Genomic DNA, 84,267 nt, shown 5'->3' on the forward strand with positions numbered 1-84,267 from the left:
CGGTCATCGCGGCGGTCAACGGCGCCGCGATCGGCGGGGGCTTGTGCCTGGCGCTGGCCTGCGACATCCGCGTGGCAGCCGACGGTGCCTACTTCCGCGCGGCCGGCATCAACAACGGCCTGACCGCCAGCGAGCTGGGGCTGTCTTATCTGCTTCCGCGCGCCATCGGCACGTCGCGGGCGTTCGAGCTGATGCTGACCGGACGTGACGTCGACGCCGCGGAGGCCGAACGCATCGGCCTGGTGTCGCGCGCGGTGCCCGGCGAGGACCTGCTCGAGGTTTGCTACCAGATGGGGGAACGCATCGCGGCGTTCTCCCGGCCCGGAATCGAGTTGACCAAGCGCACACTTTGGAGTGGACTGGACGCCGGTAGCCTGGAAGGGCATATGCAAGCCGAGGGTCTCGGACAACTGTTCGTCCGTTTGCTCACCGCCAACTTCGAAGAAGCGGTGGCGGCGCGCGCCGAAAAGCGGGCCCCCGCATTCACCGACGACAAGTAAGGACGGCACAGCGTGATCACCGCAACGGACCTCGAGGTCCGCGCTGGGGCGCGCACATTGCTGTCCACCGACGGAACTGCGCTTCGCGTACAGCCCGGCGACCGGATCGGACTGGTCGGCCGCAACGGCGCGGGTAAGACCACCACGATGCGCATCCTCGCCGGCGAGGGCGAGCCGTATGCGGGCGACATCATCCGCAAGGGCGAGATCGGTTATCTGCCACAGGATCCCAGGGAAGGCGACCTGGACGTGCTCGCCAGGGACCGGGTCCTGTCGGCGCGCGGCCTGGACACCCTGCTTGCCGACCTCGAGAAGCAGCAGCTGCTGATGGCCGAAGTCGCCGACGACGCCGCCCGCGACAAGGCCGTGCGAAAGTACGGCCAGCTCGAGGAGCGGTTCGCGGCGCTGGGCGGCTACGCCGCCGAGAGCGAGGCGGGCCGGATCTGCGCGAGCCTCGGGCTGCCGGACCGGGTACTCACCCAACCGCTGCGCACACTCTCCGGCGGGCAGCGCCGGCGCGTGGAACTGGCCCGGATCCTGTTCGCCGCCTCCGACAGTGGCGCGGGATCGAGCACGACGCTGCTGCTCGACGAACCGACCAACCACCTCGACGCCGACTCCATCGGCTGGCTGCGCGACTTCCTGCAGAACCATCCCGGTGGCCTGGTAGTCATCAGCCACAACGTCGATCTGCTGGCCGACGTGGTGAACCGGGTGTGGTTCCTCGACGCCGTCCGCAGCGAGGTCGACGTCTACAACATGGGCTGGCAGAAATACCTCGACGCCCGCGCGACCGACGAGGCCCGGCGCCGCCGCGAACGCGCCAACGCCGAACGCAAGGCGTCCGCGCTGCGCACCCAGGCGGCCAAGATGGGGGCCAAGGCCACCAAAGCCGTTGCCGCGCAGAACATGCTGCGTCGCGCCGACCGGATGATGGCCGCGCTCGACGAGGAACGCGTCGCCGACAAGGTGGCGCGCATCAAGTTCCCGACCCCCGCGCCGTGTGGGCGGACTCCGCTCGTCGCCAAGGGGCTGACCAAGAACTACGGCTCACTCGAGGTCTTCACCGGCGTCGACCTGGCGATCGACCGGGGTTCGCGGGTGGTGGTGCTGGGGCTCAACGGTGCTGGCAAAACCACCCTGTTGCGCCTGCTGGCGGGGACCGAGACGCCCGACGCCGGTCGACTCGAACCCGGCCACGGCCTCAAGCTCGGCTACTTCGCCCAGGAACACGACACCCTCGACAACAACGCGACGGTGTGGGAGAACATCCGCCACGCGGCGCCCGACACCGGCGAGCAGGACCTGCGCGGGCTGTTGGGCGCCTTCATGTTCAGCGGAGCGCAGCTGGATCAGCCGGCGGGCACGCTGTCCGGCGGCGAGAAGACCCGGCTGGCGCTGGCCGGCCTGGTCGCGTCGACCGCGAACGTGCTGCTGCTCGACGAGCCGACGAACAACCTCGATCCCGCGTCGCGCGAGCAGGTGCTCGATGCGCTGCGCAGCTACCTCGGCGCGGTGGTGTTGGTGACCCACGATCCCGGCGCCGCCGAGGCGCTCGAACCGCAACGCGTGGTCCTGCTGCCGGACGGCACCGAGGACTACTGGTCCGAGGATTATCGCGACCTGATCGAGTTGGCTTGATCAGCTCTGGCCATTACGCGAAGCGTTTGGTCAATTTCAAACGCTGTGTGTAACCGATTCCTACGCTGGGTATCCGTCGGGGCATCGAAGCGGGGAGGTGCTGATGAAAAAGCTGGACAAGTCGAGAGACCAGTTGCTGAACGAGCTGCGGAGTGCTTACGAGGGTGGGGCAAGCATCCGTACTCTGGTCGCGTCCACGGGACGCTCGTATGGTTCGATCCACAGCATGCTGCGTGAGTCGGGTACGACGATGCGCAGCCGTGGGGGTCCGAACCACCGCAGCAGGCGCCGCTAGTCGGCCTGCCGCACGGTCTCTTGGTCGCGTCGCTGCCGCAGTGACGCCTCGACCAGGTCCAGTACGGCACTGAGCTTTTCGGGATCGTCCCCCGACGCCAAACGTGCGACCAAGCCGTCGAGGACGAGGTCGAGATAGGTCTGCAGCACGGCGCTGGGAACGTCGTCGCGCAGTCGGCCCGCCTGCTTCTGCATGCGCAGCCGCTGGGTCGTGGCCACCGACAGTTCGGCGGAGCGCTCTGCCCAACCGCGGTGAAACTCCGGGTCGTTGCGCAGCTTTCGCGCGATCTCCAGGCGGGTGGCCAGCCAGTCGAACTGCTCGGGCGCGGCCAGCATGTCGCGCATGACCTGGACCAGCCCCTCGCGCGCGGCGACATCGGCCATGCGCTCGGCGTCCTCGCGGGCCAGTTCGAAGAACAGCGTGTCCTTGTCCCGGAAGTGGTGGAAGATGGCGCCGCGCGACAGCCCGATCGTCTGCTCGAGCCGCCGCACGGTCGCCTTGTCGTAGCCGTACTCCGCGAAACACCGGCGGGCGCCGTCGAGAATCTGCCGACGACGCGCCGCCAGGTGGTCGTCGGTGACCCGGGGCAACGCGGTTGTCCCTTCCCGCGTTACTGCGACTCGAGCATGTTGCGCAGCACGTACTGCAGGATGCCGCCGTTGCGGTAGTAGTCGGCCTCACCCGGGGTGTCGATACGCACCACCGCATCGAACTCGATGGTGTCCCCAGAGCCGTCCGCTCCATCGTTTTTCGCGGCGGTGACGTGCACCGTCTTCGGCGTCTTGCCCTCGTTGAGCTCCTCGATGCCGGTGATGTCGAACGTCTCGGTGCCGTCGAGGCCCAGCGACTCCGCCGTCTCACCCTCGGGGAACTGCAGTGGGATCACGCCCATGCCGATCAGGTTCGACCGGTGGATCCGCTCGAACGACTCGGTGATCACCGCGCGCACCCCAAGCAGCCGCGTGCCCTTGGCGGCCCAGTCACGCGACGACCCCGAGCCGTACTCTTTGCCGCCGAGCACGACGAGCGGAATGTCCTGCGCCGCATAGTTTTGCGCGGCATCGTAGATGAATGCCTGCTCGCCGTCCTTGGTGAAGTCGCGGGTGTAGCCACCCGAGACGTCGTCGAGCAACTGGTTGCGCAGCCGGATGTTGGCGAACGTGCCGCGGATCATCACCTCGTGGTTTCCACGTCGGGAGCCGAACGAGTTGTAGTTCGCGCGCTCGACACCGTGATCGTCGAGATACTGCGCCGCGGGCGTGCCCGGCTTGATGGCGCCGGCCGGGGAGATGTGGTCGGTGGTCACCGAATCACCCAGCAGCGCCAGCACTCTCGCGCCCTTGATGTCGGTCACCGGTTCCGGTTCGGCCGACATCCCGTCGAAGTACGGGGGTTTGCGCACGTAGGTCGAATCCTCGGCCCATTCGAAGGTGTTGCCCTCCGGGGTGGGCAGGTTGCGCCAGCGCTCGTCACCCTTGAAGACGTCGGCGTAGTTCTTGGTGAACATCTCCTGGCTGATCGCCTCGGCGATCGTGTCATTGATGTCGGCCTGCGATGGCCAGATGTCGCGCAGGTAGACGTCGTTACCGTCCTCGTCCTGGCCTAACGGCATCTCCTCGAAGTCGAAGTCCATCGTGCCTGCGAGCGCATAGGCGATCACCAGCGGCGGAGACGCCAGGTAGTTCATCTTGGTGTCCGGGTTGATCCGGCCCTCGAAGTTGCGGTTGCCCGACAGCACCGCCGCCACGGCGAGGTCATTGTCGTTGACGGCCTCGCTGATCTCCTCGGGCAGCGGACCGCTGTTGCCGATGCAGGTCGTGCAGCCGTACCCGACGAGGAAGAAGCCCAACTTCTCCAGATACGGCCACAGCCCGGCCTTCTCGTAGTAGTCGGTGACGACCTGCGAGCCGGGAGCCATCGTCGTCTTCACCCACGGCTTGGTGGCCAGACCCTTCTCGACCGCGTTCTTGGCCAGCAGCGCCGCGCCGAGCATCACCTCGGGGTTGGAGGTGTTGGTGCACGACGTTATCGCGGCGATCACCACCGCGCCGTGGTCGAGCACGAACTCGCCGAGTTCATCCGATTTCACGGTTACGGGCTTGCTCGGCCGGCCATTGGGTTCGATCGCCGCGCTCGCGACATGGGCCGGCGGCTTCTTGTTGTTGAGGAACGACGTGTTGCGTACCGGATCGCTGGCCGGGAACGTCTCGTCGATCGCCTCGTCGAGTTGGGAGTACTCACCGTTGAATTCGCCGTCTTCGACGTAGTCGGTGATGTCCTGACGGAAGGCCCCCTTGGCCTCGTTGAGCGCGATGCGGTCCTGCGGACGCTTCGGTCCGGCGATCGACGGCACCACGTCGGACAGGTCCAACTCGATGTACTCGGAGAACTTGGGCTCCCGCTTGGGGTCGTGCCAGATCCCCTGCTCCTTGGCGTACGCCTCGACGAGCGCCAGTTGCTCCTCGCTGCGCCCGGTGAAGCGCAGATAGCTTATGGTCTCCTCGTCAATGGGGAAGATGGCCGCGGTGGAACCGAACTCGGGGCTCATGTTGCCCAGCGTGGCCCGGTTGGCCAGCGGAACCTCGGCCACACCGTCGCCGTAGAACTCGACGAACTTACCGACCACGCCGTGCTGGCGCAGCATCTCGGTGACCGTGAGCACCACGTCGGTGGCCGTCACGCCCGGCTGCCGCTCACCGGTCAGCTTGAACCCGACGACCCGGGGGATGAGCATCGACACGGGCTGGCCCAGCATCGCGGCCTCGGCCTCGATGCCGCCGACGCCCCAGCCCAGCACGCCGAGACCGTTGACCATGGTGGTGTGGCTGTCGGTGCCCACGCAGGTGTCCGGGTACGCCACCCCGTCGCGGTCCATCACGACACTGGCCAGGTATTCGATGTTGACCTGGTGGACGATGCCGGTGCCCGGCGGAACCACCTTGAAGTCGTCGAAGGCGCCCTGGCCCCAACGCAGGAACTGATAACGCTCGCCGTTGCGTTCGTACTCGATCTCGACGTTGCGCTCGAACGCGTCTTCGCGGCCGAACAGGTCGGCGATCACCGAGTGGTCGATCACCAGGTCGGCGGGGGCGAGGGGGTTGACCTTCTCGGGGTCACCGCCGAGGTCGGCGATCGCTTCGCGCATGGTGGCCAGGTCGACGATGCACGGCACACCGGTGAAGTCCTGCATCACCACGCGCGCGGGGGTGAACTGGATCTCCACGCTGGGATCGGCTTCGGGATCCCAGTTGGCGATCGCCTCGATGTGGTCCTTAATGATGTTGGCGCCGTCCTCGTTGCGCAGCAGGTTCTCGGCAAGGACCTTCAGGCTGTAGGGCAGCTTGTCGGTACCCGGCACCGCGTCGAGGCGGTAGATCTCGTAGCTCTTGTCTCCGACCTTCAGGGTGTCGCGGGCGTCAAAAGAATTGGGGGAAGAATTTTCCGTATTACCTTTGCTCACATCAACTCCCGGCTAGTTCTCGCAGCCGACGGGCTGTGACGGCCGCGTTACAACTCTAACAGTACGCTTGTCCTGCAAGACGGTCGGGGTCGGTTCTCAGTCTCGTACCCGCAGCGCGTGCTGTCACTCTGCTGAGTACCCATCACGTACGGTTCTTCTGTGTTCGGACCGCATGTGATTCCGTATCTGCCGGCCTACATCCCGCCCGACGTCTGCGGGCCAGTGGGCATGGACCCCGCGACCACGCCGGTCGACACGTGCCTGAATCTGGTCATCGAAGACGTCCGCGACGACGGGGTGAGCGCCTCGCCCACACCCGAGAACGCGGGTCTGCCCGACGTGGTCGCCGAGGCCCAGCAGAAGGGCATCGACCTGAAGATCGTCGTCGTGGACCAGAACCCGCCGATCGACACGCCACTGCGCGATATCGCGACCGAGGTGGGCGAGGCGTTTCCCGGGTCGACGGTGCTGGTGCTCAGCCCGACGGACTCGGGCACCTTCAGTACGACGTTCGACCGCATGACGCTGGAGGCGGGCCAGGATGTCGCCGAAGGGCGCGGTCCGGTGCAGGGTTCGCAGAATTTCCTCAGTGAGCTGACGGCAACGCACTTTCCGTGGACTGCATTGACGATTGTGGTCGTTGTCGGAGTGGTTGCCGCCGTTATCGGTACGCGACTTTTGCAGGTTCGCGCCAAGCGTTCCGCGTCGCGCGAGAACGCTTGAAATTCCACTGCGCCAACGGTTTTGGGGTGACCGCCGAATGCCCCGGTATTGGCGAAGTCACGACCCGATAACACTTCTTTCAATTACAAACTTGTAATTCGCGACTTAAGTTTCTTTGGCGTCAGATGTGACGTACGGTGCAATCGGTAACTGTGTTGTAGATGTGCATCGTGTGACAAATGAGCACAGTCACCGTGACGAATGTGTCCGCACGTTCGCCTGAAGCCATAGGAGAACTGAGTCGGATGAGACGCACACCTGGCGCATCCGCTACGCGGCCGTGTGGACGGTTCTGCGCGGCCCTGATCGTGGCAACCATGTTGTCCACCACCCCCGGCCTGGCCCTCGCGCAACCCGACAGCCCCGACAGCCTCGCCGCGCTGGTCGCCGCCGTCGCCGATGCCGATCAGAAGCTGCAGGATCTCGGCGCCGAGATTCAGCAGCAGCAGGAAAGCGTCAACAAGGCGATCGTCGACGTGCAGACCGCCCGGGATAACGCGGACGCCGCGCAGCGTGAGGTCGATGCGAGCCGGCAGCGCGTCGAGCACGCCAACATCGCGATCGAGGAGGCGCAGAAGCGGTTCAACTCCTTCGCCGCCGCGACATACGTCAACGGCCCCTCGGACTCGTACCTGACCGCGGGCGATCCCGCCGAGGTCATCAAGACGGCTGCGGCTGGGCAGACGCTGGCGATCAGCTCGCAGCAGGTGATCGCCGATCTGCAGCGAGCCCGCACCGAGCAGGTCAACCGCGAGTCCGCGGCGCGGCTGGCCAAGCAGAACGCCGACAAGGCGGTCGCCGACGCCGAAGCCAGCCAGCAGTCCGCGGTTTCGGCTCTGACCAACGCGCAGGAGACGTTCAAGTCCCAGCAGGCCCAGCTCGACAAGCTGGCCGCCGAGCGCAAGGCCGCGCAGGCCAAGCTCGCCGAGGCGCGTACCCAGGCCGCGCCGGCGTCACCGGCGGGTCCTGCCGCGCAACCGGCGGCCGCCGCGACGCCGAAAAGCCCCGACTGGGACCGCGCCCCGGAGGGTGTCGACCCCGGCACCGGTAACTGGGCCACGCCGTGGGACCCGACGTTGCCAGCGATCCCCAGCGCCTTCGTCAGCGGCGATCCGATCGCGATCATCAACGCGGTTCTCGGCATCGCGTCGACCTCGGCGCAGGTGACCCAGGACCTCGGGCGCAAGTTCCTGCAGTCGCTGGGAATCCTTCCGCAACCGGCCGCCGCGCCGGCCTTCAACAACGGCGCGATTCCCCGCGTCTACGGCAGGCAGGCGACCGAGTTCGTGATCAAGCGCGCCATGTCGCAGATGGGCGTGCCCTACTCGTGGGGCGGCGGCAACGCTGCCGGACCGAGCCGCGGCATCGACTCCGGCGCGGGCACAGTCGGTTTCGACTGCTCGGGCCTGATGCTCTACGCGTTCGCAGGCGTCGGCATCAAGCTCGACCACTATTCGGGTTCCCAGTACAACGCCGGGCGCAAGGTCCCGACGTCGCAGATGCGCCGTGGCGACATGTTGTTCTGGGGCCCCAACGCCAGCCAGCACGTGGCGCTGTACCTCGGCGACGGACAGATGATCGAAGCGCCCTATACGGGTTCGGTGGTGAAGATCTCGCCGGTGCGTACCAGCGGCATGACCCCGTACGCGACTCGTCTCATCGAATGGTGAGCGGTCAGAAGCGAAAGACGTTAGGAAAACTTTGCGTTTCAAGCTGATTCGGTTCTTGGGCGGTTGTGCGCTGCTGGTGGCGACCGTCGCGCTCACCGTCGGGCTGGCGACGCCGGCGACGTCCGCACCCGAGGACGGCCAGTGGGATCCGACGCTGCCCAAACTGATCAGCGCCGGTGCCCCTGGCGATCCCCTCGCGATCGCCAACGCGTCGCTCGCGGCGACCGCCCAGGCCACCGAAGTCACGATGAGCCTGGGCCGCAAGTTCCTGTCCACCCTGGGTCTTGCGCCACCGGAGGCCGCGGCGGCCAGCGTCGCGCCGGGCCGGGTGCGCGGACCGCAGGCGATCGAGTACGTCATCCGTCGCGGCGCCTCGCAGATGGGCGTGCCGTACTCGTGGGGCGGCGGCAAGCCGAACGGCCCGAGCCGGGGCATCGACTCGGGGGCCAACACCGTCGGGTTCGACTGCTCGGGTTTCACCCAGTTCTCGTTCGCCGGGGTCGGGGTCCTGATCCCGAAGTACTCCGGCGACCAGTACGACACCGGCCGCAAGGTGCCGACGTCGCAGGCCAAGCGCGGCGACCTGCTGTTCTGGGGTCCCGGCGGCAGCCAGCACGTCGCCATCTACCTGGGCGGCGGACAGATGCTCGAGTCCTCGGGCAGCGCGGGCAAGGTGACGGTGGGCCCGGTGCGTCACTCCGGCCTTCAGCCGTATGTGGCGCGCATCATCGAATCCTGAGCGGAGCCTGAGCCGAAGCTGAACGTTTCGGGCGGCGTCGACGGATTCTGCCGTGCCTGGAATAGTTGACGGCGAGCGTGCGGCCGCGACCGGGCTGTGCGGCACTGACCAGCGAGTTTTGTGGAAGGAACGTTGATGACCTCACCGAGTGGGCCGTCGCAGGGGCCTGGAGGCTACCCCGGCCAGGCACCGGCACAGGGATACCAGGGCTCACACGCCGCACCGTCGAGCCCGGCTTCCCAGAACGGCGGTCTGCAGCAGGAGGTCCACACGCTCGAGCGGGCCGTCTTCGAGGTGAAGCGCATCATCGTCGGCCAGGACCAGCTGGTCGAGCGCATGCTGGTCGGTCTGCTCGCCAAGGGCCACGTACTGCTCGAGGGTGTGCCCGGCGTGGCCAAGACGCTGGCCGTCGAGACCTTCGCCAAGGTGGTGGGCGGCACCTTCGCCCGCATCCAGTTCACCCCTGACCTGGTGCCGACCGACATCGTCGGTACCCGCATCTACCGGGTGGGCAAGGAGGAGTTCGACATCGAGCTCGGGCCCGTCGTGGTCAACTTCCTGCTCGCCGACGAGATCAACCGCGCCCCTGCCAAGGTGCAGTCCGCGCTGCTCGAGGTCATGGCCGAGCGCAAGATCTCCATCGGCGGTAAGACGTTCCCGTTGCCCCAGCCGTTCCTGGTGATGGCCACCCAGAACCCGATCGAGCAGGAGGGCGTGTATGCCCTGCCCGAGGCTCAGCGGGACCGCTTCCTGTTCAAGCTGAACATCGACTACCCGTCGCCCGAGGAAGAGCGGGAGATCATCTACCGGATGGGCGTCAAGCCGCCGGAGCCCAAGCAGATCCTCGCGCCCGGCGACCTGCTGCGTCTGCAGGACGTGGCGGCCAACAACTTCGTGCACCACGCGCTGGTCGACTACGTCGTCCGCGTGGTGACCGCGACGCGTCAGCCCGAGAAGTTCGGGATGCCCGACGCGAAGGCGTGGATCGCCTACGGCGCCTCACCGCGCGCATCGCTGGGCATCATCGCGGCGTCGCGCGCGCTGGCGCTCGTGCGCGGACGCGACTACGTCATCCCGCAGGATGTCGTCGAGGTCATCCCCGATGTGCTGCGGCACCGGTTGGTGTTGACCTACGACGCGTTGGCCGACGAGATCTCGGCCGAGACGGTGATCAACCGCATCCTGCAGACCGTGGCCCTGCCGCAGGTGAACGCCATTCCGCAGCAAGGTCATTCGGTGCCGCCCGTCGTGCCCGCCGCCGCTGGTGCGGCCAGCAATCGGTGACCAGCTCCCGACGCTCCGTTGATCTGCCGTCGCTGAAGCGCGGCGAGATCCGTGACCCCGCGCTGAGCGCGGCGCTGCGCAAGCTCGAGTTGACGGTGCGGCGCAAGCTCGACGGCGTGCTGCACGGCGACCACCTCGGCCTGCTGCCCGGCCCGGGGTCGGAACCGGGGGAGTCACGGCTCTATCAGCCCGGCGACGACGTGCGCCGGATGGACTGGTCGGTCACGGCGCGCACCACGCATCCGCACGTGCGGCAGATGATCGCCGATCGCGAACTCGAGACCTGGCTCGTGATCGACATGTCGGCCAGCCTCGACTTCGGCACAACCGGTTGCGAGAAGCGCGATCTCGCGGTGGCCGCCGCGGCGGCGATCACGTTCCTCAACAGCGGGGGCGGCAACCGGATCGGTGCGATCATCGCCAACGGCGACACCGTGCGGCGGGTGCCCGCACTGTCGGGCCGGATGCACGAGCAGGAGATGCTGCGCGCGATCGCGACGATGCCCAAGGCGCCTGCCGGCGTCCGCGGGGATCTGGCCGCCGCGATCGACGCGTTGCGCAGGCCCGAGCGGCGCCGCGGCATGGCGGTGATCATCAGCGACTTCCTCGGCCCGATCAACTGGATGCGCCCGCTGCGGGCGATCGCGGGGCGCCACGAGGTGCTCGGAATCGAAGTGCTCGACCCGCGCGACGTCGAACTGCCCGCGGTCGGCGAAGTGGTGCTGCAGGACGCCGAGACCGGGGTGACGCGTGAGTTCACCATCGACGAGCAGTTGCGCGACGACTTCGAACGGGCGGCCGCGGCACACCGCGCGGAGGTGGCGAGGACGTTACGGCGATGTGATGCGCCGCTGCTGACGCTGCGCACCGATCGCGACTGGATCGCCGACGTCGTCCGGTTCGTCGCCAACCGCAGGCGTGGCGCGCTGGCGGGCCACGCCTGATATCGAGATGATTAGGCGCACATGACATTGCCGTTGCTCGGACCCATGACGCTGTCGGGTTTCGAAAACGCCTGGTTCTTCCTGTTTCTGCTCGCGGTGCTCGGAATCGTCGGGCTCTACATGGTCGTCCAGCTGGCCCGGCATCGGCGGATGCTGCGGTTCGCCAACATGGAGTTGTTGGAAAGCGTTGCGCCCAAACGACCTTCGCGCTGGCGGCATCTTCCCGCGATCCTGCTCGTCATCGGTCTGGTGTTGCTGACGGTGGCGATGGCAGGACCCACGCACGACGTCCGCATTCCGCGCAACCGCGCGGTGGTGATGCTCGTGATGGACGTCTCGCAGTCCATGCGCGCCACCGACGTCGCCCCCAACCGGATGGCCGCCGCCCAGGAGGCGTCCAAACAGTTCGCCGACGAACTCACCCCGGGAATCAACCTGGGCTTGATCTCCTACGCCGGCACGGCGACGGTGCTGGTGTCGCCGACCACGGGACGGGAGGCCACCAAGGCCGCAATCGACAAACTGGAGTTCGCCGACCGCACGGCGACCGGTGAGGGCATCTTCACGGCTCTGCAGGCGATCGCCACCGTGGGGGCGGTGATCGGTGGCGGCGACGAACCCCCGCCTGCGCGCATCGTGTTGTTCTCCGACGGCAAGGAGACGGTGCCGTCGAACCCGGACAACCCCAAGGGCGCCTACACCGCGGCCCGCACCGCAAAGGACCAGGGGGTGCCGATCTCGACGATCTCGTTCGGCACGCCGTACGGCTACGTCGAGATCAACGACCAGCGCCAGCCCGTACCGGTCGACGACGAGATGCTCAAGAAGATCGCCGATCTGTCCGGCGGCGAGGCGTTCACCGCGTCGAGCCTTCAACAGCTGCGAGAGGTCTACGCCAACCTGCAGCAGCAGATCGGCTACGAGACGATCCGCGGCGATGCGAGCGTGGGGTGGCTGCGGCTGGGAACGCTGGCCCTGGCGATGGCCACGCTGGCCGCCTTGTTCATCAACCGTCGTCTGCCGCACTGATTTGCAAGGGATGACGATCTGAGATGACAGTTCCACTGCTGGGACCACTATCGCTCACGGGTTTTCAGCACATCTGGTGGTTCCTCCTGTTCGTGGTGGTCCTGCTGGCACTGGCCGGGTTGTACGCCGCCGCCCAGATCGCCCGGCGAAAGCGGTTGCAGCGCTTCGCCAACACCGAGCTGCTCGACAGCGTCGCGCCCAGGCGGCCCAGCCCACTGCGTCACGTTCCCGCGGCGCTGCTGGCGATCTCGCTGCTGTTCTGCACCATCGCGCTGGCCGGGCCCACCCACGACCAACGCCTTCCGCGCAACCGCGCGGTGGTGGTGCTGGCCATCGACGTCTCCCAATCGATGCGCGCCACCGACGTCGAACCGAGCCGCCTGGCCGCGGCCCAGGAGGCCTCCAAGAAGTTCGTCGACGAGCTCACGCCGGGCATCAACCTCGGCGTCATTGCCTATGCCGGGACCGCCAACGTCCTGGTTTCGCCGACCACCAACCGCGACGCGAGCCGGCGCGCGATCGAAAATCTTCAGGTGGCCGACAAGACCGCGACCGGCGAGGCCATCTTCACCGCACTGTCGTCGATCTCCACCGTCGGCGCCGTCATCGGTGGCGGCGATACGCCACCGCCCGCGCACATTGTGCTGTTCTCCGACGGCAAGGAGACGGTGCCGAACAACCCCGACAACCCGAAGGGCGCGTTCACCGCGGCGCGGGCCGCCAAGGATCAGGGCGTGCCGGTCTCGACGATCTCGTTCGGCACGCCGAACGGGTCGGTCGAGGTGAACAACGAGCGGGTCCCGGTGCCTGTCGACGACGAGGGCATGAAGAAGATCGCCGTGCTCTCCGGCGGCGACGCCTACACCGCGTCCAACCTCGACGAACTCAACAAGGTCTACGAGACCCTGCAGAACCAGATCGGGTACGAGACCGTGCGCGGCGAGGCCACCACCGGCTGGCTCCGGCTCGGCGCCCTGTTCGCGGCCGTGGCGGCGGTGGCCAGCCTGCTGATCAATCGACGGCTACCGCTGTGAGCGCGGCATTTCACTAAGGCGATTTCTTAAGAATGGCGGGCAGGCGATAGGTTGGCGGGCATGACTGCGCACGCGACGAGCAATGACACCGGAGCGACCGCCGAATCCGAATCGGCCGGTGGTCGTCCGCCTTTCGTCTCCCGCTCGGTGCTGGTGACCGGCGGTAACCGTGGCATCGGCCTTGCCATCGCGAAGCGCCTCGCCGCCGACGGTCACAAGGTCGCCGTCACCCACCGCGGGTCGGGGGCCCCCGAGGGGCTGTTCGGCGTGGTGTGCGACGTCACCGACAACGCCGCCGTCGACCGCGCGTTCAAAGAGGTCGAGGAGCATCAGGGACCGGTCGAGGTGCTGGTGTCCAACGCCGGCATCTCCAAGGACGCGTTCCTGATGCGGATGACCGAGGAGCGGTTCGAAGAGGTCATCAACGCCAACCTCACCGGCGCGTTCCGGGTGGCGCAGCGGGCCTCGCGCACCATGCAGCGCAAGCGGTTCGGCCGGATCATCTTCATCGGCTCGGTGTCGGGCATGTGGGGCATCGGCAACCAGGCCAACTACGCGGCCGCCAAGGCGGGGCTGATCGGCATGGCCCGCTCGATCTCGCGTGAGCTGTCCAAGGCCAACGTCACCGCCAACGTCGTCGCGCCCGGTTACATCGACACCGAGATGACCCGGGCCCTCGACGAACGGATCCAGGCCGGTGCACTGGATTTCATACCCGCCAAGCGCGTGGGCACCGCCGAGGAGGTGGCCGGCGCGGTCAGCTTCCTGGCGTCCGAGGATGCCAGCTATATCGCCGGCGCGGTGATCCCCGTCGACGGCGGCATGGGTATGGGCCACTAGATCTTTTCGCAAAAGAGAGGGACTTTCACATGACCGGTTTGCTCGAAGGCAAGCGCATCCTCGTCACGGGAATCATCACCGACTCGTCGATCGCGTTCCACATCGCCAAGGTCGCCCAGGAGTCGGGTGCGGAGTTGGTGTTGACCGGGTTCGACCGGCTGAAGTTGATTCAGCGGATCGCCGACCGGCTGCCCAACCCGGCGCCGCTGTTGGAGCTCGACGTGCAGAACCAGGAGCACCTCGACACGCTGTCCGAGCGCATCACCGAAGTGATCGGCGAGGGCAACAAGATCGACGGCGTGGTGCACTCGATCGGCTTCATGCCGCAATCGGGCATGGGCATCAACCCGTTCTTCGACGCGCCCTACGAGGACGTCTCCAAAGGTATTCACATCTCGGCCTTTTCGTACGCCTCGCTGGCGAAGGCGACGCTGCCGATCATGAACCGCGGCGGCAGCATCGTCGGTATGGACTTCGATCCGACCCGCGCGATGCCCGCCTACAACTGGATGACCGTGGCCAAGAGTGCGCTCGAGTCGGTGAACCGCTTCGTCGCCCGCGAGGCCGGGCCGTACGGTGTGCGTTCGAACCTCGTCGCGGCGGGCCCGATCCGCACGCTCGCGATGAGCGCGATCGTCGGCGGCGCACTCGGAGCCGAGGCCGGTGAGCAGATGCGGTTGCTCGAGGAGGGCTGGGATCAGCGCGCGCCGGTCGGCTGGGACATGAAGGACCCGACCCCGGTGGCCAAGACGGTGTGCGCGCTGCTGTCGGACTGGCTGCCTGCCACCACCGGCACCGTGATCTACGCCGACGGCGGCGCAAGCACGCAGTTGCTGTGACGGACCGCAGGTAAATGGACATCGACGCCGTCCTGCTGCTCTCGTTCGGCGGGCCGGAGCGCCCCGAAGACGTGATGCCGTTCCTGGAGAACGTGACTCGCGGACGGGGCATCCCGCGGGAGCGGTTGGCGTCGGTCGCCGAGCACTACCTGCATTTCGGCGGCGTCTCACCGATCAACGGCATCAACCGGGCGGTGATCGAGCGGCTGCGCACCTACGTCGACGTCCCGGTGTACTTCGGCAACCGCAACTGGGAGCCCTACGTCGAGGAGGCCGTGACCGCCATGCGCGACGACGGCGTGCGCCGCGCGGCGGTGTTCACCACGTCGGCGTGGGGCGGCTACTCGAGCTGCACGCAGTACGTCGAGGACATCGGCAGGGGACGGCAGGCGGCGGGCGACGCGGCCCCGCAACTGATCAAACTGCGCCAGTACTTCGACCATCCGCTGTTCGTGCAGATGTTCGCCGACGCGATCACCGACGCAGCGAGGGCGGTGCCGCACGACGCGCGCCTGGTGTTCACCGCACACTCGATTCCGCTGGCTGCCCGGTCACGCTGTGGCACCGACCTTTACGAGCGTCAGGTGGCATATGCCTCCGGGCTGGTGGCAGCCGCGGCCGGGTACGACGACTACGACCAGGTGTGGCAGTCCCGATCCGGCCCGCCGCAGGTACCGTGGCTGGAACCCGATGTAGGCGACCATCTTTCGTCGCTCGTCGAGAATGGCACCACGGGCGTGATCGTGTGTCCGATCGGTTTCGTCGCCGACCACATCGAGGTGGTGTGGGACCTCGACACCGAACTGCGCGAACAGGCCGAAGAAGCCGGAATGGCCTTCGCCAGGGCGGCGACGCCGAACGCCGACCTCGCGCGTGTCGCCGCCGATCTGCTCGCCGAGTTGCGCGACGGCCGGGACCCTGAGCGGGTGCCCGGAACGAATCCGCCGCCACTGCAGGGGTATTCGGTCGACGGCGTGCTGTGCACGCCGGACTGCGGCTAGCTGCGCCAGGCCGAGTGCAGGACCGCGTCGACCGCGGCCAGTCGCGCCGAGCGCACCACGGTCGACAGGGGACGCAGCGCGTCGTTGGCGATCTGCACCTCAGCGGAGCTGTGCAGCCCGATCGGTATCAGCCCGGCGCTGACCGAGATGATCGCGTCGACGTGCGCGGCGTTCTCCAGCACACGCGCCGCCCGGTTCGGCGCGTGGTCGGGAAGGCGATGCATGCGGGTGGATTCCAGCACCTGCTCGACGAGTCCGCGGGGATCCTCCACGTCGATCTCCGCCGCGCCTGCGCGCAGTGCCCCGAGCGCGTCCGCCGCCGAGCGGACCGCTGACCGCAGCGCGTACTCGGCCTCGGCGAGATCGACGTATCCCGCGGGCGTGGACGCTTCGGGTATCGAGTACACCGTCCACGACAGCCCGCAGGGGTCACGGTCGAACTCGTCGGACTCCTCGAATTCGTCGTACTCGAAATCCGGCACCAGACCGATCGACCCCGCACCGGAGACGAGGAGGGCCTCGCCCGCGGTCACCGCGTCGCGCTGGAACTGGGTGCCTGCGGGCAGCCCCCGGACGTCGCCGGGCACCGGCAGGGCCAGGCCGATCGGCGGTTCCGCCACGCCGGGGCCTGCGGCCGTGCGCAGCGTCTGCAGCAGCGACACCGCACCCGTATCCACCAGATCAGGCCAGGGCAAACCGGTCGCGCCGGCCGCCACCGAATCGTAGGCGGTTACGGAATGTATTGGCGCCCAATGTGATAGCGCGTCGAGGACATCGTCGGGCGCGGCAACGCCCGCTAACCAGGCATTGGCCCATACCGACAGCGAAACACTGGGACACCACATGATGTTCGAAGTGTAGTTGTTACGCCCGCGGGTGGTCGGGCGCGACGATAGGGTGGTGTCATGCCCGCTGCGCTGATCTGGTTAATTGCCGCGCTGGCGCTCGCCGGTGCCGAAGCGCTGACCGGCGACCTGTTCCTCCTCATGCTCGGCGGCGGGGCGCTGGCCGCGGCCGGCTCGAGCCTGATCTTCGACGACCTGTGGGTCCACGGCGCGGTGTTCGCCGTCGCGTCGATCCTGTTGCTTGTGCTGGTGCGGCCCGCGCTGCGCAGGCACTTCCAGGCCGGTACCGGTCTGCCCGACCCGGCTAAGGCGCTCGAAGGCAAGAGCGCGCTGGTGCTCGACCGGGTGGCCCAGCACGAGGGACAGGTGAAGCTCGACGGTGAAGTCTGGACGGCGCGGCCGCTCAACGAGAACGACGTGTACGAACCGGGGGACCAGGTGACCGTCGTGCAGATCGACGGTGCCACCGCCGTCGTCCAGAAGCTCGCCTAGAACACACTGGGTACGAGGGAAGGAATCGCCATGGATGGAGCCGTCGCCGGCCTGGTGCTCGTCGGCGTGCTGGTGGTGTTCGCCGCCATCATCGTCGCGAAGTCGATCGCGCTGATACCGCAGGCCGAGGCCGCGGTCATCGAACGGCTCGGCCGCTACAGCAAGACCGTGTCGGGTCAGCTGACCCTGCTGCTGCCGTTCGTCGACCGAATCCGTGCCCGCGTCGACCTGCGCGAGCGGGTGGTGTCCTTCCCGCCGCAGCCGGTGATCACCGAGGACAACCTGACCGTGCAGATCGACACGGTGGTCTACTTCCAGGTGACCAACCCGCAGGCCGCGGTCTACCAGATCAGCAATTACATCGTCGGTGTCGAGCAGCTGACCACGACCACGCTGCGCAACCTCGTCGGCGGTATGACGCTGGAGCAGACGCTGACCTCGCGCGACCAGATCAACACGGCGTTGCGCGGCGTGCTCGACGAGGCCACCAACCGCTGGGGGTTGCGGGTCGCCCGTGTCGAGTTGCGCAGCATCGACCCGCCACCGTCGATCCAGGATTCGATGGAAAAGCAGATGCGCGCCGACCGCGAGAAGCGCGCGATGATCCTGACCGCGGAAGGCAACCGGGAATCGGCCATCAAACAGGCCGAGGGCCAGAAGCAGGCCCAGATCCTGGCCGCCGAGGGCGCCAAACAGGCCGCGATCCTGGCCGCGGAGGCAGATCGCCAGTCGCGCATGTTGCGCGCCCAAGGCGAACGCGCGGCGGCCTACCTGCAGGCCCAGGGCCAGGCGAAGGCCATCGAGAAAACGTTCGCGGCCATCAAGGCGGGCCGGCCAACGCCGGAGATGCTGGCGTACCAGTACCTGCAGACCCTGCCGCAGATGGCTAAGGGCGAGGCGAACAAGGTGTGGCTGGTGCCCAGCGACTTCGGTTCGGCGCTACAGGGTTTCACCAAGATGCTCGGCGCGCCCGGGGATGACGGCGTGTTCCGCTACACCCCGTCGCCGGTCGACGACACGCCGGTCAAGACCGATGACGACGACGAGGTCGCCGACTGGTTCAACACCGAGACCGATCCCGAGATCGCCCGCGCGGTGGCCAAGGCCGAAGCCGAGGCGCGCACGTCGGTGGACGGCCCCGCGCCCATCAACGCACCGCCGTCGTTCCCGGGGATCGGCCAGCAGACCAACCCTGCTACGCAGGAACGCGAGCCCGGCGGCGGGGCGCACTCCCGCTGACCGGGAGCTATCTCGGCACGCGCACCGGCTGATCGACGGCGGGTTCGACCGTGCGCTCGCGGTGGTGGCGCCGGTGCACGCGGACCTCGTAGACCAGGCCCGCCACGCCCAGGCCGGCGGTGCAGAACGAGATCAGCACGAGCAGGGGGCTGACATTGCCGGTCAGCGCGTCGCCGAGGATCACCACCGCCGCAGTGCCAGGCACCAGTCCCGCCAAGGTGGCCAGCGCGTAGGGGAGCACGCGCACCGACGACACGCCCGCGGCGTAGTTGAGCACGGCGAACGGCACGGCGGGAATCAACCGCATCGACAGCACCGTCGGCCAACCGCGTTCGCGCAGCCGCGCGTTGAGGGATTCGATTCGCGGATGGCGCACCGCCCGGTCCAGTCGAAGGCCCACGGCGCGGACGAGCAGCACCGCGATGACCGCGCTGATCGTCGCCGCCGTCACCGCCAGGGGGATGCCCAGCACCGGGCCGAAGAGCAGGCCCGCGCCGAGCGTGAATGCCGTGCGGGGGAACGGGAACACTGTCACCACGATGTGGGCGGCCAGAAACGCCAGCGGAAACCACGGCCCGACCGAGGTGGCCCAGTCGCGCAACTGCACCGCGGTCGGCACCGGGACCAGCAACGCAACTGCGACGAGAATCACAATCGCCGCCAGGGACCCGACCAGACGCACCCGCGAGACACTCGAAAGCGTCGCGATCACCGCCCCTCGGGCCGCGCGCAGGGTGCTGACGACGGAGTTCACGTCTACCAAGACTACGGAACCGCGGCCGAAGCCACCTGTTCGCCGGACCGCGAGTCGACCGACCGGCAGACACCGCTGTGACTGCGATCATTTAGCCTGATGATCGTGCAGAAACCCACTGTGGTCGAGGCCGATCGCGAGAGCTGGCGCTCAGCGGTTGCCGCGGTGCTGGCAAAGAGCACCCGGCGCGATCCCGCCGATCTGCCCGCCGAGCCCGAGCGGCTGCTGGATTCGCCCACCTACGACGGCTTCGCGATCCGCCCGCTGTACACCAGCGCCGATGCGCTTCCCGAACCTCCGCTGCCCGGGCAGTGGCCGTTCGTGCGCGGCGGTGACGCGCTCCGTGACGTCAAGGCCGGCTGGAAAGTCGCCGAGGCGTTCCCGGCGAACGGGCCCGGCAACGTGGCCGAATCCAACGGCGCCGTGTTGGTCAGCCTCACCGAGGGGGTCAGCGCGCTCGTCATCCGCGTCGGCGAGCCCGCGGGCGTCGCGGCTTCGGAGTTGGACCGGCTGTTCGACGGTGTCTTCCTCGACCTCGTCCCGGTGCTCTTCGAGATCGCCGGGCCCGATTACGTTTCGGCCGCCGACGCGGTGCTCGGGCTGTTGAGCGACCTCGACGCCGACCAACGCTCCCGGCTGTCGGTGGACCTCGGCGCCGACCCGTTGACCGCACCGCTGAGCGGGCGCGCGGCTCCCGAGATCGCCGACGTCGTGGCCACCGCCGCCAAATTCGGCGACTACAGCGGCGGCGTTCGCGCCGTCACCGTCGACGGACCCGCGTTCCACAACCTCGGCGCCAACGCATCGTGGGAGCTGGCCGGCCTGGTGTCAACGGGGGTGAGCTACCTGCGGCAGCTGGAAGAGGACGGTATCGGTGTCCCGGACGGGTTGCGGCAGATCAGTTTCCGCATCGCCGCCGACGACGACCAGTTCATGACGATCGCCAAACTGCGGGCCGCGCGCCTGCTGTGGGCCAGGGTCGCCGAGGTCGTCGGAGCGCCGGAGCACGGAGCGGTCACCCTGCACGCCATGACGTCGCTGCCGATGATGTCCAAGCGCGATCCGTGGGTGAACATGTTGCGCACCACCGTGGCCGCCTTCTCGGCCGGTGTCGGCGGGGCCGACACCATCCAGGTCCACCCGTTCGACGTCGCGATCCCCGGCGGGTTCCCAGGGACGGCGCCGAGCTTCGCGCGCCGAATGGCCCGCAACACCCAGCTGCTGTTGCTCGAGGAGTCGCACCTTGGCCGTGTGCTCGACCCGGCGGCGGGTTCCTGGCATGTGGAGGACCTCACCGAGGAGCTCGCCGAGCAGGCGTGGAAGCACTTCCAGGACATCGAGTCCCGCGGCGGCTTCGAACAGGCCCGTGATCACATCGCTGCCCAGATCGCCGAGGTCGCCCAGCGGCGCGCCGAGGACATCGCACACCGGCGAACGGCGCTGACCGGTGTCAACGAGTTTCCCAATATCGCCGATCCGGCTCTGCCGCAAGGTGATTCGCTGCCGGGGGTGGCCCGCTACGCGGCGGGCTTCGAGGAGCTGCGGGACCGCTCCGACGCTTTCCTCGAGAGGACCGGGGCCAGGCCGAAGGTGTTGCTGCTGCCGCTCGGTCCACTCGCCGAACACAACGTGCGCACCACCTTCGCCACGAACCTGCTCGCGTCGGGCGGTATCGAAGCGGTGACCGAGGCGGAGCAGACACCGCCGATCGCCGTGATCTGCGGCACCGACGCCCGCTACGGCGAGGAAGCCTCGGCCGCGGTCGACTCGGCACGCGAGACGGGCGTATCGCATGTGCTGCTCGCCGGGCCGGAAAAGGCCGTCGCGGAAGCCCATTCCAAACCGGACGGCTACCTGACCGCGAAGATCGACGCGGTCGCCACCCTGTCGGACCTGCTCACCAGATTGGGGGCCTGAGGTGACTGCCACAGCCGGGATCGGAAAGACCATCGGGAGTTTCGCCGGCGTCCCGCTGCACGGCGAGAAGCGTGCCGACCCGCCGACCGAGGCCGCCGTCACCGCCCATGTCGAAGCGGCCGCCACGACGCACGGATACAGCGCCGACCAAGTGGACTGGGTGACGCCGGAGGGTATCGACGTCAAGCCCGTCTACATCGGGGCCGACCGCGACGCCGCCGTCGCCGCCGGATATCCGCTCGACACCTTCCCGGGCCAACCGCCCTTCGTGCGGGGTCCGTACCCCACCATGTACGTCAACCAGCCGTGGACCATCCGCCAGTACGCGGGTTTCTCCACCGCCGCGGAGTCCAACGCGTTCTACCGGCGCAACCTGGCAGCGGGGCAGAAGGGCCTCTCGGTGGCGTTCGACCTGGCCACCCATCGCGGTTACGACTCGGACCATCCGCGGGTGCAGGGCGACGTCGGAATGGCAGGCGTGGCAATCGATTCCATCCTCGACATGCGTCAGCTGTTCGACGGCATCGACCTGTCGACCGTGTCGGTGTCGATGACGATGAACGGCGCGGTGCTGCCGATCCTGGCGCTGTACGTCGTCGCCGCCGAAGAGCAGGGCGTGCCGCCGGAGAAGTTGGCCGGGACCATTCAGAACGACATCCTCAAAGAGTTCATGGTCCGCAACACCTACATCTATCCGCCGAAGGAGTCGATGCGGATCATCTCCGACATCTTCGGCTACACCAGCACGAAGATGCCTAAGTTCAACTCGATCTCGATTTCGGGCTACCACATCCAGGAAGCCGGTGCCACAGCCGATCTCGAGTTGGCCTACACGCTGGCCGACGGTGTCGAGTACATCAAGGCCGGCCTCGATGCCGGGCTCGACGTCGACAAGTTCGCGCCGCGCCTTTCGTTCTTCTGGGGCATCGGCATGAACTTCTTCATGGAGGTCGCCAAGCTGCGGGCCGGCCGGCTGCTCTGGAGCGAGCTGGTCGCGGAATTTGGACCCGAAAGCCCCAAATCCAGGTCATTGCGCACCCATTCGCAGACGTCGGGGTGGTCGTTGACCGCTCAGGACCCGTTCAACAACGTCGCGCGCACCTGCATCGAGGCGATGGCCGCGACGCAGGGACACACCCAGTCGTTGCACACCAACGCGCTTGACGAGGCGCTGGCATTGCCGACTGACTTCTCGGCCCGCATCGCGCGCAACACCCAGTTGGTGCTGCAGCAGGAGTCGGGCACCACGCGGCCGATCGATCCGTGGGGCGGCTCGTACTACGTCGAGTGGCTGACCCACCAGCTGGCCACCGCGGCGCGGATGCACATCGGCGAGGTCGTCGAGCACGGCGGAATGGCGCAGGCGATCTCCGACGGCATCCCGAAATTGCGCATCGAGGAGGCCGCCGCGCGCACTCAGGCGCGCATCGACTCCGGCCAGCAGACGGTGATCGGCGTCAACAAGTACCAGGTCGACGAGGACCACGAGGTCGAGGTCCTCAAGGTCGAGAACAGCCGGGTGCGGGCCGAGCAGCTCGCCAAACTCGAGCGGCTGCGCGCCGAACGCGATCAGGCCGAGGTGGACGCCGCGCTGGCCGAGCTGAGCCGGGCGGCCGGTGCCCGCGGACCGGCGGGCGAGGACGGGCTGGGCAACAACCTGCTCGCTCTGGCCATCAACGCCGCGCGGGCCAAGGCCACCGTCGGTGAGATCTCCGATGCGCTCGAGCGGGTCTACGGGCGCCACGTCGCCGAGATCCGTACGATCGCCGGCGTCTACCGCGATGAGATGGGGGGTGCAGGGGTCAGCAACATCACGAAAGCCACCGACCTCGTGCAGAAGTTCGCCGAGGCCGACGGTCGCCAGCCGCGCATCCTGATCGCGAAGATGGGCCAGGACGGCCACGACCGCGGGCAGAAGGTGATCGCGACCGCGTTCGCCGACATCGGCTTCGACGTCGACGTCGGCTCGCTGTTCTCCACCCCCGAGGAGGTCGCACGGCAGGCCGCCGACAACGACGTGCACGTCGTCGGCGTCTCATCGCTCGCGGCCGGGCACCTGACCCTGGTGCCCGCGCTGCGCGAAGCGCTCGCCGAGGTGGGTCGGCCCGACATCATGATCGTGGTCGGCGGCGTCATCCCGCCCGGCGACTTCGACGAGCTCTACGCCGCCGGAGCCACCGCGATCTTCCCGCCCGGCACGGTGATCGCGGACGCGGCGGTCGGCCTTCTGCACAAGCTGGCCGATCGGCTGGGCTACCGCCTCGACTAGATGGCCGATCCGACCGCCGACCTTGCGGCCGCCGTGGCGGACGGCGACCGTGCCGCCCTGGCAAGAGCCATCACGCTGGTGGAGTCGACGCGCGTCGACCACCGCGAGCAGGCCCAGGAACTGCTGCTGAAGCTGACTGAGCACGCGGGCAACTCGCTGCATGTCGGGATCACCGGCGTGCCCGGCGTCGGTAAGTCGACGACGATCGAGGCGCTCGGCATGTACCTGATCAACCAGGGACACCGCGTCGCCGTGCTGGCCGTCGATCCCTCGTCGACCAGGACCAGGGGCTCGATCCTGGGCGACAAGACCCGCATGGCGCAGTTGGCCGTGCATCCCGACGCCTACATCCGCCCATCGCCCACTTCGGGCACACTCGGCGGCGTCGCCAAGGCGACCCGCGAGACGATCGTCCTGTTGGAGGCGGCCGGTTTCGACGTGGTCCTGGTCGAGACGGTCGGCGTCGGGCAGTCCGAGGTGACCGTTGCCAACATGGTCGACACCTTCGTGTTCCTCACGCTCGCGCGCACCGGCGATCAGCTGCAGGGCATCAAGAAGGGCGTGCTCGAACTCGCCGACATCGTCGTGGTGAACAAGGCCGACGGCGAGCACGCGATCGAGGCCAAACGGGCCGCCCGTGAGCTCGCCGGTGCCATTCGGCTCATTTATCCCCGCGAAACACTGTGGCGCCCACCGGTTCTCACGATGAGCGCGCTGGAGGGGACGGGCCTCGAGGAGCTGTGGGCGACGGTGCTCAAGCACCGCGACGTGCTCACCAAGGCGGGGGAGTTCGAAAGCCGCAGGCGCGCTCAGCAAGTCGAGTGGACCTGGTCGATGGTGCGGGATTCGGTCCTCGACCGGGTGCTGTCGAACCCGAACGTGAAGCGGATGCGCGCCGAGATCGAACGTCAGGTCCGCGACGGGGAGCTGACTCCCGCGCTTGCTGCGCAGCAGCTGCTCGACGCCTCTGACATGCGCGAACCTAACAAATAGGTAACGGTAGGTTTATTTGCCGGGGCTGCGAGTAAATTAAATAAATTGTGACGGGTGTCAACAAACGGGAGCGCAGCGTCGCGCTTCCGCACGGTGTCCAGGGCGCTGCCGATTCCAACTTCGCCTGCACCCTGCGTGGTTTCTCGCGACTGTTTCCTGGTCGTCGCTACGGCGGCGGCGCCCTGTCGATCTACTTGCACGGTGAGCCCGTCGTCGACGTGTGGACCGGTTACTCGGACCGCCGCGGCACGCAGTACTGGAGCGCTGACACCGGCGCGATGGTCTTCTCGGTCACCAAGGGCATGGCGTCCACGGTCATCCACCGACTCGCCGACCGCGGCCTGATCGACTACGACGCCCCGGTGGCCGAGTACTGGCCCGAGTTCGGCGTCAAGGGCAAGGCCGCGATCACGGTACGCGAGCTGATGCAGCACCGGGCCGGGCTGTCGCACCTCAACGGGTGCACCAAGGCCCAACTGCTCGACCATCGGGTGATGGAAGAGCGGGTGGCGGCCGCGCCGGTCAACAAGCTGCTGTTCGGGCATCAGGCCTATCACGCGCTGACCTACGGCTGGCTGATGTCCGGCCTGGGCCGCGCCGTCACCGGCAAGGGCATGCGCGATCTGATCCGCGAGGAGCTGGCCGAGCCGCTGGACACCGACGGGTTGCACCTGGGGCGCCCGCCTGCCGGCGCGCCGACCCGCGCCGCGCAGATCCTCGCCCCGCAGGGCGCCCTCGCCAACCCGGTCTTCAACTTCGTCGCCCCGCGCGTCGCGGCGCTCGGGGTGTCGGGGATGTTCGGTTCGATGTACTTCCCCGGCATGAAGTCGGTGGTCCAGGGCGACACGCCGTTCCTGGACGCCGAGATCCCGGCCGCCAACGGTGTGGCCACCGCCAGGAGCCTGGCCAAGATGTACGGCGCGATCGCCAACGGTGGCCGCATCGAGGGCAAACAGTTCCTGTCCGAGGAGCGGGTCGCGGCGCTGACCGGCCGGGCGAGCTACTGGCCTGACCGCAACATCTTCGTACCGTTGAGCTTCAACCTGGGTTACCACTCGCTCCCGGTGCCCCCGGGGGTGATGCCCGGGTTCGGTCATGCCGGGCTGGCCGGCTCGGTCGGGTGGGCCGATCCGAGCACCGGGCTGGCGTTCGGCTTCGTGCACAACCGGCTGCTCACGCGGATGGTGCTCGACCAGGCGACGTTCGCCGGACTGGGCGTGTTGATCCGGCGCGACGCGGCGCGGGCGCGCAGGCGTGGCTATCAGACGGTGCCCGATCTGGGTGCGCCGTTCTACAGCGTGTCGCGCGAGGTTGCGGGGTAACGCGCAGTCACTGAGAAGCGCTGCTGAACCACTTCGTCTTCTGCCGCCAGGACTCCGCCGAGGTCAACGCGAAGCCGGCACCGCACATACAGGCGAAGACCCACACCAGGGTCGCGCCGCCGTCGTGCTGCTGCAGCGCGGGGATGTAGGCCGTCAGCAGGCGCACGATGCACGCGGCGATGCCCGCGGCGGACGAGATCAGATAGACGTTGGCGATCTTGCGCGAGCGCGGATCCCTGCGCAGCACAAGCAGGGCGCGGCTGCCGTACCCCAGCAGGTAGATCAGGATGCCGCACAGGATCAGCCAGTAGGTGTTCAGCCAGAAGTCGGTGGGCACCTGGAAGAAGTCCGGCTTGAAGATGCGCGCACCGTTGCCGAGGGAGAAGGTGACCAGCAGCAGCGGGATGCACAGCGTGGCCGGGATTTCGACGTACTGCTTGAACGACCTCTGCAGCAGGTGGTCGTCCTGCAGGCGACCGAGGGCGTTGTAGACGACGGCCGACGCGGCGACGATGTAGCAGTCGTGGCCGATGAAGTCTTCGAGGTTCCATTTGCCGGTCAGCGCGTGCAGCGCGACCCCCAGCGTTTCCGAGGCCCACGGGGACATCAACAACACCGCCATGCCCTGCAGGGCGATGTTGAGGGTGGCGGCCACCTCCCAACGGGAGGACCAGGTGACCCGGCGAATCCACAGGCTCCACGCGATACAGCAAAGCGTGATCGCGATCAGTGTCGCCAAAGCCATAGGGTTGCCTTCGGAGCTGCCGTAGTACTCAGCAAAGTGTACGGCTAAAGGGGCGGGGCGTCACTCCGCGGTCGCAGCTCGGAGAGTCGAGGAATGCGGGTTCGCGACTTGGTCGTCTCCCGCACGGCCGTCTGGCCGGAACCGCCTGTGCGTTCGAGATATTCGACGTAACTGAGCACTTCTTGCCTGGTCATCAGGCCGAACCTGATCTGCAGGTCGGGATAGTTCAGACCGAACCGGTCCGCCACCCGCCGCAGCTCCTCGGCGTCTGGATAGTCCGGCTCTTTGATTCGGCGGTAGTACGTGCTGCTGGATGTGCCCAGTGCGTCGTAGATGTCTTTGGCCTCGATGTCACCGTCGAGCAGGTAGTCGAGCAGCGCTTTGAGTTGTCTGCCGTTCTCGTCTGTCCGAGGCACTTGTCCACTCTAAACCAACGTCCCGCGTTTGGGCAGTGCGGTCCGCAAACTGGAGGAGTTTGCCTATATTGACACTGGCGTCACAGTTTTGGGAGGTGTCTCCCATTTCTGGGACACCTGAGCTATCTTTGGTCGCATGGTTGCTCCCTACCTGGCTTCGCCGACAGAGGTTCTGCGCCCACTCGGCGAGTTTGCTACGGCAACGGTCCGCGTCACGGACTACGACGCTGCGGACGCCGGTGCGTCCGCCAGCATGGTCAAAGTTTCGACCCCCGCAAGCGACGAGCTGACAGCCGAACTCGACGGGGCCACCGAATGGCTCGGTCTGCCGGCCGACGAGATCCTGGTCGCCGCGCTGAGCAGAACCATCGCCCGCACACTCGGTGAAGGCCTGGTCCGAGTCGACATCGCCAGCGAACGCGGTTCTCTGCTCGACGCGGTACCCCTGGTGTGTGTGGCGGGCCAGCACGCGAGCGCCACCGAGGTGCTGGCCTCCGTGCACCAGACCCTGGCCGCCGCTTCGGAGCGCGAGGTGGCCGCTTCGCCGGAGGTGTACTTCAACTACATCGGCGAATCGCCGTCGGACACCGCGCCGGTGCAGGAGACGCCGCCTGGCCTCGGCCACGCACTGGAGGTGCGTGTCTACCGCGCCGGTGGCGTCGTGCGTATCGACTGGTGGTACGACACCAGCCGCTTCGAGCAGTACACGGTCGAGGAGCTGTCCGAACAGTTCCCGCTCGCGCTCGTCGAGATCACGTCGGACGCGTTGCCCCCGAACTGAGCACACGCCGTTCGGCGGTAAGATCGACGCCATCGGCTTGGATCCGGCCATCACCGGGGAGCCTTCGGAAGAACAGTTCGGCGTCACCACCTCTGGGGCGGTCCGAGCCCAGTAGAACCGAACGGGTGGGCCCGTCAACGCCCTAACTGAGCGGCGCGCACCCCTTAGTGTGCGCAAGCGGGGTGGTACCGCGGCGCTCGCGCACCGGCGCGACGTCGTCCCCGTGCCTTGACGAACATGTGAGGCTTCGAACCGGAAGCCGAACGAGGCACAGGAGCTATGACCGCCTACCCGAAGCCGGCCGCTGGGGCGCCGAAATTCCCCGCGCTGGAGACCGAGGTCCTCGAGTACTGGGACCGCGACGACACCTTCCGCGCCAGCATCGCCCGCCGCGACGACGCCCCCGAGTACGTCTTCTACGACGGCCCGCCGTTCGCCAACGGGTTGCCGCACTACGGGCACCTGCTCACTGGGTACGTCAAGGACATCGTGCCGCGGTATCGCACCATGCGCGGCTACAAGGTGGAGCGTCGCTTCGGCTGGGACACCCACGGCCTGCCCGCCGAACTCGAGGTGCAGCGCCAACTCGGCATCACCGACAAGGCGCAGATCGAAGAGATGGGCATCGAGAAGTTCAACGACGCCTGCCGAGCCTCGGTGCTCAAGTACACCAACGAATGGCGGGCCTACGTCACACGGCAGGCCCGCTGGGTGGACTTCGACAACGACTACAAGACCCTCGAACCCGAGTTCATGGAGTCGGTGATCTGGGCCTTCAAACAGTTGTGGGACAAGGACCTTGCCTATGAGGGCAACCGTGTGCTGCCGTACTGCTGGAACGACGAGACACCGTTGTCCAGCCATGAACTGCGCATGGACGACGACGTCTACCAGAGTCGCCAGGACCCCGCGATCACCGTGGGTTTCCGGATCGCCGAGGGGGATCTGGCCGGCGCCTACCTGTTGGTCTGGACCACGACGCCGTGGACGCTGCCGTCCAACCAGGCGGTCGCGGTGCACCCCGACGTCACCTACGTGCAGGTGCAGGGGCCCGACGCGCGGCGTTTCGTGTTGGCCGAGGCGCGGGTCGGCGCCTATGCGCGCGAATTGGGCGAAGAGCCGGAAATCCTCGGCACGTACTCGGGTCGCGAGCTGCTCGAGACCCGGTACCTGCCGCCGTTTGCGTACTTCGCCGATGCGCCCCACTCGTTCCGCGTGCTGCCCGCGGACTTCGTCAGCACCGAGGACGGCACCGGCATCGTGCACATGTCGCCCGCTTACGGCGAAGACGACATGCTCACCGCGCAGGCCGCGGGCATCGAGGCCGTCACACCGGTCGATTCCAAGGGGCGGTTCGACGCCACCGTCCCCGACTACGCCGGACAGCACGTCTTCGACGCCAACCCGCAGATCATCCGCGACCTGAAGAACCAGAGCGGGCCCGCGGCTGCGCACGGTGCGGTGCTGTTGCGTCACGAGACCTACGAGCACTCCTATCCACACTGCTGGCGGTGCCGCAATCCGCTGATCTACCGGGCGGTGTCGTCCTGGTTCATCAAGGTCACCGAATTCCGTGACCGCATGGTGGAGCTCAACCAGGAGATCACCTGGTATCCCGAACATGTCAAGGACGGGCAGTTCGGCAAGTGGCTGGCCGGTGCCCGCGACTGGTCGATCTCGCGAAATCGCTACTGGGGCACCCCGATCCCGGTGTGGAAGTCCGACGATCCGGCGTATCCGCGCATCGACGTCTACGGCAGCCTCGACGAGCTCGAACGTGACTTCGGGGTGCGGCCCACCGATCTGCACCGGCCCTACATCGACGAGCTCACCCGGCCCAATCCCGACGATCCGAAGGGCCGCTCGACGATGCGGCGCATCGAGGACGTCTTCGACGTCTGGTTCGACTCGGGCTCCATGCCGTATGCACAGGTGCATTACCCGTTCGAGAACCAGGACTGGTTCGACTCGCACTTCCCGGGCGACTTCATCGTCGAGTACATCGGGCAGACCCGGGGGTGGTTCTACACGCTGCACATCCTGGCCACCGCGCTGTTCGACAAGCCGGCATTCAAAACCTGTGTGGCGCACGGGATCGTGCTCGGCAACGACGGCCAGAAGATGAGCAAGTCGCTGCGCAACTATCCGGATGTGACGGAGGTGTTCGACCGCGACGGCTCCGATGCCATGCGGTGGTTCCTGATGGCCTCGCCGATCCTGCGCGGCGGCAACCTGATCGTCACCGAACAGGGCATCCGCGAAGGCGTCCGGCAGGTTCTGCTGCCGCTGTGGAACGCCTACACCTTCCTCGCGTTGTACGCACCGAAGAAGGGCTCTTGGCGCACCGACTCCAAGCACGTGCTCGACCGCTACATCCTGGCCAAGCTCGCCGTGCTGCGCGACGACCTCACCGCGTCGCTGGATGTCTGTGACATCTCCGGGGCATGTGACGAGCTGCGGCAGTTCACCGAGGCGCTGACGAATTGGTATGTACGACGGTCTCGTTCGCGGTTCTGGGAGGAGGATCCCGACGCGATCGACATCCTGCACACCGTGCTGGAGGTGACCGCCCGGCTGGCCGCCCCGTTGCTGCCGTTGATCACCGAGCGCATCTGGCGCGACCTGACCGGTGAGCGGTCGGTGCACCTGACCGACTGGCCCGAGGAGAACCTGCTGCCCACCGACCCCGAGTTGGTCGAGACGATGGACCTGGTGCGCGAGGTGGCATCGGCGGCGTCGTCGCTGCGCAAGGCCAAGAAGCTGCGGGTGCGACTACCGCTGCCGAAACTCACTGTCGCAGTGGACAACCCGCAGCGGCTCGAGCCGTTCGCCGACCTGATCGCCGACGAGCTCAACGTCAAAGCCGTCGAGCTCACCGACGACATCGACACCTACGGCCGCTTCGAACTGACCGTCAACGCCCGGGTTGCCGGGCCGCGGCTGGGCAAGGACGTTCAGGCGGCCATCAAAGCCGTCAAGGCGGGAGAAGCCGTGGTCAACGCCGACGGCACGCTGACCGCCGGGCCGGCGGTGTTGCAGCCCGACGAGTACAGCTCGCGGCTGGTCGCCGCCGATCCGGAGTACACCGCGGCGCTGTCCGACGGGGCCGGGTTGGTAGTGCTCGACTGCACAGTCACCGAGGAACTGGAGGCCGAGGGGTGGGCCCGCGACATGGTGCGCGAGTTCCAGGAAGCCCGGCGGCGCTTCGGTCTCGACATCGGCGACCGAATCGAACTGGAGTTGACCATCCGGGAGTTCCCCGCCGGTTGGCGCGACGAGCTGGCCGATCTCATCGCCAACGAGTTGTTGGCGCCCAGCTTCACGATCAGGCCCGACCCGAACCTAGAGCTTGGTGCACGCGACGATTCGAGCCTCGACATGGTAGGCGGTGCCCTGAATCTCGAGGATGGCGAATGGAAGACGGGGACTGTTGGTGGCGGTTTCCCGTTCAGGCTCAGGAAAATAACCATCTAGCGATCGCACCCGCCCGCGAGTGTGGGGTCGATGAACGCATTTCGCGAATCAGCGTGACACAATCCCACACTCGGCAACGCCCGACCGCTAGTCGACGGCGACCCGGGCGCCGCGGCCGGCGAACACCACGACATCGGCGGGGCGCAGCTGCCTGCCGCGTCGGTGCTCGACTTCGCCGTTGACGGTGACCAGCCCGTCGGCGATCACCGACTTCGCGTCGGCGCCCGAGTCGATGAGCCCGGCCAGTTTGAGGAACTGACCCAACCGAATCGAGTCATCTGAGATGACGACATCGAGGGGTTCGCCGCCCGGGTGTGCCATGCGCGTCAGGCTAGCGCCTTAGCATCTGCAGCAATGGACGCTCGCTGGGTTCTGCACCTCGACATGGACGCGTTCTTCGCGTCCGTCGAGCAGCTGACCCGTCCCACCCTGCGGGGGCGTCCGGTGCTGGTCGGCGGGCTCGGTGGGCGCGGTGTGGTCGCCGGGGCGAGCTACGAGTCCCGGGTGTACGGCGCCAAGTCGGCGATGCCGATGCACCAGGCGCGCAGGCTGGTCGGCGCCACTGCGGTCGTCCTTCCGCCGCGCGGCGTCGTCTACGGCGTGGCCAGCCGCCGGGTGTTCGAGACCGTGCGCGCAACGGTGCCCGTTCTCGAACAGCTCTCGTACGACGAGGCTTTCGGTGAGCCCGCCGAGCTCGCGGGCGCGTCGGCGGATGAGGTCGAGGACTTCTGCCGGACCCTGCGCGCGCGGGTGCTCGAGGTGACCGGGCTCGTCGCGTCCATCGGGGCGGGCTCGGGGAAGCAACTCGCCAAGATCGCATCCGGGTTGGCCAAACCCGACGGTATGCGCGTGGTCCGCCGCGATGAGGAGCGTGCGCTGCTCGACGGTCTGCCGGTGCGGCGGTTGTGGGGGATCGGACCCGTCGCCGGGGAGAAGCTGCATCGGCTCGGCATCGAGACCATCGGCGCGTTCGCCGCGCTCAGCGAGGCCGAGGCCGCAGACATCCTCGGCGGCACCGTGGGCCCGGCGCTGCACCGGCTCGCCCGCGGCATCGACGACCGGCCGGTCGCCGAGAACGCGCCCGCCAAGCAGATCAGCGCGGAGTCCACGTTTCCCGAAGACCTGACCACCCTCGATCAGCTTCGTGAAGCGATGGGCCCGATCGGTGAGCATGCCCACCGGCGCCTGGAAAAGGACGGCCGGGGCGCGCGCACGGTCACCGTGAAGCTGAAGAAGTCCGATATGAGCACGCTCACCCGCTCGGCGACCCTGCCGTACGCCACCACCGATGCGGCCACGTTGATCGCCACCGCGCGCCGGCTGCTGCTCGACCCCGTCGACGTCGGGCCGATTCGCCTTCTGGGTGTTGGCTTTTCGGGGCTCACGGACGTTCGCCAGGAGTCGTTGTTCCCGGACTTGGAGCTGATGGCCTCCGACGACGACGTCACGCACACCGGGGTGCCACCCACCGTCTCGGACCTCGCCGCGACCGCACCCGCCTGGCGCATCGGCGACGACGTCACCCATCCCGACTTCGGGCACGGTTGGATCCAGGGCGCCGGGCACGGCGTGATGACGGTCCGGTTCGAGACCAGGACCAGCGGACCGGGCCAGGCCCGCACGTTCCCGATCGACACGCCCGGTATCGAGCGCGCCAACCCCGTCGATTCCCTCGACTGGCCCGACTACCTCGCCGAACTGGCGCGCTACCAGAGCACCCCGTAAACGCTCGAGATCGTGAAGCCGTGATCGCCGTACGTCTTACAGGTCACGGTGCCCTGATATCCGACACCGCAACTGGCACCCCAGTTCTCGAGCCGGTACCCCGCCGGCAGGACGTCGACACCCTCGCGGGTGAACGTCGGCGTGGGGGAGTGCCGGTACTCCGCGGGGCCGCCGCTGGTCAAGAACGTCTGGTTGGTTCCGGGCGGGGCGCCCAGCGGAACACCGTCACAGCCGATGGGTCCGCCGTTGGGGCCGATGCCACACGACAGGCCGTCGGGTGTCTTGAAGAACACGTGGTAGTTGGGCGGCGGGCCGGGTCGGTAGAAGCCTTGCGCGACGGGGTAGTCGTCGATCGCGTCGGCTCCCGGGGGCGCCTCGGCACCCGCCACCGCGCCCGCGGCCAGGGCCACCGCCGGGACGGCGATCAACGTGGCACCTCGGCGAATCATGTTCTCGAAGGGCACGCGTCCACGGTGCCATGCGCGTCAACCCCATCGACCGACGGCTTCGTCGACGGGAACACCGCCCGCCAGCGCCGCCATCAGCAGCACCCGCGCCTGCGGGGAGCGCAGCCGACGCACCGGCACCGCTCCGGCGGCGACCAGGTCGTGGCCCGGGCCGTATGCGGGACTCACCCGCGCTCCCGGCACACGCGTGGTGACCGCGACGGCGACGCCCCCGTCGCGGAGTCGCCGTACCCCGTCGATCACCGCCGAGCCGGCATTGCCCGCCCCCAGCGCCTCCAGCACGATCCCGCGCGCACCCGCGGCCGCGCAGGCGTCCATCGTCACGGCATCCGCACCCGGATAGGCGGCGACGATGTCCACCCTCGGCGCCCCGGCGGCCGACAGCGCACCGAAAAACGGTCGCTCCTTGTTCGTATACCGCTCGAAGCCGCTCCGCGACACGGCACCGACCACCGTGCCGACGAAACCGCGCAGGTCGCCCGTCGCCGCCTTGTGCAACCCCAACGGCTGCCACACCGAACCGGAGAAGGTGACCACGACACCGAGGTCGCGCGCATGCGGGCTGCCGGCAATGGTCAGCGCGTCACGAAGATTGGCCGGGCCGTCGGCGTCGGGGGCGTCGGCGCTGCGTTGCGCCCCGGTCAGCACCACCGGCGCGGTGCCGCGATAGGTCAGTTCGAGCCACAGCGCCGTCTCCTCGATGGTGTCGGTGCCATGGGTGACGACGACGCCGTCGGCGTCCGCCGCCGCCGCGACCGCCGTCCCGATGCGATCCCAGTCGCCAGGAGTCAGCTGCGAGCTGTCGACCGCCATCACGTCGACCGCCTGGACGTCGAGAACGCCCTCGAGCCCCGACGTCAGTTCGGCCCCGGTACGAGCCGGACGTTTGACGCCGTCTTCGCCCGTGGCGCTGGCGATGGTGCCGCCGGTGGTGATGACGACGACGCGACCCATGGTGCGGAATTCTTCCGCATCGAGGTTTTGGGATGATGGTTGTCGTGACTGACGACCCAGAAGTGGCCGAAGAGACGTCCCAAGAGGCGGCGCCGCCGAAGCGGCGGCTGGGCCTGCTGCTCGGCATCGCCGCCGTGGTGCTGGTCACCGACGTCGTCACCAAGGTGCTCGCGGTCAAACTCCTTACCCCGGGCCAGCCCGTGTCGATCATCGGCGACACGGTGACCTGGACGCTGGTGCGCAATTCGGGTGCGGCGTTCTCGATGGCCACCGGCTACACGTGGGTGCTCACGCTGATCGCCACCGGCGTGGTGATCGGGATCATCTGGATGGGCCGACGGCTGGTCAATCCGTGGTGGGCGGTCGGGCTGGGCATGATTCTCGGCGGGGCCCTCGGCAACCTCATCGACCGGTTCTTCCGTTCACCGGGCCCGCTGCAGGGACACGTCGTGGACTTCCTGTCCATCGGGTGGTGGCCGGTCTTCAACGTGGCCGACCCGTGCGTGGTCGGCGGGGCGATCCTGCTGGTGGGGCTGTCGCTGTTCGGGTTCGACTTCGATACCGTCGGGCGGCGGAAAGCCGCCGAGGACGAGTAGATGGCCGATCGGTCGCTTCCAGTCCCGGAGGGCCTGGCGGGCATGCGGGTCGACGCGGGCCTCGCCCGGTTGCTCGGCCTGTCACGCACGGCCGCCGCGGCGCTGGCCGAAGGGGGCGGTGTCGAGCTCGACGGCGCCCCTGCGGGCAAATCGGACAAGCTGACGGCGGGCGCCTGGCTGGACGTGCGGTTGCCCGAAGCACCTGCGCCGGTGGAGAACACGCCCGTCGAGATCGACGGGATGGCGATCCTGTACTCCGACGAGGACATCGTTGCGGTGGACAAGCCGCCGGGGGTCGCCGCGCACGCCACCGTGGGCTGGTCGGGCCCGACCGTGCTGGGCGGTCTGGCCGCGGCGGGCTTCCGGATCAGCACCTCGGGGATCCACGAGCGTCAAGGCATCGTGCACCGCCTCGACGTCGGGACCTCGGGGGTCATGGTCGTCGCGCTTTCCGAACGCGCGTACACGGTGCTCAAGCGGGCATTCAAACAGCGCACCGTCGAGAAGCGCTATCACGCGCTGGTACAAGGACATCCCGACCCGTCGAGCGGCACGATCGACGCGCCGATCGGCCGTCACCGCGGACACGACTGGAAGTTCGCGGTCACTGAGAACGGCAGGCACAGCGTCACCCACTACGACACCCTCGAGGCGCACCGCGCCGCGAGCCTGCTCGACATCGAACTGGAAACCGGTCGTACACACCAGATTCGGGTGCACTTCGCCGCGCTGCACCATCCATGCGTCGGTGATCTCACCTACGGTGCCGATCCCACGCTGGCCAAGCGGCTCAAGCTGGACCGGCAGTGGCTGCACGCTCGATCGCTGGCTTTCGCGCATCCCGCCGACGGGCGCCGCGTCGAGATCACCAGCCCGTATCCGGCCGATCTGCAGCACGCCCTCGACGCACTGCGCAATCACGAACTGTGAGCGAGACCCGCAGACCCGGCCTGCTGTTCGGCGTCGGCGCCTACGTGTGCTGGGGAACGTTTCCCGCGTTCTTTCCGCTGTTGAAACCCGCCTCAGCCCTCGAGGTGCTCGCGCACCGCATCGTGTGGAACCTCCTGCTGATGGTCGTCGTGGTCGCGGTCGTGCGTAGGCTCGGCGACCTGAAGCGGATCACCGGCCGCACCTGGCTGCTGCTGGCCGCCGCGTCGGGGTTGATCTCGATCAACTGGGGGATCTACGTCTATGCCGTCAACAACGGCCACGTGGTGGACGCGGCGCTCGGCTACTTCATCAACCCGTTGGTGGTCGTCGCGCTGGGGCTGATCGTCTTCCGGGAGCGACTCAACCGCGCGCAGTTCGGCGCGTTGGCCATCGCGGTGGCCGGCGTGGTGGTGCTGACGGTGGAAGTGGGCGCACCGCCCTACATCGGGCTGGGCCTGGCGCTCTCGTTCGGCCTCTACGGCGCGGTGAAGAAAGTGGTGACGACCGATCCGCGGGTCAGCGTCGGAGTGGAAGCCGGCATCGCCGCGCCGTTCGCGGCGGCCTACATCGTCGTGCTGCAGAGCACCGGGCACGGGACGTTCACCGACTACGGCGGTGACCACGTCGCGCTGATGGTGCTCTCCGGCGTCCTGACGGCGGTGCCGCTGTTGCTGTTCGCCGCGGCCGCGCAGCGATTGCCGCTGGTGACGATGGGCCTGTTGTTCTACCTGACGCCGGTGATGCAGCTGACGTGGGGAGTGGTCGTCGGCCGGGAGCCGATGCCGCCGGCGCGCTGGTTGGGCTTCGCGATGATCTGGCTGGCGCTGCTGGTCTTCAGCATCGACGCCATCGGGCGATCGAGGGCCGAGCGGGAACTTTGCGAAACCGCTTGTTGACCTCGCACTAGCAATGTCATAACGTTTGCTCGTGGCTGATGAGACTGCGCCGGCTGTCGGCCCGCGCGGGCGGGGGCGTCCCGTGGGCTCCGACTCGGCCGAGACACGGGCCAACATTCTGCGGGCCGCGCGTGCGGTGATCAACGAACGCGGGTACGAGGCGGCGACGTTCAAAGCCATCGCGGTGCGCGCGGGGATCAGCCGGCCGACCATGCACTATTACTTCGCCACCAAGGAAGACCTCTACGACTGTCTTCAGCGGGAGGCGTTCGCGGCGGTTGCGGCCTCGATCGCGGCCGCCAAACAGCGAAATACGCTGTTGGAACAGCTGACTGCCTTCATCAGCGCGGCCGGTGAGCAAGATCCGTCGGACGGTTCGATGATGCGGTTCGTGATCGCGTCGCGACTAGAACAGCACCGCCATCCCGAGCTGCGCGGCAGCGTCACACCGGTTGCCGAGGCGGTGGCGGACTTCTACACCTGGATGGTCGACGAGGCGATGCGCCGCGGTGAGATCCCCGAGGACGTGGACACCGGTGCGGTGGTCAACATGCTCTCGGCGATGTTCTGGGGAATGGGCTTCTTCGGACGGTTCGTCCACGGATCCGAACCGGCGATCGCAGTTGCCAAGCAACTGAACCGGATGTTGCGCCGCGGATTGCTCCCGTCACCGGCGAGCCTCGCGGTCTAGCGAGAAGCGGGAATTCTGCGCGCGGCGCGAAGACACGCATTTCCGACACGCCGAGAACTGTCGGAAGGCGGTCATAGACTGGCCCTCCTATGAGCCCTTCGGATTCGCGGTCGTTCGTGCACCTGCATAACCACACCGAGTACTCGATGCTGGACGGTGCCGCGAAGGTCAAGCCGATGCTCGCCGAGGCTCAGCGCCTGGAGATGCCCGCGATCGGGATGACCGATCACGGAAACATGTTCGGCGCCAGCGAGTTCTACAACGCCGCCACCGACGCCGGGATCAAGCCGATCATCGGTGTCGAGGCCTACATCGCCCCGGGATCGCGCTTCGAAACCAAGCGCATCCTGTGGGGGGATCCCGGCCAAAAGGGTGACGATGTGTCCGGCAGCGGGTCCTACACCCACATGACGATGGTGGCCGAGAACGCCACCGGGTTGCGCAACCTGTTCAAACTGTCCTCGCTCGCCTCGTTCGAGGGTCAACTCGGCAAGTGGTCACGCATGGATGCCGAGCTGATCGCCGAAAACGCCGAAGGCATCATCGCCACCACCGGCTGTCCGTCGGGCGAGGTGCAAACGCGGCTGCGGCTCGGCCACTATGACGAGGCCGTGGCCGCGGCCGCCAAGTGGCGGGACATCTTCGGACCGGACAACTTCTTCCTCGAGCTGATGGACCACGGCCTCGACATCGAACGCCGGGTGCGCGAGGGGTTGCTCGACATCGGACGCAAGCTCGGCATCCCGCCGCTGGCCACCAACGACTGCCACTACGTCACCCGTGACGCCGCCCAGAATCATGAGGCGCTGCTGTGCATCCAGACCGGCAAGACGCTGTCGGATCCGAACCGGTTCAAGTTCGACGGTGACGGCTACTTCCTCAAGACGGCCGCCGAGATGCGCGCGCTGTGGGACGACCAGGTGCCCGGGGCATGCGACTCCACGCTGCTGATCGCCGAGCGGGTGTCGTCCTACGAGGACGTGTGGACCGTGCGCGACCGGATGCCGGTTTTCCCCGTACCCGAGGGTCACACCCAGGAGTCGTGGCTGCGCCACGAGGTCCGCGCGGGGCTCGAGCGTCGCTTCCCCTCCAGTGACGTACCGCAGGAGTACACCGATCGCGCCGACTTCGAGATCAAGGTCATCTGCGATAAGGGTTACCCGTCCTACTTCCTGATCGTGGCCGACCTCATCAACTACGCGCGGTCGGTCGACATCCGGGTCGGGCCCGGCCGCGGGTCGGCCGCCGGGTCGCTGGTGGCCTACGCGCTGGGCATCACCAACATCGACCCGATCCCGTACGGGCTGCTGTTCGAGCGGTTCCTCAATCCCGAGCGGGTGTCGATGCCCGACATCGACATCGACTTCGACGACCGCCGCCGCGGCGAGATGCTGCGGTACGCCGCCAACAAGTGGGGCAGCGACCGCGTGGCCCAGGTGATCACGTTCGGCACCATCAAAACCAAAGCCGCGCTCAAGGATTCGGCGCGTGTGCACTACGGCCAGCCCGGCTTCGCGATCGCCGACCGGATCACCAAGGCGCTGCCTCCGCCGATCATGGCCAAAGACATCCCGCTGTCGGGGATCACCGACCCCAACCATGAGCGGTACAAGGAGGCCGCCGAGGTCCGCGGGCTGATCGACACCGACCCCGACGTCCGCACCATCTACGAGACCGCGCGCGGACTCGAGGGCCTGGTGCGCAATGCCGGTGTGCATGCCTGCGCGGTGATCATGAGCTCCGAACCGCTGATCGATGCGATCCCGCTGTGGAAACGCCCGCAGGACGGTGCGGTGATCACGGGCTGGGACTACCCGTCGTGCGAAGCCATCGGCCTGCTGAAGATGGACTTCCTCGGGCTGCGCAACCTGACGATCATCGGTGACGCGCTGGACAACATCAGGGCCAACCGGGGAATCGAGCTCGACCTCGAAGCCGTCTCGCTCGACGACAAGGCGACCTACGAGCTGTTGGGCCGCGGCGACACGCTCGGCGTGTTCCAGCTCGACGGCGGGCCGATGCGCGACCTGCTGCGGCGCATGCAGCCGACCGGTTTCGAGGACGTTGTCGCGGTGATCGCGCTGTACCGCCCCGGCCCGATGGGTATGAACGCCCACAACGACTACGCCGACCGCAAGAACGGCCGCCAGGCGATCAAGCCGATCCACCCCGAACTCGAAGAGCCGCTGCGCGAGATCCTCGCCGAGACCTACGGCCTGATCGTCTACCAAGAGCAGATCATGCGGATCGCGCAGAAGGTGGCCGGTTACTCGCTGGCCCGAGCCGACATTCTGCGAAAAGCCATGGGCAAGAAGAAGCGCGAAGTCCTGGAAAAGGAGTTCGAGGGCTTCTCCGAGGGCATGAAGTCCAACGGCTTCTCCGCGGCCGCCATCAAGGCGCTGTGGGATACCGTGCTGCCGTTCGCCGACTACGCGTTCAACAAGTCGCACGCCGCCGGGTACGGCCTCGTCTCGTACTGGACGGCCTACCTCAAGGCCAACTATCCGGCCGAGTACATGGCCGGGCTGCTCACGTCGGTCGGCGACGACAAGGACAAGGCCGCGGTGTACCTGGCCGACTGCCGGAAACTGGGCATCACGGTGCTCCCTCCGGATGTCAACGAGTCGGGGCTGAACTTCGCCTCGGTGGGCGAGGACATCCGCTACGGTCTGGGGGCGGTGCGCAACGTCGGCGCCAATGTCGTTGCCTCGTTGATCAACACGCGCACCGAGAAGGGGAAGTACATCGACTTCTCCGATTACCTGAACAAGATCGAGATCAGCGCCTGCAACAAGAAGGTCACCGAGTCGCTGATCAAGGCCGGCGCGTTCGACTCGCTGGGGCATCCGCGCAAGGGGTTGTTCCTGATCCACACCGACGCCGTCGATTCCGTGCTCGGCACCAAGAAGGCCGAGGCGATGGGTCAGTTCGACCTGTTCGGCGGCGCCGACACGGCCACCGACGCGGTGTTCACCATCAAGGTGCCCGACGAGGAGTGGGAGGACAAGCACAAACTCGCGTTGGAACGCGAGATGCTCGGCCTCTACGTGTCCGGTCATCCGCTCAACGGCATCGCCCACCTGCTGGCCGCCCAGGTCGACACCGCGATCCCGGCCATCCTCGACGGCGACCTCCCCAACGACACCCAGGTGCGCGTCGGCGGCATCCTTGCCTCGGTCAACCGCAGGGTCAACAAGAACGGGTTGCCATGGGCCTCGGCGCAACTGGAGGATCTGACCGGCGGCATCGAGGTGCTGTTCTTCCCGCAGACCTACTCGACATTCGGTGCCGAGATCGCCGACGACGCCGTCGTGCTGGTCGGCGCGAAGGTGGCGATCCGCGACGATCGGATCTCGTTGATCGCCAATGACCTTGTGGTACCCGACTTCTCGAATGCACAGCTGGATCGCCCGCTGGCGGTGAGTCTGCCGACGCGGCAGTGCACCGTCGACAAGGTCAGCGCGCTCAAGCAGGTGCTGGCCCGCCACCCCGGTACGTCGCAGGTGCATCTGCGGTTGATCAGCGGGGAGCGGATCACCACGCTGGAACTGGACACGTCGCTGCGCGTCACACCGTCGTCGGCCTTGATGGGCGACCTCAAGGCCCTGCTCGGGCCGGGCTGCCTGGGCGGCTGACGGTCAATTCAGGACATTCACCGCCCGCGCGATGACGAGCCCGGCGGTGCCCAGCGCGACGATCGCCTGAACCGTCATCATCATCTTGGCCCACCGTGCGAGGGGCATGGTGTCGGTCGGAGAGAACGCCATCACGTTGGTCACGCTGACGTAGAGGTAGTCGATGAACGTGGGCCGCCAATCCGGTTCGGCCACATGCGGAGTCGTCATCTGCGGGAACAGGAAATCGGGATAGGGCCGCTCTCCTGCACGCCGCGCGAACGGCCCGCCCCGGTCCAGCTCCCAGTACCAGATACCGAACACGATCACATTCGTCACGATGATCGAGGCGCCGCTGCCGAGCAGCACCGCCGCGTCGTTGCTTTCGTCGCCGCTGAGGATGCCGAAGGCCAGCACGACCGCCGACAGCGTGTTGTCGAGGGTGATCGCTGCCAGCAGAACCCAGGTGGTGTACCGGCCGAACCGCGTGCGCCGGGTCATGACGCGCGGGTTGATCGCCAGCAGCGCCAGCAGCAGAAGTCCCTCCAACACCACCAGCGGCCAACGGGGGACCAGCGTGTAGTCCTTCGGGATCGCGAGCTGCGACGCCATGACCGACACCACCGCGATCAGCACGGGCATCGTGCTCTCCGGATCGCCGCGCCGCAACCAGGACGGCGCGCGGTGCTGTTCCGGCGGTGATTCCATCCCGTCATTGTGATGCGCCACGATGGTCGGATGGAGTCACGACACGTCAGCACCTGGATCGCCGCGCCGCCCGAGGCCGTCTACGAGTTCGCCGCGGACCCGCAGACGTGGCCGCGGTGGGCGGCGGGCCTCGCACAGGGCGGCCTTCGCCAGACTCCGGGCGGTTGGGTGGCCGACTCACCGATGGGCGAGGTGACCGTCGAGTTCTCGCCGCGCAACGATCTCGGCGTGCTCGACCACGTCGTGCGCCTGCCCACCGGGGAAGCGGTCTACAACCCGATGCGGGTGCAGCCCTGGAATGTGCCGACCGACGCCGGCGAGCCGCGCTGTGAGGTGGTGTTCAGCGTGCGCCGACGGCCGGCGATGACCGACGAGCAGTTCGATGCCGACACCGAAGCGGTGGCCGCCGACCTGGCGACGCTCAAGAGGCTGATCGAGGACTAAAGGCGCGGCGGGCAGAGCGCGCTGAACGTCAGCCATGTGACGGTTCCGACCGCGGCACCGGTCAGCACCGCGGCGGCCGTCGTCGCGGTGGCGATCCCGACCACCAGCGCCACCAGCGCGCCGAGCACCAGAGCGATCAGCTTGTAGGCCGGCCACGGCACGCCCGCCACCGACACGTCGCACGTCACCCGTGCGGCTGCGGTGCGGAAGTTACCTGCGGTGGTCATAGCACCCACGATAGCTCGTAACCTATTTTTCGGCCACCCGAAACACCGGATCAGGCCAGCGGATCTCCAGCGCGTCTAAGCTGATGGGATGCCACTTTCCGGAGAGTATGAGCCCAGCCCGTGGGACTGGGTGAGGGAACACGCCGACCGAATCACACAATCCGGCACCACCGCGGGTGTGGACATGAAAGGCAAGCCGCTCATCCTGCTGACGACCGTCGGCGCGAAGACGGGCAAGATCCGCAAGACCCCGCTGATGCGGGTGGAACACGACGGCCAGTATGCGGTGGTGGCCTCGTTGGGCGGCGCCCCTAAGCATCCGGTCTGGTACCACAACATCAAGGCCCATCCGCGGGTGGAACTGCAGGACGGCGCGGTGACCAGGGAGTATGACGCTCGGGAGGTCACCGGCGAGGAGAAGGCCGTCTGGTGGGAGCGCGCCGTGTCCGCGTGGCCCGACTACGCCGAGTATCAGAAGAAGACCGACCGCCAGATCCCGGTGTTCGTGCTGACCCCGATTTCTTGAAAACCGCTGGTTGGTGGCACCATTGACCGGTGTCCGCTGAACTGAGGCAAAGCCCGAGGACGTCGCCACTTCGTGCGGCGGATATCGACGAGGCCGCTCAGCGAATTGCGGACGTCGTGCTGCGCAGCCCGCTGGAACTCAGCGACAGGCTCTCGGACGCCACCGGCGCTGCGGTGTATCTGAAGCGCGAGGATCTTCAGCCGGTGCGGTCCTACAAGTTGCGCGGCGCGCACAACCTGCTGATGCAGTTGTCCCCCGACGAGTTGGCCGCAGGCGTGGTGTGCTCGTCGGCGGGCAATCACGCGCAGGGCTTCGCGATGGCGTGCCGCTCGATGGGCGTGCGCGGCCGGGTCTACGTGCCGGGCAAGACGCCCAAGCAGAAGCGTGACCGGATCCGATACCACGGCCGCGAGTTCATCGAGTTGATCGTCGGCGGCAGGACCTACGACGACGCCGCGGCCGCCGCGGCCGAAGACATCGCCCGCACGGGTGCGACATTGGTGCCGCCTTACGACGATCTGCGCACGATGGCCGGACAGGGCACCATCGCCGCCGAGATCATCGATCAGCTCGACACCGAACCCGACCTCGTCGTCGTCCCGGTCGGGGGCGGCGGATGCATCGCCGGCATCACCACCTATCTGGTCGAACGAACCAGCGGCACCTCCGTGTTGGGCGTCGAACCGGCGGGGGCGCCCGCGATGATCGCGGCGCTGGCGGCCGGTGAGCCGGTGACGATCGACGACGTGGACCAGTTCGTCGACGGTGCGGCGGTGAAGCGTGCGGGAACGCTGCCGTACGAGGTGCTGGCGGCGGCCGGCGACATGGTGTCGATGACGACCGTCGACGAGGGCGCCGTGTGCACCGCGATGCTCGACCTGTACCAGAACGAGGGCATCATCGCCGAGCCGGCGGGAGCGCTGTCGGTGGCCGCGTTGATGGAGGCCGACATCGAGCCGGGATCGACTGTGGTGTGCGTGATCTCGGGCGGCAACAACGACGTGTCGCGGTACGGCGAGGTGCTGGAGCGTTCGCTGGTGCATCTTGGCCTCAAGCACTATTTCCTGGTCGACTTCCCGCAGGAGCCGGGCGCGCTGCGCCGTTTCCTCGACCAGATCCTCGGCCCCAACGACGACATCACCTTGTTCGAGTACGTCAAGCGCAACAACCGCGAGACCGGCGAGGCGCTGGTCGGGATCGAGTTGGGTTCGGCGACCGACTTCGAGGGCCTGCTCGAGCGCATGCGCGCCTCGGACATCCACGTCGAGGCGCTCGAACCGGACTCACCGGCGTACCGCTACCTGCTCTGAGATGATCGGTGCCGCGCGCCCGGCGTCGAAACTGAAGCTGTTTAGGACTTTTCCGCGCGAAGTGGCGAATACGTTCAGTTTCGGCGGATGACCGCGAACGAGTGCCCCTCGACGCGGGTGGTCTTTTCGGCGACCTCGGGCACGCCCCACGCCAGCACCACCTCGCCGGTGACCGGGACGTCGACCGCGTCGGTGCCCAGATTGCATGCGATCGACAGCGACCCGCGGTGCATCACGATCCAGCGCCGGTCTTCGTCGTAATCGATCCCGAGGTTGTCCAGCCACGGGTCGGCCATATCGGGCTCGTTCTGCCGCAACGCGATCAGATCGCGGTATACCCGCCGCAGCCGGCCGTGGTCGCCCTCGTCGATCTCATCCCACTTCAGCTTCGAGCGCTCGAACGTCTCGGGGTCTTGCGGATCCGGGATCTCGTCGGCGTCCCAGCCGTGCTCGGCGAACTCGCGCTTGCGGCCCTCGGCCGTGGCCCGCGCCAGTTCGGGCTCCGGATGCGAGCTGAAGAACTGGAACGGTGACGACGACCCCCATTCCTCGCCCATGAAAAGCATGGCCGTATACGGGCTTCCGAGCGCCAAGGCGGCTTTGACGGCGAGCTGGCCGAACGTCAGGTTCTGCGACGGCCGGTCTCCGACGGCGCGGTTGCCCACCTGATCGTGGGTCAACGTATACGCCAGTAGGCGGGTGCCCGGAATCGTGGCGGTGTCCAACGGGCGCCCGTGCCTGCGGTGTCGAAACGATGAGTACGTGCCGGCGTGGTAGTAACCGTTCTTCAGCGTGGTGGCCAGCGCCTCAACGGTTCCGAAATCGTTGTAGTAGCCCTGCTGTTCGCCGGACACTGCGGAGTGGATCGCGTGGTGGATGTCGTCGTCCCACTGCGCGGTCATCCCCAGGCCGCCCTTGTCGCGGGGGGTGATGAGCCGCGGATCGTTGAGGTCGCTCTCGGCGATCAACGACAGCGGCCGGCCCAACTCTGCTGCCAGCGCATCGGTTTCGGCGGACAGCTCTTCGAGGATGTGGATCGCCGTCGTGTCGACGAGGGCGTGCACCGCATCCAGACGCAGCCCGTCGGCGTGGAAGTCGCGCATCCAGCGCAGCGCGCAGTCGATGATGTAGCGCCGCACCTCGTCGGCATCGGCGTCGGCGATGTTGATCGACTCGCCCCACGGATTGCTGCCGGCCGACAGGTACGGCCCGAACATGGGCAGGTAGTTCCCCGAGGGGCCCAGGTGGTTGAACACGGCGTCGATCAGCACCCCGAGTCCGCGTTCGTGGCAGGCGTTGATCAGGCGTACCAGCGCGTCGGGCCCGCCGTATGGTTCGTGTACCGCGTACCAGAGCACACCGTCGTAACCCCACCCGTGGGTGCCACCGAAGGCGTTGACCGGCATCAGCTCGATGAGGTCGACACCGAGGTCGACGAGGTAGTCCAGCTTGTCGGCCACCGCGTCGAACGTGCCTTCGGGAGTGAAGGTCCCGACGTGCAATTCGTAGATCACCGCACCCTCGATCGAGCGGCCGGCCCAGTCGGCGTCCGTCCATGCCGACGGATCCGGTTGCCACAGCTGCGACCTCTCGTGCACACCGTCGGGCTGACGGGGGGAGCGGGGGTCGGGGAGCACTTTGGGGTCGTCGTCGAGGACGAAACCGTAGCGCGCGTCAGGCCGGGCCTCGACGTCGGTGCGCCACCACCCGTTGTCGGAGCGGGTCATGTCGTGCAGTTCACCGTCCACGTCGAGCCGGACCCGTTGCGGTCGCGGCGCCCACACGCTGAATTCAGCCATCGACCCGCTCCAACAGTACGACCGGCAGTTCGGTGAAGAGTTCGGCGGCCAGTACCCGCCCGGTGTGCCGGCGTCCGCCGATGCGGTCGAACCAGGTGCCCGAGGGCAGGGTGAGAGCTGTTTCTCCCCAGCCGGTTTCGGAGAGCCGCACGGAATGCCGGGTGACGGCGGTCAGCACGTCGCCACCGCGCTGGAACGCCACGAGGTGTTGCGCCGCCGGCCCGTCGGCCAGCACGGGGGTGTAACCGCCCGTCGAAAACGTCGCGGGTCGCTCCCGCCGGACCGCCAGCGCAGAAGTGACCACCCGCAGCTTCGGATGGCGCATCGCCTCCAATGCCTTGCGGCGAGCCGCGTAGTCGACGGGTCGGCGATTGTCCGGATCGACCAGGCTGTCCTCCCACAGTTCGGTGCCCTGGTAGACGTCGGGGACCCCGGGTGCGGTGAGCGCCAACAGTTTCTGGCCCAGCGCGTCGCTGCGGGCATGCAGGTCGAGCCGCGCGACCAAACCGGTCAATTCGGTGGCCACCGGGCCGTCGATCACGGCGTCGATCCAGGTGTGCAGCCGGGTTTCGAAATCCTCGTCCGGATCGTTCCAGGTGGTGTGCACAGCGGCTTCGCGGATGGCCTTCTCCGCGTACGCGTGCAGTCGCTCCCGCAGCTCGTCGGTCACCGTGCCGTCGGCAGGCCAGACCCCGAACATGTTCTGCAGCAGGAAGAACCCGGTGGCACGGTCGGGAGATGGCGTGCGTTGCTCCCATGCGGTGACGTACTCGGCCCACAGCGACGGAACCTGCGACAGCAGTCCGATGCGCGCCCGCACGTCCTCACCGCGCTTGGTGTCGTGGGTCGTCATCGCAACCATCGCGTCAGGCCACAACCGGGCGCGCACCGCGGCCCGCTGGTGGAACTCGGCGACGCTCACTCCGAAATGGTGCGGTTCGGAACCGACCTCGTTGAGTGAGACCAGCCGCGCGTCGCGGTAGAACAGGCAGTCCTCCATCGACTTGGCCGTCGCCGCACCGCACAGTTGCTGCAACCGGATCTCGGCCTCGTTATTGACCGCCAGCGCGGTCGTGATCAAGGCCAGGGGCTCGGCCAATTCAGGTTTCGCAGTGGCTGTCTCGGCCAGCGCGCTGGGCAGGACACCAGACAGCGAGCGGTAGTCGGAGCGGTAGACGTCGATGCGGCTGAGCAGAGCCGCGATCGCCGCAGGCAGGTCGTCATGGTCGGTTCCGATGGCGCCGACGATCGTGCGGCGCAACCGGGCGAGCTCGCTGCCCAGGGTGACCGTGACGGCATTCGCCTTGAGCGTGCGCGCGAGATCCGGCATCGAGCTGTAGGCCAACCCTGTGGAGTCGAACAGGGCGGTCAGGGGTTCCTCGCCCGACGGGTCGATGAACACGCCGCCGATTTCCCGCATCGCGTCATAACCGGTGGTTCCGGCGACCGGCAGCGTCGGTTCCAGCGGTTCGTCGGCGGCCAAGATCTTCTCGATCACGATCCAGGCGTCGGGTCCGGTGAGTTCGCGCAGCCAGGTCAGATAGCCGGCCGGGTCCGACAGCCCGTCCGGGTGGTCGATGCGGATGCCGTCGACCAATTCCTCGTCGAACCACCGTTTCACCTCGGCGTGGGTGGCATCGAAGACGGCGCGGTCCTCTTGGCGCAAGCCGGCCAGCGAGGTGATCGAGAAGAACCGGCGGTAGCCGCAGATACCGGACAATTCCCCCGTCGCTTCGCTCGACCCGTTCTTCCAGGCGACCAGGTGATAGTGCTGCCGATCGTGCACCTGCGGACCGGTCCCGTCCTCGGTGCCGGGTGCGATCGGGTAGACGAGGTCGCCGAGGCGTAGCACGGGCTCAGCGCCGCTGGCGTCGACCTCGAGATCGTCGGCGTCGTCGTCGGATCCGAGCACCGGCACTACGACGCGCCCGCCGTCGAGGTCCCAGTCGATGTCGAAATAGGACGCGTAGGCCGACTCGCGCCCGTGCTTGAGCACGTCCCACCACCACGCGTTATCCCGCGGCTTCTCCACACCGACGTGATTGGGCACGATATCGACGATCAAGCCGATGCCCTTGTCGCGGGCCGCGCGCGACAGGCGCGCAAACCCTTCGGGCCCACCGAGTTCGGCGGACACCGTCGTGGGATCGGTGACGTCGTAACCGTGGGTGGAGCCTTCGGCCGCGGTGAGGATCGGCGACAGGTACAGGTGGGAAACGCCGAGCGCCGCGTAATAGTCGAGCAGGTTCTCGGCATCGGCGAAAGTGAAGGCGTCACCGCGCATCTGGAGGCGGTACGTGGATTGGACGGGCATGTGTCGCGCCATCAGGCCGTCTTACGCATCACCAGCAGGGAGCGCGCAGGCAGCAAGATCTTCTCCCCGGCCTTGGCCACCAGCTCGGTGGACCCGGTGGCGTCTGTGGTGTCGAGCGCCGCGGTCCACTCCTTCGCGTAGTAACCCGAGGGAGTGACGAAGTGCTGTGGGCGGTCATGGGCGTTGAAACACAACAGAAACGAGTCGTCGACGACTCGCTCTCCGCGTTCGTTCGGCGCCGAGATGGCGTCACCGTTGAGGAACACCGCAACACATTTGCCCAACCCGGTGCCCCAGTCCTCGATGGTCATCTCCTCACCGGCGGGGGTCAACCACGCGATGTCGCGCACCTGATCGCCGCTGCGGATCGGCTTGCCCTCGAAGAACCTGCGCCTGCGGAACACCGGGTGGTCCTTGCGCAGCTGGGTGACTTTGCGGGTGAACTCGAGCAGGTCGGCGTTCTTCTCGCACAACGACCAGTCCATCCAGGAGAGTTCGGAGTCCTGGCAGTAGACGTTGTTGTTGCCCCGCTGGGTGCGGCCGATCTCGTCGCCGTGCGAGATCATCGGCGTGCCCTGCGAAACCATCAACGTGCCCATGATGTTGCGCATCTGCTTACCGCGTAGCGCCAGAATGTCCGGATCGTCGGTCGGACCCTCGACACCGCAGTTCCACGACCGGTTGTGGCTCTCGCCGTCGCGGTTGTCCTCGCCGTTGGCCTCGTTGTGTTTCTCGTTGTAGGACACCAGGTCGTTCAACGTGAAGCCGTCGTGGCAGGTGACGAAGTTGATGCTCGCACTAGGGCGCCGGCCGGTCGCCTCGTAGAGGTCGGACGAACCGGTCAGCCGCGATGCGAACTCGCCAAGGGTTGCGGGCTCGCCCCGCCAGTAATCACGCACAGTGTCGCGATACTTCCCGTTCCACTCGGTCCACAAACCTGGGAAGTTGCCGACCTGATAGCCGCCTTCGCCGACGTCCCACGGTTCGGCGATCAGCTTGACCTGGCTGACCACCGGATCCTGTTGCACCAGGTCGAAAAACGCGCTCAAGCGGTCGACGTCGTAGAACTCGCGGGCCAGGGTGGCGGCAAGGTCGAAACGGAACCCGTCGACGTGCATCTCCATCACCCAGTAGCGCAGCGAGTCCATGATCAGCTGCAGAGTGTGGGGATGGCGGGCGTTGAGGCTGTTGCCGGTGCCGGTGAAGTCCTTGTACAGGCGCAGATCGCCGTCGAGTAGCCGGTAGTAGGCGGCGTTGTCGATGCCCCGGAAGTTCAGTGTCGGACCGAGGTGGTTGCCCTCGGCGGTGTGGTTGTAGACCACGTCGAGGATGACCTCGATCCCGGCCTCGTGGAATGCGCGCACCATGGTCTTGAACTCGGCGACCGCACCGCCGGCGTGTTTGTTGGCCGCGTACTCGTGGTGTGGTGCGAAGAACCCGAAAGTGTTGTAGCCCCAGTAGTTTCGCAGCCCGAGGTCGATGAGCCGGTGGTCGTGGAGGAACTGGTGCACCGGCATCAATTCGATGGCGGTCACGTTCAGCGACTTGAGGTGGTCGATGATCACCGGGTGGTGCAGGCCGGCGTAGGTGCCGCGGAGTCCCTCGGGGATGCCGGGATGTCGCTGCGTCATGCCCTTGACGTGGGCCTCGTAGATCACCGTCTCGTGGTACGGCGTGCGCGGTGCGCGGTCTGAAACCCAGTCGAAGTACGGGTTGATCACGACGCTGGTCATGGTGTGCCCGAGGGAGTCGATGCGGGGCGGGGTACCGCCGGAGGCGAGATCCTCGGCGTTCAAGTCGTAGGAGAACAGCGCCTGGGAGAACTCGAAGTCACCGTGGAACGACTTGCCGTACGGGTCGAGCAGCAGCTTGCTCGGGTCGCACCGGTGGCCGGCCGCGGGGTCCCACGGGCCGTGCACGCGAAAGCCGTAGCGCTGTCCCGGGGTGACCGTGGGCAGGTAGCAGTGCCAGACGTAGCCGTCGACCTCTTCGAGGTTGATGCGCTCTTCGCTGCCGTCCTTGCCGATCAGGCAGAGCTCGACCCGATCGGCCACCTCGGAGAACACCGAGAAGTTGGTGCCCGCGCCGTCGTAGGTTGCGCCCAGGGGATACGCCACTCCCGGCCAGACGGTGGGCACCGCCGCCGGTTCGCCGGAGGGCATCAGCCAACCCACCAACCGGTGGCGGCGGCGATCTGTCTTCCGAGTTCGGGCGCCATCGTGCGCATATACGTCTTCGAGATGTGATGAGCGTCGTGGTAGAGCAACACGTTCCCCTCCACGGCTCGGCAAATGTCCTTGCGGCACACCGCATCACTCATGTCGAGCGGCTTCATCAACGGGAACCGCTTGACGAAATCGAGTGTCGGGTTGCGCTCCGAGAGTACGTCGGATCGCCGTGTTCCACAGGAGATAGCGTCGCCGCCGCCCGCGAGGCAGTCAGCGGCGAAGAACGGTTCACCGTTGCGGACCAACCACGGCGTGTCCCGCATGGCCAGGATCGGGATCCTGTTGGCGGACAATTCCTGCCAGATGCCGATATACGTCGAGGGCATCACATCGCCGGCCCTGATGTTCCATGGCCGCGTGGAGGTGGTGAAGACGTAGTCGGGCCGGTCGGCCACGATCTGGGCCATCACCCGCTTGTTCCACTCGTGGCACTTCGGGTACGGGCGGTTGTCGCCCATCACCAGCGGCACCTGCTCGGTGGTCAACGGGCAGCCCATCTTCAGGTAGGTGACCACCTTGAAGTGGTGCCGTTTGCCGAGCAGGTCGAGCGCGGTGATCCAGTGTTCGGCGTGCGATCCGCCGGCCAGCGCAATGGTGCGCTTGGCGTTCTTGTCACCGTAGGTGCAGTTGATCACGTCGACGGTCTCGAAGTCGCTGATGCACCCGTCCTCAGTGGTCTCCGGCAGATCGTTCTTGGCCTCCAGCACGCTCGGGCGCATCGGCAGCTTGGGCACCCTGGCATTGCTCAGCAGAGCAGCGGCGCCGGGGTAGTCCTGTGTCGAAAGCGACACGAGCTCTGCCCCGTTGGTGCGTTGGACGAGCACATGCTCACGCCAGGTGAACGAGGTGACGGTCAACGCCACACCCAGCAGGGCGACCACGGACCCCAGCACCACCGGCGGCCTGCGCCTGCGGGCCTTCTTCGGCGCGGCCGTGCGTTGGGCCGAGGAACTGCGGTAGCGCAGCGGGTTCTCGACGTACCTGGTGGTCAACCACGCCAGCACCCCGGACAACAGCAGAACCACAGCCCCTTCGAGGAAGGTGGCGCGGCTGTGGCCGGTGTAGGACAGCCAGAAGATCAGCAGCGGCCAGTGCCAGAGATACAACGAGTAGGCCATCGCCCCCAGCGATACGAAGGGCGCCGTGGCCAGCAGCCGGTTGGGCAGCGGCATCCGTCCTGCGGTGTGCGGGTCGGCCACCCGGTTCGCCGCGGACAGGATGAACAGGATGGTGGCACCGACGGGGACCAGCGCCCACGGCCCGGGGAACTCCTTGACGCCGTCGATCAGTGCGCCGCACGACAGGATCGCCGCCAGCGCCACCACCGCGGCCGTCGTCCGCAGCCACATCGGCATCCGCAGATGTGTCACGAGCGCACCGACCAGCGCACCGAGCAGCAGCTCCCACGCCCTGGCGAAGCTGTTGTAGTACGCAGTGGCTTGGTCGGCGTTGTGGGCGTGGACGGCGTAGACGAACGACGCGATGGTCAGCGCGCTGAGCAGCACGACGAACGCCACACGGGTGTATCGGCCGAAGACCCGGCGAAACAGCAAGGCGGACAGGAAGATTATCGCCAGGAACGCGATGTAGAACTGGCCCTGCACCGACATCGACCAGATGTGCTGCAGCGGGCTGACCGCCTCACCCGCGCGCAGGTAGTTCGACGCGGAGTTGGCCAGTTCCCAGTTCTGGAAGTAGCCGAGGCTGGCAAGGCTCTGGTCGGCGAACGTCTCCCATCGCGTCTGCGGCTGGATCAGGACGGTCAGCACCGCGGACGCCGCGAGCACGACGACCAGGGCGGGCAGCAGCCGCCGGATCAGCCGCGTCACCTCCGGACGCGGCCGCAGCGACACGCCCGGCGTCATCGCCGAGCGCAGCAACCGGCCACCGAAGAAGAAGCCGGACAGCGCCAGAAACACGTCCACACCGCCGGACACCCGGCCGAACCACACGTGGAACACCGCGACGAGTGCGATCGCGATACCGCGCAAACCGTCGAGGTCATGCCGGTAAGCCGCTGAGGAGCGGGTGCCGGTCGAGGCTTTCGCGGCGCGCAACGGACGTCCCGGATAGCTGACGGGCGCCGACCGGGGAGGGGCGAGGGTCATCATGGTCGACCGATAATCTACCGAAGGTGCCAGCCATGACGCCCGCCGAGATCGGTGCGATCGACGCCGCCCACGTCTGGCATCCCTACAGCACGATCGGCGCGGAAGCCTTGGCTCCCGTCGTCGCGGTCGGTGCCCGCGGCGCTTGGCTCAGCCTCCATCACGACGGGCGCGAGGTGCGCGTTCTCGACGCGATGGCGTCGTGGTGGACCGCGATCCACGGCCATGGGCATCCGGTGCTCGACGCGGCGATCACCGAGCAGCTCGCCACCATGAATCACGTGATGTTCGGCGGGCTCACCCACGAACCGGCCGCGCGGCTCGCGCAGTTACTGGTCGAAATCACTCCCGACGGCCTGGACACCGTGTTCTTCAGCGACTCAGGGTCGGTGTCGGTCGAGGTGGCCGTGAAGATGGCGCTGCAGTACTGGCGCAGCCGGGGCCGAGGCGCCAAGCATCGCCTGATGACGTGGCGCGGCGGGTACCACGGCGACACCTTCACCCCGATGAGCGTGTGCGACCCGGACGGCGGGATGCACGAGCTGTGGACGGACGTGTTGGTCGCCCAGGAGTTCGCACCCCCGGTACCGCGCGACTACGACGCCGGTTACGTCGAGTCGTTCGAGACGCAATTGGCCGAACACGCCGATGAACTGGCCGCGGTGATCGTCGAACCCGTCGTGCAAGGAGCGGGCGGGATGCGGTTCCACGACCCCCGCTACCTCGCGGAGCTGCGCGACATCTGCTCCCGGCACGAGGTGCTGCTGATCTTCGACGAGATCGCGACCGGCTTCGGCCGCACCGGTGAACTGTTCGCGGCCGACCACGCGGGCGTGAGCCCCGACATCATGTGCGTCGGCAAGGCCCTCACCGGCGGCTACATCACGCTGGCGGCGACGCTCTGCACACGGGAGGTCGCCCACACGATCAGCTCGAACGAGCCGGGCGCCCTGATGCACGGCCCCACGTTCATGGCCAACGCGCTGGCATGCGCGGTCGCGGTCGCCGCGGTTGAGCTGCTACTCGACCAGGACTGGCGCACGCGGGTCCGCGAGATCGAGGCGGGACTGCGCTCGGGGTTGGCCTCCGCGCGGTCGCTGCCCGGGGTGGTCGATGTGCGGGTGCTCGGCGCGATCGGCGTCATCGAGATGGACCGTCCCGTCGACCTGAAGGTGGCAACGCCCGCGGCGCTGGAGCACGGCCTGTGGCTGCGCCCGTTCCGCAACCTCATCTATGCGATGCCGCCGTACATCTGCACGTCGGAGGAGATCGCGCAGATCACCGCGGGGATGGTCGCGGTCGCCCGGGCCCTGGGTGATGAACCAAGCCACTAACTCCTCAGGCGCTCGCGGCACATTTGTGCCGTCGCGCGCGGGTGCCCTAACCTGAACGCTGTTCAAGTCCGATGCGAGGAGCACGGTGACGCGCGCAGGTCTCTCACCGCTGGCGTGGCTCGACGATGTCGAAAGGCAGCGGCGCGCCGCGGCGCTGAGGCGATCCCTGCGTGCGCGGCCACCGGTCAGCACCGAGCTCGACCTGGCCTCCAACGACTATCTGGGCCTGTCGCAGCATCCCGCGGTGATCGACGGCGGGGTGGCCGCGTTGCGTACCTGGGGTGCGGGTTCCACCGGATCGCGCCTTGTCACCGGAAACACCGAACTGCACGAGGGTTTCGAGCGGGCACTGGCCGGATTCGTCGGCGCGGAGGCTGCGCTGGTGTTCTCGTCCGGCTACACCGCCAACCTCGGCGCGGTCGTCGCATTGTCGGGTGCGGGGTCGCTGCTGGTGTCCGACGCGTTGACACACGCCTCGTTGGTCGACGCGTGCCGGTTGTCGCGGGCGCGGGTCGTCGTCACGCCACACCGCGACGTCGCCGCGGTGGAGGCGGCGTTGGCGGCGCGCGGCGAGGAGCGCGCGGTGGTACTGACGGACTCCGTCTTCTCCGCAGACGGTGACCTCGCACCGTTGCGCGCCCTGCACGATGCATGCCGTCGCCACGGCGCACTGCTGATCGTCGACGAGGCCCACGGTCTCGGTGTCCGCGGCACGGGCGGACGCGGCCTGTTGCACGAAGTCGGCCTGGCCGGTGCGCCCGACATCGTGATGACCACGACGCTGTCCAAAGCGCTGGGCAGCCAAGGCGGTGTGGTGCTGGGCCCGACGGTCGTGCGTGACCACCTGATCGACGCCGCGCGGCCGTTCATCTTCGACACCGGGCTGGCGCCCGCCGCCGTCGGTGCGGCCTGGGCTGCGCTCGACATTCTGGTCGCCGAGCCGTGGCGCGCACGGGCCGTGATCGACCGCGCCGCGGAGCTCGCATCGATCTGCTCGGTGTCGGAGCTTCCCGAATCGGCCGTCGTATCAGTGGTTCTCGGCGACGCAGACGTCGCCTTCGGCTCCGCGGTGGCATGCCTGGACCGCGGTGTGCGCGTGGGGTGCTTCCGGCCGCCGACGGTGCCGGCAGGCACATCGCGGCTGCGACTGACCGCGCGGGCGTCGCTGACCGACGACGAGATGCGGATGGCGGCCGAGGTGCTCACTGACGTGCTGGCGACCGCGCGCCGGTGAGCACGCTCCTCGTCACGGGCACCGACACCGGCGTCGGAAAGACGATCGCCACCGCAGCCCTGGCCTGCCACGCCCGGCTCGCGGGCATCGACGTCGCGGTGTGCAAACCCGTACAGACCGGCAGCCCCCACGACGACGACCTCGCCGACGTCGGGCGGCTCTCGGGTGTGACCCGGCTGCATGGCGGATGGCGATACCCGGAGCCGCTCGCGCCCGCCGCTGCCGCGCGCCGAGCGGGCATGACGCTGCCGACCCGCCCCGAACTGGTCGAGTCGGTGCGGTCCGCGGCCGCGTCGCTGACGCTGGTGGAGGGGGCCGGCGGGCTGCTCGTCGAGATCGGAGCGGGGACGACGCTGCGCGACCTCGCGGCCGACCTGGGTGCGCCGGTATTGGTGGTCGTCGGGGCCGGGCTCGGCACGCTCAACCACACCGCGCTGACACTGGAAGCGCTTGCACACGAAGGTATTCCGTGTGCCGGCCTGGTGATCGGCGCGTGGCCGTCGTCGCCGGGTGTCGCCGAGCAGGGCAACCGCGCGGCGCTGGCAGAGCTGGCTCCCGTGCGGGGGATTCTGCCTGCGGGTGCCGGCGCGCTGACCGCATGCGATTTCGAGCGCATGAGCGGCGACGCCTTCGGTTCCGCGTGGATCGAAAGCCTGGTCTAGACATGGTGCATTCGGTCGAGTTGGTCTTCGACCCGGACACGGATGCGAAGATCCGCGGTGTCTGGGATGACCTGACACGCGCCGGGATCCGCAGTCAGGCGAGCAACACGGCGCCGAGCAATCGGCCGCATGTCACGGTGACCGTCGCCGAGAGCCTCGACGAGGCGGCCAACGCCGCGCTACGTCCGGTGCTGAAGCGGCTGCCGCTGGTCTGCACCGTCGGGGCGCCGATGCTGTTCGGCAGTCGCGTCTTCACGCTGGTGCGGCTGGTGGTGCCCTCCGAAGAACTGCTGGCGTTGCATCGCCGAGTGCATGAGTTGTGCCTGCCGCACATGCCCAACGGCGTACTGGGCCATGCCGATCCGGGGCAGTGGACACCGCATGTGACGTTGGCGCGTCGCGTCGCACCCGACAAGCTGCCTGTGGCGCTGACACTGAAGTCGGTGGGCCGCGACATACGGGGAGCGGTGACCGGCCTGCGTCACTGGGACGGCGATAACCGGGTCGAGTATCCGATCAGCTGACCGTTGCGCCAACGCTTTTCGGCACGCACATCCGCCAACCGTCGATCACCAGCTCGCGAAGTTCGGTGTAACTGATCGCGTCAAGCCGGACAAGTATCCAGTTGAACCGCATCTCCGACTGGCGTGGCAGCGCGAACTTGTCGGGCTCGGCGGCCACCATCGCGGCCCGCTCCTCCTTGGGAAAGGCGACGCCCATCACCGTCTCGTCGCGCGAGAACGCGGCGTAGACGAGGCGCCCGACCCGGAACCTGATGCTGTCGCGGACCACCGCCTCGGACGACCGGGGCAGCGTCGCGGTGGTGCGTCGCACATCGTCGACGGTGATCACGTACCGAACGCTAGCCGAGTGCTACGACATCGCTGCTGATCTGCCATTTCGCGGCGGTCAGTCCGGTAACTTACGCCTCGGTGGCCAAGCAATCGGACGAGGATGCCGGGACTTCGGGTTGGAGTCCGGGCCGCCACCATTGGTGGACGACGACGGCGATCGCCATCATCGGCGCCATCGTCGGCGGCACATCGCTGATCATGAATTTCTTCTATCACCCGAGTCCGCCGCCGACGACCATCGACTCGGCGCACACGGAGTTCATGAAGTTGAGCTACTCCGACCGGATCGATCGGTGCGTGCCCTACATCTCCGAGCATGCTGCCGCCTGGCGCGACAAGTGGCGCGCCGCGCTCGACGACTCTGGAGGTTCGCGTCAGAAGGCACCCGTACCGTTTGCGGCCCTCGACGATGCGAACGCCACGGGCCAGGCGATCGTCAACACCTATCTGACCGTGGTCGACTATGCCGAGAAGTCGGCGCCCACCGACGAAGGCGAGAATCTGCTCTCGTGCGTGTACGCCCCCGTTTTGAAGATGGACCCGGCCCACACCTATCCAGATGTGGAATCTCTTGTCGGAAGCGGTAATGAAGCGCCCAAAGCCGACAACGTCGTCGTACATGAGAGCCCGCTCTACGACCAAGGTGAATTCGCCGGAGTGACAGCCGAGGGCCGCCCGAACAAGATCGTCGAGGTGCTCATTCGGCCCGGGCCAAGCGAAACGCACCGCCAGCTCGGCTTCGCGATGGTGGGCGGGCACGACGAGGGGGTTCGAATGTGGGCCCTCACCGCATCGATAGACGCCGGCGATCCTCGGTGGATGAACGACGTCGAGAATTACCGGGGCTTCTAGACCGGTTGATCTTGTCTGCCGCGGATTCCGCTGACGAGCAGGCCCACCCCGAAGCGGAACCGGGCGGACGCATCCTCGGTCAACACCGACTGGTCGCCTGGCAGGTCGGCGCCGGCGGCATCCCACTGCAGTCGCGACTGCTCGTCGACGGTGAAGCCCAGCACGTAATAGACGACGGTGCGGGCGGCCAGCTCGGCGTGGCCGTCGGGCACACCGGCGTCGCGTGCGGCCTCGGTGAGCCCTTCGAGGATCCGCGCCATCGCGGTCGACTGACCGGCCGCGAAGCTGGCCGACACCAGCTCGGCGCCGTCGGTATGCGACAACAGCGCATCGCGCAGCGCCACACAGACACTCGACACCCGCTCCCGCCAGGCCCCGGCGGCGTCACCGACGGGCTCGAGGATCCGGTCGGCGACCGCACCCAGCAGCTCCTGCTTGCTGGTGAAGTGCCAGTACAGCGCGCCGGGGGAGACCTCGAGCTCGCGTGCCAGCCGCCGCATGGTCAGGTCGGCCAGACCGTAGCTGTCCAACAGTGTCGCCGCCGCGGCCACCACGTCGCGTTTGTGAAGCTGCACGCCCGTACCCTAACCTGAACAGCGTTCAATTGTCGGCCCGCCGACGTGTTCAATTGTCGGCTCGCCGACGTGTTCAATCGTCGGCTCGCCGACGTGTGCAAGTACCGAGAGGTGATCAGTGAGCGACATTCTGGCAGTGGCCCGCGAGCAGGTGCTCGAGCGCGGCGAAGGCCTGAACCAGGACCAGACGCTGCAGGTGCTGCAGTTGCCGGATGATCGACTCGACGACCTGCTCGCGTTGGCGCACGAGGTGCGCATGGCGTGGTGCGGCCCCGACGTAGAGGTCGAGGGCATCATCAGCCTCAAGACCGGCGGCTGCCCCGAGGACTGTCACTTCTGTTCGCAGTCAGGACTTTTCGCCTCACCCGTGCGAAGCGCATGGCTGGATGTGCCGAGCCTGGTCGAGGCGGCCAAGCAGACCGCGAAGACCGGCGCGACCGAGTTTTGCATCGTGGCCGCCGTGCGCGGGCCCGACGAACGGCTGCTGGCACAGGTCGCCGCCGGCATCGAGGCGATCCGCAACGAGGTCGACATCCAGATCGCCTGCTCGCTGGGCATGTTGACCTCCGAACAGGTCGAGCAGCTCGCCGAGATGGGTGTGCACCGCTACAACCACAACCTCGAGACCGCGCGGTCGTTCTTCACCAACGTCGTCACCACGCACACGTGGGAAGAGCGCTGGGACACCCTGCAGATGGTCCGCGAGGCTGGCATGGAGGTGTGCTGCGGCGGGATTCTCGGTATGGGCGAAACCCTCGAACAGCGGGCCGAGTTCGCCGCCAACCTGGCTGAACTCGATCCGCACGAGGTGCCGCTGAACTTCCTCAACCCCCGGCCGGGCACCCCGTTCGGCGACCTCGACGTGCTACCTGCTGCCGATGCGCTGCGGGCCGTCGCGGCCTTCCGCCTTGCGCTGCCCCGCACCATGTTGCGCTTCGCCGGCGGCCGGGAGATCACCCTCGGCGACCTCGGCGCCAAGAAGGGGATTCTCGGCGGGATCAACGCCGTCATCGTCGGCAACTACCTGACCACACTGGGCCGGCCCGCCGAGTCCGACCTCGAACTGCTCGACGATCTGCAGATGCCGATCAAGGCGCTCAATGCGAGTCTCTGAGGCCGGCCGGTAGAACGTAGAAGTATGGCGTTCAACGTCTACACCGGCGAGCCCGACGGCACCGCTGTGCCGACCGCGGCCCAGCTGGGTCTGGAGCCGCCGCGGTTCTGCGCCGAATGCGGCAGGCGGATGATCGTGCAAGTGCGCCCCGACGGCTGGTCGGCCAAGTGCTCACGGCACGGGCTGACCGATTCCAAGGATCTGGAACAGCGATGAACGACGTTGCCCCGCCACGATTCTCACGTACCCGCGCAGCGCTGACGGTCGTCGTGGCACTCGTGGCGGCCGGTGCGCTGCTCGGCGCTCTGTGGGCGTTTCTGGCGCCGCCTGTCCACGGTGTCGTGGCGCTGACACGCGACGGTGACCGCGTCCGCGCACACCTGGGCAACGAAAGCGACCATTTCTTCGTGGCGGCTTTCCTGCTGGTCGGCATGCTCTGCGTCGTGGGGGCCATCGCCGCGGTGGCCGTGTGGCAGTGGCGCGCGCACCGCGGACCGGTGATGACAGCGGCACTGGCGACGGGATGCATGCTCGCCGCGGGTGTGGCCGCCGGTGTCGGGGCGCTCTTGGTGCGCCTGCGCTACGGGACTATCGACATGGCCGCCGCACCGGTGACACCCGAGAACCGCGTGCACTACGTCGTGGAGGCGCCGCCGGTCTTCTTCGGGTCCTCCCCGATACAGGCGGTGCTGACCATACTGTTTCCCGCCGCGGTCGCGGCGCTCGTCTACTCGCTGGCCGCGGTGTCCACCGCGCGCGACGATCTGGGTGCCTGGCCGCCTGTCGAGGTGCCTGCGTTCGTGCCCCCGCCGGCCGCGGCGGACGTCACAGCGGAGAGCGCTCCACCTTCCGGCCCGTCATCACCTTGAACGCGATGCGGACCAGCCGCGTCATTCCGACATAGGTCATCGGGTTCAGCAGCGTCGGCCAGGTCGTGCGGACCAGATGCTCCGACAACGGCTTACCGTCGAACCGGTCGATCAGCCAGCGCAGCGCCATCGGCGACGACATCGGGTGCAGCAACATGTGTTCGCTGAACATGTCGCGGTGATAGGTCACCGATGCGCCGCCACTGCGGTAGATCTCGCTGAGCTCGTCGATGTCGTCGACCGAGACGATCCTGTCGTGGACGGCCTGCACGATCAGCACGGGCGGGGTGGGCACCGCGGTGCCCAGCTTGATGCTGTCGAAGACGTGCTTGACCTCGGGCATATCGAGGATCTCATTCAGCGGCCGGTCGACCAGCTTGCCCATGTCCATGCCCGCGAACCGCAGCACGGCCTGGGCGGTGGTCATGTCCTGGATGCGCATCAACATCGCCTTGCCGGCGTCGGTGGCGTGCTCCTGGATGACCCGGTCCAGGTCCGGATAGACGTGGCTCAGCGCGGCCACCACCATCGCGGGCAGCCCCGAGTACAGGCTGCCGTTGAGCCGCCGGTAGGCGTGTCCGAGGTCGCCGACGGGCGAGCCGAGCACGGCGCCGACGATATTGAGCTCAGGGGCGTACTGGCTGTGCATCTCGGCCGCCCATGCCGACGCCAGCCCGCCGCCTGAGTAACCCCAGAGCCCGATCGGCGCCGATTCGTCCAGCCCGAGCCGTTCGCAGCTCACAGCCGCACGTAGGCCGTCGAGAATGCGGTATCCCGGCTCGTACGGCGTGCCCCACAGTCCGTGCGCGCCCTCGTGGTCGGGCACCGAAACGGCCCACCCTTCGGCGAGCGCGGCGGCGATCAGCAGGAACTCCAGCTGCGCGAGCGCGCCGGGAGCCAGCGCCTTGCGGCGCAGCGCGTAGGACGGGAAGCAGCGCGAGGACACCGCGTCGATCGCGCACTGGTAGGAGATCACCGGTATGACGTCGCGGTTCGTCCGCTCGGCGGGCACGATCACCGTGGTCACGGTGGCTTCCGCCGCACCGTTCATGTCGGTGGTGCGGTACAGCAGCTGGGTCGCGGTGAACTTCTGCGGAATCAGGCCGAAAAAGGCCAGCTCGACATCGCGACTGCGCAGCACCGTGCCCGGTTCGGCGTGCTGAAAGCCGCTCGGGGGCTCATAGAACGGGTCGTCGTCGGGACGCAGCGGACGGGAGCCGCGCGCCAGGTCCTGGTGGGGTACGTGCCCGATCCACTCGGCACCTGATGCTGGCGCGGCATTGCCCAGAGACATTCGGCCATTCTTACTTAAGGAACCGTTAAGAATCCAGTCGACTCACCCGGGCGGGCGCAGTGCGGCGAACTCGTCGGTCACGCGGTAGCGCGACTCGATGAACCGGAACAGCGCCGCCGGGCGGCCACCGCTGCGACCGGACCGCGCCGTGGTGCCCGTGCGGGTGATGACTTTTCGGCGTTCGAGCACGCGTTGCAGATTGGTGGCGTCGACGTGGTGGCCGAGCGCGGCGCTGTAGATGTCCCTCAATGCCGATATCGCGAATTCTGTTGGTGCCAGGGCGAAACCGATGTTGGTGTAGGAGAGTTTGGCGACGAGCCTGGTGCGCGCGTGCTCGACCATGGTGCCGTGGTCGAACGCCATCGGCGGCAGATCGTTGACCGGATGCCAGCGCGTGTCCGGCGGCAACTCCGGAACGGCGGGGGAGGGCACCAGCCCGAGGAAGGTCGACGCGATCGTCCGATCGCCGGGGACTCGACGGGGATCGGAGAACACGGCGAGCTGCTCGAGGTGGGCAAGCTCACGTAGGTCAACTTTCTCGGCCAGTTGACGGCGCACCGAGCTGGTCAGGTCCTCGTCGTCGCCGAGACGCCCGCCGGGAAGGGACCATTTTCCGCGTTGCGGATCGAGTGCGCGCTGCCACAACAGCACGTGAAGTGCTGGTTTCCGGTCGGTGTCCCCGTGAGTGACTTCGCGAACCTGGAACACGGCGGCGAGCACCTCGTGGGCGGTGCTAATATGTGCCATGTTTTCGATTATAAGTCGAAAACTCGATTCGGACGAAGGAGGCGGCCATGACGGTTCTGGACCGGATGCCCGCAGACAACCTCTCGAGCCGCATCGTCGACGGTCCCACCGGTTTCTCCGGGGTCGACGGCGACGAGGAGTGGGCCGCCGAGGTTCGCCGCCTTGCCGATCTGCGGGGCGCGACGTTGTTGGCGCACAATTATCAGTTGCCCGCCATCCAGGACGTCGCCGATCACGTCGGTGACTCGCTGGCGTTGTCGCGGATCGCCGCCGAGGTGCCCGAGGACACCATCGTGTTCTGCGGCGTGCACTTCATGGCCGAGACGGCCAAGATCCTGTCACCGGACAAGAGGGTGCTCATCCCGGACCAGCGAGCCGGCTGTTCGCTCGCCGACTCCATCACCGCCGACGAGCTGCGCGCATGGAAGGCCGAGCATCCCGGCGCGGTCGTGGTGTCCTACGTCAACACCACCGCGGCGGTGAAGGCCGAGACCGACATCTGCTGCACATCGTCGAATGCCGTCGAGGTGGTGGCGTCGATTCCCGAAGACCGCGAGGTGCTGTTCTGCCCGGACCAGTTCCTCGGTGCGCACGTCCGTCGCGTCACGGGGCGTAAGAACCTGCACGTGTGGGCGGGCGAGTGTCACGTGCACGCCGGGATCAACGGCGACGAGCTTGCCGACCAGGCTCGCTCTCACCCGGACGCCGAGCTGTTCGTTCATCCCGAATGCGGTTGCGCGACATCGGCGCTGTACCTCGCCGGCGAGGGCGCCTTCCCGGAGGACCGCGTCAAGATCCTGTCGACGGGCGGCATGCTGGACGCCGCGCGCGAGACCGGCGCACAGCAGGTGCTGGTCGCCACGGAGGTGGGGATGCTGCACCAGTTGCGCCGCGCCGCACCGGGTGTGGACTTCATGGCTGTCAACGACCGAGCGTCCTGCCGGTTCATGAAGATGATCACCCCCGCCGCGCTGCTGCGCTGCCTGGTGGAGGGCAAGGACGAGGTGCACGTCGATCCCGAGACCGCACGGCTGGCCCGGGCCAGCGTGCAACGCATGATCGCGATCGGCCAGCCCGGCGGCGGAGAATGACGCGCCCGGCGGCTTGCGGCGCCGGCAGGTGGGCCGGTCATTGGCAGCAGCGCGCCGACGTCGTGGTCATCGGGACCGGTGTGGCCGGCCTGGTGGCAGCCCTCGCCGCACAGCGCGCTGGCCGAAAAGTCTTGGTGCTCAGCAAGACCGGGGACACCGCGACGTTCTACGCCCAGGGCGGGATCGCCGTTGTGCTGCCCGACGCTCTGTGCGAGGACGGCGACTCGATCGAGGCGCACATCGCCGACACGCTTGCCGCGGGCGCGGGACTGTGTGATCCCGACGCCGTGCGCTCGATCGTGGCCGACGGGTACCGCGCGGTCGCCGAACTGGTCGAACACGGTGCACAGTTCGATGAGTCGACGCCGGGGACATGGTCACTGACCCGTGAGGGAGGGCATTCCCGACGCCGGATCATCCACGCCGGCGGCGACGCGACCGGCGCCGAGGTACAGCGAACCCTCAACGTCGCCGCGGCCACGCTGGACATTCGACCCAACCACGTCGCGGTGGAAATCCTGCACGACGCCGGAACGGTCACCGGTGTGCTGGTGCTCAACGACGACGGGTTCGGCGTGGTGCACGCACCGTCGGTGATCCTCGCGACCGGGGGACTGGGCCACCTGTACTCGGCGACAACCAATCCCGATGGGTCGACGGCAGACGGTATCGCGTTGGCCATTTGGGCCGGAGTTCCGGTCAGCGACATCGAGTTCGTCCAGTTCCACCCCACCATGCTCTTCGACGGGCACAACGCGGGCAGGCGCCCGCTGATCACCGAGGCGGTCCGCGGTGAGGGCGCGATACTCGTTGACTCGCAAGGTCGTTCGGTCACCGAGGGTATTCACCCGATGGGCGACCTGGCGCCGCGCGACGTGGTTGCCGCGGCGATCCAGGCCCGCATCGAGCAGACGGGCGCGCCCTGCGTGTTCCTCGACGCGCGGCGAATCGCCAACTTCGAGAGACGATTCCCGACGGTGACCGCGGCATGCCGAGCGGCCGGTATCGATCCCACGCTCGAGGCCATTCCCGTGCTACCGGGGGCGCACTACAGCTGCGGCGGTGTGGTCACCGATGTGCACGGACGCACCGAGCTCGCGGGGCTGTTTGCCGCGGGTGAGGTGGCGTGCACGGGTATGCATGGTGCGAACAGGCTGGCGTCGAACAGCCTGCTAGAGGGGCTCGTCGTCGGAGACAGAGCCGGAAAGGCCGCCGCCGCATACGCTTTGGCCGTCGGCCCGGTGACAGCGCGGCCTCCGGAGCCGGTGGTGCGGCGTACGCTGCCCCGTGCCGATCTGCAGCGGGCGATGACCAAGAACGCCGGGGTGGTCCGCGACGCCGACGGCCTGCGCATCCTGGCCAAGGAACTCGACACCGCGCCACCCCGGGTGATCGGCTCGCGCGCCGACTTCGAGGACGCCGCGCTGACTACTGCTGCGGTGGCGGTCGCCGCGGGTGCGTTGGCCCGGACTGAATCTCGGGGCTGCCATCATCGCCGCGACTACCCGGGCACCGACCCCGTCCGGGCACGCACGCTGGTCCCAGCAGGAGCGTGCTGCTGATGGAGCTGACCGCCGACGAGCTCACCGAGGCTCGCAGCGTCATCGCTCGTGCGCTCGAAGAGGATCTGCGGTACGGGCCCGATGTCACCACGCTGGCGACGGTGCCCGCCGACGCCAGGACCACAGCGTCCATGGTGGTCCGCGAGGCCGGTGTGATCGCGGGTGTGGACATCGCACTTCTTACGTTCGACGAGGTGATCGGTTGCGATAACTACCTGGTCAAGCATCGTGTCGAGGACGGTGCCCGGCTCGAACCGGGCGGTGTCGTGCTCACGGTCGAAGCCCCCACCCAGGGGCTGTTGACCGCTGAGCGCACCACGCTGAACCTGGTTTGTCACCTGTCGGGCATCGCGACCGCAACTGCGGCGTGGGTCGAGGCTGTCTCCGGGAGCGCGGCGAAGATCCGCGACACCCGTAAGACGTTGCCGGGCTTGCGCGCACTGCAGAAGTACGCGGTGCGCGTCGGCGGAGGGGTCAACCACCGTATGGGGCTCGGGGATGCGGCGCTGATCAAGGACAACCACGTTGCGGCGGCGGGGTCGGTGGTGGGGGCGCTGCGGGCGGTGCGCGCGTCCGCGCCGGAGCTCGAATGCGAGGTCGAGGTCGACTCCCTCGAGCAACTCGACGAAGTGCTGGCCGAGAACGTCGAACTCGTGCTGCTCGACAACTTTCCTGTATGGCAGACGCAGATCGCGGTGCAGCGCCGCGACTCTCGCTCACCTGCGACCAAACTGGAATCGTCGGGCGGGCTGTCGCTGGAAAGCGCAGCGGATTACGCGGGAACGGGTGTCGACTATCTCGCGGTGGGGGCGCTCACGCACTCGGTGCGGGTGCTCGATATCGGGCTCGATATCTGAATGGGCCGATAGCATCGGTCGCGTGGATGAGGATTCGTCGCGGCGCCTCACATTGTTGGTCGTCGTCAGCCTGGTTGTAGCCGTCGTCGCTTTGGCGCTCGCCGGATGGACGCTCTACAAGACCAGCCCGTCTGAGCCTGAATACGATTCGACTCAGGTCGCCGAGGCCAAGACCAAGATCTGTAGCGCCGCCGACGTCGTCCGGAAGGGCATCACGCTCAACACGAACATGCAACCCGAAGGCGGTCCACAGGACGTCACCGGCGCGCAGGCGGTGGCCGCCAATGCGCGCATCTCGTTGTACGACGGAGGTCAGTACCTGCTGGACCGGCTCGATCCGGCGACCCCGGTGGTGCTCGCGGAGAAAGTCGAAGAGTTCGCGAACAGTCTCATGGACATCGGCGCCAACGCTACCGCCGGAGTGCCCAATGATGATCCGGCGCAAACGAAGCGGCTGTCTGACGCCGACGCGCAGAACAAGAGCATCACCGAGCTCTGCAAGTAGCTCACCGGCTCAACAGCGTCCTGGCGGCGACTTTCGCGGAGTCGAGGGCGGTGGTGTCACCCGCGATCCGGGCGAGTATCAACGCACCCTCGATGAGTGCTATCAATGCCAGCGCAGTCTGCTCGGCGTCGTCCTGTGCCCACCCGTCGGCGTGCAGCCGATCCGCGATGGCCCGGCGCCAGCCGGCGAAGGCCGTTGCCGATGCCTGCCGAATCAGTGCGCTGGCGTCGACTGACTCGGTGGCGATCGGTTCGATCGGGCAGCCGTCGCGTGGATCGGAGGTCAGTCCCAAGGCCATCAGGTCGATCCAGCCGTCGATGAGGTCGGATACGGGGGAGCCGGCGGCCAGCAGATCCCGCAGTCGCTGCTCGATGTCGGCGCCGACGCGCTCTACCACGGCGGCCGCCAGCTGCTGCTTGCCCTCGGGGAAGTGGTGGTATAGCGAGCCTGCTTTCACGTCGGCGAGCTCGAGGATCTGGTTGACGCCGGTCGCTGCGTAGCCCTGCCTGCGGAACAGCTGTGCCGCGGTGTCGATCAGGGCGGTGCGGCTGCGGTCCGGACGAGGCATGCCTTGACTTTACTAGAAAGATCGCTCAAGAATAGTTGAGCGATCACTAAAGAAAGGGCCGACCATGCAACAGCTGATGCTCGAAGACGCCGGTACATACGCGTGGCGCGAGGCGCCCGATCCACAACTCGCCGGGCCGGGACAGGCGCTCGTCAGGCCAATCGCCGTTGCGTGCTGCGACCTCGACGTTGCGGTGGTGCAGGGTCGGCTCCCGATGCCGCCCGGTCATGCGGTCGGACATGAGGGAGTAGCCGAGGTGGTCGCGATCGGCGACGACGTCCGCAGCGTCGCGGTCGGTGCGCGGGTCGTCGTGCCGTTCCAGATCAGCTGCGGTGAGTGCAGTGCGTGTCTGCGCGGCGCGACCGGATCGTGTGCGTCCTTGCCGCTGATGGCGACATATGGGATGGCGCCGCTGTCGGGTCTCGACGGCGGGGGTTTCATGGCCGACCTGGTGCTGGTGCCCTACGCCGACGCGATGCTGCTGCCGTTGCCCGATGGCGCCGATCCTGTTGCCGTCGCTTCGATGTCGGACAACATCCCCGACGGCTGGCGCGGTGTCGGGCCGTATCGGAAGGAGCTTGCTCTGCTTTCACCGGCCGACCGCAGGGTGCTGGTCGTGGGGCGGCTGTCGATCGGCTTGTACGCGGCGGCGACGGCAGCCGCGGCCGGTGTGCACGTCGACTACGTCGACACCGACCCGCATCGGCTCGCGGGGGCCGAGAAGTTGGGCGCGACCGTGCACGACCGCGAAAAGCCCGACAAGACCGCCGAACCGTATCCGGTGACGGTGCACACGTCGGCGGACCCGGCGCTGTTGGCGGCGACTCTGCGGGCGACCTGGCCGGACGGAGTGTGCACGGACACCGGCATCTACTACCAGGGCGCGGTGGACATGCCGCTGCTGTCGATGTACACCCGCGGCGTGCGCTTCGTCACCGGGCGGGTCAATGCTCGCGCGGTACTCCCGGAGGTGTTGGAACTGTCTGCCGGGCAGGACCTTTTGCCTGCCGTCGAACGTGTGGTGCCGTGGGAGGAGGCGCCGCAGGCGTGGCCGAGTATGACGGGCAAGACGGTGTTCAGCCGGTTGTAGCTCAGGCGATATCGGCGACGAAGACGCCCATCTTCTTGGCTTGAAGGCGGGCCATGAACGGAAGCCCGTCCGCGTCACCGCCGGCCGGCACGATCCGCGGGTTGACCAGATGCAAGTCTTGGCGGGCATGGCGTAGGTCTGCCTCGCCGGCGGCCAGCACGTTCTTCACCCAGTCGGTTTTCCCGTGCCCGAGTGCGACGGCCACGGTGTTTCCCTTGCGATAGACAGTGACGATCGTCTCGTACGGTTTTCCGGATTTGCGGCCGCGGTGTTTGATCATCGCCATCCCGGGCATCAGTCGAGAAAGCGGTCTGATCATTCTATTCAGGTACTTGACCTGCAGGTTCTCAAACCACGGCGGAAATACCATAGGCACGCCGGGCGCGTTATTCGGGTGCTCGCTGGCTCGCATGGTGCCTCCATAACCAATTTGGTCTGCTCTGGGAGAATGGACACCGTGAATCTATCGCCGGGCCCGATCGCCCGCATCGATCTGCGGGGTGCGCAGCTTTCTGCCGCGCGCTTGCGATCCGCCCTGCCGCGCGGCGGCGTGGACGTGGACACGGTGGTGCCAAAGGTGCGCCCGATCGTCGACGCGGTCGCCGCACGCGGAGCCGAGGCGGCGCTGGAATACGGCGAATCGTTCGACGGTGTGCGCCCCGCGCAGGTTCGCGTACCGGCTTCTGAGCTGCAGAAGGCCCTCGCCGAACTGCCCACCGATGTCCGCGCCGCGCTCGAGGTCGCCATCGAACGCGCCCGCGCGGTCCACGCCGACCAGCGCCGTATCGATACGACGACGACGCTCGCCCCGGGCGCCACGGTCACCGAACGTTGGGTACCGGTCGAGCGCGTCGGCCTGTACGTGCCCGGCGGCAACGCGGTCTACCCATCCAGCGTCGTGATGAATGTCGTGCCTGCGCAGACCGCGGGTGTCGACTCGCTGGTGATCGCCAGCCCGCCGCAGGCGGAGTTCGGCGGCCTGCCGCACCCGACCATCCTGGCCGCCGCCGCGCTGCTGGGCGTCGACGAGGTCTGGGCGGTCGGCGGGGCGCAGTCCATCGCGCTGCTGGCATACGGCGGCGCCGACACCGACGGCGCCGAACTTGCGCCGGTCGACATGATCACGGGCCCGGGCAACATCTACGTCACCGCCGCCAAGCGCATCTGCCGCTCGCAGGTCGGCATCGACGCCGAAGCCGGACCCACCGAAATCGCGATCCTGGCCGACCACACCGCCGACCCCACCCACGTCGCCGCGGATCTGATCAGCCAGGCCGAACATGACGAGATGGCGGCCAGCGTGCTGGTCACCCCGAGCGTGGAGTTGGCCGACGCAACGGACCGCGAGTTGGCCAACCAGCTACAGACGACGGTGCACCGCGAGCGGGTCACCGCCGCGCTGCGCGGAAAGCAGTCCGCCATCGTGCTCGTCGACGATCTCGAGGCCGGCATCCGAACCGTGAACGCCTACGCTGCCGAGCACCTCGAGATCCAGACCCTCGACGCCCGCGAGGTGGCCGGTCGAATCCGTTCCGCTGGCGCCATTTTCGTCGGCCCGTATGCACCGGTCAGCCTCGGTGACTACTGTGCGGGATCCAACCACGTGCTGCCCACCGCGGGCTGTGCCCGTCACTCCAGCGGGTTGTCGGTGCAGACGTTCCTGCGCGGTATCCACGTCGTCGATTACGACGAGGCAGCTCTGAAAGACGTTTCCGGCTACGTGATTACTCTTGCCGAAGCCGAGAATCTGCCCGCGCACGGTGAAGCGGTGCGGCGGAGGTTCGAAAGGTGACGCTCGGAAAGAAGGCGACGCTCGACGATCTACCGCTGCGGGCCGATCTGCGCGGTAAATCGCCGTACGGCGCACCCCAATTGGACGTCCCGGTGCGGTTGAACACCAATGAGAACCCGCATCCGCCGACCCAGGCCCTGATCGACGATGTGACGGCGTCCGTCGCCGCGGTCGCGGGGGAGCTGCATCGGTACCCGGACCGCGATGCGGTGGCGCTGCGCACCGATCTGGCTGCTTACCTCTCGGCGCAGACCCGAACTCCGCTGACCGTTGAAAACCTCTGGGCGGCAAACGGTTCCAACGAAATCCTGCAGCAACTCCTGCAGGCCTTCGGCGGGCCGGGCCGCAGCGCGATCGGATTCGTGCCCTCCTACTCGATGCACCCGATCATCTCCGACGGCACGCAGACCCAGTGGCTGGTGGCCAACCGGGCCGATGACTTCAGCCTCGACATCGACGTGGCGGTGCACGCGGTCAAGCGGCACACCCCCGACATCGTGTTCATTGCGAGTCCGAATAATCCTTCGGGACAAAGCGTTCCGCTTGACGATCTCCGCCGGCTGCTCGACGCGATGAGCACCGGCATGATGATCGTCGACGAAGCGTACGGCGAGTTCTCGTCACAGCCCAGCGCGGTGCGTCTGATCGACGAGTATCCAACCCGGCTCGTGGTCACCCGCACGATGAGCAAGGCGTTCGCGTTCGCCGGCGGTCGACTCGGGTATCTGATCGCCGCACCCGCGGTGATCGACGCGATGCTGCTCGTCCGCCTGCCGTATCACCTGTCGTCGGTGACGCAGGCCGCCGCCCGCGCCGCGCTGCGCCACGCCGACGACACCCTCGGCAGCGTCGCCACTCTCATCGCCGAACGCAACCGCGTCACAGAAGCCCTGTCGGAGATGGGTTTCCGAGTGATCGACAGCGATGCCAACTTCGTGCTGTTCGGCGAGTTCGCCGACGCCCCCGCCACCTGGCAGCGCTACCTGGACGCGGGCATCCTCGTCCGCGACGTCGGCATCCCCGGCTATCTGCGCGCCACCACCGGTCTGGCCGAGGAGAACGACGCGCTGCTGGCCGCCAGCGCGCGCCTGGCCGAGACCGAACTATCCCCAGTAGGAGCACCGTGAACGAACCCCGCCGCGCGACGATCGAGCGTAAGACCAAAGAGTCCGACATCGTCGTCGAACTGAACCTGGACGGCACCGGGCAGGTGCACGTCGACACCGGTGTGCCGTTCTTCGACCACATGCTGACCGCCCTTGGCAGTCACGCGAGTTTCGACCTGACCGTGCGGGCCAAGGGTGACGTCGAGATCGAAGGCCACCACACCATCGAGGACACCGCGATCGTGCTGGGGCAGGCCCTCGGGCAGGCGCTGGGCGACAAGAAGGGTATCCGCCGGTTCGGCGACGCGTGGATCCCGATGGACGAGACCCTCGCGCACGCCGCCGTCGATGTATCGGGCCGGGCGTACTGCGTGCACACCGGCGAACCGGATCACATGCTGCACTTCACGATCGCCGGTTCCTCGGCGCCGTACCACACCGTGGTCAACCGGCACGTGTTCGAGTCGGTGGCGATGAATGCGCGCATTGCGCTGCACGTGCGCACGATCTACGGACGCGACCCCCACCACATCACCGAGGCGCAGTACAAGGCCGTCGCACGCGCGCTGCGCCAAGCTGTCGAGTACGACCCGCGGGTGACCGGTGTGCCGTCGACGAAAGGCACTCTGTGACAACCAAAGTCGTGATACTGGATTACGGTTCGGGCAACCTTCGGTCCGCTCAACGCGCTTTGGAGCGCGTCGGTGCCGACGTCACGGTGACATCCGACGCCGACGCCGCGATGAACGCCGACGGCCTCGTGGTGCCCGGCGTCGGCGCCTTCGAGGCGTGCATGGCCGGCCTGCGCAAGATCGACGGCCCGAAGCTGATCGCCGACCGGGTGGCGGCCGGGCGCCCCGTGCTCGGCGTCTGTGTCGGTATGCAGATTTTGTTCTCCCGCGGCGTGGAGTTCGGGGTCGAGACCACCGGCTGCGGCCAATGGCCCGGTGCGGTGGTGCGACTCGACGCGCCGGTGATCCCGCACATGGGCTGGAACGTGGTCGACGCGCCCGCAGCCAGCACATTGTTCGCCGGAATGGAGGCGGACACCCGCTTCTATTTCGTGCACTCGTACGCCGCCCAGCAGTGGGAGGGCGACCCGGCCGCGAAACTGACATGGGCCACGCACCACGTGCCGTTCCTGGCCGCCGTCGAGGACGGGCCACTGTCGGCCACGCAGTTCCACCCGGAGAAGAGCGGCGACGCCGGTGCCGCGTTACTCGCCAACTGGGTGAAGGCATTAGGTTGACCACCGATGAGCGCTCGCGCGAAGAGGAGACCACCACGGTGCCGAAACGTTTGATTCTTCTGCCCGCCGTCGATGTGGTCGCGGGCCGCGCTGTGCGTCTGGTGCAGGGCCAGGCCGGCAGTGAGACCGAATACGGCTCCGCGCTGGAGGCCGCGCTGACGTGGCAGCGTGACGGCGCGGAGTGGATTCACCTCGTCGACCTCGACGCCGCGTTCGGCCGGGGCAGCAACCGAGAACTGTTGGCCGAGGTGGTCGGCAAGCTCGACGTGGCGGTCGAGTTGTCCGGCGGCATCCGCGACGACGAGTCACTGTCGGCGGCGCTCGCCACCGGCTGTGCGCGGGTGAACCTCGGCACCGCGGCGCTGGAGAACCCGCAGTGGTGCGCGAAGGTCGTCGCCGAACACGGCGAGAAGGTCGCGGTCGGTCTGGACGTGAAGATCGTCGATGGAGACCACCGCCTCCGCGGGCGCGGATGGGAGACCGACGGCGGAGACCTCTGGGAGGTCCTGGAACGCCTTGACCGAGAAGGCTGTTCGCGCTTCGTCGTCACCGACGTCACCAAGGACGGCACGCTCAAGGGGCCCAACCTCGAACTGCTGTCGCAGGTTACCGACCGCACCGACGCGCCGGTGATCGCGTCCGGGGGCGTGTCGAGCCTCGACGACCTGCAGGCGATCGCCACGCTGACCGACCGAGGAGTCGAGGGGGCGATCGTCGGAAAAGCGTTGTACGCCCGTCGATTCACCCTGCCTGAGGCCCTGGCCGCGGTGGAGCGGTAATGGCCCTGGATGCGGCCGACCTCGACGCTCTGGTCGCCGAGGCCGCGCAGATCCTCGACGATGCAGCCGTCCCGTTCATCGACGGCCACCGCGCAGATTCCGCGGTGCAGAAGAAGGGCGACGACTTCGCCACCGAGGTGGACCTGGCCATCGAACGACAGGTCGTCGAGGCGTTGACCGCCAGAACCGGGATCGAGGTGCACGGCGAGGAATTCGGCGGCGCGGATCTCAAGTCGCCGCTGGTGTGGGTGCTCGATCCGATCGACGGCACCTTCAACTACGCCGCCGGTTCGCCGATGGCGGCGATCCTGTTGGGCCTGGTGCGGGATGGGGAGCCGGTGGCCGGACTCACCTGGGTGCCCTTCACCCAGGAGCGGTTCACCGCCGTGGTCGGAGGGCCTTTGCGCAGCAACGGCGTCGAGTTGCCGATGCTGAACCGGGCAGCGCTGTCCGACTCGATGGTCGGAGTCAGCACGTTCAGCGTCGACTCCCGCGGCAGGGTGCCGGGACGCTACCGACTCGCCGTCATCGAGAGCCTCAGCCGCAAGTGCTCACGCATGCGCATGCACGGGGCCACCGGCATCGACCTGGCCTACACGGCAGCCGCAATCCTCGGCGGTGCAATCAGTTTCGGTGGCCACGTGTGGGACCACGCCGCGGGAGTGGCGTTGATCCGCGCGGTGGGTGGTGTCGTGACCGACCTCGCAGGCAACGACTGGACCGTGGACTGCCCATCTGCCCTCGCCGGCGGCCCCGGTGTGCACGAAGAACTGCTCGATCTGCTTCGTTCGGTCGGCGATCCCAAGGACTTCTGATGGACGGCAAGGAGCTGGCCGTGCGGGTCATCCCGTGCCTGGATGTCGACGACGGCCGTGTGGTCAAAGGTGTCAACTTCGCAAACCTGCGTGACGCAGGCGATCCCGTCGAGTTGGCGGCGGCCTACGACGCCGAGGGCGCCGACGAACTGACCTTCCTCGACGTGACGGCGTCGTCCTCGGGGCGGGCGACCATGCTCGAGGTGGTCAAACGCACCGCCGAGCAGGTGTTCATCCCGTTGACGGTCGGCGGCGGGGTGCGGTCGGTGGCCGACGTGGACGTGCTGCTGCGCGCGGGGGCGGACAAGGTCGCGGTCAACACCGCGGCCATCGCTCGCCCGGAACTCCTCGCCGAATTGTCGCGGCAGTTCGGGTCACAGTGCATCGTGCTGTCGGTCGACGCCCGCACGGTGCCGCAGGATCAAGAGCCGACGCCGTCGGGGTGGGAGGTCACCACCCACGGCGGGCGCCGGGGGACCGGCTTCGACGCTGTCGAATGGGCAACGCGGGGGGCCGAACTCGGCGTCGGCGAGATCCTGCTGAACTCGATGGACTTCGACGGCACCAAGGCCGGTTTCGATCTGCCGATGATCGAGGCGGTTCGCGGAGCCGTCAACGTGCCGGTGATCGCCAGCGGCGGCGCGGGGGCACCCGAGCATTTCGCACCCGCCATCGCCTCGGGGGCGGATGCGGTGCTGGCCGCCAGCGTGTTCCATTTCCGAGAGCTCACCATCGCAGAGGTGAAAGCGGCGATGGCGGCCGAAGGGATAACCGTGCGATGACGCTCGATGCAGACATCGCGTCGCGACTCAAGCGCGACGCCAACGGATTGATCACCGCCGTCGTCCAGGAGCGCGGTACCGGGCAGGTGCTGATGGTGGCCTGGATGGACGATCTCGCGCTGGCCCGCACACTGAAAACCCGCCGCGGGACTTACTATTCGCGCTCTCGGCAACAGCACTGGGTCAAGGGCGAGACGTCGGGCCACACCCAATACGTCCACTCGGTGCGGCTCGACTGCGACGGCGACACCGTGCTGCTGGAGGTCGATCAGGTCGGCGGCGCCTGTCACACGGGCGATCACACCTGCTTCGACGCGGATGTGTTGCTCACACCGGAGAACGGCTGACGAGTTCGACCACCGGTGTCATGCCGACTGGCGCTGGCGCAGCACCTCGAGAGCCTTGTCGGCGTGGCTGTCCATGCTGATCTCCGATGCGATCACGGCCAGGATCGTGCGGTCGGTGTCGATCACGAAGGTGGTCCGCTTGACAGGCATGAACTTGCCGAGCAGACCCCGCTTCACGCCGAATCGCGTTGCGACGGCGCCGTCGGCATCCGACAGCAGCGGGTAGTCGAACCGCTCCTTGTCGGCGAACCTCGCCTGCTTGTCGACCGCGTCGGTGCTGATTCCGACGCGCTTGGCACCGACGGCGGCGAACTCCGCGGCCAGATCGCGGAAGTGACAGGCCTCCTTGGTGCATCCCGGAGTCATCGCGGCGGGATAGAAGAACAACACAATCGGGCCGTCGGCGAGCAACTCGCTGAGGCTTCGCACTGTGCCCGTCTGGTCCGGCAATTCGAACTCGGCAACTCGGTCACCCTTTTTCATGGTGGTCACGCTACGCCGCGAGTGATCGCGCGACCGCGCCGCGCGACCACCAGACCGACATTTTGGCTGGTTTCGGGCAGTCGGATCGACCATTGCGTCGGTTTCGGCCACCGAAAATCGTTGGTGCGGGACGCGGTTACCGTGAGAACCTCGCCTCGATGGTGGATCTCGACGCCTTCTGTACCGACGGCTATCTGAAGATCGACGGGGCCGCTCCGCGCGGCGTCGCCGATGCGGCGCGAACGGCGCTGTGGCAGCAACTCGGTTTGTCGCCGGACGAGCCCGAGAAATGGCTCAAGCCCGTCTACTGGGCCAGCGACATGACGGGCGCGGGACCGTTCGGCGAACTGATGGCGAGCCCGAAACTGGCTGCGGCGTTGGATCGCATCTGCGGTCCCGGCGGTTGGTCGCCGCGCGGCGCGCTGGGCAACATCCCCGTGCGTTTCCCGGTATCTCGGGCCGACGACGACCGCGGATGGCACATCGACGCGAACACGCCCCAAGCCGACGGGGCATGGGTGGTCACCGGACGACCGCAGACCGTGCTGTTGCTCGCCGTGCTGTCCGATGTGGGCCCGGATGACGCACCGACGCGGATCAGGGCGGGCTCGCACCGCGACGTGGCCCAGGTGCTCGGTCCCGAACCCGTCGCACTCGCCGAGATGGGCCGGCTCGTCGACGAAGCGAGCGCGGCTCGTCCCGTGGTGGACGCCACAGGTTAGCCCGGCGACATGTACGTGCTGCACCCGTTCACCGTGCACGCCGCCGACGAGCATCGCGGCAAGACGCCGCGGTTCATGGCGCAGTCGCCGATCCTGCTGACCCGCCCGCTCACGCCCGCGTCGTCGTCGGCACTGGGGTGCGTCTGGGACACTTGACCCGTGCAGACCACGGCCGACCTCGCGATCACCACCTCGCGGGAGGACTTCCGCGCGCTGGCCGCTGAGCATCGCGTGGTGCCGGTGACCCGCAAGGTCCTCGCCGACAGCGAGACCCCGCTGTCGGCGTACCGCAAACTGGCCGCCAACCGGCCGGGAACGTTCCTGCTGGAATCGGCGGAGAACGGCCGTTCGTGGTCGCGCTGGTCGTTCATCGGGGCCGGTGCGCCATCGGCGCTCACCGTTCGTAACGGTGAGGCCGTGTGGTTGGGCGCGACGCCACAGGACGCGCCGCAGGGCGGTGACCCGCTGCAGGCGCTGCGCGCGACGCTGGAGCTCCTCAAGACCGAACCGGTGCCGGGCTTGCCGCCGCTGTCGAGCGGGCTCGTCGGCTTCTTCGCCTACGACATGGTCCGGCGCCTGGAGAAGCTTCCCTCGCTGGCCGTCGACGATCTCGGCCTTCCGGACATGCTGCTGCTGTTGGCCACCGACATCGCGGCGGTCGACCACCACGAGGGCACGATCACGCTGATCGCCAACGCGGTCAACTGGAACGGCACCGACGAGCGGGTGGACTGGGCCTACGACGACGCGGTGGCCCGCCTCGACGTGATGACCGCCGCGCTCGGTGAGCACCTGCCGTCGGCGGTCGCGACGTTCAGCCGCCCCGAGCCGTTGCACCGCGCTCAGCGCACGCTCGAGGAGTACGAGGCCATCGTCGAGAAGCTGGTGCGCGACATCGAGGCCGGCGAGGCGTTTCAGGTCGTGCCGTCGCAACGGTTCGAGATGGAAACCGAGGCCGATCCGCTTGACGTGTACCGGATGCTGCGGGTGACCAACCCCAGCCCGTACATGTATCTGCTCAACGTGCCGAATGCCGCTGGTGGACCGGACTTCTCGGTCGTCGGCTCCAGCCCGGAGGCGTTGGTGACGGTCAAGGACGGGCGGGCGACCACACATCCGATCGCTGGTACGCGCTGGCGCGGCGCGACCGAAGAGGAGGACCTGTTGCTCGAGAAAGAGCTGCAGGCCGACGAGAAGGAACGCGCCGAGCATCTGATGCTCGTCGATCTGGGCCGCAACGATCTGGGCCGGGTCTGCCGGCCCGGCACCGTACGCGTCGAGGACTACAGCCACATCGAGCGCTACAGCCACGTCATGCACCTGGTGTCGACGGTGACGGGCTTGCTGGCCGACGGCAAGACCGCACTGGACGCGGTGACCGCCTGTTTCCCGGCAGGCACGCTTTCGGGCGCTCCGAAGGTCCGGGCGATGGAGCTGATCGAGGAGGTCGAGAAGACGCGTCGTGGCCTGTACGGCGGGGTGCTGGGATATCTCGACTTCGCGGGCAACGCCGACTTCGCGATCGCCATCCGCACCGCCCTGATGCGCGACGGCACCGCGTACGTGCAGGCGGGCGGTGGAGTCGTCGCGGATTCCAACGGTCCCTACGAGTACACCGAGGCGGCGAACAAGGCCCGCGCTGTGCTCAATGCCATCGCCGCCGCTGAGACGCTGACCGAGCCATGATCAGGGTCGCCCAACTCGGTCTCGTGCTCGCGGCGGCAGGGCTGTGGGTGGCGTCGCGGATGACCTGGGTCGAGGTGACCTCGTTCGACGGCCTCGGCGAGCCGAAGACGGTCGCCCTGTCCGGCAGCACCTGGTCGACCGCCCTGATCCCGCTGGCGGTGCTCCTGCTGGCCGCCGCGGTCGCCGCCTTGGCGGTGCGGGGATGGCCGCTGCGGCTGCTGGCTCTGCTCGTTGCCGCGGCCAGCGCCGGGACCGCGTATCTGGCCATCAGCCTGTGGGTCATTCGGGATGTAGCGGTACGCGCCTCGCACATCGCGGAGGCGCCGGTTGCGGATCTGGTCGGTACCCAGCGGCACTACACGGGAGCAGTGATCACTGTGGTCGCCGCGGTGGTTGCGCTGGCCTGCGCGGTGTTGTTGATGCGGTCTGCGGCCCGTGAGTGCTCCGGCGCGGCCCGCTACTCGCGACGCGCCCCGCAACCCGACGAACCCGCAGGCGAGATGTCCGAACGCGCGATCTGGGACGCCCTCGACGCGGGTTCCGATCCAACGCAGGATGCGACGAATCCGGACAACAAGGGCCGGTGATCGGCGGTGTTGTGTTGGCGGCTACCCTTCGTGGTTGAAGATCGTTCGGTGTTTCCGGGGGAAGGGAAGCGGCACTCATGAGTTCGGCGACGGTACTCGACTCGATCATCGAGGGAGTCCGAGCCGACGTCGCCGCCCGCGAGGCCCTCATCCCGCTCGCCGACATCAAAGCCAAGGCCAAGGACGCGCCGCCCCCGCTGGACGTGATGGCCGCGCTGCGCGCCCCGGGGATCGCGGTGATCGCCGAGGTGAAGCGCGCGAGCCCCTCGCGCGGCGAGCTGGCCCCCATCGGGGATCCGGCCGAACTCGCGAGTGCCTACGAAAGCGGTGGTGCGCGCATCATCAGCGTGCTCACCGAACAGCGTCGCTTCAACGGATCGCTCGAGGACCTGGACGCGGTGCGCGCCGCGGTATCAATTCCGGTGCTGCGCAAGGATTTCATCGTTCGGCCCTACCAGATCCACGAGGCGCGCGCCCACGGCGCGGACATGCTGTTGCTCATCGTCGCGGCGTTGGAGCAGCCGGTGCTGGAGTCGTTGTTGGAGCGCACGGAATCGCTGGGCATGACCGCTCTGGTCGAGGTGCACACCGAGGAGGAGGCCGACCGCGCGCTGTCGGCCGGCGCCGCGGTAATCGGCGTCAACGCACGCGATCTCAAGACGTTGAAGGTCGACCGGGATTGCTTCGCGCGGATCGCTCCGGGATTGCCGACCGACGTCATCCGCGTCGCAGAGTCCGGGGTCCGCGGCACCGCTGATCTGCTGGCGTACGCCGGTGCGGGCGCTGACGCTGTGCTCGTCGGCGAGGGCCTGGTCACCAGTGGTGACCCCCGCAGCGCCGTCGCCGATCTGGTCACCGCAGGCACCCATCCGTCGTGCCCGAAACCAGCGCGTTGAGAAGTGGCCGATCTCGCCGGGCCTGAGCTGCCCCGTTCCAGCGCGGCCGTAGCCGAGCCAACCGCTCACGACCCCGACGAGCGTGGCCACTTCGGCGTCTACGGCGGAAGATTCGTCGCCGAGGCGCTGATGGCCGTCATCGAAGAGGTCACCACGGCTTACGAGAAGGCGCGTGGAGACCAGACCTTCCTCGACGAGTTGGATCGGCTGCAGCGGCACTACAGCGGACGTCCCTCGCCGTTGTACGAAGCCGAACGGTTGTCCGAGCACGCCGGCGGTGCGCGGATCTTTCTGAAGCGAGAAGACCTCAACCACACCGGATCCCACAAAATCAACAACGTCCTCGGCCAGGCCCTGTTGGCCAGGCAGATGGGCAAGACCCGCGTGATCGCCGAGACCGGCGCGGGGCAGCACGGGGTGGCGACGGCGACGGCGTGCGCGCTGCTCGGCTTGGAGTGCGTCATCTACATGGGTGCCGTCGACACGGCGCGCCAGGCGTTGAACGTCGCGCGGATGCGTCTTCTGGGGGCGACGGTGGTGTCGGTCGAGGCGGGCTCGAAGACATTGAAGGACGCGATCAACGAAGCGTTCCGCGATTGGGTGACCAACGCCGACAACACCTACTACTGCTTCGGCACAGCCGCCGGACCCCACCCGTTTCCCACGATGGTGCGCGACTTTCAGCGGGTGATCGGACTCGAGGCGCGCGCCCAGATCCAGGCGCAGGCGGGCCGGCTGCCCGATGCGGTGACGGCCTGTGTCGGCGGCGGATCCAACGCGATCGGAATCTTCCACGCGTTCATCGATGACCCCAACGTGCGGCTGGTGGGTTATGAAGCCGCCGGTGACGGTGTCGAAACCGGACGGCACGCAGCGACTTTCACCGGGGGATCACCGGGTGCGTTCCAAGGCTCATTCTCATACCTGCTGCAGGACGAAGACGGTCAGACCATCGAATCACATTCCATTTCAGCGGGTTTGGATTATCCAGGGGTCGGGCCGGAGCACGCGTTCCTCAAGGACATCGGCCGCGCAGAGTATCGGCCGATCACCGACACCGAGGCAATGGACGCGTTCTCGTTGCTGTGCCGCACGGAGGGGATCATTCCTGCGATCGAGTCGGCGCACGGACTCGCGGGTGCCTTGCAGTTAGGGCAAGAGCTCGGGCCCGGAACAATCGTGCTGGTGAACCTTTCCGGACGTGGCGACAAGGACGTCGAGACCGCGGCGAAATGGTTCGGCTTGCTGGACGGTGCACCGTGAGTCGGCTGGCACCGTTGTTCGACACGTGCCGAAGCGAGGCGCGCAGCGCGCTGATCGGCTACCTGCCGACCGGATTTCCCGATGTGCCCGGCTCGATCTCGGCGATGACTGCACTGGTCGAGAACGGGTGCGACCTCGTGGAGGTCGGCATCGCGTACTCCGATCCCGGTATGGATGGCCCGACGATCGCGGCGGCTACCGAGGCGGCGCTGCGCGGGGGAGTGCGGGTGCGAGACTCGCTGGCCGCGGTCGAGGCGATCACCAATGCCGGCGGCAGGGCCGTGGTGATGACGTACTGGAACCTCGTGCTGCGGTGGGGTATCGACGCATTCGCTCGAGATCTGGCCTCGGCGGGCGGCCTCGGGATGATCACGCCCGATCTGATTCCCGACGAAGCCGACGAATGGCTCGCGGCCTCGGAGACCTACGACTTAGACCGGATCTTCTTGGTGGCGCCATCATCCACACCGGAACGGCTGACGATGACGGTGCAGGCATCACGCGGATTCGTCTACGCCGCATCGACAATGGGTGTGACCGGTGCGCGTGACGCAGTGTCGACGGCTGCGCCCGAACTGGTTCGCCGGGTGAAGGCCGTCTCGGATATCCCTGTTGGCGTGGGCCTTGGGGTCCGGTCGGGCGCCCAGGCAGCCGAGATCGGTGCCTACGCCGACGGAGTGATCGTGGGATCGGCGTTGGTGTCGGCGCTGCAGAACGGTGTCGAGGCGGTCGGAGCGTTGACAGCCGAACTCGCCGACGGCGTCAGGCGAAGGGTTACTGCGTGACGACGACTGTCTTGGCCGCCATCCCCAGCCCGGCTCAGGGCGTCTGGCAGCTCGGTCCCGTGCCGATCCGGGCGTACGCGGTCTGCATCATCGTCGGCATTGTGGCGGCGCTGATCATCGGTGACCGGCGCTGGGAAGCGCGCGGCGGCGAACGCGGGGTCATCTACGACATCGCCTTGTGGGCCGTGCCGTTCGGATTGATCGGCGGTCGGCTCTACCATGTGGCGACCGACTGGTGGCGCTACTTCGGGGACAACGGTGCCGGGTTGGCCGGCGTGATCCGAATCTGGGACGGCGGTCTCGGAATCTGGGGAGCCGTCGCGTTCGGTGCCGTCGGCGCGTGGATCGCCTGCCGGCGCAGAGGCATTCCGCTGCCCGCGTTCGGGGACGCGATCGCGCCCGGAATCATTCTCGCGCAAGGGATCGGTCGCCTCGGCAACTATTTCAACCAGGAGCTGTGGGGCGCCGAAACGACGCTGCCCTGGGCGCTGAAGATCTACGAGCGCCGAGATTCATCCGGCATGATCGACAATCTCAACGGCGTGTCGACCGGTGAAGTCGTTCACCTCGTCCACCCCACTTTTCTGTACGAACTGCTGTGGAATCTGCTGGTTTTCGTGGTTCTCATCTACGTCGATCGCCGTTTCAAGTTCGGCCACGGCCGCCTGTTCGCGTTGTATGTCGCGTGCTATTGCGTGGGCCGCTTCTGGATTGAGCTGTTGAGGGTCGACGACGCGACGCTGATCGAGGGCGTCCGGATCAACTCCTTCACGGCGACGTTCGTGTTCATCGGCGCAGTTGTCTACATCATGGCCGCGCCGAAGGGCCGCGAAGATCCCGCAAGCCTGCGGGGCGAGCCACAGCCGGAACGCACGACCGTCGAGGAGCTGACCGAGGAACTGGCCGCCGTGGCCTCGACGACAGGGGTGGTGGCGGCTGCCAAGGCTGCGGCCGCCGACGAAGACGAGACATCGAAAGCAACCTCGGAAGCGGTGAACGCCGAATCGCTCACGGCAGATGTTCCGGAGGGCGAGGAGGTCCCGGTCGAGGACGTGTCGGCCGAGGAGCTCGGCGCGGACGTGGCAGGTGTGCCGGCGGACGACGTGGAAGAGGCCGAGGAGTTCGCAGCAGAGGGCGACGAGGAATCGGCGGAAGAGCCCGAGACTGAGATCGAGGCGGTCGCAGAAGCTGAAGCTCTCGCCGAAGAGGTGGACGAGGCGCCTGCCGAGGAGATTCTCGAGGCGGAGGAGTTCGCCGAGGCCGGTGCAGCGGCCGACACGGGCGGTGTCGGTGCGGTCGAGGGTGAGGAGGCCAGCGACGCGCTGGTCGACGCCGCCGAGGTCCACGAATCTGCGGTCGAGGGCGAGGCAGCGGCCGAGGATCTGGCAGACGAGGCGGCGGCTCGGACGACTGTGGTGCCACCGGCGAAGGCGCGGCGCAGGCTGCGGTTCTGGTCGAAGCGCGGGCGCAAGGACGTCGCGGAGGAGCCCAGTGGAGCTGCCGACGTAAGCAGTGCGGCGGTAGCGGATGCGCCCGCCGAGGCGGAGTCGGTCGTTGAGGCCGGCGGTGTGGGTGCCGTCGAGGGTGAGGAGGCCAGCGACGCGCTGGTCGGCGCCGCCGAGGCCCACGAGTCGGCGGTCGAGGGTGAGGCAGCCGCCGAAGAGTTGGCCGATGAGGCCGAGGCTGAAGCCATCGACGAGCCCGACGCTGGCGTGCCCGAGACGGAGGCGGTCGCTGAGGCCGAGGCGCTGGCTGAGGGTGTGGACCAGGCGCCGGCGGAGGAGATTCTCGAGGCGGAGGAGTTCGCCGAGGCCGGTGAAGCCGGTGACGCCGGTGGCGTGGGCGCGGTTGAGGGTGAGGAGGCCAGCGACGCATTGGTCGGCGCCGCGGAGGCCCACGAGTCGGCGGTCGAGGGTGAGGCAGTCGCCGAAGAGTTGGCGGACGAGGCTGAGGCTGAAGCGGCTGACAAGGTTGACAAGGTTGAAGCTGACGAACCCGACGAAGGGACGGACGAGGCCGAAGCCGAGACCGAGTCCGACGAGGCTGACGCCGACGCAGCCGTCGTTGCCGGTGAACCCGACGATGCAGGTGGTGTCGGTGCGGTTGAGGGTGAGGAGGCCAGCGACGCCCTCGCAGACGCTGCCGACGCACACGAGTCGGCCGTCGAGGGTGAGGCGGTTGCCGAGGAGTTGGCGGAAGCGGCCGAGGCTGAAGCCGACGAAAGCGACGAGCCGACTGTTGCCGGTGAACCCGCCGATGCAGGTGGTGTCGGTGCGGTCGAAGGTGAGGAAGCCGGAGACGCCCTCGCAGACGCTGCCGACGCACATGAGTCGGCGGTCGAGGGCGAGACGGTTGCCGAAGAGTTGGCAGCCGCGGCCGAGGCTGAAGCCGACGAAAGCGACGAGGCGACCGATGTCGGTGAACCCGCTGACACCGGTGGCATCGGTGCGGTCGAAGGTGAGGAAGCCGGCGACGCGCTCGCAGACGCTCCTGAGGCACACGAGTCGGCCGTCGAAGGCGAGACTGTTGCGGACGAGTTGGCATACGCGGCCGAGGCTGAAGCTGACGAGACCGACGCAAGTGAGGCCGACGCCAAAGCGTCGGCCGACACGGAAGCGACGGAAGATGTTGCGGTGAGCGAAGAATCGCCCGACTCCGACGCTGATGACGTCAGTAGTGTGGGCGCGGTCGAAGGTGAGGACGCCAGCGATGCGCTCGTAGACGCTCCTGAGGCGCACGAGGCAGCCGTCGAGGCTAAAGCCGCAGCCGAAGAGCTCGCAAACAAAGCCGAGGACTCGGACGGCGGGCGAGTGCGTAAGTGGCTGCGCCGCCGTCGGAGAGGTTAGACCTTTCTCCCGGGTTCTCCACAGCCCGACTGTCGAATGCGCTGTGCTGTCGGTGGGTTCGTGTCTTGAGTCAAGAAGTTGGCAGGGTTTTGCTGTCGAGGTAGGCCTGTTTGGGGGTTCGGTCGGCTAGCGCTTGGT

At 67.6% G+C, this 84,267-nt stretch carries 79 protein-coding genes and 1 pseudogene (1 of these 80 running past the window's edge); 58 read left to right on the forward strand and 22 right to left on the reverse strand.

Features of this window, described 5'->3' with window-relative positions; all coding sequences use genetic code 11:
* The 3 genes from A5759_RS23065 to A5759_RS23075 form a co-directional block, all read left to right on the forward strand.
* Nucleotides 1-500: the 3' portion of an enoyl-CoA hydratase gene (locus tag A5759_RS23065; protein WP_068201543.1), read on the forward strand. Its footprint begins 349 nt before the window's first position; the window shows 500 of its 849 coding nt (coding positions 350-849); its start codon lies beyond the left edge, outside the window; the stop codon is at nt 498-500.
* Between the two features lie 12 nt (nt 501-512).
* The gene (locus A5759_RS23070; RefSeq protein ID WP_068201545.1) at nt 513-2,141 is read left to right on the forward strand and encodes an ABC-F family ATP-binding cassette domain-containing protein; all 1,629 of its coding nucleotides are present in this window, start codon (nt 513-515) and stop codon (nt 2,139-2,141) included.
* 103 nt (nt 2,142-2,244) lie between these two features.
* Nucleotides 2,245-2,436 (forward strand): helix-turn-helix domain-containing protein, encoded by a 192-nt coding sequence (locus A5759_RS23075; protein ID WP_064348432.1) that lies wholly within the window; start codon nt 2,245-2,247, stop codon nt 2,434-2,436.
* On the opposite strand, the gene A5759_RS23080 is transcribed toward A5759_RS23075, so the two are convergent.
* Together A5759_RS23080 and A5759_RS23085 are read right to left on the reverse strand one after the other, a co-directional pair.
* Nucleotides 2,433-3,026, reverse strand: a complete 594-nt coding sequence (locus tag A5759_RS23080; protein WP_068201546.1) for a TetR/AcrR family transcriptional regulator — start codon at nt 3,024-3,026, stop codon at nt 2,433-2,435. The genes A5759_RS23075 and A5759_RS23080 overlap by 4 nt on opposite strands.
* Nucleotides 3,027-3,046: 20 nt before the next feature.
* A complete protein-coding gene (locus A5759_RS23085) occupies nt 3,047-5,896 on the reverse strand; it encodes an aconitate hydratase (RefSeq protein WP_068201547.1) in 2,850 nt (949 codons plus the stop codon).
* 159 nt (nt 5,897-6,055) lie between these two features.
* Here A5759_RS23085 and A5759_RS23090 point away from each other — a divergent pair, with 159 nt between their 5' ends.
* From A5759_RS23090 to A5759_RS23135, 10 genes are all read left to right on the forward strand, one after another.
* Complete coding sequence (locus tag A5759_RS23090; RefSeq protein WP_068201549.1) at nt 6,056-6,619, forward strand: DUF6676 family protein; 564 nt, start codon at nt 6,056-6,058, stop codon at nt 6,617-6,619.
* 245 nt (nt 6,620-6,864) lie between these two features.
* Nucleotides 6,865-8,289, forward strand: coding sequence for an NlpC/P60 family peptidoglycan endopeptidase RipA (ripA, locus tag A5759_RS23095; protein ID WP_068201550.1), 1,425 nt, complete (start codon nt 6,865-6,867; stop codon nt 8,287-8,289).
* 31 nt (nt 8,290-8,320) lie between these two features.
* Nucleotides 8,321-9,028: an NlpC/P60 family peptidoglycan endopeptidase RipB gene (gene ripB / locus A5759_RS23100; protein WP_064395509.1), complete on the forward strand. Its 708-nt coding sequence runs from the start codon at nt 8,321-8,323 to the stop codon at nt 9,026-9,028.
* 135 nt (nt 9,029-9,163) lie between these two features.
* Entirely contained in the window at nt 9,164-10,312 is a 1,149-nt protein-coding gene (locus A5759_RS23105) for a MoxR family ATPase (RefSeq protein WP_064348434.1), read from the forward strand.
* Nucleotides 10,309-11,256 (forward strand): DUF58 domain-containing protein, encoded by a 948-nt coding sequence (locus A5759_RS23110; protein ID WP_064406116.1) that lies wholly within the window; start codon nt 10,309-10,311, stop codon nt 11,254-11,256. The genes A5759_RS23105 and A5759_RS23110 overlap by 4 nt, the downstream gene beginning before the upstream one ends.
* 21 nt (nt 11,257-11,277) lie before the next feature.
* On the forward strand, nt 11,278-12,285 hold the full coding sequence (locus A5759_RS23115) for a VWA domain-containing protein (protein ID WP_068201551.1): 1,008 nt from the start codon (nt 11,278-11,280) through the stop codon (nt 12,283-12,285).
* A gap of 23 nt (nt 12,286-12,308) precedes the next feature.
* Nucleotides 12,309-13,319 (forward strand): VWA domain-containing protein, encoded by a 1,011-nt coding sequence (locus tag A5759_RS23120; RefSeq protein ID WP_068201553.1) that lies wholly within the window; start codon nt 12,309-12,311, stop codon nt 13,317-13,319.
* Nucleotides 13,320-13,379: 60 nt separating this feature from the next.
* The gene (gene fabG1, locus A5759_RS23125) at nt 13,380-14,159 is read left to right on the forward strand and encodes a 3-oxoacyl-ACP reductase FabG1 (RefSeq protein WP_064395513.1); all 780 of its coding nucleotides are present in this window, start codon (nt 13,380-13,382) and stop codon (nt 14,157-14,159) included.
* Between the two features lie 29 nt (nt 14,160-14,188).
* Nucleotides 14,189-14,998 carry an NADH-dependent enoyl-ACP reductase InhA gene (gene inhA, locus A5759_RS23130; RefSeq protein ID WP_068201554.1) on the forward strand — a complete coding sequence of 270 codons (810 nt, stop codon included), beginning with the start codon at nt 14,189-14,191 and terminating at the stop codon, nt 14,996-14,998.
* A gap of 14 nt (nt 14,999-15,012) precedes the next feature.
* Entirely contained in the window at nt 15,013-15,999 is a 987-nt protein-coding gene (locus A5759_RS23135) for a ferrochelatase (RefSeq protein WP_068201556.1), read from the forward strand.
* Here the strand turns inward: A5759_RS23135 and A5759_RS23140 are convergent.
* A complete protein-coding gene (locus A5759_RS23140; RefSeq protein WP_068201557.1) occupies nt 15,996-16,844 on the reverse strand; it encodes a hypothetical protein in 849 nt (282 codons plus the stop codon). The genes A5759_RS23135 and A5759_RS23140 overlap by 4 nt on opposite strands.
* Before the next feature lie 60 nt (nt 16,845-16,904).
* Here A5759_RS23140 and A5759_RS23145 point away from each other — a divergent pair, with 60 nt between their 5' ends.
* Both A5759_RS23145 and A5759_RS23150 read left to right on the forward strand, forming a co-directional pair.
* Nucleotides 16,905-17,336: an NfeD family protein gene (locus A5759_RS23145; protein ID WP_064395516.1), complete on the forward strand. Its 432-nt coding sequence runs from the start codon at nt 16,905-16,907 to the stop codon at nt 17,334-17,336.
* A 30-nt stretch (nt 17,337-17,366) separates the two neighbouring features.
* Nucleotides 17,367-18,575 (forward strand): SPFH domain-containing protein, encoded by a 1,209-nt coding sequence (locus tag A5759_RS23150; RefSeq protein ID WP_068201560.1) that lies wholly within the window; start codon nt 17,367-17,369, stop codon nt 18,573-18,575.
* A 7-nt stretch (nt 18,576-18,582) separates the two neighbouring features.
* On the opposite strand, the gene A5759_RS23155 is transcribed toward A5759_RS23150, so the two are convergent.
* Nucleotides 18,583-19,329: a TVP38/TMEM64 family protein gene (locus A5759_RS23155; protein WP_068201561.1), complete on the reverse strand. Its 747-nt coding sequence runs from the start codon at nt 19,327-19,329 to the stop codon at nt 18,583-18,585.
* Nucleotides 19,330-19,428: 99 nt separating this feature from the next.
* Between A5759_RS23155 and mutA the strand changes: the two genes are divergently transcribed.
* The 4 genes from mutA to A5759_RS23175 are packed head-to-tail and all read left to right on the forward strand — an operon-like array spanning nt 19,429 to nt 25,830.
* The gene (gene mutA / locus A5759_RS23160) at nt 19,429-21,246 is read left to right on the forward strand and encodes a methylmalonyl-CoA mutase small subunit (protein ID WP_068201562.1); all 1,818 of its coding nucleotides are present in this window, start codon (nt 19,429-19,431) and stop codon (nt 21,244-21,246) included.
* 19 nt (nt 21,247-21,265) lie between these two features.
* The gene (gene scpA / locus A5759_RS23165) at nt 21,266-23,515 is read left to right on the forward strand and encodes a methylmalonyl-CoA mutase (RefSeq protein WP_094294791.1); all 2,250 of its coding nucleotides are present in this window, start codon (nt 21,266-21,268) and stop codon (nt 23,513-23,515) included.
* A complete protein-coding gene (meaB, locus tag A5759_RS23170; RefSeq protein ID WP_068201566.1) occupies nt 23,516-24,508 on the forward strand; it encodes a methylmalonyl Co-A mutase-associated GTPase MeaB in 993 nt (330 codons plus the stop codon).
* A gap of 47 nt (nt 24,509-24,555) precedes the next feature.
* Nucleotides 24,556-25,830 (forward strand): serine hydrolase domain-containing protein, encoded by a 1,275-nt coding sequence (locus A5759_RS23175; protein ID WP_068201567.1) that lies wholly within the window; start codon nt 24,556-24,558, stop codon nt 25,828-25,830.
* Nucleotides 25,831-25,837: 7 nt separating this feature from the next.
* On the opposite strand, the gene A5759_RS23180 is transcribed toward A5759_RS23175, so the two are convergent.
* Both A5759_RS23180 and A5759_RS23185 read right to left on the reverse strand, forming a co-directional pair.
* Entirely contained in the window at nt 25,838-26,575 is a 738-nt protein-coding gene (locus tag A5759_RS23180) for a hypothetical protein (RefSeq protein ID WP_064426658.1), read from the reverse strand.
* A 44-nt stretch (nt 26,576-26,619) separates the two neighbouring features.
* Complete coding sequence (locus A5759_RS23185) at nt 26,620-26,991, reverse strand: hypothetical protein (RefSeq protein WP_064395525.1); 372 nt, start codon at nt 26,989-26,991, stop codon at nt 26,620-26,622.
* A 136-nt stretch (nt 26,992-27,127) separates the two neighbouring features.
* Here A5759_RS23185 and A5759_RS23190 point away from each other — a divergent pair, with 136 nt between their 5' ends.
* Both A5759_RS23190 and ileS read left to right on the forward strand, forming a co-directional pair.
* Nucleotides 27,128-27,772 (forward strand): hypothetical protein, encoded by a 645-nt coding sequence (locus A5759_RS23190; protein WP_068201568.1) that lies wholly within the window; start codon nt 27,128-27,130, stop codon nt 27,770-27,772.
* 279 nt (nt 27,773-28,051) lie between these two features.
* Nucleotides 28,052-31,246: an isoleucine--tRNA ligase gene (gene ileS, locus A5759_RS23195; RefSeq protein WP_068201570.1), complete on the forward strand. Its 3,195-nt coding sequence runs from the start codon at nt 28,052-28,054 to the stop codon at nt 31,244-31,246.
* 87 nt (nt 31,247-31,333) lie between these two features.
* Here the strand turns inward: ileS and A5759_RS23200 are convergent, their stop codons facing one another.
* On the reverse strand, nt 31,334-31,567 hold the full coding sequence (locus A5759_RS23200) for an RNA-binding S4 domain-containing protein (protein WP_068201575.1): 234 nt from the start codon (nt 31,565-31,567) through the stop codon (nt 31,334-31,336).
* Nucleotides 31,568-31,600: 33 nt separating this feature from the next.
* On the opposite strand from A5759_RS23200, the gene A5759_RS23205 reads away from it, so the two are divergent.
* On the forward strand, nt 31,601-32,971 hold the full coding sequence (locus A5759_RS23205; protein WP_068201577.1) for a DNA polymerase IV: 1,371 nt from the start codon (nt 31,601-31,603) through the stop codon (nt 32,969-32,971).
* On the opposite strand, the gene A5759_RS23210 is transcribed toward A5759_RS23205, so the two are convergent.
* On the reverse strand, nt 32,953-33,420 hold the full coding sequence (locus A5759_RS23210) for a hypothetical protein (protein WP_068201640.1): 468 nt from the start codon (nt 33,418-33,420) through the stop codon (nt 32,953-32,955). The two genes, A5759_RS23205 and A5759_RS23210, sit on opposite strands and share 19 nt — an antisense overlap.
* A gap of 36 nt (nt 33,421-33,456) precedes the next feature.
* Entirely contained in the window at nt 33,457-34,392 is a 936-nt protein-coding gene (locus A5759_RS23215; protein WP_068201579.1) for an asparaginase, read from the reverse strand.
* Nucleotides 34,393-34,424: 32 nt separating this feature from the next.
* Between A5759_RS23215 and lspA the strand changes: the two genes are divergently transcribed.
* The 5 genes from lspA (at nt 34,425) to dnaE (ending at nt 41,140) form a co-directional block, all read left to right on the forward strand.
* On the forward strand, nt 34,425-34,988 hold the full coding sequence (lspA, locus tag A5759_RS23220; RefSeq protein WP_068201584.1) for a signal peptidase II: 564 nt from the start codon (nt 34,425-34,427) through the stop codon (nt 34,986-34,988).
* On the forward strand, nt 34,989-35,918 hold the full coding sequence (locus A5759_RS23225) for an RluA family pseudouridine synthase (RefSeq protein WP_068201585.1): 930 nt from the start codon (nt 34,989-34,991) through the stop codon (nt 35,916-35,918).
* On the forward strand, nt 35,915-36,814 hold the full coding sequence (rarD, locus tag A5759_RS23230) for an EamA family transporter RarD (RefSeq protein WP_068201586.1): 900 nt from the start codon (nt 35,915-35,917) through the stop codon (nt 36,812-36,814). Before A5759_RS23225 ends, rarD begins: the two co-directional genes overlap by 4 nt.
* Nucleotides 36,815-36,845: 31 nt before the next feature.
* Nucleotides 36,846-37,505 carry a TetR/AcrR family transcriptional regulator gene (locus A5759_RS23235; protein ID WP_068201587.1) on the forward strand — a complete coding sequence of 220 codons (660 nt, stop codon included), beginning with the start codon at nt 36,846-36,848 and terminating at the stop codon, nt 37,503-37,505.
* A gap of 89 nt (nt 37,506-37,594) precedes the next feature.
* On the forward strand, nt 37,595-41,140 hold the full coding sequence (gene dnaE / locus A5759_RS23240) for a DNA polymerase III subunit alpha (RefSeq protein ID WP_068201588.1): 3,546 nt from the start codon (nt 37,595-37,597) through the stop codon (nt 41,138-41,140).
* 3 nt (nt 41,141-41,143) lie between these two features.
* On the opposite strand, the gene A5759_RS23245 is transcribed toward dnaE, so the two are convergent.
* Nucleotides 41,144-41,827: a hypothetical protein gene (locus A5759_RS23245; RefSeq protein ID WP_068201641.1), complete on the reverse strand. Its 684-nt coding sequence runs from the start codon at nt 41,825-41,827 to the stop codon at nt 41,144-41,146.
* A 30-nt stretch (nt 41,828-41,857) separates the two neighbouring features.
* Here A5759_RS23245 and A5759_RS23250 point away from each other — a divergent pair, with 30 nt between their 5' ends.
* Nucleotides 41,858-42,271, forward strand: a complete 414-nt coding sequence (locus A5759_RS23250) for an SRPBCC family protein (protein ID WP_156617010.1) — start codon at nt 41,858-41,860, stop codon at nt 42,269-42,271.
* On the opposite strand, the gene A5759_RS23255 is transcribed toward A5759_RS23250, so the two are convergent.
* On the reverse strand, nt 42,268-42,498 hold the full coding sequence (locus A5759_RS23255) for a hypothetical protein (RefSeq protein ID WP_066850337.1): 231 nt from the start codon (nt 42,496-42,498) through the stop codon (nt 42,268-42,270). The genes A5759_RS23250 and A5759_RS23255 overlap by 4 nt on opposite strands.
* 88 nt (nt 42,499-42,586) lie before the next feature.
* Between A5759_RS23255 and A5759_RS23260 the strand changes: the two genes are divergently transcribed.
* Together A5759_RS23260 and ilvA are read left to right on the forward strand one after the other, a co-directional pair.
* Nucleotides 42,587-43,024: a nitroreductase family deazaflavin-dependent oxidoreductase gene (locus A5759_RS23260; RefSeq protein ID WP_068201591.1), complete on the forward strand. Its 438-nt coding sequence runs from the start codon at nt 42,587-42,589 to the stop codon at nt 43,022-43,024.
* 29 nt (nt 43,025-43,053) lie between these two features.
* Entirely contained in the window at nt 43,054-44,334 is a 1,281-nt protein-coding gene (gene ilvA / locus A5759_RS23265; RefSeq protein ID WP_066850334.1) for a threonine ammonia-lyase IlvA, read from the forward strand.
* A 74-nt stretch (nt 44,335-44,408) separates the two neighbouring features.
* Here the strand turns inward: ilvA and treZ are convergent, their stop codons facing one another.
* Genes treZ through A5759_RS23285 form a run of 4 tightly spaced genes read right to left on the reverse strand, consistent with a single transcriptional unit; the run spans nt 44,409 to nt 52,786 of the window.
* Nucleotides 44,409-46,133 carry a malto-oligosyltrehalose trehalohydrolase gene (treZ, locus tag A5759_RS23270; RefSeq protein ID WP_068201592.1) on the reverse strand — a complete coding sequence of 575 codons (1,725 nt, stop codon included), beginning with the start codon at nt 46,131-46,133 and terminating at the stop codon, nt 44,409-44,411.
* Entirely contained in the window at nt 46,126-48,447 is a 2,322-nt protein-coding gene (gene treY / locus A5759_RS23275; protein WP_068201643.1) for a malto-oligosyltrehalose synthase, read from the reverse strand. Before treY ends, treZ begins: the two co-directional genes overlap by 8 nt.
* Before the next feature lie 11 nt (nt 48,448-48,458).
* Complete coding sequence (gene glgX, locus A5759_RS23280) at nt 48,459-50,609, reverse strand: glycogen debranching protein GlgX (RefSeq protein ID WP_068201645.1); 2,151 nt, start codon at nt 50,607-50,609, stop codon at nt 48,459-48,461.
* The gene (locus tag A5759_RS23285) at nt 50,609-52,786 is read right to left on the reverse strand and encodes an acyltransferase family protein (RefSeq protein WP_068201593.1); all 2,178 of its coding nucleotides are present in this window, start codon (nt 52,784-52,786) and stop codon (nt 50,609-50,611) included. The genes glgX and A5759_RS23285 overlap by 1 nt, the downstream gene beginning before the upstream one ends.
* 32 nt (nt 52,787-52,818) lie before the next feature.
* Here A5759_RS23285 and A5759_RS23290 point away from each other — a divergent pair, with 32 nt between their 5' ends.
* The 4 genes from A5759_RS23290 to A5759_RS23305 all read left to right on the forward strand — a co-directional run bounded on the left by A5759_RS23290 (nt 52,819) and on the right by A5759_RS23305 (nt 56,537).
* Nucleotides 52,819-54,117: an adenosylmethionine--8-amino-7-oxononanoate transaminase gene (locus tag A5759_RS23290; protein WP_068201594.1), complete on the forward strand. Its 1,299-nt coding sequence runs from the start codon at nt 52,819-52,821 to the stop codon at nt 54,115-54,117.
* Nucleotides 54,118-54,202: 85 nt separating this feature from the next.
* Complete coding sequence (locus A5759_RS23295) at nt 54,203-55,351, forward strand: 8-amino-7-oxononanoate synthase (RefSeq protein WP_068201596.1); 1,149 nt, start codon at nt 54,203-54,205, stop codon at nt 55,349-55,351.
* Complete coding sequence (gene bioD, locus A5759_RS23300) at nt 55,348-56,013, forward strand: dethiobiotin synthase (RefSeq protein ID WP_068201599.1); 666 nt, start codon at nt 55,348-55,350, stop codon at nt 56,011-56,013. The genes A5759_RS23295 and bioD overlap by 4 nt, the downstream gene beginning before the upstream one ends.
* A gap of 2 nt (nt 56,014-56,015) precedes the next feature.
* Nucleotides 56,016-56,537: a 2'-5' RNA ligase family protein gene (locus tag A5759_RS23305; RefSeq protein WP_068201602.1), complete on the forward strand. Its 522-nt coding sequence runs from the start codon at nt 56,016-56,018 to the stop codon at nt 56,535-56,537.
* Here the strand turns inward: A5759_RS23305 and A5759_RS23310 are convergent.
* Nucleotides 56,530-56,865 (reverse strand): MmcQ/YjbR family DNA-binding protein, encoded by a 336-nt coding sequence (locus A5759_RS23310; protein WP_068201603.1) that lies wholly within the window; start codon nt 56,863-56,865, stop codon nt 56,530-56,532. The two genes, A5759_RS23305 and A5759_RS23310, sit on opposite strands and share 8 nt — an antisense overlap.
* 80 nt (nt 56,866-56,945) lie before the next feature.
* On the opposite strand from A5759_RS23310, the gene A5759_RS23315 reads away from it, so the two are divergent.
* On the forward strand, nt 56,946-57,719 hold the full coding sequence (locus A5759_RS23315; RefSeq protein WP_068201604.1) for a hypothetical protein: 774 nt from the start codon (nt 56,946-56,948) through the stop codon (nt 57,717-57,719).
* Here the strand turns inward: A5759_RS23315 and A5759_RS23320 are convergent.
* A complete protein-coding gene (locus tag A5759_RS23320; protein WP_068201606.1) occupies nt 57,716-58,294 on the reverse strand; it encodes a TetR/AcrR family transcriptional regulator in 579 nt (192 codons plus the stop codon). The two genes, A5759_RS23315 and A5759_RS23320, sit on opposite strands and share 4 nt — an antisense overlap.
* Before the next feature lie 118 nt (nt 58,295-58,412).
* On the opposite strand from A5759_RS23320, the gene bioB reads away from it, so the two are divergent.
* The 3 genes from bioB to A5759_RS23335 are packed head-to-tail and all read left to right on the forward strand — an operon-like array spanning nt 58,413 to nt 60,277.
* On the forward strand, nt 58,413-59,408 hold the full coding sequence (gene bioB, locus A5759_RS23325; RefSeq protein ID WP_066850314.1) for a biotin synthase BioB: 996 nt from the start codon (nt 58,413-58,415) through the stop codon (nt 59,406-59,408).
* A gap of 24 nt (nt 59,409-59,432) precedes the next feature.
* Nucleotides 59,433-59,624, forward strand: coding sequence for a hypothetical protein (locus A5759_RS23330; protein WP_064395549.1), 192 nt, complete (start codon nt 59,433-59,435; stop codon nt 59,622-59,624).
* On the forward strand, nt 59,621-60,277 hold the full coding sequence (locus A5759_RS23335) for a DUF2567 domain-containing protein (protein WP_068201607.1): 657 nt from the start codon (nt 59,621-59,623) through the stop codon (nt 60,275-60,277). Before A5759_RS23330 ends, A5759_RS23335 begins: the two co-directional genes overlap by 4 nt.
* Here the strand turns inward: A5759_RS23335 and A5759_RS23340 are convergent.
* Nucleotides 60,234-61,571 (reverse strand): lipase family protein, encoded by a 1,338-nt coding sequence (locus A5759_RS23340; RefSeq protein WP_068201608.1) that lies wholly within the window; start codon nt 61,569-61,571, stop codon nt 60,234-60,236. The two genes, A5759_RS23335 and A5759_RS23340, sit on opposite strands and share 44 nt — an antisense overlap.
* A gap of 42 nt (nt 61,572-61,613) precedes the next feature.
* Nucleotides 61,614-62,318 carry an NUDIX domain-containing protein gene (locus tag A5759_RS23345; RefSeq protein ID WP_068201610.1) on the reverse strand — a complete coding sequence of 235 codons (705 nt, stop codon included), beginning with the start codon at nt 62,316-62,318 and terminating at the stop codon, nt 61,614-61,616.
* Between the two features lie 47 nt (nt 62,319-62,365).
* Here A5759_RS23345 and nadA point away from each other — a divergent pair, with 47 nt between their 5' ends.
* Genes nadA through A5759_RS23365 form a run of 4 tightly spaced genes read left to right on the forward strand, consistent with a single transcriptional unit; the run spans nt 62,366 to nt 66,333 of the window.
* The gene (nadA, locus tag A5759_RS23350; RefSeq protein WP_068201612.1) at nt 62,366-63,409 is read left to right on the forward strand and encodes a quinolinate synthase NadA; all 1,044 of its coding nucleotides are present in this window, start codon (nt 62,366-62,368) and stop codon (nt 63,407-63,409) included.
* Nucleotides 63,406-64,971 (forward strand): L-aspartate oxidase, encoded by a 1,566-nt coding sequence (locus A5759_RS23355; RefSeq protein WP_068201613.1) that lies wholly within the window; start codon nt 63,406-63,408, stop codon nt 64,969-64,971. The genes nadA and A5759_RS23355 overlap by 4 nt, the downstream gene beginning before the upstream one ends.
* Entirely contained in the window at nt 64,971-65,828 is an 858-nt protein-coding gene (gene nadC / locus A5759_RS23360; protein WP_068201646.1) for a carboxylating nicotinate-nucleotide diphosphorylase, read from the forward strand. Before A5759_RS23355 ends, nadC begins: the two co-directional genes overlap by 1 nt.
* 22 nt (nt 65,829-65,850) lie before the next feature.
* On the forward strand, nt 65,851-66,333 hold the full coding sequence (locus A5759_RS23365) for a hypothetical protein (protein ID WP_068201614.1): 483 nt from the start codon (nt 65,851-65,853) through the stop codon (nt 66,331-66,333).
* A gap of 1 nt (nt 66,334) precedes the next feature.
* Here the strand turns inward: A5759_RS23365 and A5759_RS23370 are convergent, their stop codons facing one another.
* Nucleotides 66,335-66,901: a TetR/AcrR family transcriptional regulator gene (locus A5759_RS23370; protein WP_068201615.1), complete on the reverse strand. Its 567-nt coding sequence runs from the start codon at nt 66,899-66,901 to the stop codon at nt 66,335-66,337.
* Nucleotides 66,902-66,965: 64 nt separating this feature from the next.
* Between A5759_RS23370 and A5759_RS23375 the strand changes: the two genes are divergently transcribed.
* Nucleotides 66,966-67,991 carry a zinc-binding dehydrogenase gene (locus A5759_RS23375; RefSeq protein WP_068201616.1) on the forward strand — a complete coding sequence of 342 codons (1,026 nt, stop codon included), beginning with the start codon at nt 66,966-66,968 and terminating at the stop codon, nt 67,989-67,991.
* A gap of 1 nt (nt 67,992) precedes the next feature.
* Here the strand turns inward: A5759_RS23375 and A5759_RS23380 are convergent, their stop codons facing one another.
* The gene (locus A5759_RS23380) at nt 67,993-68,403 is read right to left on the reverse strand and encodes a nitroreductase family deazaflavin-dependent oxidoreductase (protein WP_066850284.1); all 411 of its coding nucleotides are present in this window, start codon (nt 68,401-68,403) and stop codon (nt 67,993-67,995) included.
* 36 nt (nt 68,404-68,439) lie between these two features.
* Between A5759_RS23380 and hisD the strand changes: the two genes are divergently transcribed.
* From hisD to hisI, 8 genes are read left to right on the forward strand one after another with little or no spacing between them, the layout of a single operon-like run.
* Nucleotides 68,440-69,783: a histidinol dehydrogenase gene (hisD, locus tag A5759_RS23385; RefSeq protein WP_197506176.1), complete on the forward strand. Its 1,344-nt coding sequence runs from the start codon at nt 68,440-68,442 to the stop codon at nt 69,781-69,783.
* A complete protein-coding gene (locus A5759_RS23390) occupies nt 69,780-70,910 on the forward strand; it encodes a histidinol-phosphate transaminase (protein WP_068201617.1) in 1,131 nt (376 codons plus the stop codon). The genes hisD and A5759_RS23390 overlap by 4 nt, the downstream gene beginning before the upstream one ends.
* On the forward strand, nt 70,889-71,521 hold the full coding sequence (hisB, locus tag A5759_RS23395; RefSeq protein ID WP_197506185.1) for an imidazoleglycerol-phosphate dehydratase HisB: 633 nt from the start codon (nt 70,889-70,891) through the stop codon (nt 71,519-71,521). The genes A5759_RS23390 and hisB overlap by 22 nt, the downstream gene beginning before the upstream one ends.
* Nucleotides 71,518-72,138 (forward strand): imidazole glycerol phosphate synthase subunit HisH, encoded by a 621-nt coding sequence (gene hisH, locus A5759_RS23400; protein WP_064428504.1) that lies wholly within the window; start codon nt 71,518-71,520, stop codon nt 72,136-72,138. Before hisB ends, hisH begins: the two co-directional genes overlap by 4 nt.
* Before the next feature lie 50 nt (nt 72,139-72,188).
* Complete coding sequence (gene priA / locus A5759_RS23405; protein WP_197506187.1) at nt 72,189-72,917, forward strand: bifunctional 1-(5-phosphoribosyl)-5-((5-phosphoribosylamino)methylideneamino)imidazole-4-carboxamide isomerase/phosphoribosylanthranilate isomerase PriA; 729 nt, start codon at nt 72,189-72,191, stop codon at nt 72,915-72,917.
* Complete coding sequence (locus A5759_RS23410) at nt 72,917-73,732, forward strand: inositol monophosphatase (protein ID WP_068201618.1); 816 nt, start codon at nt 72,917-72,919, stop codon at nt 73,730-73,732. The genes priA and A5759_RS23410 overlap by 1 nt, the downstream gene beginning before the upstream one ends.
* Nucleotides 73,732-74,514 carry an imidazole glycerol phosphate synthase subunit HisF gene (gene hisF, locus A5759_RS23415; protein ID WP_068201620.1) on the forward strand — a complete coding sequence of 261 codons (783 nt, stop codon included), beginning with the start codon at nt 73,732-73,734 and terminating at the stop codon, nt 74,512-74,514. Before A5759_RS23410 ends, hisF begins: the two co-directional genes overlap by 1 nt.
* The gene (hisI, locus tag A5759_RS23420; protein ID WP_068201622.1) at nt 74,511-74,861 is read left to right on the forward strand and encodes a phosphoribosyl-AMP cyclohydrolase; all 351 of its coding nucleotides are present in this window, start codon (nt 74,511-74,513) and stop codon (nt 74,859-74,861) included. Before hisF ends, hisI begins: the two co-directional genes overlap by 4 nt.
* Nucleotides 74,862-74,879: 18 nt before the next feature.
* On the opposite strand, the gene A5759_RS23425 is transcribed toward hisI, so the two are convergent.
* Complete coding sequence (locus A5759_RS23425) at nt 74,880-75,344, reverse strand: peroxiredoxin (protein ID WP_064426731.1); 465 nt, start codon at nt 75,342-75,344, stop codon at nt 74,880-74,882.
* Nucleotides 75,345-75,502: 158 nt separating this feature from the next.
* On the opposite strand from A5759_RS23425, the pseudogene A5759_RS23430 reads away from it, so the two are divergent.
* From A5759_RS23430 to lgt, 7 genes and pseudogenes are all read left to right on the forward strand, one after another.
* Nucleotides 75,503-76,222 (forward strand): annotated as a pseudogene (locus tag A5759_RS23430) (phytanoyl-CoA dioxygenase family protein).
* Nucleotides 76,223-76,225: 3 nt separating this feature from the next.
* Entirely contained in the window at nt 76,226-77,752 is a 1,527-nt protein-coding gene (locus A5759_RS23435; RefSeq protein WP_068201627.1) for an anthranilate synthase component I, read from the forward strand.
* On the forward strand, nt 77,749-78,339 hold the full coding sequence (locus A5759_RS23440; RefSeq protein ID WP_068201628.1) for a TIGR02234 family membrane protein: 591 nt from the start codon (nt 77,749-77,751) through the stop codon (nt 78,337-78,339). Before A5759_RS23435 ends, A5759_RS23440 begins: the two co-directional genes overlap by 4 nt.
* A gap of 77 nt (nt 78,340-78,416) precedes the next feature.
* Nucleotides 78,417-79,235, forward strand: a complete 819-nt coding sequence (gene trpC, locus A5759_RS23445) for an indole-3-glycerol phosphate synthase TrpC (RefSeq protein WP_064395570.1) — start codon at nt 78,417-78,419, stop codon at nt 79,233-79,235.
* Nucleotides 79,236-79,238: 3 nt separating this feature from the next.
* Nucleotides 79,239-80,498 (forward strand): tryptophan synthase subunit beta, encoded by a 1,260-nt coding sequence (gene trpB, locus A5759_RS23450; protein ID WP_066850258.1) that lies wholly within the window; start codon nt 79,239-79,241, stop codon nt 80,496-80,498.
* On the forward strand, nt 80,468-81,283 hold the full coding sequence (trpA, locus tag A5759_RS23455; RefSeq protein WP_197506178.1) for a tryptophan synthase subunit alpha: 816 nt from the start codon (nt 80,468-80,470) through the stop codon (nt 81,281-81,283). Before trpB ends, trpA begins: the two co-directional genes overlap by 31 nt.
* On the forward strand, nt 81,280-84,129 hold the full coding sequence (lgt, locus tag A5759_RS23460; protein WP_068201630.1) for a prolipoprotein diacylglyceryl transferase: 2,850 nt from the start codon (nt 81,280-81,282) through the stop codon (nt 84,127-84,129). Before trpA ends, lgt begins: the two co-directional genes overlap by 4 nt.
* The last annotated feature ends 138 nt before the right edge of the window (nt 84,130-84,267 follow it).

Origin of the sequence: Mycobacterium sp. 852014-52144_SCH5372336, from assembly GCF_001665615.1 — a bacterium.
In the GTDB taxonomy this organism is placed as follows: Bacteria; Actinomycetota; Actinomycetes; order Mycobacteriales; family Mycobacteriaceae; genus Mycobacterium; species Mycobacterium neumannii_A.

What these genes read in the sequence shown, in the direction of transcription:
- A5759_RS23250 (WP_156617010.1), top strand. Translation starts at nt 41,858, where the DNA reads ATGGAGTCACGACACGTCAGCACCTGGATCGCCGCGCCGCCCGAGGCC.
- ripA (WP_068201550.1), top strand. Translation starts at nt 6,865, where the DNA reads ATGAGACGCACACCTGGCGCATCCGCTACGCGGCCGTGTGGACGGTTC.
- nadA (WP_068201612.1), top strand. Translation starts at nt 62,366, where the DNA reads ATGACGGTTCTGGACCGGATGCCCGCAGACAACCTCTCGAGCCGCATC.
- A5759_RS23410 (WP_068201618.1), top strand. Translation starts at nt 72,917, where the DNA reads ATGGCCCTGGATGCGGCCGACCTCGACGCTCTGGTCGCCGAGGCCGCG.
- A5759_RS23380 (WP_066850284.1), bottom strand. Translation starts at nt 68,403, where the DNA reads ATGCGAGCCAGCGAGCACCCGAATAACGCGCCCGGCGTGCCTATGGTA.
- dnaE (WP_068201588.1), top strand. Translation starts at nt 37,595, where the DNA reads ATGAGCCCTTCGGATTCGCGGTCGTTCGTGCACCTGCATAACCACACC.
- A5759_RS23135 (WP_068201556.1), top strand. Translation starts at nt 15,013, where the DNA reads ATGGACATCGACGCCGTCCTGCTGCTCTCGTTCGGCGGGCCGGAGCGC.
- A5759_RS23190 (WP_068201568.1), top strand. Translation starts at nt 27,128, where the DNA reads ATGGTTGCTCCCTACCTGGCTTCGCCGACAGAGGTTCTGCGCCCACTC.
- A5759_RS23105 (WP_064348434.1), top strand. Translation starts at nt 9,164, where the DNA reads ATGACCTCACCGAGTGGGCCGTCGCAGGGGCCTGGAGGCTACCCCGGC.
- fabG1 (WP_064395513.1), top strand. Translation starts at nt 13,380, where the DNA reads ATGACTGCGCACGCGACGAGCAATGACACCGGAGCGACCGCCGAATCC.
- A5759_RS23260 (WP_068201591.1), top strand. Translation starts at nt 42,587, where the DNA reads ATGCCACTTTCCGGAGAGTATGAGCCCAGCCCGTGGGACTGGGTGAGG.
- A5759_RS23285 (WP_068201593.1), bottom strand. Translation starts at nt 52,786, where the DNA reads ATGATGACCCTCGCCCCTCCCCGGTCGGCGCCCGTCAGCTATCCGGGA.
- A5759_RS23200 (WP_068201575.1), bottom strand. Translation starts at nt 31,567, where the DNA reads ATGGCACACCCGGGCGGCGAACCCCTCGATGTCGTCATCTCAGATGAC.
- A5759_RS23425 (WP_064426731.1), bottom strand. Translation starts at nt 75,344, where the DNA reads ATGAAAAAGGGTGACCGAGTTGCCGAGTTCGAATTGCCGGACCAGACG.
- inhA (WP_068201554.1), top strand. Translation starts at nt 14,189, where the DNA reads ATGACCGGTTTGCTCGAAGGCAAGCGCATCCTCGTCACGGGAATCATC.
- A5759_RS23335 (WP_068201607.1), top strand. Translation starts at nt 59,621, where the DNA reads ATGAACGACGTTGCCCCGCCACGATTCTCACGTACCCGCGCAGCGCTG.
- trpC (WP_064395570.1), top strand. Translation starts at nt 78,417, where the DNA reads ATGAGTTCGGCGACGGTACTCGACTCGATCATCGAGGGAGTCCGAGCC.
- mutA (WP_068201562.1), top strand. Translation starts at nt 19,429, where the DNA reads ATGATCGTGCAGAAACCCACTGTGGTCGAGGCCGATCGCGAGAGCTGG.
- A5759_RS23210 (WP_068201640.1), bottom strand. Translation starts at nt 33,420, where the DNA reads ATGATTCGCCGAGGTGCCACGTTGATCGCCGTCCCGGCGGTGGCCCTG.
- A5759_RS23330 (WP_064395549.1), top strand. Translation starts at nt 59,433, where the DNA reads ATGGCGTTCAACGTCTACACCGGCGAGCCCGACGGCACCGCTGTGCCG.
- A5759_RS23215 (WP_068201579.1), bottom strand. Translation starts at nt 34,392, where the DNA reads ATGGGTCGCGTCGTCGTCATCACCACCGGCGGCACCATCGCCAGCGCC.
- A5759_RS23255 (WP_066850337.1), bottom strand. Translation starts at nt 42,498, where the DNA reads ATGACCACCGCAGGTAACTTCCGCACCGCAGCCGCACGGGTGACGTGC.
- A5759_RS23205 (WP_068201577.1), top strand. Translation starts at nt 31,601, where the DNA reads ATGGACGCTCGCTGGGTTCTGCACCTCGACATGGACGCGTTCTTCGCG.
- A5759_RS23290 (WP_068201594.1), top strand. Translation starts at nt 52,819, where the DNA reads ATGACGCCCGCCGAGATCGGTGCGATCGACGCCGCCCACGTCTGGCAT.
- A5759_RS23115 (WP_068201551.1), top strand. Translation starts at nt 11,278, where the DNA reads ATGACATTGCCGTTGCTCGGACCCATGACGCTGTCGGGTTTCGAAAAC.
- A5759_RS23145 (WP_064395516.1), top strand. Translation starts at nt 16,905, where the DNA reads ATGCCCGCTGCGCTGATCTGGTTAATTGCCGCGCTGGCGCTCGCCGGT.
- A5759_RS23440 (WP_068201628.1), top strand. Translation starts at nt 77,749, where the DNA reads ATGATCAGGGTCGCCCAACTCGGTCTCGTGCTCGCGGCGGCAGGGCTG.
- A5759_RS23075 (WP_064348432.1), top strand. Translation starts at nt 2,245, where the DNA reads ATGAAAAAGCTGGACAAGTCGAGAGACCAGTTGCTGAACGAGCTGCGG.
- treY (WP_068201643.1), bottom strand. Translation starts at nt 48,447, where the DNA reads ATGCCCGTCCAATCCACGTACCGCCTCCAGATGCGCGGTGACGCCTTC.
- glgX (WP_068201645.1), bottom strand. Translation starts at nt 50,609, where the DNA reads ATGCCCTCCGGCGAACCGGCGGCGGTGCCCACCGTCTGGCCGGGAGTG.
- hisF (WP_068201620.1), top strand. Translation starts at nt 73,732, where the DNA reads ATGGACGGCAAGGAGCTGGCCGTGCGGGTCATCCCGTGCCTGGATGTC.
- A5759_RS23370 (WP_068201615.1), bottom strand. Translation starts at nt 66,901, where the DNA reads ATGCCTCGTCCGGACCGCAGCCGCACCGCCCTGATCGACACCGCGGCA.
- A5759_RS23355 (WP_068201613.1), top strand. Translation starts at nt 63,406, where the DNA reads ATGACGCGCCCGGCGGCTTGCGGCGCCGGCAGGTGGGCCGGTCATTGG.
- trpA (WP_197506178.1), top strand. Translation starts at nt 80,468, where the DNA reads ATGGTTCGGCTTGCTGGACGGTGCACCGTGAGTCGGCTGGCACCGTTG.
- lspA (WP_068201584.1), top strand. Translation starts at nt 34,425, where the DNA reads ATGATGGTTGTCGTGACTGACGACCCAGAAGTGGCCGAAGAGACGTCC.
- A5759_RS23180 (WP_064426658.1), bottom strand. Translation starts at nt 26,575, where the DNA reads ATGGCTTTGGCGACACTGATCGCGATCACGCTTTGCTGTATCGCGTGG.
- A5759_RS23345 (WP_068201610.1), bottom strand. Translation starts at nt 62,318, where the DNA reads ATGGCACATATTAGCACCGCCCACGAGGTGCTCGCCGCCGTGTTCCAG.
- A5759_RS23340 (WP_068201608.1), bottom strand. Translation starts at nt 61,571, where the DNA reads ATGTCTCTGGGCAATGCCGCGCCAGCATCAGGTGCCGAGTGGATCGGG.
- treZ (WP_068201592.1), bottom strand. Translation starts at nt 46,133, where the DNA reads ATGGCTGAATTCAGCGTGTGGGCGCCGCGACCGCAACGGGTCCGGCTC.
- A5759_RS23305 (WP_068201602.1), top strand. Translation starts at nt 56,016, where the DNA reads ATGGTGCATTCGGTCGAGTTGGTCTTCGACCCGGACACGGATGCGAAG.
- ileS (WP_068201570.1), top strand. Translation starts at nt 28,052, where the DNA reads ATGACCGCCTACCCGAAGCCGGCCGCTGGGGCGCCGAAATTCCCCGCG.
- A5759_RS23245 (WP_068201641.1), bottom strand. Translation starts at nt 41,827, where the DNA reads ATGGAATCACCGCCGGAACAGCACCGCGCGCCGTCCTGGTTGCGGCGC.
- A5759_RS23120 (WP_068201553.1), top strand. Translation starts at nt 12,309, where the DNA reads ATGACAGTTCCACTGCTGGGACCACTATCGCTCACGGGTTTTCAGCAC.
- A5759_RS23150 (WP_068201560.1), top strand. Translation starts at nt 17,367, where the DNA reads ATGGATGGAGCCGTCGCCGGCCTGGTGCTCGTCGGCGTGCTGGTGGTG.
- A5759_RS23225 (WP_068201585.1), top strand. Translation starts at nt 34,989, where the DNA reads ATGGCCGATCGGTCGCTTCCAGTCCCGGAGGGCCTGGCGGGCATGCGG.
- nadC (WP_068201646.1), top strand. Translation starts at nt 64,971, where the DNA reads ATGGAGCTGACCGCCGACGAGCTCACCGAGGCTCGCAGCGTCATCGCT.
- hisD (WP_197506176.1), top strand. Translation starts at nt 68,440, where the DNA reads ATGGACACCGTGAATCTATCGCCGGGCCCGATCGCCCGCATCGATCTG.
- A5759_RS23375 (WP_068201616.1), top strand. Translation starts at nt 66,966, where the DNA reads ATGCAACAGCTGATGCTCGAAGACGCCGGTACATACGCGTGGCGCGAG.
- A5759_RS23140 (WP_068201557.1), bottom strand. Translation starts at nt 16,844, where the DNA reads ATGTGGTGTCCCAGTGTTTCGCTGTCGGTATGGGCCAATGCCTGGTTA.
- meaB (WP_068201566.1), top strand. Translation starts at nt 23,516, where the DNA reads ATGGCCGATCCGACCGCCGACCTTGCGGCCGCCGTGGCGGACGGCGAC.
- hisI (WP_068201622.1), top strand. Translation starts at nt 74,511, where the DNA reads ATGACGCTCGATGCAGACATCGCGTCGCGACTCAAGCGCGACGCCAAC.